Raw genomic sequence first — 115343 nt, forward strand, 5'->3', positions numbered from 1 at the left:
ACTTAACCTTTGGTTGACCAAAGCGCTGGACTCGCTCCAGCGTATACCCGACCCAAGCAGGCAGTGCATACAACCGCACGATCACGCCCTGATGCTTGCTCTCAAGCCACGCACGCACGGCCGGCAGTTCCTGCATGGCCAGCCCTGCCACCCCAGAGTGGGATTTGCCAGTAGGCTGCACAACCTCGAAGTAATAGAAGTGCGTCATGCCGGAACCCCTTCGCCAATTACGCGAAGGACCTCGTCACACGTAGTTTGACCCAAGCGCACGCGGCGCTTGGCCAGCTCAACGATCGTCTCGAAGCCAGTGCCAAACGCGATCGTGCGAATTCCTTCGCGCCCGACATCATCGGCAATGGCATTCGCCAGCGCATTGTCCACACACAGCATTTCATAGATGGGCAAGCGGCCGTAGTAGCCTGTCTGCCGACATTTCCTGCATCCGACTCCCCGCTTGCCCAGCGCGCCAGCAGCAACACCCAGCCAAACCGACTCCGCCTCTGAAAATGCCACATCGTGCGCACAAAACGAACATATGCGTCGCACCAACCGCTGGTTAATCACCAACAGCAAGTTCTCGGCAATCGCCTGGGGCAGTAAGCCCATCGGCCGCAGGCGCGGGACAACGCCGAATACGCTGGTAATATGCAGCGTCGAGAGCACCAGGTGCCCCGTGGCCGAAGCGTCCAGCGCCGCTTGCGCGGTTTCGGCGTCGCGCATTTCGCCGACCAGAATGACATCCGGGTCATGCCGCAAGAAATGCCGCAGGGCAGTGCTGAAGTCGTACCCCGCTCGACGATTGACTTCGGTCTGCCCGGCACCCGGCACGCGATACTCCAAGGGATCCTCGACGGTCAGCACGTTGCGCTCGATCAATTGTTGCATGCGCAAACCCGCGTGCAATGTACTACTTTTTCCCGAGCCGGTTGGGCCCGTGATCAGTATCAATCCGGCAGGGCACGCCATCCTGGCCGCAATCAGCCGCACATGCTCCTCGAAGAAACCGAGCTCCTGCAGCCCTTTCAGATCATGCGCTTCGGGCAACAATCGCATCACCATCCGTTCACCATGCTCTGCCACGATAGTGGAGACCCGCACGGCAAATTGCGTGTCAAGAATGGTCGTTCTAAAGCTGCCGTCCTGAGGTCGACGAGCCTCCGATATATCCATATCTGACATCAGCTTAATATAGCCAAGCAAACGCCCCAGCGCCGCTGGTAACGCCTTGATGGGACGCAGCACGCCATCGATTCGGAACAGAACGTGCAGGCTACGCACGCCCGGAGTGATATGGATATCGGTGGCACGTTCTCGCACAGCCAAGTGCAACATGTACTTCAGCAAGTTCTCCGGACTGATCTCATGCCGAGCGTCTGCTACCAGCCTGAAGACCTCCTGCTCGAAGAGTTCTTCTGGAGGGTGCTGCGAAAAATAATATGTGTGAAGAATTAAGCGCTTAACCGCTACAAACTCTGATTGCAAAAAGCGGCAATGCAATCCACACCGGCGTAGAACGATTTCGCTCACGCTTTCGGGCAACGCGTCACCGATTAAGACCACCAGCTCGCGGTCGTCGCGCCGTATCGGCAGAAAGTTACCGTTCAGGCACAGCTCCCGGTTAAATATTTCCATCAGCGCCGGCTCGGCGTCGGACACCTCATCGATCTCGATATATTCAATTCCCTGCAAGCGGGCCAACAAGCGCGCAACATCGCCTTCCCGGGCAAGCCCGGAATCGATAACGGTATGCCACATCACGTCGCGATGAACCGCATTTTTCTGATAAGCATATTCGAGCTGCGTCGCATCAATCAGCCCTGCTTCCAGCAAAGCTTGCCCCAAAGCCTCTGATAACTCTTCAATTTTGCGCGTTGCCATGATTCCGTCCTGACTGCTGCTTCATCCCGGCCTGACGCGTACGGCCATGCTGCTTTATACCCGCTGATACCGGGATCGCGGGGATCCGCGCTATATCCACCCATTGCACGTCGGCAGGTAACCCGCCGGGGGGCAACGGGGGACGCGTGTCGGTCAGTTCGCTCACCGCCTGAGGCATATTCGCGGCAGGATGCACGTCGCCATCTGAGAGAGCGCTGGCCCAAGGCGCTCTCTGATCGTCATTGCCTTCCGGCGTCTCATCTCCCACAGCCCCATGAAACGAAGTCGTCGACGCAGACGGCGCGACGCTTGAGCCTGACACACCTGGCGAGGCTGTCTTAAGCGGTTCTCGACCAGGCACCGGAGGCACTACAGCGCTCAGCAAAAGTGCCATTACACCCGAAGCCACTAATGTCCAGGACAACACCGCGCTATTTCCGACCCGCCCTTGTAAATGGCGATGCCACATCCAGTGAAGCATCCAAGTTGGATAGGTCATCATCGTTCCTCGTTTCGTACCTACAGCCCGGTCAGAGCACACGCGCACGCAGAACAATGATCAGTTCCCGATTACGATGCTGCTTTGAAATAGCGTCGAACAAGTTGCCAAGTATCGAAATATCGGCGACACCGGGCAATCCGTTATTCGTGTTGGTGGCCTGTTGATCAATCAGCCCTCCGATGATCACCGTGTCGCCGCTGTTGAGCTTCAGCGTCGTAGTCAACCCCTTTACGTCGACGATGGGTAGCGTTACCGCATTGCCCGTGGTGCCGATCTGCACTTGCTGCAAACTCGTGGCTTGAACCTGCGTTTGCATTGGGTGGACAAAGAGTTCAATTCGGCCGTTATCGTTGACTTCGGCCGACACCCCAACCACTACGCCAGAAAACAAGGAATCTGTGTCGACGTTGACCGACGTCGTCGAAGCGCCGCCTCCCGTGTTGCTCGTCGAACTGCTGATCTTGCTAATGTAACGATAGTTGGTGCCCACGCTCAGATAAGCCGGCATCCCGTTACTGAGGCGCACCACTGGGTTGGACAACATCCGTACTGTTCCAAATGTACGTAGCGCGTTAATTGCTGCGGAAAACGCGTTGCCGCTATACGCCAGGCCGTTACCATAGCCCGCGGTGGCACCCAGCGTCTCGGCGGGAATCGTGACAGTACGCGTGCCCAAGCCCGCGCTCAAAGAGGTGGTAACGGAGTTCAGGGTCGCCGCTCCAGTGCCAAGCTGCCCCACGAGATTCTTCGTCAGCAAGTTCCAGTCGACGCCCCAGTTAAATCCATCGGAGAGTTGAACGTCGATCAGTTGCGCCTCGATCTGCACCTGGCGACCCCTGACGGTACGGATGCGTTCGATGAACGCTTCAACAGCCTTCAGGCGCGACGGGCGAGCACTGACGAACAAGGTCCCGGTCGATCGATCCAGCGTCACGTAGCCGTCATCGACATTCTTGTTGGCGCCAGACGAACCCGACAGAATCGTTTGTACTGCCTTCATTATGTCTTCGTAGCGATCCGTTTTGCTGCCAACCTCACCACTGATGAGTGTATTGCCCTTTAACGCCGAACTGCCCGCATCCTTGCCTGCACCGCCGAACACATCACCACCGTCGTCGATATTCAATTGCGCCTTGCCGCCGAGCATTTCAAGACTGAATGTCTGCCGCGCCATCAAGGTAGCCACGATCAGCTTATCTTTCACGTGGCCATCGATATCGAACATCCCGAAAATCTGGTTCAATACATCGCGCGCCGACGCATGTCTCATAATGAGCGTTGCTCGTTGTCCGAGTTTCAGGACTGCCGGATCAATTATGACGTTCATATGCAATTGATCCGCCAATGCCGTTAACAGGTCCGCCACCGGCGCGTTGGTCATGTTGATATCAACCGCCTTATCGAGCACCCTTGCACTGAGGCCAGACACATCTCCCGTCTGGGCAGGTACCGCCGTATGCGACTCCACATTCTGCTGCAAGGAATCTAGACGGGCGAACACGTCACGGCTGCCTTCCGTTGCCGTTTCGCCAATTTTTTGCATTTGCTCGCCATCCGTGCCGGACATATGAGAAGCGCTGTTGGGCCAACTGGCACACCCGCCAAGCGAGCAAAGCAGCCACACTACTATCAGTCTGAAATTCATTGTCGTCACGAGCTTCTGGGAGTTGTGAAGAAATCAGGGAAATCTATTCGAATATCTCATCCATCGGACTGCGCTCGTGCGCGTGCATCGTTCACCCAGCTTCCCGCTCACATAGCCGGTTGCAATTGCATTTGCAAATCCACCACGCTCTCGACATCCACGCGCATACCAATCTGCCCAACTTCATTCACAAAACAACGACCGCTGTTCGCCGCTTGCGTCGCGCTCTCGCCAAGGGCCAAGGCAAACGCGGGATTAAATCGGGCAATCGAGCAGTCGGCCTCGACCGGCACATAGGCAGACGCCGTGTCGGGTGGCACTGTCGACGCAGTCGCCAACGCGCTTATCAGACTGCTTGCGCTGGGTGCCCCACCAAGTGTCATCGCCCCGTTGAATACGCCATAGCGCATCCGCCTGTCGTCACCCTGCCCGCTCGGACGAACGATCCCCAGGGTGATATACGGCAACCAGCCAACGTTGGACATGCAAGCGCTCCCGCTCTGGGACTCGATGCCAGTGCCGCCCGCCGTGGTGTCCGGACATGGCAAGCGGTGTTGCGTCAACGCGAACTGCATCACCGCCCGATGCGCTTGGCTCAACCGAGCACGCTGCACCATGGCTAAGCGCGCTTGCTGCCCGCTTTGCTGCAAGCGCACGCCCAACGTGAGAACCAGCGCCATCACGACCAGTAATATCGCGGTCTCCAGCAGAGAAAATCCCTTCTCTCGTGCTCGCTTGATCGGCATGGTCGGCTCCATTGTGTCGATGGCTATTTTTGAGCCTGCTGCGGCACCGTAGGCGCCGTCCCCGCGACCATCACCTCCGCACGCAACTGTTGACTCAGCGCCTGAAGCTGCGCCTGCTTCTCCTTGAGCAGGGCCTGACTTTGTGCGTCTGCTGCCGAAGCGCCGGAAGCGGGCTCGAGACTCTGCATCTGCTGAGCGATCTGCTGCATTTGCCCTGCAATCTGGAGGTTGCGTCTTAGTACACCTAGGTCGACTCCGCCCAATACACTTGAGCCATTTGCCTTCTCCAGTTCCTCCAGGGCAGCGGCCGTTAGCACTGGGTCTCGTTGACCGTGTTGCACCATGTCTTGGAACTGCGACAGGGCCGACTGCAACGCCATTTGCCGGCGTTGCGACGCCTCGCTAATCGCCGAAGCCGACGCCGCGGTCACGCCCGACGGGCTTGTAGCTGCCTCGGCTGCTATCGGGTGGGGGGTAAGATCCAAGGCCGGGACGCTAGCCGGCTCCACGCCAGCTGCCGCAGAGGCAGTGGTCTCGACCTTGGGAGGGCGCGCAAGCTGCGTCAACGGCACACTTTGAGCGACTGCACCATTGGTATGCATCACTTGGCTGGCGTAATACAAGATGCCCGCCACACTGAGCGCAATCACTGTCATTACAATCCACGTTGCTTTGGTTTTTATCATTTCCCATCCCCTTCCCGTGTTTCTTTAACCTCGGAAGCCGCGTGCATCGTAATTACGGCGGCACTGCCTTGGTGATCGATCTTCACCTTGTCCAGATAGATCGCCGTAACAACAGCACCTCCATCGAGCCGATCCCCGACATGAATGAGATGTCCATTAATAATGGCGCTGCGCTGACGCTCAGACTGCACAATGGTTGTCAACACATATTGCTCCATGTCTGCCCCCGCTTTCGCGAGTGTCGCCGGCAATGGCACAGGCACGGCCGGCACCGGTAACCGGACCGGTGGCGACGACGTGCTTGCTGCTCTTGTTACCAGATCGTTCAACGCCTCGCGCGTTTGCTCGAGCGCCTTTCCCGCCGACTCTGCAGCATCGCCTGATGGCGGGGCAAGTTCGGCGGTGCGCCCGCGATAGGTCAACGTCGTCACCATCGTGGCCGCCAGCACGACACAGATAAATGCCAGGGGGATCGCATAAGATTGTTGAGACAGCCTCATTTTTTCCCCTGACCGTCCGCCCCAAGCGGCGTCAATCGATAAGAGAAAACCTTCGCAAGCAGATTGCCGTCAACATGGCCGGCAGCCGTTTCCGCCGGCGCCGCGTCCCAACCATTCACGCGCAGTGCTTCGACAAACCGGGCAAGCCTGTCTACCTGGGTACCGTCCCCCCCTGCGGGCAACGCCCCATCCACCACCACAAGCCTTGAGGTATCGCGCAACGCTCGTCCCCCAGGAACTGCTCGGGTCGTCATCGCCGCAGGCATAGCCGTGTAAATGCGCAGAATACTCAATCCGCTAGCCTGAGCCGCCACCCCGACCGTCCCAACAATGTGCGCGACATCGAACTTCCTCTGCGCCGCCGCTTGAGCCAAAATCTGCTGGGACCAAGCGTCATAACCCGCTGGTAAGGCAGTATCAGCTCGCATCTGCTCCACCTGCGCCTGAATCTCCTGCGCTTGTCCTTGACGACGCTCTGAAACGGCATCGATCTGCCGTGCACGTGCTACCAGCACACTCGAGTAAAGCGTGCATAGCAAAGCCATTACGACCATCGCCCCGCACCACACGTGCACCCAGCGCTCCAGCGCCCAACTCATGCGCTGATTAAGGGAATTCACACTGTTCAGAAAGTAACCCGCCCTTAGGAAGCCCGGCAATGAGGAACGCGCTGCTGACGCCGTTCCAAGCGGCTGGCTCGGGGCAACCTCAATCGCCAGCGCACATGCTTCTGAAAACGCCATGATCGCCGCCGCGTCCTGCGCCGAACCAACACCTGACTCCCCCTCACACGAATGAGCCAGCACCGTATGCCATGACGCCGTGTACCGTTGTGGCAATGACGATAGTTTTGACAACTCCGCTCGCACTCGCTCCCCTAACGCGCGAGCGGCAATGGCCATATCGGCGGGTGACTCGCTAAATGACGTCGTCGAAAAATGAATCAGGTGCTTACCGACCCTCGCCAGAAAGCTCAGATGACGCCCGTTTCGAGCGACGACGGCCTGAGCTGGGCGCACCTGCTTCCACAGGACGGTCATCGCGGGTACTATCAGGCACACTCGCGGACGCGCCCGCGTCCACTCCATCAACTTCTGCCACTGCGCAATATCAACCGCCGTATAGATCACCTGATAAGTCGACGCGACCTTTTCAACGGCATGAATCAGCACGCGCGTCTCGCCATCGGTCGCGCCTTGCGACATAAGACGCCGGCTGATTAGCACAGGCGCGTGCGCTGCGTTGCCCTCAAGCTTCATCTCGCCGCTTAGCGCCTGCGCACCAAAATCCGACACCACGATCGCCGCGTCCGTGAGCGTAGGATACGCATCCAGTGCCGCGCTGGACTGCTCTTCCAGCCGGAACCAAGCGTCGCCGAAGTGTGCAACCCACGCGCTCATCGCGCCTCCAAGCGGAAGTACAGCACTCCCGATAGCGTCACTAGCAACGCTGAATCGGCACTATTGGTCGTCGGCGCTTCGAACAAGCTCCCATCGGAACTTTTCATCGACAGCTCAAACTCATCCGCACCAAACATTTGAGATGGTGTTCGGCGAATTTGGGCTAGCACCTCGTTGACTGTCTCTCGTGTCATCACCGCCTGACGTATATCCATGCGACGAGTCGCCCATTGGCCAACGCCATACCCCGCCTGCATCGCATGAGTCATCTGTGTGCGCGCCAGGCGAACCTGCTCGGCCCGGCGCCGAGCATCCGAGAGCGCATGCAGGGCCATGTCGTGCAAACGCGTCGCCGCATCTCGTCGTTCGTAGGCCGCCTGCAAGCGCTGGTGCGAAAACGAGGTGAACACCGTGGCGCCACCCAGCGCAATCAAGGCCATCACCGGATAGACAATGTACTCGCGAGCGCGCACCAACTTGGCAACGGTCAACCACCGACGTCTCACACCTGTATCCCGCCGACCAGCATTGATCTCAGCAATCATCGCTTCCCGATTCGGTTTCGATTCATTTAGCATACCGAACTTCATTGTCTAGCCACTATATTTCCGACACACTATTACAGGCCTACCGCCAAACCATCACTGGTTCATCTTGTAATCCGCAACCAGCGCCTGCACTTGCCCTTCCGCGCTATTGCCGCCACCCTGGATCGCCGCGTTATCCGAACTCCAGTCCTGTGCCTGTGTCGCCTGATTCAGCGCAGCGCCTGCGCCGACTCCGATCGCCCCTTGCGATACACCCTCTTGCCGGAAACTGCCACTGCTCGCCCCGCTCGATCCATTGATGGCTGCAGCAAGCGAGCGTGCCAGATCCGGCGTCAGGCCGGCTACCACCATAACGTTGCCAGCCCCCGAGGAGGTCCCAGGTGGGTTCCAGCGGAAGCACACCTGCAACTCCTGGGGGTTGCCATTGCTGTCCAGATAAACATAGCGATCCTCAAACCCCTGACCGCGCCCCTGCGGAAGCTGCACTCCGGCACGCAACATCAGGTCACGCAGATCCCGTCCTTGCGCGGAATCGGCAGTCGTGTTCAAACCCGAGGTCGAAGGCATGTTCTTCGGCGCCCCACCATGACAAATCATCGGAGGCCCCGACACCCCCGTCATGTTCCCACCCGAGGTCGCACCGCCGTTGCTCGCCAGATACGCTTGGCCATTGACCATCAACTGTGGCAGTGCTGGATCGTCACCTACCGGCACACCGGTGCGCTGGACATACGTGTTGTAAGCTACCGCCCACTGGTTCACGAACGTCTGCCGGATCTTGACGTACTCGGCGTTACGCTGCGCATCCCGGCCAATCATCACCGCCCCCAGAATCAGGCCAATGATCACCAGAACCACCGTCATTTCCACCAGCGAAAAACCCGCTTGCCGGCGCTTCGCGCCCGCTTGTGGCTGCCGCCGCCCCACCGCGTATTTCAGTCTCACACGCACGCTCATGTCCTCGCTCCTTAGCCCAACATCCCTTGACACTCCGCTTCCGTAATCAGCCGCCTGCGCACGAGATCCCGCAGCGACGCCTCCATCGTCATCATCCCCTGCGATTGACTGGTCTGGATTGTCGAGTGAATCTGCGCCGTCTTGCCCTCCCGGATCAGATTGCGAATCGCCGGCGTACAGATCATCACCTCCCATGCGGCCGTGCGCCCCCCACCAATTTTCCGGACCAGTCGCTGGCAAATCACTGCATTCAGCGACTCTGACAACATCGTACGCACAAGCATCTTTTCTCCAGCAGGAAAAACGTCCACTACCCGGTCCAGCGTGTGCGCTGCGGAATTCGTATGTAACGTCGCCAGTATCAAATGCCCCGTCTCAGCCGCCGTCAACGCCAATCGAATCGTCTCGAGATCTCGCAACTCGCCTACAAGAACGCAATCGGGATCTTCTCGCAATGCAGCGCGTAGCGCGTTAGCGAAACTAAGCGTGTGGCGATGCAGTTCGCGTTGATTAATTACCGATCGACAAGGCGCATGGACAAATTCAATTGGATCCTCTATAGTAATTATGTTATATCGGTAATTTTCATTCAAAAAACCAATCATTGCTGCGAGTGTTGTCGATTTTCCAGATCCAGTAGCTCCAACAACCAAAACTAGCCCACTTGATCGACTTAGGATTTTCTTAATAATCTCCGGGCTCGCCAGCGCCTCAAGATTGGGAAGATCCTGATTAATCACCCGGAACACTAAAGTTAACCCTCGCTCCTGCCACAGAACATTAACCCGAAAGCGCGCACATTTTATTAAATTAAATGAGAAATCACATTCCTTCGTCGATTCAAATATCCCCACTCGATCCAATGGCAGGATCTTGTCCAGAAAATTCTTAATAATTTCAGGCCGCAAAACTGGGAGTTCAGAAATTAAAACCTCTCCGTCTAAGCGCATAGCTGGCGGAAGGCCGGCCGACAGATAAATGTCTGAGGCCCCAGCCCCCACTGATTCCGACAAGAACCCCTCCAAACTCACCCATCCATCATCCATAGCAACATTTAATCCTTCTTTAATCTAATTCGGCTAATTCACCGATTTCCCCCACCAACATCCAAAGGTAAGCTGTATTAATCCAGCTTAACGACGTAGCGCTTGCAGACCGCGGCGCCGAGAGACTATTCTGTTAACAATTCGGGTTCGTATGTGGATTTTCGATCTTTGCGCGCGAGAACATGCTAAGGACAAGGGTACGACGCGAGCGCTAAAGGCGAAGTGTCGCGACGGAAACTTGACGACGGACGACACCCGCCAGATCAATCGAAGCAACATCCCTACACGGGTGACGACGATGTTTTTTCGAAAGTGCCGGACACCGTGCCGACACGCGGCCGCACGGCAATGCACTGGTTCAGGCATTGCTCGGCTTGAAAACAGCGTTCCCTTTGCCCTTGCGCGCCTTGCAAGGCTTTGCGCAAAGTCTGAGCGATCTGGCCTTCTCGGATTTGCCTGTGCCGAACTAAACGACCGTGTGCCGTCGTGCGAAAACGCTGCGGGTGAAACCGCATGTTTAAATTGCTGCACTTGGTCGTGAACAGCACGGGCGTGAAGGTCTACGGCGAAGGCGAGCTGAAGGTCCGCCAGCACGGTTACTCGAAGCGCCACACTTGGCGCAAGGTCCATTTCGTACTCGCCGCGAACGCCGGCCGATGGCGAACAGCACTCATGACGCGCTAAGATGTCACGGACAGCGAAGCGCGGCCCGAATTGCTTCCTTAAAACCCGACGGACGAACCTATCGATACCATCCGCGGCGGCGACGCATACGACATGTAGACCTGTTGCGCTGAGATCTCCGCGAGCGGCGCGATGCCCTGAATTCCACCTCGGGAAGGTGCAGTTCACTTGCCGCCCACCACGCCCGGCGAAACTCAGCTGAAAGAACCTGTCGACGCCATCGCTCGGGGCAGTCGACACGAATGGAAGCAGCGAAGCGGTTACCACCGTCGTTCGCTGTCCGCGAACACAATGTGCCGGTACTAGACGCTGTCGGCTAAGTGTCTGTGGGCACGTCGTTCCGTTACCCGGGCGACCGAATTTGTCGTTCGAGTGAGCGTGCTCAACGACATGGCAAAACTCGCTAGCCCGCAATCCATCCGCATCGCCTAAGGCTATCAGCAAAGGTACCACTTCGTCCTCACGCTTTTCATTTATTCAACGGCGCGTCAATTTAAGCCCGCCTTTACTCTACTTTGCCCATCGAAAATTCAAACAACCGCCGCCAAATACCCCTATAAAATGAAATATTTGCCCATATATGCATGCGCCCGGCCGTCGTCAACGACTTCACGAAAGCGGTAGCGGTAGGCTCAACGAATGGTGGCAGTACCTCCGCAGAGCGGCCATGCGAGGTAACATGCGGCCTCTTAATGCAGGCTAGGTGGCTCCGGCCATACATGCGCATGAACCGTCGCCGCAACGCCTTGGTGTCCACGATCGCCGATCGCGGACACGATCTCCCGTGATCTACACGGACTCCACCACGCCATCACCATCGTGCCCCACGCGCGCGTGAACAGGGAAACGGCCAGGCTGAGTCGCTTACCGCGCGTCAAGCCTTTGTCGAGTTGCTCTGGGGGCGTGCGACCGAGTCCGGCATCGAACAGCGGCGCTGGCCCGATCGGCCGCCGCCGGAGGGGGTTAGAGCGAATTTCGTCGAGCCGGTGGCGGCCGATTGCCTAATCCGAGGCGCGGCTGATGTCGAGGCCGAGGCCCGACACTGGCTCGCTTGCCATGCCGCGCGCGTGAGCCTCGGTGCCGCTTGGCGCGACGTGCAAGCGCGCGCGACGGCTACTGCGCGATCCGGTGTGGCCGACTGGTCGGCCACCGCATCCATCACGTCCTGGCGCGACGGTGCTTGGCTTGCGCGCGTGACGCCCGCCGGGCTTGCCTTCGTCTCCTCAAGCCAGGCGAACTGGGCAGCAGCGAACCATGTCGACAAAGCGACGCGTCAGGCGACCGATGCGGCCCGCCGACAGGTGCGTCGAGACACGATGTGGGCGGCCAGCCGGGGCGCGTGCCTGACCTGGTCCGACGACGTTGGATGGCACGTGATCGACTCGATCGCTCCAGCCGATGGCGATCTGCGGCGGCGCAGACTATTGGGGCTGCCTGCTGGACGCCCTTCGTGCTGGCTCTATCGGTCCGCCGATGGCCGCTTTGTCGCGCGCGTGGACGGTGCCCGGTTGCAGGTGCTGGCAGCCACGCCCACCGCAGCGATAATGACGCTCCGACGTTGTGCGACGGACTCTCGCCGGATCTGCCAAGTTGCGTTGCCGCCCACGGCGTCGGTACCGCTTGTTGTGCCCGAGCCGCTCACGGCACGATCGGCGGCCGACTATCGGTTTTTCGTCGCATGTGTGCGGGGCGCGCGAGGGTTCTGGGACGACGCGAGCAAGCCAGCCGAGGCGGCACGTTGCTATTGTCTCGCGCAGGCGCAGGTACAGGTAGTACGTGCTGAACCGTGATGCGTAGAGGTTCCTGTACCGCCAGAAACTGTCCGAATTCTTGTGGGCGAGGGGGTTGAACGACAGGTTATCGGCGGCCTACCGATGACCGGTGGTAACAAAATTAGTTGTGTAAGCGCCCGACGTCTCGCACAACACAAAGTGTCCCCAAATGAAGGGTAACATAGTCCTTACTATGTTACCCTTTACTTTATTGGCCAATTCGCCCCTTTTCTGAGCGAACCTGGCGCACGCGCTTGTCCGGCAAGGCTCGCCGGCCGGTCGACGACCACCCGGGATGCGGTGGTGCCCTCGCCGTCCGTCCGCCTCCGACGAAGTCAAAGGCGAGCGGACGCCGCTGCGCCGCAGGACGCGTATCAAACAACACAGTTTCCGTATTCCCTCGCAACCGCCCATGACGACCGCCGACGATCCAGACGTGCTCGATGTCGAGTTCCGCGAGCTGCCAGCGGCGCCGCGGCGCGCGACCACGCCGGCCGCGCGCCGCAAGTCGCGCTCGCGCGCAGCCCGTCGCGAAGCCGCCGCCACGCGCCGCATCGGCCTGCAGCACCTCGCCTTCTTCCGGGGCTATCTGGAAGGACTGGACCTCGCCGAGCTGGCCGACCAGTACCTCGAATTCGGCCGCGACGCGCGCAAGGCTACGGCGACCCGCACCTGGCTGGTCACCGCCTTCGTCGCCGCGGCCCGCAAGCGCCAGGACTTCGCGACCGCGCGTCTGCTCGCGATCCGGCCGGCCGCCCTCGCCGCGGCGCCGGCGACCAATGCCCCGGTGCGGGCCATTCCGTCGCTGGAGGACTTTGCCGCCGAGCACGATCCGGACGGTTTCTATACCGAGAAGGAACTGCTCGACCTGTTCGCCGCCCGGCATGCCGGCGCGGACACTGACGCCGGCGCGACCTTGCGTCGACAGCAGCGCAACGCCCGCCTGCGCGCGCGGCAGATGGCGGCGCTCGAGGCGCTCGCGCGCCTGGTGGTCGAGGATCCGCGCCCCGAACACCACGTGCTCGGCTGGTTCGATACCGCCGTCGCGCTGCGTCTGGCCGACGTCGGCCTCACCACGATCGGCAAGCTGGTGGAGACGATCAACGCGCTCGGCTATCGCTGGTACCGGCGCGTGCCGCGTCTGGGCGAAGTCGGCGCGCGCCGCATCACCGCGTGGCTGGGGCACTACGGCGACGTCGCGGGCCTGCAGTTGGCCGCCGGCGTGCAAACCCACCCGTCCGAATCCACCCTGCCGGCGCCACGGCTCGCGGTCGCCGGCCCCGTCACCGCGATCGTGCCGCTCGAGCGCTTCTTGCTGCCGCCCGAGCTGGACGGCTCGCACGGCGCACACCGCAATCTGGTCAAGAACAACAGCCGCGCCAACAACGACCGCGAGGCGATCGATTTCTGGCTCGCCGACTACGAGAACCCGCATACGCGTCAGCGCTACCGCACCGAAGCGGAGCGCCTGCTGCTCTGGGCGATCTTCGTGAAACGCAAGGCGCTGTCGAGCCTCGACACCGATGATGCGCGCGACTACATCAACGGTTTCCTGGTCGATCCGCAGCCGGCGAGCCAATGGGTCATGACGGGCACCGCGCATCGCGGCGATCTAGGCTGGCGGCCGTTCCGTGGGCCGCTGTCGGTCAAAAGCCGGCAGGATGCGCTGTCCGCCCTGAAGAAGTTCTTTGGCGAGCTGGTCGACGCACAGTACCTGGATCACAACGCGTTCGCGAAGGTTCGCGTCTTCACCGGGTCGACGCACGACGCCGCCGGCAACGAGCGGCGCGTGGCCGCGAAATCGCGTCTGCAGATCGAGCGCGGTTTGACCGCCGACGCCTGGCGCTTCGCGATGCGCGTGCTCGACGCGATGCCGGACACGGCCGCCGCGACACGCATGCGCTTCGTGCTGAGCTTTGCGTACAGCACCGGGCTACGGCGCGCCGAGTTATGTGGCGCATTCACGGACGACGTGCAAGAACGCTACGCGGGCCCCGAGCTGGGGACCATCCGGTTGCTGCGCGTGGTCGGCAAGCGCGCGAAGGAACGCTTCGTACCGTTGGTGCCGGCGGTGCTCGACTTGATGGGCGACTATCTGGAATCGCGCGGCCTGCCGCGCGATCCCCTCGCCTGCCCGGCCGCCACGCCGTTGATCCCAGCGCTGCTGTCGAATGCCGAGATCGGCAAAATCCGGCGCGCGGCGAAGGCCAGCAAAACCGATCCGGCGCCTGAGCTTGCCGCGCGCGCGCGGCAAACCGGACCGATCCATCCGATTCAACTTTATAAGGCGGTTAGGCAGTTTTTCGCGATGGCGACTGCCGCCGCGCTGCGCGAGGATTCACCGCACGCGCGGGCTTTCAGCGCAGCCAGCCCGCACTGGCTGCGCCATACGTTCGTCTCGCATGCGCTGGCTAATGGCATGAGTCTTGAGAGCGCGCGAAATTTTGCCGGTCACGATTCGCTCGACACCACATCGATCTACGCGACTGCGGAGCTTGGCCGCCAATACCGGGAGGCCGAGACCTTCCTTAGATTAGCTACCTCTTAGCGCGGCTCGGGTCATCAAAATCGATTGATGGCGAATAATCGCCCGAGAATCGGAAGTATCTGCGACGCCAACATTGCTGTTATGACCGCCGGTCTGAACGTGTACTCCGAAACATCATCAACGGTGGCGATGACGATCCCCATCGACTTCTCCTAGATTAAGTCGGAGTTATCTCCGGGGGAGTTATCGAACTACCAGATGATCTACGACTTCCGTCCTTACAGGCCGATGATCCCGCAGATAATCCTGGACATTGCGACGGAGCGTACGCTGCGGCCATCTACGCGCGCGTAGCGAAAAGTCAGTATATAAGAAAAAATCGAATCTTTTTGAGCTCACATCCCGAATACGACGAAATGTCAGTCGGCAGCCCAACCTCTCCGCCGGCAAAACGGTTCGTGATTGCTTTGGTCGTGCACGCTGGTCGCAGTTTCAACGTAGAAACTGGACCTGGCAGCGTTCGCTATCACGCTCAGCATGCGAGCTTTGTCGGTTGACCAAGGTCTGTAACTGCTTGGTCCGTTCAGTTTCCACGTAGAAACTGAACGCCCCCAGAGGCATCAGATTAGAAGTTTCCGCGGGTATTACTGATTGCATCGACGGCAGTTTCAACGTAGAAAATATATCTGCGAGCATTCGGCGTCACGCTCAGTACGCGCGAGTTGACGATTGAGTCCGGCGTCCGCAATTAGTTGGACAACTCAGTCTCCATATAGAAACTGAACGCCTTCTGAGCATCCCAAAAGAGTTCTCCGATGCCCCGGTCCGAGGGTCTCGATCGCAAAACGTTGCCTGCGCGCTCGTCTTATGCGACGGCAGTTTCTACGTAGAAACTACCCAGGGCGCTAGAACGTAAGCCCAAAAGCTGCACACGATTCGAAGAGGTCGCACAAGAGAATGTCAATTGCTTCCTTTGCGTTCGATTCGCGACGCCGTCCGCCGCGCCGTTAAGCCGCCGAAGGCGCTACTGGCAAAACCCCAAGTTTCTACGTAGAAACTACTCCTGGAAGGACGCCACTCTACAAGGTCCGGTTGATCTGCCGCGCCGGAGCGTAGCATTTCTCATAATCGCGTCGTTTTTCTTGATGTTTTTCGGGTGACATCCTAATATCCCTAGCAGCCCGCTTGGCGAGCAGTTTCTACGTAGAAACTGCTTCTGTCCGAGCACCGAGTGCATAAGGAGAACGCATGGCCGCAAAAATTATTGCCGTCTTCAACCAGAAAGGAGGGTCGGGGAAAACAACGACCTCGACCAATATCGCGGGTGCCTTCGGCCTGCGAGGCTATCGAACCATGCTAGTCGACTTGGACGAGCAGGGCACCGCAACACTCTCAGTCGGCGCGGCCCCAGATGATCGACCGTACCCGGCAGCTATTTCGAACCTGGCGCTAAGTCCTCGGCCGGATCGGGAGATTGCAAAGTACGTGAATGACTATGATTTTATTGTCATCGACTGTCCGCCCGCCATTAAATCGGCTGCGCCCTCCGTTGCCCTTCTTATTTCTGATCTGGGCCTGATTCCCATCGCAGCGTCGGGCGGCAACCTCTGGGCGGTTCAAGAGGCAAAAAAATTAGGTATGGAGGCACAGATCCGCAACCCGGATCTCAAGCTTCGTTCGTTCGCAAACATGAACCAGAACGTCACGATCGTGAAGCAGATCTTTGAAGCTGCGGCTGGAGACGATGAGCTTCCCATGCTGAAAACGAAGCTCGGCTTCCGCACCGCCTACAAGGAAGCAGAGGTATCTGGTGCTACTGTCCTTCAACTCCGCTCGGCCAAGGCCGCCCACAAAGAGCTGAATGATCTTGTCGACGAAATTCTTGAAGTTCTGGAGGTGCGTGCATGAGCAAGAAAGACTTCTCTGCGGCGCTTAATGCAGGTGTAAAGCGCGACCAGACAATGCGAGTGACGGCGGCACCTTCAAGGTTCGACCGCGTTGATGAAGCATTGAGCGGCCGAAGCAGCCTATTGGATCAGCCCAATGAGAGTGTCGCTGCCCCGACAAGATCGGCTGCAGAAGCGTATTTGGCAGGCCTGGAGCAAGCAGGGAAGGTGCAGGCGCGGTATATAACAATGCCAATAAGCCATATCGACGATAACCCGCTCAACAGTCGCACTATCTACAAAGAAGAGCTCATCGCCGCGCGCGCAGCCTCAATGGCCCGAGATGGCCAACTCGTCCCCGTGCTTGCCGGACGCCACCCCGACTTTCCCGACCGCGCAATCTTGATCGACGGCCAGTTCCGAAAGCTTGGTGCGCTCCGGAATCGCTTCGAGACGTTGGATGTGAAGCTTCTCGAAGGCCTGGACCCGATAGATTTCTACCGCCTTGCCCGAGCCGCAAACAACGAGCGCGAGCAGGAAACAATTTTGGACGTCGCACTCGGGTACAAGAAACTTCTCGATCAGGGTCATGCAAAATCGAATGACGAGCTGGCGGTCTTGGTGGAGGAAGGCAAATCCAAGGTCAGCAAAATTCTCGCGCTTCTGGATCTGCCGCAGTCAGTCCTGGACGTGATCGGTTCGCATCCCAAACAATTCGGCTTATCAACTAGCTACGAGCTCACCCTGTTCCTCAAGGCATCGGACGAGAAGCGCACCTTGGCATTTGCCGAGCGCATTCGTGACGAGGAATTGCCGTTTCAGAAGGTGAAGGCTTTACGCGAAAGTCTCGAAAATGGCCGAGCCCCACGGAAGTCCCTTTCGCGACAGTACAAGGTGTCAACTGTTGAAGGGGCTGAGATCGGTGCGATCAAGGAATGGGGCGACGGGAAGGTCCGTCTGGACCTCGCTCTAGGTTCGGCCGAAAAAGCCGAGGCATACGTTGCGGCCTTCAAAAAGCTCCTTGCGGAAGACGGCCACCAACTGAAGTAGCGATGTGCCACACCCACGTATGTCCGCCGGGTAGGCAACACAGCTAGAGTGGCATTCACCCCGTGCCGTACTACAAGCGATGTAGCGCGACGGAACTACTGCGAGGCCGTCGCGCTTCAGCTTCCGGCAGTTGCCGCTGCACTTGATTCTTCAAAGGGCAAGTCGCCGTCCAGTGCGAGGCGGCTTTGCGGATTCTGGATAAACTTGAAATCGAGCGAATTCACAGCGCGGCCGAGTTTCACCGGTGTCCAGGAAATTACAAGATCCGCCTTTGCGTTCAGCTCGTTCACAGCGGTTTCAATCACCCGACGCTTGATGTCGGCAAAGCGGTACGTAGCAGGGATTTCAAGCACGTGGCGGAAATCTTCCAACGTGATCAGGAGCCTGCCCCGATCCCGCTCTCGCATCAACAGTTCGAGGAGCCGCCACGAATAAAGTGACTGTAGCCCTCGGGCAAACTCGAGTTGATACGAGACGAAACGCCGCTGCAACATGAAGATGTGGGGCGTTAAATCCGGAGAGAAGGAAACTTCTGCCCATCCTTCTCGTTCATGATAAACCGCCTTCCACACCCAATTCAGTACCACCTTCCTCGGGCCATCCATGTACGTCAATTGACGCTTTTGAAGACTCGCACAGCCTTCTTTCAGTCCCTCATACGCGGCGGTGGCCTGCTTCTCGCCGGACCGCGGAGCAAGTGCTGCCAGCGCGGCGAACTCGTCGGCTCGAACACGAACACTTACATAGCCGTTACCCTTACCATGCAAGTACGGTGACTTCTTGCTATCTATGCATCGGAGCGCTGCCATCATGACCCGCTTCTCGTTTAGGGTCAGGCCTTGCTGGGCATTGACCAGAGCTCGGCTCATGGCAACAGTCCCCCGTACGCGGCCATCACCGTCCAGAGCAGGTTCGTCCAACGGCTCGATCTGGAGAGGTTCGAGCTCAACGATCTCGACCTGAGCCGGCTCGGACTGGTTTTTTGCCTTTTTGTTCACAAAGGTGACCTTCAGCGGAGGGTGTCACAATTATAAGGTGACATGCTCAGGGCGCAAGTCACCGTTGTGGATAACGGTCGAAATATGTCACCGCCGGCCCGCTTTGTGTCTACTTAGGGTCGGATTGCGTCACCTCCGGGTCGGCAAACGTCACAGTTTCTCGACTGTGACGTCCGGCAAAGCCTTACCTGGCAAGCCTGTGCGGGACGGGGCACAGCGTTTACAAAAGGTTTTACAAACGGTTCTACAAACTGTCTTACAAAAAGCACTGTTTGAAAGTTGCTTCTATACAACAACAACCCCCTGACACCTGCCTCCAACGCACACCGGGTCACTTAAAAGTGACATTTTCCGACCTCCACGCGGCTCTAGGATCTCCGATCGGCGTCCTATTGGCCGGAAAGACTGGGTTGCAAGCGGAAAAGGTGACGCTTTCCGACCTGACCGGCCCAAAGGTACTAAGTACTCACTCACCTTTGACCGACTAGACCCCCGGAACAATGAGGAAGCGGACTACTGGGTCGGAAAACGTCACCTTTTCCACAAACTATAAGGGCCAGTCCCACGGCTGGGGCGGGTCATCGGCGGAAAAACCATCGCGACGGGTCGGAAAAAGTCATAGGAAGGGCAGGCCCTTGGGTCGGAAAACGTCACTGTCGGTGCGAAATCCCAGCGTATGAAAGAGGAGAAGATCCCACCTCAGGTCGGAATTTGTCACTTATCGAGATGCTTACCAGGTCGGAATCTGTCACCATCAGCTCTACGTTCAGGTCGGATAGTGTCACCTTTGAAACCGCACACTGGGTCGGAAAACGTCACTTCTGAGGCGTCGAGTTAGAAGGTCGGAATATGTCACTTTCCGGCCTAAGTCAGCAGGTCGGAATTCGTCACTTTTAGCAACTGTCGCTGCAGGTCGGAAAATGTCACCTCTCGGCATCTCGGCACGCCTCGGGTCGGAAACCGTCACCATTGCGCTCCGCCGACTTATTTTGTTCCACGGTCTGCCGAAAGCACTGGGTCGGAAAATGTCACCCATCGCCTGGCAATTCCCTCGAGGTCGGAATCCGTCACCCGTTCGACAATACCGTTAGCGTCTCCGCGGAATGACCGACGGAAATAGAGCGTTCAGCAGATCTTGCAGTACGGCAAGATGGGGAACTACAAGGTCGATATGAGGCGCATCGATTCTGAGGTACCTTCCGTTTGCACCTACAGACAGTCGAAGTTCGACACCGTCTTCGGGTTGGACCACGCCCGTAGACAGTATCGATATCACTTTCGATGGAGCAATGTTGGCCGGAACGGTTAGAGCCCTTCGCGTGACAAGGTCCGTACCAACCTTCTGGATCAATTTCGCAGCGATATCTGCTGTCCGGTATGACACTTGACATGGTCCGCCGAACGAGGTGATCACGTCGGGCGGAAGCAAAGACGCTTGAATTGATCGTGTGACAATCGCCTTCGACACTTTGAAGGCGGCGGCCATCGATGCTTGACTCGGCCAAAGATGCCGGTCCAACTGCTCTCGATAGAACGTGCCCAGCACAACGGGTGGAGCGCCGGCCCCACGGAGATCCTCATGTCGCGCGACCGCGGCCAACCGATCTCGGCAGAAGCCTGTTTCCTCAGCGGCCGAACTATTACACGATTTGGAACAGGTCATACGAGTCGAGGATCGTTGATCGTCAATTGTTGTTGTTTCTGAAAAATGCCCCTCAACCGGTTGAGGGGGGCATCAGGATTCCTCGAACGAGGACCGGCTTGAGAATCGTGCGAAAACAATGATTTACGAATGGCTGCCGTCTCGTCACCACCAGGGTGTTGCGTGCAACGCGTGCAACGACGGCGTACTAATTCTATCGATGTAGTCGTAAACGCAAGGCCCAAAAAGCTCACGATTTTCATAGGGCTTATTGCCGTACGCCCCTCAACTGGTTGCGCGCAGTCGCACCGATGGCCAGCGATTCTTTGCGGCTCGAAAAGGTCCCTGAAATCACGGCTCTTTTCCCAGGTGCCGTTGTCGCCTCGGCTGTTCCAATTGATCCGTCCCAATTGGAACTCCGTGATGCGACTCCCCAGACTCTTTCCCCGTAGCAAGAAGCAGGTCGCCCTGTCGCCGGCGCCCGGCCATTACTCGAACGAAGATCCCGAGACGATCATCTTCGATCAGGGGACCCGTCTGCGCGTCGAAGCCAATCACTGGAAGACCTTTTGTTTCGTCCTTGCGATCATCGCTGGTGGCGCCGTGTACACCCGGCAACCGCCGCCGTCGGTGGTGAGGGCCTACGGTGTCTCGTCCGATGCCGGCGGTAATCCGTTGGTCAAGCAACTGGCCGCGTACAACCCCGACGATCAAGCGAAACGCACGGCGATCAAACAGGACGTCGAGCACTGGTTCACGATCGAGCCGGTCCTCACCGACGATATCCGTACCTCACGCCTCGCCAAGAACATCAACGCCGTCAAAGCAAAGATGGTCGGTAACGCGAAGAACCAGTTCCCGGCGCGCCAGCTGGCATCGTGATGGCGACGAACGGACCGTCGTCGGATGGGAACGCCGTCTTTATCCGGCGCGACGGCTCACTGAAGTGGACGGGCAGTCAAGATGTCAACGGCGTCGATCTGCACAACGTCGGCAACATCGACGCCACCGGGACGATCGCAGCGCCGACGCTTGCTGCTTCGAACGTTGCGGTCAGCAACGCGGTACGAAGCCCTGGGACGCTGGCCGTGCAGAACGCGGATGGGTCAGCGCCGGCGCCGATTGCGACAGGCGACAGCACCGTAAATGGTCAGCTGCAGGTGACGCAGACCATCACACCGGGCGCGGTTGCAACGCCGCGCGCGTGGTGCCCGACAAATGGCGCGATAGCACAAAACAGCGATGGACGCGGGCAGATGCTGTCGTGTCAGGACCACGCCTGGTTACCGATTGGTGGGCCGGCGCTCCGGCACGGATACTTCATGGTCCAGAACGGCTGGGGCGTTCCAGCGCCGAGTTGTGCAACCGGAGGAACACCGCAAATCGTTTTCAGCCCGGTGAGCTTCTACGTGAATCCGACGGCGACTGTGAACGTTTCAGCCTCGGGCAGCGGCCCGTGGACAGTGTTTATTACAGACGGGAACGGCAATGGGATTGGCGGCAGCGCAGTCGTTGAAACGTATTGCTCGTACTGAGGGGAGAGGCAAGTGAAAAGTTGGAAGAAGTGGTGCTTGGCCGTGCTGCTGTCAATTGGGGCGAGCAGCGCATTTGCAGACGGTTCGTGCCAGTCTGGGTTCAGTCTTCGGTCGTATCCGTTCTACGACAAGGCCGGTTCGTATATCGGCATGCGGCAGGCTTGCGCGCCGATCCCGTGTACACCGGGCTATCAGGATTCGACGTGCGCCGCGCCGTTGCGTAATGGGGCAATTCCACAACCCCAGTGTCAATCCGGCGCGGGTTGGACGACCGTGGCTGCGTCGGTATGGCAAGGTTCGAGATGGTCGGAGCCGCAGTGTAGTTTTCAATCCCCTCCATCCTGCCCCGCAGGATTTGACATGCTTTCGCCACCAACGTGGAACGGACAATCATGGGGGGCGCCGACGTGTGCGGCACCGCTGCCACCGGCTCCGGTCATTGATCCAAATCAGGTCTGCACGGCCGTAGCGAGCGGTTACAGGATGAGCGATGCAGATAAGCGACTGTTCGCCAGCTTTGACGGGCAAATAACGAGGGACGCCCCGTTCCAAGTTAGCAGGACGTGGAGGGACTGGAGCACCATTCCCGGCAAGAATCCAAACTACCCGTATGGTGGCGGCTACACCTCGGATAAGTACGTCGCCTTCTATGGCGCATTGACCGGTCCGTGGTACTTGTATCAGCTCGCGTGCCAACAGAGCAACACTTGGGAAGCGTTCTGCTATGTGAATAGGTCGACGGGGACCGTTGATTACTTCTGGATCAATGCGACCGGTGCAAACAACGGCCAATGCAACCACTAGGCTAAGCGAAAAAAAAGAGGACCATCGGTCCTCTTTTTTGTTTTTGCCGGAGTTAGCCGGCGGAGCTTCCGGTGGTGAAAGTGAAGTTCCGGCTAAACGGTTGCCCGTTGACGGTGCCAGTGAGCGTTGCAGAGTACTGGGTGCTCGGTGACAACGGCGCCGTCGAGTAAGCAACCGCCGTGTTCTGCTGAACGAGCTTGTTCGGATCGCTCGAAGCGTTCAGAACTTGAAGTGCAATTTGGCCCGATGCACTGGTGAGGGTGGCGGTCGAAAGAGAAACGGTGTCAGTGATGTTGCCAACTACAGTAATCGGGGTCCCCCACATGCCGCTCACGTTGGGAGGTGTCGGCGTCTCGCCGCGCGAGGCATACGGAACACCAGTTACGCCCTGGCACGGAAACGTCAGCGGCGACGAGGCGAGCTGAACAGTCGACGTGTTGCGGAGGGAGATAGACTGCCACGCGGTCGTGACGTTTGTTCCCTGAACCGCGGATTGGGTTTCATACTCGCCGAATCCAGCCAATTCCGTCGGATACATTACGGCGCTCAGGTGATATACACCCGCGACCAGCGAATTCACGAAGCCCGTGCCTGCAATACTTTGCGAGAAGCCGTTGGAAGTGACCGCGAAGCCGCCCGAGACGCCTGCACCGACCGCGCTGGACGGAAAGCCGAAGTGAGTCGCGCGGTCAGCATAGGTGGCACCGGTGAACCCTTGATTGCCGCTCACCTCCGAATCGGTGACACCGTTATTCAGGCCCATATACTGAGCATGAGCCTGAGAGGCTTGGTCAAGCACGGTGTTCTGCTTTAGCGCCGGGAAGCCACACTGGGTGCGGTACTGGTTCAGGAGGTTCAGCGCCGCAAGCTGCGCGCTGCCGGCCGCGTATTGAGGGCTGTCGACCGTACCCGGAACCGTCGTTGCCGGCGTGCCGGGGTTGGACGGATTGGGGTTGTTGCCAGTCGAGCCCGCGTTCGTGCTGCCACCATCGCCACCGCCACCGCAGGCCGCGAGCGCGAGCAGCGATGCCGCCGCGAGTGCGGAAAGGCTGATGGTCGTGATCTTCTTCATTGTTGGTCCTCGTATTGTTGTCGGGCGCGCACCTTGCGAGCCCTTGAATCCATCCTACCGATGCGGCGGCGAAGTCAAGTTCGCGCGGCCGACAGCCCAGTTTTTGAAATGGCTTGGGCGAGCCAAAAAACGCCAATTCTAAATTACGGTTAGATTTCGTCAGACTTAATGGCGAATCGCCAAAAAAATTCCCGCCATCGGGCGGGAGTCAAACCGTGGCGTCATTTGGACTTGCGGCGCTTCCAGTGAAATATCCGCAGGCCGATGAAGGCCACACCCAGCAACGCGGTCGATTTGTACGGAATTGCCTTTGAGATGGCGGGGACGGCTGCCGCGCCGACGTACATGCAAGTGAGGGCGACCAGGACCTTACCGAACCACGGTTTGGCGAGCATTCCAAGCATCGGGGTAGGCCGATTCCCAACCCAATCGGGATAGGCCTCATTGATCTGCTCGAGTTCGAACGACTCCGCGCTTGTCTCCCGCTGCGCCTGATAGAACCGTTCATATCGCTCAAATCGGCCGTCGCCGCGGCCGTCCAGCCAGGCGGCGTTGCTTTCGGCGACCAGGTAGGCGAGGTCGTCCATGTGCCCTCTAGTGAACGTAGGCTGCTGCCCACGGCAGCGCGGCTCGGACGTCGACGATGACTCGGCCGTCCGCCTCCGAGTAGTACTGCTCGGTTTCGATATGGCGGCCGCGTGCGGCGCGCTCGGGGGTCTGTTGGTACGGGTGGCCACGTTGAATGTAGTCTTCCAGATCGGGCTCGGGGAAGACGACGTGGTGCACGTCACCCTCCGTCAATGCGACGCAGAGCATCGAGAACGGGACCCCGGTCAACTCGCGGTCTGCGATTCGATTCAGGATCGCGTCACGCGTTTGGTGATCGGCGGCCAGGTTGCCCGGTCGGCCGCTGTGATGATTGATCTGGAGGATGACTTGCGTCTGGTTGTTCAGCGATTTGATGAACCTGTATCGACAAGAAGCAATTTCGCCGTTCGCGAAGTAAATGAGGTCGGTGTAGCGCGTTACGTAGTCCATACGAATACTCCGATAGCAAAGACGCCAGCGAAAGTGCTGGCTTCTTCAGGCTATCGAGGCGGTTCAGAAGTCAAGCTGCGGTGTGAGCTTGCGGTGAAGGCGAGAGGGTTGCGCGAATCCTGACCACCGTCCGCTGGCTGGTGAGGCCCAGCGCTCGCATGACGTCGTCGTTGCTCTTGCCGGCAAGCAGTTGGCGCCTCGCGAACGTGTTCCGCAGGGTGCGCGGACTCATATCGGGGAGCCGAATGTCGATCGCGAGGAGTTCGTCTCGAACGATGCGGCCGAGCATCTCGTCGGTCATCGGCCCGCCAGCACGGGGGGACGGGAACAGCAGTGGGCTGTCGGCGGCCGCAGACAGGTTTCGCCATCGCGTGAGCGCCGGTACCGCGAACTCGACTACGTCGACCCGGCGTGATTCGCGCGGGCCGCGCTTCGGGATTTCAAGGTGCGGCCGCGCCGGCGACAGGTCGAGGTCGTCGGCGGTCGCCTGCCGGATTTCCTGCGCGGTGATGCCGGTCGAGAGCAATAAGCCAACGATGGCGCGGTTCCGCAACGCGCGATCGTCGAGTCCATCAATGGCTCGGATCGACGCCTGCAGTCGACGGTCATCGGCCTCGAGCAGGTACACCGGGACGGGTTCGTCCTCTGGCCACATCTGGGTCAGTGTGTAGACGGCCGCTGGATTGGTCTTGCGCACGCCGACGTCGACCAGGTGTCGGCCAAGCCTGTCGAGAAGCTTCTCGTAGCGCAGGCGCGTCGTGGTGCCGGGTTTGCACCGGCGATCGAGATCAGCGAAGAATGATTCGAGGTGGTCGGGTCCGAAGGTGGCCAGCGACCGTTGCGCGGCGGCGAGGTGGCGCATGAAGCGTTCAAACATCGCTTCGTGCTGGACGATCGACCTCGGCGACAACGCACGCCGATCGGCGCCGGCGGCTTCCGTGCGCTGCCACTGTCGATAGGCCTCGGTCGGCGCCGACAGCCAGAAAGTCGGTTCGTCCATTTGATCTTATATACTGAACATTGGGTACCTCAAGCATAACGCGAATCTACGATTCGCGTCCTTCGCCTGCAGAAGGGTGCGGCATCCCTCCATCCATTTTTCGGCGTGGGCATCGGTACGCAGCTCGTTGAGCCCACGGATTGCGTCGCTCACGCAGCTTCCTCACTGCGCTCGAACGTGGCGGCGCCCTTCAGAAGCTCGCGGACGCACTGATAGACGATCGGCAGCGATGGATCGGACTGCCCCCAGTCGATGAGACCGCTGAAATCGACGCCCGGCAGCGTCGCCGGCCCAATGCGCGGCAGTGCGCCGACGATCGGTGGATCGTTGCGGCTCTGAAATGCCAAATCAGAAAACGCCTGCTCTTCGATCTCGAGCAATAGCGGCCAGCTCAAGGCGTGAGCAAGGCCGGCGCTGATATAGCGAGCTGCGAGCGACGTCGCAATGCGTCGCAGATCTTGCGTTGCGGACTCGAGCGCATACCCGTACCGAATCGGATCGAGCTCGGCATCGTGGCAATCAACAGTCGGGGCGAGGTTCATAGTAATCGGCGAGACAAGGGACCTGCGGCCAGCCACTCGGTAGATCGCGAGTGGCTGCTGCGCCTGGCACACTGTAAATGTATCCAGTGTTCTGCGGGAGTTCAAGACTGGGGGGCGCTTTGCTGGATTTCGAAGGGCGTGCGGTCCTTGCCGTCAATCCATGCCGGGGGGCGGCCCCGACCGCTCCAGGTCGCGCCGGTGTCGGGATGGCGATACTTCGCATCGACGCGGCCGCGCTTGCGGGTTGCGCGCGCCCCGTAGACCTCCCGGGCGCTGAGATCGAATTCGTTCACGAGCCGGCGCACCTCTTTCAAAGCTGTCTCCCGAGCAGCCCCTTTTGCGGCGTCGATTTCCGCCTCGAGTGCGGCGCGCTTTGCGAGAAGTTCGTGGTATGTCGACATGCTTTCTCCATTCGTGGTTGAGAAATTGGTATCGACTACCTTACCGGCTTCAAACGAAAGTCAAGTCCGCGTCGACAGAGCACAACACGCTCCCTCGTAAAAATCGCAGGTGGTTTGTGAGCCAGCTGATGTCGTTTGACCGCGTTATGCCTCGTTGCGACCGGCTATTCCCTCCCGATCGGGAGGTATTCATCGATCGGATTTAAGTTTTCAAGAAACGATTTTTAACATTTCTATTCGGTCCTAGCGCACACATGTAGTCGATGCGCCCGTCGCCCCCCTCGGAGCCAAAGCGCTGTCAGGCATGGCTCTGCGGTCTCTCGGCCGGGAACGGGGGTCTTTTTGATTAAATCAATCTCAAAACATTTATTTATTTTTATATTGGTCACAGTAAGCCATCGTCGATATTTTGATATTCGAATCAGCATGAAGGCAGTTTGTAATAATGATCCCGGCAGCAAGAAGGGGCATGACAATTGTTGACCATCTTTCGGTTTCTGCTGTGCGAACATCCGCTGAAAATTCCGAGTGAGACCAACCATGCGCCGACTGATGCGCGAAATAGAAGCTCGGCACGTTCAACGGGGAACGGCCAAACAGAAAATCATCTTCGGTCAAGCTTCGCTGGAAAGCGAAGAGCATGCGCTTTGGGTCAAGGCGACCGCATGGGTCATGTCGGTCGTGATGTACCTCAGCCCCGCGGTACTTCTGATCGATCAGACTGCGCATGCTGCGCCGATCATCGATCCGCGCGCGCCGATTCCGTTTCAGCCGACGGTGACCGCGACTAGCTCAGGTGTCCCTGCTATCAATATCCCCGCGCCGAACTCCAATGGGGTGAGTCTCGGACAGTATCAGTCGTTCAACGTGGGATCCGAAGGCCTCGTGCTGAATAACAGTACGATTTCGGGTACGCCTCTGCTGGGCGGTACGCTTGGCGCGAACCCGAATCTGAACGGCCGACCTGCGTCGTTGATCATCAACCAGGTCACGTCGAACAATATCGCGGTACTGAACGGACCACTGGAGACCTTCGGTGCTGCGGCGCCGATCGTGATCGCGGCTCCGGGCGGGGTATCGGCAAACGGACTGTCGCTCACGAACATCCCGAATCTCACGCTGACCACAGGCACGCCGCAGTTCATCACGGGCGTCGGTGGTGCTCCAACCGATTTCGCGCACGCCGGTGCGGTCGCGTACGACGTTCGATCCGGCAACATCTCGATCAACGGGCCGGCAGGCGTAAACGGTCCGGGAGCCGGGATCGAAGGGACTGTCGGGAATATTGACCTCATCGGGCAAACAGTCACGCTGGCGGCGCCGATCCGTGCGGATCAGCGCATCAACGTCGTGACGGGCAACCAGCTCGTCACGCCGACCACGACGGGCAATACCGGCACTGCATACGGTACCGCAGCCAACGGTCTGCCGAACAATGTCACGGCGATCCAAACCGCAAACGGCTTGGCGATCGATGCGAATCAGTTCGGATCGGTCACCGCTGGCCAGGTCTACATCGTCCAGACAGCAGCGGGCCTCGGCGCCAACATGCAAGGCCCGTTGACCGCGACAGCGGGGAATGTCGTCGTCAATTCGAACGGCGACGTCACGGTCGGTCAAACGTTTGCCAGCCAGAACGTGAATTTGACGAGCGCAGGCGCGACGACGATCACCGGAACCGGGCTCGCTAACCAGAATTACACGGTCAACGCCAACGGCGACGTCAACGCGACCGGCTCTGTTTCAGCTGGGCAGAACGTGTCGATGAATGCCAGCGGCAATTTGAACGCTGCGTCAGTCGCTGCAAACGGTTCAGCGAACCTCACTGCCGGGCAATCGATGTCGATCGGCTCGCTGTCCGCGCACGACGTCGCATTACAGGCGTCGAATGGCGACCTGACCGTCGGAGGGTTGAGCGCGCCCGGCGCGATCTCGGCCAAGGCCGGACGCGATCTGACGGTGAACGGTGCCGTTCAAGGTGGTAGCACGGTCGCGCTGATGGGCGGACGCAATGCGAGCGTGAACGGCGCCCTGTCTGGTGTCGACAAGACGTCGATTGCGGCGACTACGGGCACCGCACAAATTGCGGGCAGCGCGATCAGCAACGCGGCACTCTCGGTGACGGCTGGACAGGACGCGCTCGTAGGCGGCAATGTCTCAGCGCAGGGCCCGTTGACCGTCACCGCGAGCGCTGGCAACGCGACAATCTCCGGTACCGCGGTGACGCCAGGCACGCTGACGGTTCAGTCCGGCGGCACCACGACGCTTGGTGGGCAAACGCAGGCCGCGACCGCAAACGTGTCCGGCGGAAATGTGGCCGTCAACGGCGCGCTGACGACGACCAACGACGCGACGCTTGCGGCGAGGAACGGAAACCTGACCGGGACTGGCGCGATCGGAACGACGACGGGTAACGTTGCGCTGTCGGCGAGTCAGAGCATCGCGTATAGCGGTGCGGTGCAAAGCGGTGGTGCGGTCACAGCGACGGCAGGGCAGGATGCGACGCTGGCGAACGTATCGGCGCCGGGCGCGATCGCGATCACGGCCGGTCGCGACGCGACGGAAACGGGCAGTTTGACCGGTGGCAGCACGGTTTCGATGACGGCCGGCCGCGGCGCCAGCGTGAGCGGCACGATCGCATCGGTGAGCGACACGACGATCACGGCGCAAGTCGGCTCAGCGACAGTAAGCGGTAGCGCTCAGTCCAATGGTGCCCTGACCGTCAGTGCCGGCCAGAACGCGTCGATTGGCGGCACCGCGCAGGCAAAGGGCCCGGTATCTATTACCGCGCTGGCTGGTTCGCTGACGGGGCAAGGCAACGTCACGTCGTCGCAAGGTGCTGTCAATCTGGCCGCTGGGCAAGCGATTGCGCTGAACGGCGCCGTGCAGAGTGGCAGCACGATCAGTGCGGTGACGGGTACCGACGCGAGCTTCGGCGGCACCTTAGCGGCGCCGGGCGCCGTTACGATTCAGGCAGGGCAGGATACGACGCTGGCCGGGAACGTGACGAGCGGCGGGAACCTGAGCGTGACGTCAGGCGGTAATACCAGCATCAAGGGGACGGCCGCATCCGTTGGCGATATGACGCTCGTGGCGAACGGCGGCACCTTGAGCACGTCAGGGAACGTAGTCTCGACGGGCGCGCTGAATGCGAGCGGCCTGCAGGGCGTGAATGTGGGCGGTACGGTCTATAGCGGCGGCAACGCGCAGATTGGATCGACTGCAGGCAGCGTCGCGGTGGCCGGTACGGTATCGACCCCCGGCACGTTGAACATCAACGCGGGACAGGATGCCTCGGTTGCCGGGACCGTGCAAAGCGGCCAGAACACGACGATTGCGGCCGCACGTGACGCCAACCTGAACGGTGGTCTCGAGGTCGGCAATTCCGGCAATGCAAGTGTGACAGCTGGGCGCGACATCAACGGCACTGGCGCAATCGGCGTCGCGAACGACACGACACTGAAGGCCGGAAGCAATATCGGCATCAGCGGCACTGTCCAGACCGGCAACAATCTGACGGCGACGGCGGGTAACAACCTGTCGGTCGGCGCGACCACGGCTGTGGGTAGCAGCACGCTGACGGCGACGAACGGCGCCGCGGCGTTGACCGGCGATGCGCTGTCGGGCGGGGCGACGACGATCACGGCCGGCACTGATGTTAAAACCCAAGGCAGCGTTAAGAGTCTCGGCGATCTCTCGGTCAATGCGAAATCGGGCAACCTGACGGCGGCCGGCACTGTCTCGACTGCGGGTAATGCATCGCTGAACGCCGGCCAGAACCTGACGCTCGCCAGCCAGACCACGGTCTCCAAGAACGCGACGTTCGCAGCGACGAACATCACGACGCAGGGTGTATCGGCGGGCGGGAATCTGACGGCTACCGCGAGCAACGCGCTCGATACGTCAGCAGGGCAACTCAATGCGCAGTTCGACGCGAATGCGCCGGCGCTGTCCGTGGGCGGCAACGCGACGCTTTCGGGTGCGAACGTGACTACCGCGAACGCGGTGGTCGGTGGCGCGACGCAGATCACCGGTACGCAAAGCCTGACGACGGGTGGCACGGCCGCGTTCAAGGGCGACGCGACGTTGGCGGGCGGTACGGTCAATAACGTCGGTACGCAAATGGCGGCCGGCAACCTGAATGTGTCGGGTACGACCGTCACGAATTCGGGTGCACTGTCCTCACTGCAGACCGCGACAATCAATGCCGCGGACCTCGTGAACAGTGGCTCCGTCTATGGGCCCACCACGAACGTCACGGCGAGCGGCAGCGTCACCAACTCGGGTAGCCTTCTGGCGACGAACGCGCTGAACGTCACGACGGCGAATCTCAGCAACCAAAAGGGTGTGTTGTACGCCGGTGATGTTGCGAATCCGACCGCTGCAACGGGCAAGACGACCGTGACGGTGACAGGGGGCAACGGCTCGTTCAACAACTCAGGCGGCACGATTTATGGGCAGAACAACGCGACGTTGAATTTGCCGAACCAGACGTTGGATCCGTCCGCAGCGACCTTCGGTACGGTCGACAGTCGTAATGGCGTCAACCTGTCGGCGCAATCGGTCAATAATTCGGGAACATGGACGCTACCGAGTTCGAACGTCACGGTGTCCACCGCGCAGGGCTTCAACAACACCGGCACGATCAATCAAGGCATCGGTGCACTGACGGTGAATGGTGCTGTAGGAAATACTGGCACGATCAATGGCAACGACCTGACGATCAATGGCTCGCTCGCCAATCAGACCAGTGGCACGGTTGCGGCGCTCGATGCGCTGACGCTCAACGGTGCGGGTACGAATAGCGGTACCGTTCACGCAGACAATACGCTGACGATTGCGGGGACGAGCTACGACAATTCGAACGGGGTGACCAGTGCAGGCAATAGCAAGAGCCCGACCGGTAGTGGCAACGCAACGATCAACCTGAGTGGCGACCTCGGGAACGCTGGCGGCACGCTGACGGCGACGAACGATCTGAAGATCACGGCAAACAACGTCAACAATTCCGCGGCGGCAACGGTCACAACCACCACGACCACGAAGACCGTCGACAATCCTGGGTTGCTGATGGCCACGCCGATCGGCTCGGAATTGGTCTATGCGATCTATAACGTCGGCAAGGACGGTGGGACGCTGACCCTTGGGCAGGCAAACTTGCCGGCGACGCTCGGCGGGCTCCTGTCGGTCGGCGGTGAGCAGCCGACAAATTCAACCGTCTGGTCGATTTCCAGCGCGCGGCTGATCTATCAAGGCTGGGGCGACGCCTCGCCACCGGTTGCGTCCTCGGGAACAGTCCAGTTTGCACTGGTGCCCACGAGTAATGCACCCAAAGGTGCTATGTGGGTTGTCGTGCCGCCTTCTACGCCGGTTTCTGGTGCAACGACGGTTCAATCCCTCACCCTGCCGACCGTTACCGAGACCACCACCACGACCGGCGCGACCGTGACGTCGTCTGTCATCGCGGCCGGGCACGACCTTAACCTGACGGCCAACACGCTCAATAACCAGAGCGGTGTTGTAAGCGCAGGGCACGACGCCAACGTGAACGTGCAGCAGCTCCAGAACGGAGGCTCGAGCTTCACGTCGTCGGTCACCGACACGGTCGATGGCGCATCGCTGAATGCGTTCCTGACGTCACTGCAGGCGTTGCAGAAGTCCGGATCGATCGGCGTGGCCGGCACGGCGAACCCGAGTGGCACGTATCAGTGCGAGGGAGGATATTGCCTGGTCGGTACGCCAACGCCGCCGGCAACCTATACGATCAGCGCGCCGGGGACGGTGCCGCTGGAGACAACGAGCAGGACCGCCACGACACAAGGTGCCGTCGGGCAGATTCTTGCAGGGAACAATCTGAATCTGTCGGGCGGCAATCTGACCAATACCGGCACGCTTGCGGCTGGCAATGATGTCACGATTCAGGCGGCAAGCTTCACGAATCAAGGATCGAATGTCGGGTCGAAGGCCGTGACGGCCGGGTGTGCGTCGGGGGTGTCGAATGCCGGCTGCTCGAATCTGAGAACGACCAACCCGAACTCGGAGGCGTACAGCTACCAGCAGACCAACAGCAACGTGACGGCCGGTCATGACATCGTCATTGCCGCCAACCAGGTCAGCAACACCTACGGCAATCTGGTTGCGAAGAACGACGTCGTCATCGGCGGTGCTGGCACGACTGCGGCGAACACGACGCAGGCTGCCAGTGTGACGAACACGTCGGCCGCAATCGAGGCAGGTCATAACGTGCAAATCAACGCGGCAAGTGTGACGAACACGATTGCCGCGCCGGTGGCGGTCCATCAGAACTATGGTTCGGCGTCGCCCTATAGCGGGTGTGGCCAGAACTGCGAAGCGTATGTCGAGGTGCAGTCGGCTACGCCGTCCACGATTACGGCGAACAACAACCTGTCGATCGCAGCGGGGATGTTCAGCAACACCGGCAGTCTCATCACGGCACTGAATACCGCGACGATCAACGCAACTCAAAGCGCATCGAGCGACAACCAGTACCTGCACGCGTACTGGACCGGTAATCCGGTTGGTACCCGAACGTGGGGCTGCCTGGGCATGGCGTCGACTTGCCAGAATCTGTATGGCGGGGCGTTCAATGCTGGCGATGCGCAAGCAGTATCGGGCCTGCCGTCGAACGTCGGATTGCCCGATTTCGTGCCGGGCACGATTCAGGCGGGTAATCTGAGCGTCCATTCGCCGACGCTGAACAATACCGGCAACGTGATCGGCCAAACGGTCACCCTGACGGGCTCGACGCTCGTCAACGGGATTACGAACCCGAACGTCTTTACGCCGCCGCCGGTCGTCTCGGGACAGGTAATTTCGCTGGCTCCGCCAACGCTGCCCAGTTCGATCGCGGATTCGGTGAACAAGGCCGGGTTGGTCACGGATCAGAGCGGCCGGCCGACGTCGGTCACCGGGATGACCGGTCTGCCTGCCAATACGCCGATCGGCTCGCAGACGGTCGGCCAGCCGGTCGCGCCGGTGGTTACCGTGACGACCCGTCCGGTAGGCGCGTCGCCGGGCTCGGCGTCTGCGCCTATCGCGGGTACGCCGCAAAGCGTCACCGTCAAGACGATCGCGGGTGCGACGACCACGGTCAGCTACCTGACCAGCAATCCCGCCGCTCAGGTGGTCGATTCGCTCTCGTCGGCCGCGCTGATCGCGAATTTGCCCGCGAACCTGCAACCGGGGAGCGTGCCTTTCTACTATGACCCGTACACCGAAAACCAGCTGATCCAGCAGGCAGCGTTGCAGGCGATTGGCAAGAGCAGCTTCTACAGCACGACGAGTGCGACGGACAGTACGAGCCAGGCGTCGATCAACAATCAGGACAAGGCAGCGTTGTACGGCGCGGCGCTCGAGTATGCGGAGAAGAACAACGTCGCGCTCGGCACGAAGCTGAGTGAAGCCCAGCTCGCCCAGATCAACTCGCCGATGCTTTGGTATGTCGAGCAATCCGTGCCGGAGCCGGGATGCAGCACGACCGGCGGCGCGGCCTGTCCGACAGTGCAGGCGCTGATGCCGGAGGTGCTGCTGCCGAAGAACTTCGCGGAAGTGAACGCTGACGGCGAAATCACGGGCACGAATGTCACGCTCAATTTCGCGAACAGCATTCTGAATACCGGCACGGTCACGGCGCAGAACCTGACGGTCAATACCGGTTCGCTGACTAACCAACAGCGTTCGACGGATATCGGCACGATTTATCAGAAGGGGCCGGAAGGCGTGGCGTTGCAGACCACGGGCACCGTGGCGCAACAAGGCGGTTTCATGTCGGCCGCCAATTACGATTTGCAGGTGCAAAGCCTGAACCAGATCGGCGGAGCACTCCAGAAAGTCGGTGCGGACGGCGCAGTCGATACGGCTGGCACGCAGGCGATGCTGGCGAATCTGAAGAGTCAACTCGGCGGTAACTTCACGCAACAGACCGTCACCGACCATCTCGATACCCAAGCGCTCGACAGCGACTCGTGGTTCGACCAGATCTTCATGACTGGAGTGATCGTCGGGCTCTCGATTATGGGGGGCATGGCGGCGTCGGGGGCGATTGGGGCTTCGGCGACGGCAACCGTCGGTACTGGGACGACATTTGCAGCAGCCGTGCCAGCGACTACGACGACGATAGCGGTTGGCACGACCGAGGTGACTGTGACGACGGCGGCGGCGGTTGGCGCAGGCACGGCGAACGTGGCGCTGTCGGCCGCGTTTGCCGGCATGATGAACAGCACGATGAGCCAGTTGAACAGTGGAGGCTCATTCAGCGTAGGGAAGGTGTTCGAGACTGGCGGTGTGGCGGCGCTAACGGCTGGCCTGACGAATGGCATTACGTTCGATAACGGTAGCTTGGGCTGGTCGTGGAATGCCTCGCAGAACAGTCTCGCGGCGCTTTCCGGAGTGCAAGCGGTGGGCAATACGCTTGTGCCGCAGGCTGGCGCAGCAACCGGTTCCCTGTCGACCGCGTTCACGGCGCTTGCTGCGGAGTCGGTGCTTCAAGCAACCATACAGACGGCAATCCAGGGCGGCAGCTTCCTGACGAACCTGCGCAACAGCGCAGCGACGAATGCTGCGGCGTCCATTGCCTACACAATCGGCAACCTGAATCAGGACGGCACGCTGACAGGTGCGGCGTACGTGGCGGCACACGCTGCGCTCGGCTGCGCTGCGGGCGCCGCAACGGGTCAAGGGTGCGGCGGAGGTGCGATTGGCGGGGCGGTGTCGGCGATGACGGCGAACAGCATCGCCACGGCGGTAACAGGCGGGCAGGGCGTCACCGATCAGGGGCAGCTTGCGGCGATCGTAACGGCAACGTCCTTGCTCGGTGGCGCAGTGGCGGGCTTGCTGGGTCAGAACGCGCTGGCTGCGATGACAGCGGCGCAGAACGAGACGCTGAACAATACATGCGCGCCGGGCCACAACTGCGGCACGCTGACGAGCGCAATTAAAGATACGGGGCGCGCGGCGTGGAATACGGCAGTCGGAACGGTTGAGGCGATTCCGAACTTCGTGAATGGGGCGCTGCCGGGCTATCCGGACTATGTTCCGTTCCTGAACGGCGCGATGCTGCCTTATGACGATCCGGATTTCGGGGGCCTGGTGTCGTTGGTGGGAACGGTTGGGGCTGCGTCGCTGCTTGGAGGTTCGAGCGGAAGCCGGGCAACTGCAGGTGATACGGTGCCGGCGGCTGGTAGTATCAGAAATGTCAATCCAACCGGCGGCGACATGAACTGCGTCAACTGTGCAATAGCGACCGATGCTACGTTGCGCGGTAATCCAGCCAGTGCGCTTCCCGGTAGTCCAACGAGCATCGCTGTTCTTCAGCAGCAGTTCGGAAGTAGGTTTGCGCCGGCGACGACGAGCAGCATCGAGCAGTCGTTGCTTCAACAAGGCAATGGTGCGACTGGGATTGTGTACGGCTTTCCGCCTGCCGGATCAGATGTGGGGCACGTATTCAATGTTGTCAATCAGAATGGCACTATTAGATATCTCGATGGGCAAACGGGTACTGTTGCAAATCCAGCAGCCTTTCCGAAGTTGCTTTTCATGCCCGTGAAACCAATTGGTGCGAAATGACTGTAATTACTTTGACAGCCGCCATTGATATTGCTGAAAACTATCTAAACGAGTCGGTTCGCACTTCCTACAATTCGCCTGAAGATGATCGATGGGTCGTGTCGACGGATAAAATTGTGGACTGTGGTGAATGCTGGCTCTTCCACTATCAATCGGCATTGTACTTGAGCACTGGCGACCCGGCTTATCTGCTTGCTGGAAATCTTCCTCTTAGGGTTTCGAAGGCGGGAGCAGTGTTGGGATTTGGCGAACACGATTCAGCGTGATCCAAAAGGATCGTAAGGATGATCAAATGAGAATTGACAGTATGGGGTTTGGAAAGCGAATACAGTAACGCTATCGCATGCGACGTTGAGCGGCGCAGTGCTCTTTAAGTGACTTCGAGGTGTGGGCTGAAAACCCGCGTCTGGGGCAAAAACTGGAATGACGAACCGAACCTAGGCGGCGGCCGCTGGCGAAGCCGCGCCGCGTCTAGGGTTGCGGGCTGTTGCGAATGCGGGCCGCGTCGGGTGCCGGATACGGTGCGATTGGCGGGGCGACCAGTGCGGTGCTGTCGCCGCTGGTGTCGCAATTGACCCGACCCAGGGCGCGCCCGATCGGGGACAATCAAAGAAGTGACTGGACGCTATGTTGATATTTATAAGTAACACGATCGGTACTGATTGGCGAATATGTAGAGTTAGTGAAATTTCTTCTGCGAAAAACATTGGGTGATAATTTTATATGGAAATAATAATTAGGGCGTCCTCAATTTGTTGTGTGCTTTTGCTGAGTGCATGTGCGTCTAATTCTCCAATTGATTTCGACGCACAGAGGATGTCTTCGATCAAGACGATCGCGGTCAACGTGCCGAAGCCGACTACGTATTTCGCGGTCACGTCCGGTGGGCCAATAATCGTTCCGATTCCTGGCGTAGGACTGCTGGCTGCCGCTGTAGGTGGGGCGATAGCTGGGGGAACGGCGGCAGCATCGACTCGAACCAACAAGGACTTTGACAGCGTTGTCAAAAGTGAACTTGGTGATACGGGACTGAACCGAAAGTACATTAACGCACTAGAGGCCGAACTGCGGGTACTAGGTTATCAAGTGAAGGAGATTGAACTCGGGCAGGCTGGCACGCCAGCGATCGCAGGCGACTGGCTGAATCCCGTTTTGAAAGGTGATGCCTACACCGGTGCGGATGCAATCATGATTGCACCTGTCATTACAGGATATGGTGCGACCGGATTGGGTTGGCCATATGTCCGGTCGGTGAGTAGTCGAATTCGAATTTTCTCGGCGAGTACACTTGAGCCGATCTTCTCTCAGAATATTTTCCTGCCAGCTCCTGCGTATATAAGCCCAAAATCCAGCAAAGGCGGCAGCAAAAATGCAGATGTGAATTCCGGCCAGGATGCGAAGGAATCGATCCCGTATACCTATCCTTTGTACACTGATCTTCTGCGAGACCTGCCTCACGCAATTCAGGGGATTGACGAAGCACTCATGGGCTTTGTGCCACAGTTTCGCACTGCATTGCAGGCTGGGAAAAGTGTGTCTTCATCAACCGGCGTCAGTCAAAAATAAACAGTCGCGGGAGCGATATGATGAAAAACAACGACATCGAGCGAATCGGACGCGTTCATCGTCTATTAGCATTTCTCGTGATGTCGGGTCCGGTTCTGCAGAATGCTGCGTACGCCGTGACCATCGTTCCTGACGGCAGTACCGCAACGTCCGTTTCGGTGGGGGTAAACGGCCACCAGACTGTCAACATCGCGCCCGCCATCGGCGGCGTCTCGAACAATACCTACTCGTCGTTCAACGTCTCGAAGGCCGGTGCCGACCTTAACAACGTCGGCATCAATGCACGCACGATCGTCAACCAGGTCACCAGCACAAACCCGTCGCTGATCCAGGGCAACATCAACGTCCTCGGCCCGCGCGCGAACGTCATCTTGGCGAATCCGAACGGCGTGACGGTAGATGGCGGGAACTTCACGAACACCGGCCACGTCGTGCTGTCGACGGGACAGGTGAGCTTCGCCGATGTGGCACTCGCGCCCGGCACGGTGCAGCGCAACGTTGTGCTGAATACCGATCGCGGAACCATCACGATCGGGGCAGGCGGGCTGACGGGCGACCTGATCGGTCTCGATCTTGTCGCCAAGCAACTGGCTCTGAACGGGCCAGTGACGAACACCTACGACAACAAGACCGGTGTGCCGAGTTTCATTCGCGGTACCGTTGGCAGCAGTACCACGAGCTGGAACGGGGGCATGTCGCCAACCGATAACGGTCACGACTGGCGGATCGGTGCATCGTTTCCCGGCGCGACGAGCAAAGCGCTCGCGGTCGACATCACGGCCGCCGGCGGCCTGACGGCCGGACGTGTGGAACTGATCATCACTGATCAGGGCGCCGGCGTGCGCAGCCTCGGCAAGCTGTACGCGAATGCGGGCGATGCCGTGGTCACTTCGACTGGTGACGTCACGATCGCCGACAACCAGTTCTTCGGCGCACATGACGCATCGATCTCGACGACCGGCGCGGTTACGCTACAGGGAGCGCAACTGAATGCCGGAAACAACGCGACGGTTCATGCGGGCTCGATCTCGCTTTCGGACGATGCGGCCGGACCGTCGACGCTGAGTGCGAACAATACCGTCAACCTGACAAGCAGCGGCGCCATTACGAACATAGGAAGTGTGATCCAGGCCGGTACGACGGCGAATGGCACGCCTGCAGGCGGTATCCTGACGCTGAGCGCGACCGGCGATATTCTCAACGGATCCAGCGCCGCCAATCAGGGCATCATTTTCTCAGCCAACGGCACGACGTCGCTGACCGCGGGCGGCAACATCATCAACGATAACGCACGCATCGCATCGAACGGCGGCATGAGCCTGACGGCGGCCGGCGACGTGCAGAACGTCATCGACCACTCGGGCGGTACGAATGGGGGCCAGCCAGCGGCGTACACGGATCGAGGCGGCAGCTTCCTGTTCTTCACACATTCGACGACCGGGGTCAACGTCGACTACGGAACCGTCAATCGTCCTGACCAGATTGCCTACCTCGCGACAACCAGTGGACCGTTGACGATCACCGGACGAAACGTGACGAATTCGGGCGGTGTTATTCAAGCGACTGCCGGTGATGTCACCATCACGGCGCAGAACGCATTTACGAATGCGGCGGTGTTCTCGGGGAAGGCGAACTATTCGCGCAGCTGCTGGATCTTCTGTCACGCTAACGCGTCGAGCAACGTCACGCCCTACGGCGGCACGATTCAGGCGAGTGGCGGTTCGCAATCCAGCGTGGGCGGCAACATCTCGATCAAGAGCGGCGCCGTCGCGCGCAACGTCGGCGGCAATGTCTTCGCAACGGGCGACATCATGGTCGACGCGCCCGTCACCTATGCGCAGGGCGTGACCGGCTACTCGGCGATCAATCAGGATCGTGGCTTCAAGGCGTTCTTCGGCAGCACGTGGGCGCAGCTGATCGCGATGGATATCGGTGGCGGCTTTGCCGCGAACGGACAGGTCTTTCTGACCGGAGACGGTGTGATCGACGGCGGCTCGTTCAGCGGCGGAAAGGGCGTGACGGCTGCCGGCGGTATTACTACCGTGCGTGCGCCGTCGCGAACGCCGGTTTCCATCGATCAGCATTTGGGCCTAACGACGTGGTGGTGGCGTTAAGCGAATGGACTATCGAACGAAAAATCGCCTCGGCATGGTCGTCGTAGCTTTTCAGGCAACCACGGTCGTCTTCGCCGCATCGACGAGCGGCGCCGTCGGCACCGTCACGTCTGCTCGCGGGATTCCGCACGCACAACCACAATGAAAGCACCCGTCTTCCCTCGATGTAAGCTACCGCTGTTGGTCGCGAGCCTCGCAGCGTGGTACATGCCGGCGCATGCGCAAACGGTGCCTCCGGCGGTCCGACCCGTGCAGGACCCCGCGCAACTGATTATCGAACAACAACGAGAACAGGCGCGCCAGCGTCAGCTCGAGCAGCCGCCGCCTTCGGTGACGATTCCGCCGCCGTCCGATACGACGCTCGACGTGCCACCCGGTACGCCGGTCGACGCGATCGTCGAAAGTGGTCCGACATTTCGGGTTCGGGAGATCCTGCTGCAGTCGGCCGACGGTAAGCGGTTCGAGTCGCCCAGCGGCGTGTCGCGCGCGAAACTCGATACCCTCGTCGCTGAGTTTGCGAATCACGAGCTCGGCACGCACCGCATTAATGTGTTGTTGAAGCGTCTGACTGACACCTTTGTCGCGGCAGGCTATGTGACAACTCGCGCGCTGCTCGGCCCGCAGAATCTTTCGACCGGCACTCTCCGGGTCTCGATCCAAGTCGGCCACGTCGCGGGCTTTATGGTCAATGGGCAGCCGATTCATCGCCTCAAGCCAGGCGAGGCGTCGGCGGGCGGTGGCTGGCTCACCGACGTCGGCTATGCCAATGCATTCCCAGTCTCGCCCGGCGATCCGCTTCGTCTGCAAGACGTCGATCAAGGCGTCGCGCAGATCAACCGACTGCGCCGCAATCAGGCCGCGGTACAAATTCTGCCGGGCCAGAATGCCGGTGACTCGATTGTCGCCATCGACAATAAGCCTGGCGACCGGTTGTATTTCAATCTCGGCGTCGACAACTACGGCAGCTCCGCAACGGGTGTGACGCGCTATCGCGCCGGCGTCGAAGCGGACAACCTGCTTGGTTTGCAGGAATCGTTTAGCGTCAACTTCCTCGACAGTCAGGACAGCAACGCACTGGTAGGATCGTTCGCCGTACCGTTCGGGCGAAATACCTTCAGCTACACGATCGCGGATTCCGAATACCAGCAGCTGATCGGCTCGACGGCGCTGCTGTATGGCCGCACGCTCTCGCACATTTTCGGATGGAACTACCTGGTCGGCAGGACCGTGAGCGACATCACCAGTATCGACACGACGCTCTCGTGGCGTCGCACCGATCGAACCATCAACGGTGCGGACCTCGATCCGCAGCGGGTCGCCGTGCTCCGGGTCGGCGGCAACTGGCTGCACAAGTTTGTAATGAACGACGCACAGGGGAATTTCACGGTCAACGGGGGGCTGTCCCAGGGTCTACCGTGGTTCGGTGCAAACCACGACGAGCACGGTATTGCGCGCGACGCCGCGCACAGTCAGTTCACCAAGCTCGATGCGACTGCGACGATTACGTTGCCGCTGCCGAAGCTGAACGGCGCGGTGTTAGTGTACCGAGGCGCGTTGGGCGGCCAGTTCACGAATACGGCGCTGTACGGCTCGGAGCAACTCTACCTCGGGGGCATGGATACGATCCGGGGCTTCCGATCGGGTGAGATCGCGGGAGACCGTGGCCTCTATGCGCGTAACGAGCTCGCATGGGTGAACGTTCCGATGTGGAGGGAAGGCCGTATCGAGCCGTACGTTTTCCTCGATGCCGGCAAGACGAGCCTGATTGGTGTTTCAGGTTTCCCGACGCTCGCCGGCATCGGGGCCGGCCTGCGTGCCCAATGGCAGTGGCGCAAGCAGTCGCTTTCGGGTGAGGTGCTGGTCGGGCGCGCGCTGACGCAGCCGGCGGCACTGGGCAACAAGGCGACGCTGGTACTCGGTACCTTGAACTGGTTTTACTAGATCGAATTTAGTCGTGTCCGACTACCCCTCGGTGTCGGACACTTTGCGCAGTGACTGAGGTCGCTAGCGTGTTCACACAAGCAGGAGCATCAAGCATGCAGACGACGTTCAACCGAATTCTGATCGCGACGACGATTGCCTGGCAATTGGCGCTGCCTGTCCAGGCGCAAACACAAACTTCGGCGTTGCCCGCGGGTGCTGTCGCAACGGTGAACGGTACACCGATCACCAAGGAAGAGGTCGACGCCGTGTTGCAGGCGTCGCGCCAGCCTGATACGCCGCAGTTTCGCCAAGCGATCAAAAACCAGTTGATCGCGCGCGTGCTGATCCAGCAAGCGGCCGACAAAGCGAGCTACGGCAGCAAGCCAGAAGTGCAGGCAGCCATGCAGCTTGCGAAATCGACAGCCGAGACGCAACTTTTCGTGCGCGATAACGTAAAACCTGAGCCTGTCACGGATGCACAAGTGAAGGCGCGATACGATGAAATCGTCGCATCGCTTGGAAAGGAGGAAGTCAAGCCGCGCATCATCGTGACGAAAGATGCGGCGACCGCTGCGACGGTGCTGGCTGGCCTCAAAGCGGGGCAGTCGTTCGACGCATTGGCGCGGCAGTACAGCCAGGCGCCGACCGCCTCTGCTGGCGGTGAGCTGCCGTGGGTGAGCTTCAAGACGCCAGTGACGGACGGGAATACGCAAGGATTGCCGCTAGCCGTTGCTCAGGCGATTACGCAATTGCCCGCAGGTGGTGTGACGCCACAGTCGATCGCGCTTGGCAATGACGTCAATGGCCCACGCGCGATCGTGAAGGTCGACGCGAAGCGACCAACGCAGGTCCCATCGTTTGACACCGCGAAGGCGACGATTCAGCAGCAGTTGCAAGCGTTGGCGCTCGAGAAGGCGACGGCGAACTTCGTCGGCGGACTGATGAAGAATGCAACGATTCAACAGTAAGCGCCGTCACTAGAATGTCGCAAAAACGCTCGAATCGACGACCGCGTAGCAAGGCGGAGTTGTTGCCGCTGCCGGCCCCTCATGCCCGCGCCATATCACTCGAAAATCACTTGGCGCTGGCGACTATTCGAAGTGGGCAGGGAACACCTGAGACGATGATCGCGTTACTCCGGGTGCTCTATCTGGGGTACTTCCTCGTCGAGCCTGATGTGTCCGACAGTGACTTGGCGCTCTTCCTAGAGGCGGAGTCCGTGTTACAACTGAGCATCGACACGGCGGCGACCGGGCGGGAGTGGAAACTGCCGGACGACAGCTTAGTGCCGATCGAGCAGCTGCTGTTGAGAATGGATTCACTCGTCGCTAGCGTCTCGAAGTATCGCTATATCCAGGGGTGGGATAGGCTCGGGCGTTTTGCCACTTCCGCGGAATGCTCGCCATTGCCGGGAAGCCGACTGAATAACGGCCAATAGCTACTGACCGCAGTTTTTCGGCAGCGTCAGCAAAACTCCCTCGCCGTCGTGGGCAGTGCCCCGAGAAGTTCGGTCCGGTCGACGAGCTTGCTCGCGATCAGATGGCGCACTTTCCCTTCGGCCTGCCATACGCCGTACACGGCCAGCAGCGCGGCGCCGAGCGCTTCCTTCCGAAACTGCTCCAGCAGGCCGGGCCACAGGATCACGTTGACCTGGCCCGTCTCGTCCTCCAGCGTCATGAACAGCACGCCGTTGGCCGTGCCCGGCCGCTGCCGCACCGTGACCAATCCGCATGCGCGCGCGAGCTGGCCGCTGCGCAAGGTGGCCAGCTGCTCGGCCGACTGCAGGCGATCGAGCGCGAGGCGCTCACGCAGCAGCGTCAGCGGATGCCGGCCGAGCGTGAAGCCCATCGCGCGATAGTCCGTCACGATCTCGTGGCCCTCCGATGCTTGAGGCAACGCCGGCACCGCGTCGTCGCGCTCGGTGCCGCGCAGCAGATCCCGATCAGGGACTGCGGCGGCCGCCAACCAAAGCGCCGCGCGTCGATTGCCGCCAGCCAGTGAGCGAAGGGCGTTCGCGCGCGCGAGCACCTGCAGGTCATGTCGATCGAGCCGCGCGCGGCGCGCCAGGTCCGCGACGTCGACGAATGGTCGCGCAGCGCGTGCGAGCTCGATGCGGCCGGCCACGTCTTCGCGCATGCCACGCAACAGCGAGAAGCCGAGGCGCACGGGCGCCGACGTCGTCGGCCCTTCGAGCGCTGAATCCCATGTGCTCACGTTGACGTCGACGGGCAGCACCTCAACGCCGCGGCGTCGCGCGTCCTGCAGTAGCTGCGACGGCGTATAGAAGCCCATCGGCTGGCTGTTGAGCAGCGCGGCCAGAAACACGGCCGGTTCATGGCGACGCAACCATGCGCTCGAGTAGACGAGTAGCGCGAAGCTGGCCGCGTGGCTTTCCGGGAAGCCGTAGTCGCCGAAACCCTTGATCTGCGCGAAGATCGCCTCGGCGAACTCGTGATCGTAGCCGCGCGCGAGCATGCCGCTGACCAGGCGCTCGTGATACGGCTCCAAGCCGCCCTTGCGTTTCCAGGCCGCCATCGCGCGACGCAGCTGGTCGGCCTCGCCGGCGGAGAAACCGGCCGCGAGCATCGCCACCTGCATCACCTGCTCCTGGAAGATCGGCACGCCGAGCGTGCGCTTCAGCGCCTTCTCGACGTCGGGCGACGGGTAGGTGACCGGTTCCAGCCCCTGACGCCGGCGCAGGAACGGATGGACCATGCCGCCCTGAACCGGACCCGGCCGGACGATCGCCACTTCGATCACCAGGTCGTAGAAGCATTGCGGCCGCAGGCGCGGCAGCATCGACATCTGCGCGCGCGATTCCACCTGGAACACGCCCATGCTGTCGCCGTCGCACAGCATGTCGTAGGTCGGTTTGTCCTCGGCCGGAATGTCCTGCAACTCGAATGTCTCGCCGCGTTTCTCCGAGATCATGTCGAGCGCGCGGCGCACCATCGACAGCATGCCGAGTGCGAGCACGTCGATCTTCAGAATGCCGAGCGCCTCGATGTCGTCCTTGTCCCACTGGATGATCGAGCGATCGTCCATCGCTGCGTTCTCGACCGGCACGAGCCGGGTGAGCTTGCCGCGGCTGATCACGAAGCCGCCCGAGTGCTGCGACAGGTGCCGTGGATAGCCAAGCAGCTGCGCGGCGAATGCGGCCCACTGCTGATTCAACGGCGCTTCGGGATCGAGGCCGGCTTCGGCAAACCGCTGCAGCAGATCGGCGCGCGAGTCGAACCAGTGATGCTGCTTCGCCACGCGGTCGACGATCGCCGGATCCACACCGAGTGCCTTGCCGGCTTCCCGCAACGCGCTGCGCGGTCGGTACGTCGTGACTGCGGCCGTCAGCGCGGCGCGATCGCGGCCGTACTTGCCGTAGATGTACTGCATGACGATTTCCCTACGGTCATGTTCGAAGTCCACATCGATATCTGGGGGTTCGGCCCTATTTTTTGAGACAAAACGCTCAAACAGCATGTTGGAGCGGGACGGGTCCACCTCGGTCACGCCAAGGCAATAGCACACCGCCGAATTCGCCGCCGATCCGCGCCCTTGGCACAAGATTCCCTGTCCCCGTGCGAATTGCACAATGTCGTAGACAGTCAGGAAGTACGGCTCATAGTGCAGCTCCGCTATCAGTTGCAGCTCGTGCTCGATCTGCGCCTGAACGTCGACCGGGATGCCGGCCGGGAAGCGTCGCCGCGCGCCGATGTAGGTCTGCTCGCGCAGGTACGTCGCCGGGTCGGTGCCGGTCGGTACCAGTTCGTCGGGATACTCGTACTTCAGATCGTCGAGCGAGAACGTGCAGCGCCGCGCGACACGCACGGTTTCCTCGAGCGCGCCGGCCGGATAGAGGTTCGCGAGCCGCAAGCGCGACCGCAGATGCCGCTCGGCGTTCGGCGCGAGCTCGTAGCCGCACTCGGACACCGGCCGGCCGACCCGGATCCCCGTGAGCACGTCCTGCAGCGGCTTGCGCGATCGCACGTGCATCAGCGGCCAGCTGGTGGCCACTACCGGCACGCCGTGGCGCGCAGCGACGCGCTCGACCACGCCGCGGTGGATGTCGTCCATCGCGCGCGCGTGCAACGTCAGCGCGACCCATGCGCGATCGCCGAACACGCGCGCGAACCATTCGACCTGCGCGTCGAGGCGCTGCTCATTGGCCGGGAAGTCGGGCGACAGGATCGCGATGCAGTCGGGCAGGCTGCGGAGGTGGGTGTACGGCGCTTCCGGATGCTCGAGATCGAGTGGCGCAAGCCGATACGTGCCTTTCTTGCCGCGCATGCGGCCGAGCGATACGAGTTCGCAGAGATTGCCGTAGCCGTCCCGGTTCATCGCGAGGGCTGTGAACGCGAGCGCCGGCGAGCCGTCGGCAGCCGTCAAGCGAAAGTGCGAGCCAACGATCAGCGGCATGTTCGCCACCTTCGCTTCGACGTGCGCGCGCACGACGCCGGCCAGCGAGCATTCGTCGGTGATCGCGATCGCGCTGTAGCCGAGCTGCGCCGCGCGCGCGACGTATTCCTCCGCGCGCGACGCGCCGTGCAGGAACGAAAAATCGGAGGCGACCTGCAGTTCCGCGTAGGCGGGCAGGGCGCCGAAACTGCCGGCGTCCATGACGGATCAGCCGAACAGGCCGTGTAGGAAGAAGCGCGCTTCGCTCTCGTCGCTGGCTGTCGGCCGCTCCTTATAGATCCAGTAGCAGGCGCCGTGGTCGTCCTCGGCAACGAAGTAGTCGCGCGTCACTGTCTGCCCATCCTGCCAGCCGCCTTCGATGCGCTCGCCGGGCGATACAATGCGCAGCGGTGTGCCGTAGAACGGTCGATGCTGGCGCGTGAGCAGCGGCACCGGCTTGGCAAGCAGCCAAGCCGGGCGTGGCAGATCCGCCGGCAGCGGCGCCGGCTTCGGCGCGTCGCGCATCGACACCCATCGGGCGGCCGGCTCCGGACGGTAGTCGGCCATGGGAGCCGGGACGAGCACGTTCTCGGCGCCGAGCCGCGCGGTCAGCAGTTCGAGCAGCCGCGCGTGATTCTGCTGCGTGCCGCCGGGCTCCGGGAACAACGAGTCGCTCGGCGCGGCCGCTTCCTGCACGCTACGGGCGACCAGGCGCACCGCGATCACGGGCCCGGCGAGCTCGACGTGACCGAGCCGTTCCTTGACGAGCCGCGTGAGGTGTTCCTCGAAGCGGGTAGGGGCGCCCAACGCGATCTCGATCTCGGTCGGCGCGATCGCGTCCCGCCCGCGCTCGTGCTCGAGCAGCAGCGCGAACGCAGCGACGTCCAGCTGCTTCGCGGTGAGCCAGCCGGTCAGCTGCAGGATCAGCCGGCGCGCGACGAACAGCAGCGCCTCGGCGTGCTCGACGCGGTCCATCAGTTCGACGCGCGTGTCGAACGATGGCGGCATTTCGAGCCAGTCGTAGGCGGCCGGCGCGGTGCCGGCGACCTGGTCGAGCCAGTCGAGCAGCTGCGTGCCGCAGCGCTTTTTCAGTCCGGCGCGCGGCAGGCGCTGCAGATCGGCGAGCGTTTCGCAGCCGAGATCCTCAAACCAGTTCGCGTAGCGCCGGGCGTCCGGCGCCACGACGAGCGGCGCGCGCGAGAGAGCGCGGCGCAGCGACCGCGCGGTCAGCGCGAGGCCACCGCGCAGGCCGCGAGCGACCATCCACGCGGCGGGGCCCGAGGACGCCACGGATATCGCTGCGGTGACGCCGAACGATGCGACGACGTCGCGCACGCGGTGGCGCAGCGCGCGGATGCCGTGGAAGAGACGCAGGCTCGCCGTCACGTCGAGCACCACCACGGCTTCTTCGGCGCCGACGACGCTCGGTGTGAACTGCAGGAGCGCATAGGCAACGCCGAGCACGAGCTCGCGCTCGCGCGCAGCGTCGCGCTCGCGGATCTGCGCGTCCGGCGCGAGCGACAGCACGCCACCGCGGCGCATGCCAGCGACCACGCCGAGCGCACGCGCGGCTTGATCGAGCGCCACGACGCGGCCGCCCTCGAGCACGACGAGCCCGCGCGCATCGTCAGGCGACGGCGCCGGCGATCGCGGCCGGAACACTTCTAGGGTCAGATGAGGTAAATGCACGCCGAGAAAGACTGCCATGGCGGTTCAACAAAATCGGCGAGGGGGACAGGGGAACGAACAGCGGCGTGTCGCGTGCCGGTCCGCGGCGCTTCACGAACGTGACGTCGATGCCGTCGCGCTTGGGCGCAAGCGCGAGCCGCAAGGGTGCCGGCGACGCGTCGCGCGCGGCGGCGACAGGCCGGAAGAGATAGAAAAGGGCCTGCCCGCTCTGCGCAGCCAGGTTGAGCCGCCGCAATGCGTTCGCGCGGACATGCGACTGCCAGAGCAGCACGGCGGCGCACGTGCCGGCGCGCAGCGCCTGTTCGGCGGCCCACAGCGCGTCGGCCGTGCGCGGTGCCGGCAGTGTCACGAAGCCTGACGGGTCGATGCCCCAAAACGCGAGCGCCAACGGTTGCAGCGCATGCGGTGGCTGGATCAGTATGACCGGCTTGCCGGCCGCGCGCGCGAGCACTGGTGCCAGCAGCCGAAGCTCGCCGATACCAGGCTGCGGTGCGAGCAGCTCGATCAGCGCGCCGGCCGGCCAGCCGCCGCCGGGCAGTTCGGCCGTCAACTCCGGATGGCCCGTGTCGACGCCGCGCACGCTCGAGCGAGCCAGTTGGCTGGCTCGCCATAAACTCGAATGGATTGCTTCTGGATGGGCGAGAGCGGGGTGCATGGGGTCGGTTACGCATAATACTGTATGTTTGTACAGTATATGACAGAGATAACCGCCCTACCAACCCCCGCGTTTACGCTGCGAGCTGGTGCTCGTAGTACGGCCGCTCGCGATCGGCGAGGATCTCGCGCAGCTGCGCGCGGCGGCTTGGATCGGGTGCGAGCCAGGCGTCGACGTTCGAGGATTTAATGGGGACGATACACCTGTCGTGTCCGGCAGCCGCCACTTCGGGCGGTGGGTCGTCGGTGATCGCCGCGAACGACCAGAGGTCGTCTGCGCCCGGGATCTCGGTGCGCGTCCATAGGCAGGCGACCTGCATGTGTTGCGGCGGCATTGGATCGAAGCGAAGCACGACATTCTGGCCCTCGCGCTTCACGTTTTCAAAAAACGCGTCGACCAGTAGTAGGCCGTGCGTGAAGCCGAAGACTTTGCGCCAGGCCGTGGAAAGTGAATCTACGCGGCTGTTATAACAACCGGGCTTCGCCCTCTCATCTGCCTCGGTCCACCCCGGTATGCGGCATCGATATCGCATCGGTACGATCAGCCGCTTGCCTTCGAGCTCGATCAGCACGGGCGCATACCAGCCCGGATAAATCCGCGAGTCGCGCTCCTGCAGGTCCGTCCGGCGATGATCGTCGAGCCCGCGCATCGCTGCTTCGATCTTGTCCGTGGCGATCCGGACGTCCTCGCTGGCCTTCTTCGTGACTTTCGCGGCGAGCTTCTTCTCGGCCGCGGCGAGCCGCGCGCGCTGCTCGAACAGATCGGTCTCCAGCTTCCGTGTTCGCTGGCTTCGATACGCGGAGATCGCGGCAGTGATCTCTTCGTCGACACCGGCGAACGCGGCCTCAACCGCTTTCGGGATCTTGATGTCGGCCCCGGATGCGCGCGCGAAGAAGATGCGCCTGAACGTCTCGATGTCCATGTCGGCGCCATAGCGCCGCACGTACTCCCGGTAGTTGGCTTGGATCTTTGCGGAATAGCACATTGCCGTGTCCCCTAAGCAACCGTTCAGGGACAGGGTACCGCAAGTTTTGAGCATGGACCTACCACTGTCGTGACGTTCGGCCGATCGCCGAACATTGTCCCCGCGAGATCGTCGCGGGGACGGGACATTAGACGTCCTCTCCGGGCCACCACGGTTTTGCAGCACGCTCGATCAAGTAGTCGTCGAGATTCTTGCCTTCCAGCCATTTCGGTCGCGGCCCGAATCCAGACCATTGCTTACCCGAAGAGGGGTCGTAGTACTTCGCTTGCGCCCGCGGTGTGCGCGATTTCCGAAAGCCCGCCGCGCGCAGTAGTTCCTCTTCGGTGATGCCGTAGAGCGCAACGCGCTCCTGGACGCCGGCCAAATACGCCTGCTTCTCGTCCTTCTTCACGTCTGCGAGTCGAATATTCAATTCGCGGAGCTGAGCCTGTAGGTCTTGTAGTTCATTCGTCACGATCGTTGCCGAGTAATTGCAATAGGACGGAATGGTAATGGATGGTCGGCGCCGCGCCGAATTTTCCGAGGTTGTGAATAAACAAGCCGTGATAGGCTCGAAAAAGACCCCGACCAAATCTCTCTCTGAATACGTCATTAACCTGTCCAGTTCAGAGGAACGCATGGCCCAAGCTGCAACACTTCGCCCGGCTCAAATCCGACATCTACTCGCCGTCACGTCTGCAACATCGCGCCATCCGGAACGCGATTGTCTCGTTCTCCTGCTAGGTATTACATGCGGGATGCGCGTCAGCGAAATAGCTCAAATCGAAGTTCAGGACGTGTTGTTTCCATCGGGCGCAATCCGTTCAGAGGTCAGTCTTCGCGCCGCAATCACGAAGGGTTGTCGGCAACGATGCGTCTATCTCACGCATCCGAAAACGGCTTCGGCCCTGGAGCGCTATCTGAACCATCGCATTGCACGCGGCATGGGAACCGAGCTAACCGCAGAGCGCTATCGAGGACTCGCGCCGTCGACTTGCTTGGTCCTTGCTGGCACTGGCCGCAAGTTTGCGATGAGCACCAAGCGGCGCATCAACGAGGCCGAGGAGCCGGTTGACTACTCGGCGTGTGACAGCCTCCAAGCCTACGTCACAAAGCTCTACAGGGATGCGGGGATACGCGGTGGATCGTCCCATTCGGGACGGCGCTCGTTTGCCAGTAACCTCGTTGAGCAAGGGCACGATATCGAAACGGTGCAGCAGCTTCTAGGTCATGCGGAACTGGACCACGTTTTGCCCTATCTGGCCGTGTCCGAAAGAAGGCTCAGGCAGATGTTCTGCGAAGTGTTATGACGCCCGCACGTGAGGTAAGATTGTGGAACACCTATGTTCCATTTGATAAACGCCCATGAGGGATACCGACGTGCTTTACGGCGAAGACGCGCAGGCCCTGCGCAAGAAGGCCGGATTGACCCAAACGCAGCTTGCGGAGCGCTGGGGCTTGACTCGCCAACAAATCGGCCGATACGAAAAAACCGGGCAGGAAGTGCCCGTGAAGGAGGCGGATGCATATCGGGGACTAGTGCTTACCGTTAAATCAAATGCAACATAGATGTTGCATTTGTAATTGTGTGGCGATAGGATTGCCTCATGGTCGGCGCACGTGTGCCGATAACACGGACAGGGAAAAACGTGATGCATGGAAGCGGGAAGTTGCCGACGCCGGCAACCGTAAAGGTCGCAATCGGCGACGTCGAGGCCGGCGAGCAAGTATTCGTGATTGCGGGCGGGCGGGGTAAATACGACGTGTACAAGGACGCTGAGGGTCGAGATTTTCTTGGGGTCGGTGTTAGGGCAGAAATCGACCGCTCGGCCGATGCGGCGCGGCATCGCGCTGAGTCAGCAGTCGAACGACCCTAATGGAAAAGGAAACCACGATGAGCAGCAAACCAGCAGACGGAATGCTGATGGACGGCGAGTACGAGGCGACGTGCCGTGAGCGTACGATATTGGGCGCAGCCGCGAATGGCCACAGTGCAGTGTTTCCGCGCGCGAGGATGGTTGTGAAGGGTGGATGGGCAACGTTCACCCGCGACGGAGTTGAAGTCTGGAACTGCAATGCTCGGTACGGCGCCGCGCACTTCAACGTTCAACCTGCATAGGAAGGTAACCATGAATGTGTTCGAAACTGCCACGAATGAACTCCGCGAGTTGGTCGATCTCGTTCGGCGCACGACTGAATGGGATATGTCGGTTGTGCATGGGCGTGTGAAGCTCGAAGAGGTGCCGCCGGAAGCCTTGGCGACGCATCGTGCGAAGACCGAGCGCCTCGCCGTACTGTGCGCGAAGTACGGGATCTGAGCAAACAACGATCGGGAATTCCGAAAACGCGATGCGAATCACTCTCGACACCGCTAAAGCCGTCTACCGCAAGGCAATCGACCCGAGCGCAGGTGACGGTGAAGGAGCGGCATGGTGGGATGAAGTTGCCGACGAAGTTCGCGACGTAGTCGCTGCGCGCACGTTGGCCGACGCCGCCGCAATGATCGAGTGGTGGCATCGCGATTGGACGCAGGTATCCGACACGTCGCGCGATGCCGCCCGCCGGATTCGAGAGGCGGCCCGAGCACTGCGCTCGAACACATAGGAAACCAGATTGATGAGCTCGCGTATGCATATCGGCTCTTTGGCGTCATCTTTCCTCTCGGGTGGTCGCGACTTGCCCAGTAGAGCGGATGCTAAGGCGAACGGCCTGTGCTGGGTCGAGGCCCTTGCGCGAGTCGCAGTCGAATGCATTTCCAACGAACAGCTCCGCGAGCAATGCCTGACCAGTTGGGTGACGCACGGGGGGCGAATTCGCGAAGAAATTGGCAACGATAAGCTTCTAGTTCAGCTGCTGCGACAGGTGCTGCCTCGGTACGAAGGCCCGTCGTTAAGGCTTTATCGAGGCGAGAGCGCGGAACGCTTCAACAATGGAAGGATAGGTCTCTGTTGGTCGTCGCAGCTTCATACCGCGGAAATGTTCGCGAGAGGCCTTAACGCTTACTATCCGGGTGGAGGCGTTCTGCTCAGTGCGATGGTCGATGCTACTGCAATCCTTTCAGGCCCGGGGAAACATAGCAGATGGCTCGGCGAGGCAGAGCACACAATCGATGCCCACGCTATAACGGAGCTGGAGATGTTGCAACGATATCCCAACCCCAACGACTAGGCGCGACAATAACCTCGGAAAACACCGGCTGTACCAGAGTGAGGAAAAGAACGTGTCCTTTACCATCATTGTTTCTGCCTACGCTGCGATTGTATCTACGGTTGTTGGAGGGTTCTCGATTTACAAGGAATTTCGTGGACCCCGGTTGCGGTTTAAAGCGAGAGTCGATTGGAGCAACAACAGTGGCTGGTCGACACCGAATGAAGCTTTGGTGTTTCTGACCATAACGAATACCGGGCATCGAACGATTTCGTTGACGGATGTGGTGCCGTTGGATTTCGCGGAGAGGGAGGGAAGAGTTTTTACACCCGTTGGCTTGCCCGCCACTCTAGCCCCGGGTGAATCCACTACAGTGATCGCGGACGTGGCCATAGGTGGCGAAGGATGGAAGCGTCTGGAAATCGAGGACTCCACCGGTCGTCGGCATGCCATAGATACAGCAACGCATGCAGAGATGAAAGCCCAGGCGCGTCCGATTCGCGCTTGGCAAGAGAAAATTCTGGCCACGAAATAACTACCTTTCGGAAAACGCCCATGAAGACAATTCGGTGGATGCTCGCGACCTACCTACCGATGCCTGCGGCACTCCAAACGGCGCTTGCGGATGGCACGGTGCGTACCGTCCACAATGAACATGGGGAGGCCAACCGCTCGCGGCCCAACAGACGTGCGACAGCTGATCGCCGCCGAACCTGAAACTCTTGCGCGGCACGACGAATCGTTTCGGTATGATCAGCCGCGACCGTGATACGCCGCTGAGTCCGGTTCTTCACCGGAGCGCAGCCCATCGCCATTAGGCCGGGACGGCACCAGCAGATCCCAGCGCACCTAAAGCTGAGTCCCCAAAATGCCGATATACGATCTGGTGAACGCACCAGCTCGGTGATTTCCTTAAGTCCGCTCGATAGCTACCACGCGGAACCAGTTTCTCGCAACCCTCGAAAGACGGTCAAGTTCATATAGCTTTTGGGGAAATGGTAGCGGGTGAATACACTACCATCACGTTGTTCAATTCCGAATCTATCCACGGAGAAACCGAGAATGTCAACTGCCTCGACTTTGAGCGAGAGAGTTTTTCAGACGATGAATACCGTTCGGGTTGGGGGCACGACGCGATTGATCGCGCTCACACTACCGATTTCGACGTTCATTCTGATGCTCGCGATCGGATCTGTGATGGGGCATCCGATGCCGAAGAACGGTATCGCGGCATTTCTGACCCTTGCTGCTGCCTACCTCGTCGCGACGATACTTACCGTAACCGCTTGGAACGAGAGCGGATCCCTGAAAGAAGGCGATCGGCTCGTCCTGATAGCCGGCGCAACCATCGCCGTGGCGCTCGGCCTCTTGGCCGCCGCCTACTTCTGGATCATCTAAGTCTTGCAGCGATCCCATGCCGGCGTGGATGTCATCAAAGGAAAACGAAAGAAAGGGGATTGAGATGAAGAAACTCCGTGAATTTGCCAGTTCGCAGAAAATGCAGCGTGCGTCAACCGCCTATCTGGCATGGACAATGCCAATCGTTACCCTCTTGGCCCTTCTGCACATTGTTCGCCAGCAAGGCGTCATTGCCGAGGCGGCTGTTCGTATGGCCCACACGGATGCATCGGCTACGGCGCGCCTGATACAGGGAGCGAATGGCGAAGCGAAATTGCTACTCGCGTCTCTCGTCGCCGCGACAACCGCGTCTGTGTTCGCATATCTCTGTTCGCGGAAGCGCAATGCTCGCATCTGACCTTCGCGGTGCAAAGAGGTATCCGGGCGTCCGGCGCTCGTTGGGCTTGAGCGCAGGCGCTGGGTGCTATCCACAAAATTTTGCTAGATTCCATTATGTAAATAATAATTCGGAATGCGAATTTAAAGACTCTTCGACAGCGATGTGCAACTAGAATCAGCATCTGTCACGGGGCCCTAGCCACGATCACTATGCACTCCGCTGAAGCGGCCTTTTTCCCGACCGCAGGAATATAATGTGTCGGTCGTGGACGGAGGGCTTGCACCTACGCTTCAAACCGTCTCGACCACTGGCCAACCTTCTAAATCGGAGTCCCTTCACATACATGGCTACCTATCTCGAACTGAAAGCTCAGGCAGAAGCACTGGCGCAGCAAGCGGAAGAAGCGCGGATTGCCGAGCTGGAAAGCATCATCGCGACGATCCGTGAGCAGATCGCCGAATATGACATCACGCCGGAGCAACTTTTCGGACGTCGGCGCGCTCCTACGTCGGGCACGCGGGCACCGGTCGCGCCGAAATATCGCGACCCGAAAACGGGCGCAACCTGGAGCGGGCGTGGCAAGGCACCTCACTGGATTGCAAACGCCAAGAACCGCGACCGGTTTTTGATTGAGCAGTGAGCGGCGTTTATGGTTGAGCTCGATGCCGTCAACGCTACATGAGGGACATTACCGGGCGATATGCCGCGAACGGACGGCTTTGGCTGCCAAGGCGATGGGACACCGCGAGGTATTTCCGCAAGCTGAGATGCTAGTCAAGGACGGATGGGCTACCTTCACCCGTGACGGCATCGAAGTGTGGAACTGCAGCGCGCGGTACGCCGCCGCGCACTTTGATCTCCGGCCTGCCTAGAGGATCCGTAGATGAGCGAGCTTGTGCAAATTGCGCCTGGCGTTGTGTTCTCATCCGATGTGCTTGGCGCTGAATGGGCGCGTAAGCATGGATCGGGCGACGGGAAGACACAGCCTGCGAATCGAAAGCGCCTGGAGGTGACGGAAAGCGATCAAGAAACTCGCACAATCGAAACGGCTCAGTTGTCGTTGCTGTAGAGAACCGTGGATGACAGACACCTTGCAACTGTCGGCCTTCGCGTTACCGCCGACGTTCCCTCCTGAGTCGGTTCCCGACGCTTGCACTCGTTTCGTACGTGAGTGCGTACCGGGCTTGACCAAACGTCAATTGCTGGCGCGCACACGCGCAAGAGGTTGGACGCCGGCGTGGCAACCGCTGACGCATCTCGTACGGGAGGGGTTCGAAGCGTTTGCCCTTGACTTAATCGTTGATGGGACGCACGTCCCCGTGATCGCCTGGATGCAACGTGTCGGGAAGGGTTTCGACCGCGTCTCAGTGTCCACTCGAGATCCACGGCAGTTGCCCCTGTTTTAATAGCGGCGCAGTTCGGTCCGGCGCGCGCACGCCCAACTCGAGGCATGCGTATCCGAAATGCAGGTGCTGGATATTCGAACCCGACGCCAGAACAGGCACAACGCTCCCGCCGGCCTCCGATCTGACCGCTTGTTATACGGCTTTCGATCAGGGCATTTCCACAGGTAACACGACCAGTTGGCCGAATCCGCATTTCAGATTGAAGATGGACCCGACCGGGGTCATCGAGTCGGCGTAAGGAATCGGAAGGACCTGCGGACTCTCCTGAGTCCGCGGGGGCGCGGGCGTGTCCGCTAGCTGCCGATATACCGCTCGACGTCGTGCAGCAGTTACTCGAGCCTGCTTCGCTTCAGACGACGTCCGAATGCGTAACGGCCGAAGAGGAAGCCGTCGCGCGGAGATCGGGAAATTCCACGGGCGCTCGATCGAGTAAAAATAAAATACCCGCTGGAAAATTCGGTAGCATTTCGACGCTTCGCTAGGGATCGATCTAGGGGCATGGCGAAGAAGGTGTCGGGAATGGACCCTATAGGGCTTGACCAACAGTCGCTCTGGTTCGGCAAGGCATTGCCTCATTCCGGTTGCTGCCGGGATAATGTCTTTTTGACTACGAATAGCAAACGAAAGGCCGGATGACAAATTCCCTTACTCCGCAGGGTGACGAAGACTATCGCCGCTGGCTCACGGAGCTCAAGCAGCGGGTCGAGCTTGCCCGTGCACGCGCCGCGGCAAGTGTCAATCGCGAGTTGGTGACACTGTACTGGCAGATCGGTAGCGACATTCTCGAACGCCAGGAGCGACAAGGGTGGGGGGCAAAAGTCATCGATCGGCTGGCGCAGGATCTGAAGGCTGCGTTTCCCGACATGCGGGGATTCTCGCCGCGCAACCTGAAATACATGCGGGCTCTGGCGCAAGCATGGCCATCATCGGAATTTGTGCAGCAGCCTGCTGCACAATTGCCGTGGTTTCATCTCTGTACCCTGCTCGACAAAGCAAAGGATCCGGCGGTCCGCGATTGGTACGCTGGCAAGGCGCTTGAGCACGGCTGGTCCCGCAACGTTCTCGCGATGCAAATTGACACGCAAGCACATGCGCGGGAGGGTGCGGCCGTAACCAATTTCGACGCACGCTTGCCGCCGCATCAATCAGATCTGGCGCGCGACGCGCTCAAAGATCCGTACATCTTCGACTTCCTGGGATTGTCCGAAGATGCTCAGGAACGCGATATCGAGCAGGGGCTGACGCGGCACATTACCCGCTTTCTACTTGAGCTTGGCGCCGGCTTTGCGTTTGTCGGCCGACAGTATCGGCTCGAAGTCGGCGGCGACGAATTCTTCATCGATCTGCTGTTTTACCACCTGAAACTTCGCAGTTATGTGGTGGTGGAACTGAAGGCCACACCGTTCCGGCCCGAATATGCCGGGCAACTGAACTTTTACCTGTCCGCGGTCGACTCGGAACTGAAGTCGCCTGATGATCATCCGACCATTGGGCTGCTTCTGTGCCGGGAAAAGAATCGTTTGGTTGCCGAGTATGCGCTGCGTGGCATGGCAAATCCGATGGGCGTCGCAGAATACCAGCTCATTCGGGACGTGCCCGCGTCGCTTGAAGCAGGGCTGCCGTCCATTGACCAAATTGAAGCAGAATTAGGCCCCGATTTGTCTGATTCAGACTGAGTCGGCTTAGTCTACTGCAGTGACGGCCCTGCAAAATCTTCGAGGTGTCGGGTACTGACCCCATTTATTCGATAACTATAATTATGTCAAATTTATGCCTTCGAAAATGGCGCATATGACGGCCCTGGTTTTCCGATTTCTCCCCGCGCCACACTAAGGTTCCCCTAAGTCTGCCCAGCTAGACTGCGTGGCACTCTACTTCTGAGGAATCGCCACCATGTCGCCCGCTACCGACAAGCCTATCTCCCGCTGGCTCAACAAGGTTCCTGAGATCACGCTTGCGTTCTGGATTATCAAAATCATGTCCACCACTGTCGGTGAAACTGCCTCCGACTACCTGGCCGTCAACGCGGGCTGGGGCCAAGGTTTAACGCGCGGCTTGATGATGTCCTTGCTTGCAATAGCGCTTGTCCTGCAGATGCGCACGCGACGCTGCACTCCGTGGATCTACTGGCTCACGGTCGTCCTGGTAAGCATCGTCGGAACCCAGATCACCGATCTGCTCACTGACGGTCTCGGCGTCAGTCTGTATGTCAGCACAGGCGTGTTCGCCGTCGCTCTCGCCGCGATCTTCACGATTTGGTATCGGATCGAAGGGACGTTGTCGATCGATGCAATCGACACGCCGCAGCGTGAGTTGTTCTATTGGTCGGCGATCCTGTGCACGTTCGCACTGGGTACCGCTGCGGGCGATCTCGCGACCGAAGCCTTGGGGCTCGGTTTCTCGCTGGGTACCGTTGTATTCGGCGTGCTGCTTGCACTGGTGTATGTCGCATGGAGCAGCGGCGTCAACGCCGTGCTCACCTTCTGGATTGCGTACATCCTTACGCGACCGTTCGGTGCATCGCTCGGCGATCTGCTCACCCAATCGCGCAATTACGGCGGGTTCGGTCTGGGTGCTGCATCGACGAGCCTACTGTTCCTGTCCGTGATCATCGTGCTCGTCGCTTTCGCGCAGTTCGGCGCCAGCAGTCGCGCGCGTGCAGAAGCGGTCGAGTGACTTCCTTAACAAACCTCGAGGCGAGGCTTCTTCATGAATGATCGAATCGCACCTTCACGTCTGCTCGTCGCGCTTTCCGCGTGCACGATGCTTGCTCTCGCCACCGGCTGCTCAAAGCAAACCGATAGTGCTGCTGTGGCGGCACCGGCGTCCAGCGCGACCGATGCGCAGCGCGGCGCATCGTCGAACGTATCGAGACTCGGCGACCTCTCCCAATTCCGTACAATCGCAACCGACGTATCCACTCTCGTGGCGAAAGGTGATCTCACGGGCGGCAGGACACGCATCAAGGATCTGGAGGTTGCGTGGGACAGCGCGGAAGCCGGTTTGAAACCGCGTGTCACGGATCGCCGTTATGGAGCCAATCCGTGATCGGCATATAGGCGCCACCTGATGATCGGCGCATAGGCGCCAGCCCAGGATCGGCGTTATGGCGCCACCTGAGGATCGGCGTATAGGCGCCAGTCCAGGATCGTCGTAAAGACGCCAGCGGCGCCGGGGCAAAGGCGCGGTTCGAACTTTCCTAGTCGGTACGCTCCGTTCTTTTTGAACGGAGCGTCCATGGCCAATCGGAGGTTCGAATTGTTTGAGTATCGCCAAGTCCTTGTCCGTATGCGGCAGGGCGACTCCGACCGTGACATCGCGCGCGGCGGACTGATGGGACGCAAGAAGCTCACGAGCGTACGCCGCGAAGCTCAGACGCGGGGTTGGCTCGATCCCACGCAACCGTTGCCGGACGATACGGTTATTGCAGGGGTCTTCGGCCGCACGCCGCATCTGCCGAGTACCTGTGTGTCGACGGTGGAGCCGTTTCGCGAGCAGATTCGCGGCTGGCTTGCTGCCGGTGTTCAGGGCACCACGATTCATGCTGCACTGCGCCGCAATCACGGCTACACCGGCAGCTACTCTGCAGTCCGCCGTATGGTCGGGCATCTTGCCGCCGAGCGTGGCGTGGCCGCCACGACGATCCTTGAGTTCGCGCCTGCCGACGCGGTGCAGGTCGACTTCGGCGCCGGTCCTGTGCTGAGCGTCGAGAGCATGGAGGTTCGAACATGGATCTTCGTGATGACGTTGTGCTGGTCGCGTCACCAGTACGCCGAGATCGTGCTGGACCAGACCGTCGAGACGTGGCTGGCCTGCCACCGGCGCGCCTTCGAATGGTTCGGCGGCCGGCCCAGCCGGATCATCATCGACAACGCGAAGTGCGCGATCATCCGAGCATGCCGGTACGATCCGGCTGTACAACGCTCCTACGCGGCGCTTGCCGAAGCCTACGGCTTCAAGATCGACGCCTGTCCGCCACGCGATCCCCAGAAGAAAGGCGTCGTCGAGTCGGGCGTCAAATACGTCAAGAAGTCCTTCGTGCCACTGCGCGAGTTCCGGGATCTGGCCGATGCGAATCGGCAGCTTCGCGAGTGGGTCCTGCAGGAGGCCGGCACACGCACACACGGCACGACCCACGAGCAACCGCTCGCGCGCTTCGGCGTCGAGCGCCCGTTGCTCGCCGCGTTGCCGGACGTGGCGCCGGTGATCTCCGTCTGGAAGGAAGTCAGCGTCCACCGCGACGGCCACGTCGTTTACCGCAACGCGCTGTACTCGGCGCCGTATGCACTGGTCGGCAAGCCCCTCTGGCTGAAGGCGACCGACACGGTCATCCAGTTGTACCACCAGCATCAGCTCGTCGCGACCCACCCGCGGCAACGGGCCGGTGGTCGCCACACGGTCCGGGACCATCAGCCGCCCGAGGCGCAGGCCTGGCTCGAGCACGATCCGCAGTGGTGCCTGGCGCGCGCGAAGGAAATCGGACCATCGTGCCACGGCGTGATCCTTGCGTTGTTCAACGACATGGTGCTCGTCAATCTGCGCGGCGCGCAGGGACTCATCCGGCTGCGCGAGCAGGTCGGTGACGCCCGGCTGGAAGCGGCCTGCGAACGCGCGCTCGCCTTCAGCAGCCCGAAATACCGCACCGTCAAAGGCATCCTTGATAAGGGTCTGGACGCTCAGGCCACCACGCGTCCTGCCGCGACGCCGGGCGGCACCTACCAGGACGGCGGCCGCTTCGGCCGTGACCTCCAATCCCTTCTGATCCACTGAATCCATGAATCCAAGCCCCGAACTGAATTCCATCCTCAAGCAGCTTCGTCTGTCCGGCATCCTCGACTCGCTCGAACAGCGCAACCGCGAGGCCATCGACGGGAAACTTGCCTACACCGAGTTCCTCGCGATGCTGCTGCACGACGAGGTTGCCCGTCGCGAGAACCGCAAGCTCGCCATCCGCCTCTCGCGTGCCGGCTTCGCCATCGGCAAGACGCTCGAGTCCTTCGACTTCGACTTGCTGCCCGCGCTGAACCGTGCCTACGTCTACGATCTCGCGGCCGGCCGCTACCTCGACGAGAAGGTCGCGATCCTGATCGCCGGGCAAACGGGCACGGGCAAGAGTCATCTAGCGCAAGCGCTGGGACATTGCGCGGCCCGACAGGGGCGCGACGTGCTGTTCATCTCGCAGACCGAGCTGTTCAAGCGGCTGAACGCCGCGCGCGCGACCGGTACCTACGAACGCCGGTTCCAGCAGTTCGCCAAGGTACCGCTGCTGATCGTTGACGACTTCGCGCTTAAACCTCTGCATACCCCGCAGGATGAGGATTTCCACGATCTCGTGGATGCCCGCTACGAGCGCGCGGCGACGATCCTCACGTCGAATCTGCACTTCGATGAATGGGGCGCCGCGTTCCCCGACAACCGCATCCTCGGCACGGCAACTCTGGATCGGTTACGCCACGGCGCCTACCGGCTCGTGCTTGAAGGTGACAGCCGACGCGCACCGAAACCCATGCCTGATCCGCCCCAAAATACAGTTGCCAAAAACGGCAAAAAACCGCAACCTTGAAACCGTTCGAACCCGCACTTTACCCCCAGTTCTACTGGCGCCATTACGCCGATCATCCCCGGCTCCTTTACGCCGATCCGTGACACCGCGCGCGGCTGCGGATTGGCATGAACTCGACAAGGCAATCGACCGTGCCCTCGAAGCGCTGCGGGCTGATCACCCGATTCAAGGCAATTGCACGGCAGCGTTGAGCGACCTGCTGAAAACGTTCGACAAGCTTGAGGGCAGGAATTCCTGAGTTGTATTGACGCACATCAACGGCCGCGGGATCGACGCTGGATAACCTCCAAGCGTCCACTCGCACAAGCCGACTATTCAGTGCTTCGGTAGCGCGGAAGGCGGTTTCCGCCGTTGTCCGTGTATCGAGCCGTTCGATTACAGCGACATGCCATTGTCCGCAAGCTCGTCATCCTCGGTCGCGGGTACTCAGGACGCGTCACCCGCGGCCGAATCCACGACGACCGCCATCCCGACGGGCCTGTCGACCGCCGAAGCGCAGCAGCGTAGGGTCAGATTCGGACCCAATGTCGTTGGCGAAACGCTGCCCTCCTTCAGACGACTCCTGCTGACCAAGTTGTGGGCGCCAGTGCCATGGCTGCTGGAAGGCGCAATTGCCCTGCAAATCTTGCTCGGTGCTTATATCGAGGCAGCAATCATCGGCTTGCTCCTTGCGTTCAATATCGCGTTGTCTCTTGCGCAAGAGCAACGCGCCTCCGCCGCACTATCGATTCTGCGGAAGCGGCTCGAACCGACGGCCCGAGTGTGCCGAGACGGGAAATGGCACCGGATTCCGGCCGCCGAACTCGTGCCCGACGATGCGATCGAACTCCCGATCGGTTCGGTCTCCCCTGCGGACGTGCGCGTGACGAGCGGATCCGTCGCCGCCGATCAGTCGATGCTGACAGGAGAATCCGCGCTTGTGGACATTTCGGTCGGCGCAACGATTTATGCCGGTGCAATCGTGAAGCGCGGTCACGCATTCGGCGTTGTCGTGGCCACCGGCACACGCACATATTTCGGCAAGACCGTCGAACTGGTGCGCATCGCGCGTGCACCGAGCGCCGAACAGCACACAGTGCTGGCAACAGTCCGTAACCTGGGCGCAATTAACGGAGTCGTCGCACTGGCTGCGCTAGGCTACGCCCTCCACCTCGGCTTCGCCACAGCGGAATTGCTTCGCCTCGCGCTGACGATGCTGCTCGCATCGGTGCCCGTGGCACTACCGGCGACGTTCACGCTTTCCGCCGCGCTCAGTGCGCTTACGCTCAGTCGACGGGGCGCGCTGCTGACCAGCCTGTCAGCTGTCCACGAAGCAGCAGCCATGGACGTACTTTGCTCCGACAAGACCGGTACGCTGACGCAAAACACGGCGGAAATCGCCGAGATCGTGCCGATGCCCGGCTTCACGACTGAGCAGATCCTGCACCTCGCGGCGCTGACCTGCGAGCCGACAGGCGACGAGCCGCTCGATGCTGCGATCCTTCGAGCGGCAGCTTTGAGAGACAACATCGGCGTCGAGGATCACATGACTCGTCGCGAACCATTCGATCCGGACACGAAGATGTCGCAGGCCTGCTTCCACGCTTCCGACGGTGGACAGATGCGTGTCGCGAAGGGAGCATTGCAGGCCATCGAGAGAATCGCGAATGTCGAGCCGGACGTGCGCCGGAAAGCGGATGACCTGGCGAGCCGGGGGAACCGAATCATCGCAGTTGCGGTGGAAGCCGCTGCCACGCAAGCCGTCCTGGCCGGTCTGATCGCCCTCAGCGATCCACCTCGCGAGGATGCAGCAAGCCTGATCGCGTCGCTTCGCGATCTGGGGGTACGAACGGTCATGGTAACGGGCGACTCGGCCGCGACGGCGACCGCTATTGCGCGAGACGTCGGACTGCGCCCGGAGCCCGGTCCGCACGATGATGGATTCAACGGGGCCGCGCTATCGGGTTTCGATGTGTTCGCGCGTGTGATGCCTGAAGACAAATATCACCTCGTACAGGCATTTCAGGTGAGCGGTCACGTCGTCGGCATGTGCGGCGACGGCGTCAACGATGCGCCTGCCCTGCGTCAGGCGCAAGTCGGCATTGCAGTGGCGAGCGCCAGTGATGCAGCAAAGGCAGCCGCTGCGATCGTGCTTACCGAGCCAGGGATATCCGGGGTCGTTGCAGCCATCATTGAGGGCCGAAAGGCATTCCGCCGGTTGCTCACCTATACCTTGAACATGCTCGTGAAGAAAATCGAGGTCGTGCTGCTGATGGCATATGGACTCATCGCGCTACACCAACCGGTGATCACACCGACGATCATGATCATCCTGCTCGTCACCAACGATTTCTTGACTATGTCGCTGACCACCGACCACGTCGAGCCGCGACGCGAGCCTCAGAACTGGAACATGAAGCAGATCGTCTTTACTGCGGCGTTCTTCGGCGGATGCAAGCTTGTGTTTTCGGCAGGGGTCGTCGCAGTCGGTGCATTCGGTGGCCAATTGCCGCCGCACGCCGTACAGACATTGGCCTTTCTTGCCATCGCGTTCGGCAACCAATCGATGATCTATGTGCTCCGGGCGCAGAACCATCTATGGGATTCGAAACCGAGTCGCTGGCTGGTCTTCTCGTCGGTTGTCGATACCGCGATTGTCTGCGGTCTCGTGCTTTCAGGCGTGCTCGTGACCGCGCTTCCCCTTCCGTGGGTGCTCGGCGTCGGCATCGCTGCCGCAGGCTTCGCGCTTTTCCTCGATCAAGTCAGGAGTCTCGCCAGGCGAGTGCCTGGACTCGGGCACCGTATCGCTCGCTGAGTCTCATATCAAGAGTTCAGTGTTCGCTCTACCCTTTCCGTGCAGCTTAAGGATAACTTAAGTATGGCATGGCAACGTGCATATGCCGCGCCCGTTCGATACCGTGCGGCTCTTGTTTCGTTCGTCCACGCAGAGTGACGGTAAACGCAGCAAGCAACAATCAATGCTTGAAATGCGTTGCTTGTCGTTCGCCGCGCTCGTTCGACCCGGTGCGAGTCCGGGTCTCTTTTTTGTTCCGGCACCTTTCCCGCTGCGATAGGCCGGCGCGAAACGCCCACCTGGGCCCGCGCACCGCACATTCGCATTGCACTTTCGAACCGCCTCATCAACGTCATCGTTAACATTATCTTCAGTTCGGAAGGCGCATGCTGTTCCTACGGCATCGCACATCGTGTGACTGCCCTTCCCAACTCACTGGAGATCACGGCCATGAAACTCGCCATTCGAACCGTCATGCTGGCACTTGCGGTGGTTCCTGCACTTGCGTTCGCGGGACAAGGTCTTACGCGAGCGGAAGTTCGTGCACAACTCGTTCAGATCGAGCACGCCGGATACAACCCGGCCCGCAAAGACATTCACTATCCGCAATCCATCCAGCAGGCAGAAGCGCGGCTGAACTCGTCCCAGTCGGCTGCCCAGGCCGACACAACAGGTTACGGCTCCGCACAATCCGCAGGTAGCAACTCGGGGCATGCCCTCACGACACACGCTGCGTCGCGCTCGATCTATCTTCATCACTGACGGGCTGTCCACGGCGTTGTTTGTCGTCCGGCCGGCGAACCATCGCCGGCCGGACGATACCGTTCGACACCGTCTGCATGCGTGGCGAATCTTCATCGCCACCTGCTCGTCAGCGTCAACGAAACAACGGCAAACTATGAATATACGCGTGTAATCCGTACGAACGCGTTGCTCGACGAAAGGAAGCGTCACTTGGTGTTCGACGCGAGCCTTTGGTTCGAGCAGCTTTCGCACTTTCCGAAGTACTGACGGCAGTCATCGCCTACTTCGTCCAGAAGCAGCTTCTGCTGACGTATGTCGCCTAGGTCACGCGAAGCGAGTTCGCTGAAGATCCGCGTGACCGCGTCGCGAACTTTCTGCTCCATGCCATCCAGCATTTGTCGGTAGGCACGCAGAGATTCGCGGCGCTCTATCTGCCCCCATACGGCATCGTCATGCTGTGGCTCATCATCGCCTTGCTACGGCACCGTCTGTGGTATTACCCCACATCGATAGGGATTTTTGGCGTGTTCATCGCCTACCAGCTTTACCGCTTCTCATTTTTCCATGCTGGTTCACTGCTTCTCATCACGATGCTCGACGTTGCAATCATCGGCCTGACATTGCATGAGTATCGGTTCCTGAGAAAGGAGACAAACGCGCCCCGCGTTCCGCCAAGACAATCAGGGCGCACGGAGACGGGTGAGTCGGGCAACCCGGCCGACATGCGTCTTCGGTAGCCGAGATCGCCAGCACCCAATTGCAGAGAGATGTCTTATGGCGATCTGCGGTGGTTGTCTGATGCGCGATCCGGTATCGGCAACAGGATCGTGACGATCAGCCCGCATTGGCGAGACGGGTCGGCAAATTCGAGGTCCAGCTCGGCCCCAATCTTGCAGGCGATGGTTCTTACAATGGACAACCCAAGCCCGGATCCGATTTGGCCACTCCCCAATGCGCGATAAAACGGGTCGAAGACTCGATCGCGTTCGGCGAGCGGGATACCCGGACCGGTGTCCCGGATCTGAATCACCGCACGCTCGTTGTGCTCCCCTATCGATAGATCGATCCGCCCTCCCTCTGGCGTGTAGCGGACGGCGTTGTCGACGAGATTCTTGACCAGGGCGGTCATGTCCAGCTCGGTCGCCGATACGTGGCAGTCGTGGTTTCCCTCCACGCCAATGTCGATGTTCTTCGTTTCGGCCAGCGGCAGGATGTCCTCAAGCACGTTCCGAAATACGTGTTGAACGGAAACCGAAGAGACCGCCGCCCCATTATCGGGTGACTGTGCCCTGGCCAGCGCCAGCAGCTGGTCGAGCAGGCGTCGGCCGCGCTCGATGCCGCGTCGCAGGACGGCAAGCCGATCCCGCGCCGTGACGGACATCTCGACTTCCGCTAATCGCTCTGCCTGCAACGACAATGCGGTCAACGGCGACCGCAGCTCATGCGCAGCATCGGCTATGAAACGCCGCTGAGTGTCGACCGACTGCGCAACGCGACCGAGCAAGCGGTTCATCGCCACGACGAACGGTCTAACTTCAGCCGGGATATCCCGTACCTCGATGGGGTGAAGCTCCCGCTCGTCGCGCTGATCGATCCTGGCCGCCAACTGGGTGACCGGCAGAAACATCTTGCGGACCAGATCGGCGACGATCACGAGGAGCAGCGGTATGAGCACCAGAAACGGCATCACGGTCCGTAGGGCCCCGTCCCGCGCGATCTCGTCACGAAACGCTGACTCCTGTGCGACCGCAATCTTGGTTCCCGATACGGTGGAGCGGACGAGTATGCGGAACGATTCGCCCGCGACATCCACCGTATGCATGCCATCGGCCAACGTCGGGGGAAGTTGTAACGGCCCACCAGCGTCTACACCGACCGAAGAACCGATTCCGTCACCCAGCCGTTGAACGATCACGCGCGACTCTTCGTCGCCGTCCTTGTTCAGACCGTCCATCACCGATTGCGTCGGCGAAAGCGCGCGACGATCCATTAGATGAGCCACTTGTCGCAGCACGTCGTCCTGCAGTTCATGCGCTTCGTCGAGTGCCGAGACGAACGAGAATGCACCCGCCAAGGCTGCGATGGCAAGAATCACTACCGACAACGTAAAGGACAGCTTGAACTGAATCGATGTATTCAGGCGTTCTTTGAAACCATCCATCCCACCCCCCTGACATTTCTGATGATCTCGCCACCGAGCTTGCGCCGAAGCGAATGAATCAGATACTCGACGGCGTTGCTTTCGACCTCCTCGCCCCATCCATAAATGCGATCCTCCAGATCGTTGCGCGACAGGATGGCCCCCGGACGCGTGAGCAATGCGCGCAACAACGCGAATTCACGGTTGGTCAGCTGGAGCGGCGGGCCGCCATGAACCGACGCTTCGCGCGTTGCAGGATCGAGCGACACGGCACCGTTGCCCAGTGTCGGTGCCGCCCCGCCGTTTTTGCGTCGAAGCACGGCACGCAAACGTGCCAGCAACTCCGCCATCTCGAATGGCTTCAGGACGTAATCGTCGGCCCCGCCGTCCAGCCCTCGCAGCCTGTCGTCGAGTGCATCGCGGGCGGTGACGACCACGACCGGGACAGTATTTCCCGTCGCGCGGATGCTGGTCAGTACGTCGAACCCGTCCTTGCCCGGCAAGCCCAGATCGAGCACCACCAGATCGTAGTGCTGGTTCTCCAACGCCGTGGATGCCGACGTGCCTGTCTTCGCCCAGTCGACCGCGTATGACGCATCTTTCAATGCGTCCTGAACCGCCTCGCCGATCATTGCGTCGTCCTCGATCAAAAGCACCCGCATTCGTTTCCCCTTGGTCGTAAGCCGATCGGGTACGCTGACCGCCTGGCTCGCCGTCGGTCTCCGACGTCGCCAGCATCGGAAGCCGGTTCAATGGTCCGACAGTCGTGGCGACCCGGATCCCGCAACCAGCACACGCAACAGAACCGGCAGCACCAACAAAACCAACGGTAGCTGTACGATCAGCCCCGATATGATTGCTACCGCCAGCGGTTGCTGCATCGCCGAACCCTGACCGAGCGCGAACGCAAGCGGCAGCAATGCCAGGATCGCGGCGATCGTCGTCATTGCGATCGGCCGCAACCGGTTGCGGCCGGCGGCGAGCAGCGCGACATCGGGCGCCATTCCCTCATCGCGCACGAGCGCCTGGAACTCGGAAACATAGAAGATCGCGACTTCGGTCACGATACCGACGATCATCGTCATCCCCATCATCGCCGAGATGTTCAGCTCGATGCCTGTTACCCACAGACCGATGAAAACCGCGCCGGTCGCGCACAGCGGCATGGCCATCACGGCGAGCGCGACGCGGAACCGCTCGTAGAGGAACAGCAGCAGGCCGAAAACCAGCGCCACGGCGGCACCAAACACGGCAAGCAGTCCGCGGAATGCAATCTGTTGTTGCTGATACAGCCCGCCGAGCTCGTAATACACGCCGGGCGGCAACAGATTCGCCTCGCCGAGCGCACGTTGCACGTCCGCGATCGTCGAGCCCAGGTCGCGTCCGTCGATTCGCGCCGTGACGGCTACCATTCGCTTCAGGTTGTCGCGGCTGATCTCCGGTTGACCGCTGACGGTGATGAGATCAGTCACCCGGTCGAGCGGGAACAGGTGCCCGTCAGGCGCGCGGATCTGCAGTTTTCCGAGCCCCGTGCCATTCGTGCGCATCGCATTCGCGACCCACACGCGCACCCCGACCGTCTTGGGTCCCTGCTGGAATTGCGTGGCGACGTTACCCTCGAGCAGATCCGACACTTGCTGCGCGATCGCCTGCGTATCCATACCTTCCGCCGCTGCCGCATCGGGCCGGATGTGAAGGTCGAGTGCATCGCCTGCCGGATTGATGCCGTCGTCGACGTCGACGATGCCTTGAATTTTTCCGATCCGCGCCGCGACCCGCCTTGCTGTCGAATCCAGCACATGAGGATCATCCGAATAGATCTTGATCTGTACCGGCTGCGGCACCGCGGTCAGGTCACCGATCAGGTCCTCCATCAGTTGAGCGAGTTCGATACTCACGCCCGGAACGTTCGTTTCGATTTTCGACCGGATCTCCTCCATCACCGTGTCGATCGGCTCGCGGGACCCCGACTTCAGGCGCACGAAGAAGTCGCCCCTGTTGGGTTCGTTGAGGTCGCCGCCGAGGCCCGCGCCGGTGCGCCGCGAATACGTCGCGACGTTCGGGTTCTCGCGAATGATCGTCTCGATCTCACGCATCAGACGATCCGTTTCGGTGATGGATGTCCCGGGCGCCGTGTGATAGTCGAGCACGAACCCGCCCTCGTCCATCGACGGCATGAACCCGCTGCCGACACGCGTAAACGCCAGCGCGGCCACGATCAGCAGCGGCACCACACCTGCCAGCGCAAGCAACGGCCTGCCGCTCACTCGTTCGATCAGGGCCGCATAGCGGGTGTTCATCCAGTGCGACAGACGCGACTCGCGATGCTCCTCCGCATCGGCGGGCGTCAGCCAGTGATCGCACAGGATCGGGATGGCAAGCCAGCTCACGACAAACGAAATGAACAGCGCGCTCGCCATGGTGATCGACAGCGCCTTGAAAAACGCGCCCGTCACGCCCGACAGGAACGCGAGAGGGACAAAGATGATCAGCGTCGCGGCCGACGATCCCGCAAGCGGACGCGTGAATTCAAGGGCCGCGCTCATCACGCGGCCGTGGAACGCATGGGCGCCGGCCTCGCGCATGCGCCTCGCGATGTGCTCGATCATCACGATCGCATCGTCGATCACGAGTCCGACCGCCGCGGCCATCCCGCCGAGCGTCATGATGTTGAAACCCATTCCGAACACATCGAGCAGCAGGATGGTCGCGCTCATCACGACCGGCACCAGTGCAACGGCAATCGCGGTGATTTTCCAGTTGCGCAGGAACACGAAAAGCGTGAATGCAGCCAAGACCACGCCGATCAGAATCGCGTCGCGCACGCTCGACGCCGATGCAATCACGAGTTGACTCTGGTCATACCAGTTTGCCAGGTGCACGCCAGGCGGCATCTGCTTCTCGAAAGCGGCCAACTTCGCGCGGATCGCCTTGGCCATCGCGACGCTATTCGCGCCCGGCTGCTGGAATACATTGACCAGGACTGCGTCCTGCCCGTCCGCCGTGACGCGTATCCATTGCGGAACCGTGCCGCGCGACACGGTCGCGATGTCGCCGACGCGTACCTGATTGCCGCCCGCAGACGACACGACTGCGTTGCGAAGCGTATCGAGCGACGTAATCGTGGTATCCGCGACGACCAGGTACAGCTTGTAGTGGTCCTCGATCCGTCCGGTCGCCATCAGCACGTTGCCCGCACCGATCGCCTTTGATACGTCCTCGACCGACAGCTTGTACGCCGCGAGCCGGGCGGGATCGATGGCGACTTGCAACTCGTCCTGCGCCCCCCCGGTCACTTCGACGCGCGCGACGCCGTCGACTGACGACAGCAGCGGGCGCAACTGGAACTGCGCGAGATCGCGAAGTTGCGCAAGCGATTGCTGCGACGACGTGAGGCTATAGGCAAGCACCGGGAACACGGTGGGATCCATCCGCCTCACCTGCATCTTCGTGCCGGGCGGCAACGACGGCAGGATTTCGGCAATTGCGGACTGCGCCTGCAGCGTCGCCTGCGCCATGTCGGTGCCCCAGTCGAAGTTAAGCGAGATCTCGGCCGATCCACGGCTGGTCTTCGACTCGACGTCGCGCACGTTGGGCACGCGCCGCAGCGCTTCTTCGACCGGCATCGTGACAAGCGTCGCCATCTGTTCGGCCGGCCGGTCACCCGCATCGAGCGAAACGACCGCGCGCGGAAACGACACGTTCGGAAACAACGAGATGGGTAACCGAAAGGCCGTCAGCGCGCCGGCGACTGCAAGGAGCGCCACGACAAACAGCAGCGATCGTCGATGCATCTGCATCCATTGCCCGAAATTCATTGGCGCGCGCCTCCGGCCATTCGCACAGCCATCCCGTTCTGCAACTCGTAGTTGCCGGTGACAACCAGCGGTTCCGCCGCGTCAAGCGGTCCGTCGACGCCATAGCGATTGCCGCTTTCCACGCGCACCACGACGTCGACGCGCTGCGCAGTGTGCTTCGGCGTCACCTGGAACACGTAGGCCCCCTTCCTGTCGCTCAGAACTGCGGCGCGCGGCACCACCCACCAGGTTCCGGTCTGCGTCGCAATATCGGCGCTCACACGTGTACCCGGGATAAACGCGGTACCGCCAAGCGGTATGTTGGCACCGACGTTCACGAGCTGGCTTTGCGGATCGATTGCCGCGCCCGCCACGACGACTCGCCCCGCAGGATGAGCGTGCTCAAGCGCGGTCGACAGCCCATTCAGCACGACGGAATCTCCCGCGTGAATCGACGCCGCGGCCGACGGGTCGACACCGAGCGTCACGTTCGCTTGCCAACTCGACGCATTCGCGACCGCCGCGATCTGCGCGATCGTTGCACCGGCCTGGATCTGATCGCCCGGGAGTGCGGTCAACTGCGACACGACGCCTGCAAACGGCGCGGCGATCGTCACGTTTCCGGCATGCACCCCCATTTGATGCTGGGCTGCCAGTCCCTGCTGTGCGTCATTCAGCGCCTTCCGCGCTGCGGCAAGCTGCGATTGCGTTGCAAGACCGGCGTCGAACAGCGAGCGCGTACGCTCGAGTTCGCCATGCGCGAGGGTCAGCGCGCTGGTGGCCTGCGATGCTGCCAGTACCGCAGCGGGGTCGGCTTCTACCACGACGAGCGCCGCGCCGCGGGCTACCGTCTGGCCGGGCAGCACAAGCACCTTTCGAATGCGCGCGGCATAAGGCAGGTTGATCGAAGTGACGCTCGACGACGATGCCGCGACGATGCCGTATGCTCGAACCTGCTGAGAAATCGGTTCTCGGTGTACTGCTACGGTATTGACCGATGCGGTCACAGGTTCGTCGGCCCGCACGGGCCCCGCACACGGCGCGAGCACGGCAAGCGCGACGGACACGGTGGCTATACGGCGGGAGAGGGGAAAATCGGGAGCGGGTGACATGAGATCAACGCTGAGTGGAGTCGGTGGAGAATGCGTCCGGGATCGCACTGCCGAGTAGCGCTTGCAGCCCGATACGCTGTTCGGCAAGCGCATCGCGTTGGGTTTCCGCATCAATCTGCCTCGTCAGCGCGGCCAGCTGCGCATCGACGTACTGCCCCATCGCGATATCGTGTGCCGCGAACGCGTTCCGTGCGCGCCCGGCTGCTTGCACGAGCGCCGGCAGTGCTGCCTCGTCCTGCGCGAGTTGCGCGCTCGCGAGGCACGAATCGTTGCGCAGGTGCGCAATGTCCGCGTACGCAGCATTCAGCCGGACCCGATATTCGTCGCCGAGACGCTGACGAGTCGCCTGTTCGATCGCGATATTGCCGCGGTTGCGGTTGAAGATCGGCAGGCTCAACGCGATCTGGAAGCCGGTCGTATAGATGCCGGACGTGTCACGTGCACGATCGAATCCGACCGTCAGGCTCGGAAACTGGTTGAGGATCGCGGCGCGGTATTTCTGCTCCTGCGCTTCGTAGCCTGCCTGCAGCGCAATCAAGTCGGGGCGTCGCTTAGGCAACGCTGCCAATGCGGCTTCGAGCGACGCGCTCGCCAGCGGTTTCGTCCTGCTCGAACCGACGAGCTTCAGCTCGACGTCGGGTGCAATCCCCAGCAACAGGTTGAAGTCATGATGCGTCTGCGCGCGGGCACGAACCATGTCGTCATATTGCTTGCGCGCGTCGCTGTATGTCGTCAATGCGACACTCACGACGTCATCGGTCGTGTTCCCGGCCTGCCGGGCATGCTCGAGCCGGGTGTAGCGCGTCCGGTCGAGATCGAGCGCCTGCTTCAGCAGCGGCAGTACGGCGTCTTCATAACGCGTCTTTGTATAAAGTTGCTTGGCTTGAGCGACGATTTGCCATTCCTGCCACAGCAGTCCAAGGTCCGTCTTTCGCACAGTCGCGTCGGCGGACCTCTGGTTAGCACTTCGCGAGATGATCGCCATCACGTCCATGCTCAGTCCGTAGTTGAACGCGCGCTCAAGGCCTGCGGCACCCGGAAAGTCGCTCGAAACCGATATCTGTGGATCTGGTAGGAGACCTGCAGAAAAGGCCTGTGCCTGCGCAATGCCGAGGTCGTCGCGCGCAAGCTTCAGATCCGGGTTGTTTGCGACGGCCAGCATCGCAACGTCCTCGATGTCGAAGCCTGCGGACGGATCGAAACGATGTGCCGCTAGTTCGGGTAACGGCATCTTCCGGGGATCGATCTCGAAGCGATCGAGGTCGTGCTGAGACAGCGCGGTCGATGCTCGAGAAAGCGGCTTTGCGTGATAGGTCGTGCAACCGGTGATGAAGCCGCACAACGCAACGCATAACGATGCCGACTTCCAACGGCTAGACAGAGTGTAATCAACCATTGTTGACGCCAAGGTAGTAAGACTAGAAAGCGAAATGCAATCGATAGTGCCGCGTCGCCCTGTACATGAAAATTTTCTCGTTTCCTACCTTAAGTGCGTGTTAACGATGCTCCGGCCGAGCAACGAATCCAGTGCATCGCATCAATGCGTCGACGATGCACGGCGCAGTCTCGGTCGCGCGTGTCGTGGTCGTCACGATCGGCACTGTCGACGGTGGATGCAAGGATGGTTCCCTTGTTCGCGTCGACGCGAACGTCGTATGCCTTGCCGTCACCGGCCACCTCGACGTCGTACACCCAGCCTTGCCTTGAATTTTCTTACTCCGCCCGCGAAGCCTTGCCGTGTACGTGCAGTTCGGCGGCTGTCGCAGCCTGTGCGAGCGTCACGGGTGCGTGCACGATCGACATTGCGGCGATTTCCCCGTCGCCGTTCTCAGCATAAGCTGCGGCGACACCCGCTGCGACCAGAACGGTAAGAACAGAAAGTCGGGTGTAGCGATACATGATTCGTCTTGGGCGAAGCGCAGGAACTTGCGCAAGCCGAACGGTACGTCGAGAGACTTAGCCTTACCTTAGCTATGCCGGATTCCTACGTGAAATTCGGCCTGCCTGACGAGCACTCGCAAGGGACACGGAATTCAGGCGATCCGGTCAGCAATGCTTTTCATGAACACAATCTCGATCGAGTATGTCGATCATGTCGTCTTTCTCTACATCAAGTTAAGCGCATCTTAAGAGGCCAGTTCAAAAACTCCGGAGAGGGGTTGTTTACTTCCTCGGCAAGCTGTTAACCTTGGGCATCAGAACAAGGGAAGTCCAAGGATGGAAGCGCCAATCATTGACGACGAACTGTGGATACTGATCGAACCATTGCTGCCACCTGCGAAGCTTCGCGCGAAGAGCGATCCTGGTCGTCCGCGCGTGTCCGATCGTGCGGCGCTCAACGGTATCCTGTTCGTGTTCAAAACGGGAATTCGTTGGAACCACTTGCCGACTCGTCTGGGCTTTGGCTCGGGCGCCACTTGCTGGCGGCGATTGAGCGGCTGGCAAAAGGCTGGTGTATGGGACCAACTGCACGAGTTGCTGCTCGACAAGTTGCGTGCGACCGGCCAAATCGATCTGTCATACGCTGCGGTCGATTCGTCGTCCGTGCGCGCCGTTGGGGCGGGCGAAAAACTGGCCCGAACCCCACGGATCGCGCGCGACCCGGTTCCAAGCACCACATCCTCGTAGACGCCAACGGCGTTCCTCTCGTTGCGATCCTGACTGGCGCGAACACCAACGACGTCACGCAGTTGCTGCCGCTCGTTGATGCGATCCCACCCATCCGCGGCGTTCGTGGCCGACCGCTTCAGAAGCCCGGCGTCGTCTACGCCGATCGCGGCTACGATTGCACCCGACATCGTCGCGCGTTGCGCGAACGCGGTATCAAGCCGGTGATCGCCAAGCGCCGGACCGAGCATGGCAGTGGTCTGGGCAAGTATCGTTGGGTGGTCGAACGTACGCATTCCTGGCTCCACAATTTCCGTCGCCTACGCACTCGCTTTGAGCGACGTGCCTACATTCACGAAGCATTCCTGAAACTTGGCTGCTCGCTCATCTGTTGGAACATCTTCCGACGAGCTGAGCAGGGGTTTTTGAACTGGCCTCTAAGTTTGGAATGCGAATCTTGAGTTACCGGATGCAAGTCATCTTCCGCACCGGAAATACGCAACTTTATAGAGAGACTGATCATGAACGTGAAACTCAAACTGCTCGCTGTGTCGCTGGCCGCGCTGTCCCCAATGATGTCGTTTGCCCAATCCGGCAATGTGCCGCTTACCCGCGCTCAGGTGCGTGCGCAATTGATTCAGATCGAAAAAGCCGGGTATTTTCCGTCACGCAAGGATCCCAACTACCCCGACTTGCTTCAGGCCGCCGAGCGGCGCATTTCGCTTGAACGAACTGGTAGCGGTGTCGGAAGCGAGCCTGCTAACCAGGCCGCGTCGGGACGGCATGTGTGGAAGAATGACCAGAGCCAGTTGTACCGGCATCACTGATTCCTGGCAACTCGATCACACCGCTTCAGGAACTTCAGATCAAATGTGCACGGTGCCGGAATGACTCGGCCAGTCATTCCGGAAATCCTGTTGTCCGGTTTTCAATGCAGCGTGGGACGCGGGGAATTTGGACTATCCACGGTATGCGCATCCACCCGAAGAGCGGAATGCCGTCCCCATCGATCAACCGGGCAAACCGCAGCCGATGTACTAGCGCTGCATCGCCTTCCCGGCGTCACGGCCAGGCACACCCTTCCCATAGGGCGATGTCGTCGACATCCGTCGCTCCGCCGCGCGTCGAGCGTCATCGATCGCACGATCTTCACGTTCGACCCTTATGCGCTCGAGCGTCACATCCGCGATCGCGATACCGGTACCCTGTACCTTCGCGGAAGCAAACGCGGGAACCATGGCAAGTACTAAAGCCAGCAAGGCATTGATAGGCGGTTTCATCGATTTGTTCCGCGGTCGCGGCTCCTGTCCTTCACATCGTGACAAAATTCAAGTTGTTCTCTGTCGGTTCGACGGCACGACGTTGCTTGGTTCGACGCCGGGGATGCGGACATGGCATCAATTCCCCTCGCGCTCCCGCTCGCTGCCCGGGATCGAGCCGTATCGGCTCCGTCGCAAATGGATCCGAACGACAGATGCGACCAGCGTAGCTCGACAAACTTAGGGAAAGCTTAGGACTTCCCCCAGGCGCTTGAATGGGCAAAGTGGCCGAGCTTGCATGTCCGCCCCACCATCTCGCTCGCAATGCGCACGCGTGGCGACGTGCAGCCACGATTGACGTTCGTCGTGTACGGCACCCGTTAACCATTCCTTAAGCATGCGTCATCATGATCTTTCGAAGCGGACGTCGATCCGCGACTGTCGAGAGGCTATGGCGATGGATTCAACGGTGCGGTATGCGGTACTGGCAGCGACGATCTCCAGCGAACTTTCCGGGCGCCTTGCCAAAAGGCCGGCGATCAATCCCGTGCCGCGGTTCGATGCGCTTTCGTATGCCCTGCCAGAGGGCAATGCAGCGATCATGTCATCGCGATCAACCGAAACGGAGTCGGCATGCGCGTTTTGGTGGTAGAGGACGATGCGCTGATTGGCAATGGTTTGCTGCGCGGGTTACGGCATTCGGGGTTTGCTGTCGACTGGGTTCGGGACGGCGAGGCCGCGTCGACAGCATTGCGCTCCACACAATACGGTCTGATCCTGCTCGATCTCGGACTCCCCGGCGAAGACGGTTCATCGGTTCTCGCAAGGTTGCGCCAACGAAACGATCCGACTCCGGTCATCATCGTCACGGCCCGCGATGCGATTGGCGATCGCGTGGCCGGCTTGGATGCCGGTGCGGATGACTACCTTGTCAAGCCTTTCGCGCTGGAAGAACTGCTCGCGCGGATCCGCGTCGTTTCCCGCAGGCAAACGGGAAGCGCGCAAACCGTATTCCGGTCCGGCACACTGCGGCTCGATCCCGCACAGCACCGCGTCTGGCTCGGGGCCGAAGAAGTGCCGCTTACGGCACGGGAGTTTGCCATCCTGGAGGAACTGATCCGCCGTCCAAAGGCGATCGTTACGCGCGAGCAGCTCGAGGAATGCCTATACGGATGGAACGAGGAAGTCGAGAGCAACACGGTCCAGGTTCACATCCACCATCTGCGCCAGAAGCTCGGTACGGAAGTCATCGTGACCGTACGGGGCATCGGCTACCGGATCGGAGCCCCTGAATGAAATCGCTCAGGCGCAGACTCCTGCTCTGGCTCGTGCCCACGACACTGTTGATTGGCGTAATCGCCAGCGCAACCACGTACTGGGGTGCGTTGACCGAAATCGACGAGCTCTTGAGCGATCAGTTGAAGGCGGTCGCCCGGCACGTGATCGTCGATGCCAACGGCCGCCTGTCACTGACGGGTGTCAGGCAAAATGACGACGCCAGCCTGTCGGGCCAGCAATCGCACGGCGTATTGCTGGAAATCTGGCGTGGATCGGGTGTTCTTTTCAGCACCGACCCCGACGCGTCGCTGCCCCCGCCACGCGGTCCCGGGCTCGTTGACGTCGCCAGTCGAGGGCAGCTATGGCATACCTACGTGTATCGGAGCGGCGACACCCTGATTCGCGTCGCCCAGGTGCAACGCGCACGCTGGGAGGCCGTCGCAGAAATCGCAATGCATCTGCTGTGGCCGGTTCTATCGTTGCTCCCCGTTCTTGCACTCTTTCTATGGTTCGGTATCGGCTACGGATTGCACCCGCTTCGCGAGATCGCATCGACGCTTCGACGACGCGACGCCGACAACATGCAGTCGATCGACACGGCAACGATGCCCGGCGAAGTCGTTCCCTTGGCCGACGCCATCAACGATCTTCTGCGCCGACTCGACCAGTCGTTTTCCATACAGCGACGCTTCATTGCCGACGCCGCCCATGAACTGCGCACACCGATCATGGGGCTCGGCATCCAGGCCGAACTGCTTCCCCTTGTCCGGGACGACCAGGAACGCGACGCGATTGTCACGCAGATCCGAATCGGTACGTCCAGGCTCGCGCATCTGGCGGAGCAGTTGCTGACGCTGGCGCGCCTCGCGCCGCAGGCCCCGGACACGCTGTCCGAACAGATCGACATTGCCGCGATCGCGCTCTCCGTCGTGGGCGATCGGGAGCGCGTTGCGCAGGCTCATCATATTGACCTGGGGTTGGTTGCCGCGGGGGCCGTGATCGTTCGTGGAAGTCAGGAAGAGCTGCGGATTTTGCTTAACAATCTGGTCGACAACGCGATCCGGTACGCTGGCGCGGGTGCATGCATCGATGTCGTGGTCGAGGAAGACGGAGATCGTCCAGTACTGGAAGTTCGAGATACCGGGCCGGGTATCCCCGATAACGAGTTGACGCGAGTGTGGGAGCGTTTCTATCGCGGTGCGGGCCAGCACGCTTCGGGAACAGGCCTGGGTCTCTCGATCGTGCAAGGTATTGCGGAGCACCACCAGGCTGAGTTGAAGATGACCAACCGGGACGGCACACGGGGACTGAGCGTGCGGGTCATTTTTCCTCATCGAGACAGCTGAGAAGACACGACCGGATTCCCGCCATGGCGCGCCTGTTGAGGTCCATCTCCCCCTGATACGCTCTTGAGCGCTTCAGGGGGATGCGTGGCGTGATCAGGGAGCGACAGGCTTGCCGGTCGCATCCTTGACCTTGACCTTCCATTGGTCCTCGATCTCGCTGATCACCGATTGCGGCAGCGAAATGTAATCGAGACTGTCGGCGGCCGCGGTGCCGTTCTTGAATGACCAGTCGAAGAACTTGAGCGTTTCCTTGGCCTGCTCCGGCTTGTCCTGTACCGTATGCAACAGCACGAACGTGGCGCCGACCACCGGCCACGCATTCTTGCCGGGCTCGTTCGTCAGAATCTGATAGAACGATTTCTTCCAGTCTGCACCGGCAGCGGCGGCTTTGAAGGTTTCGGTCGCCGGCTCGACCACCGCGCCCGACTCGTTCTTCATCGCCGTATAGATCATCCGGTTCTGCTTCGCATACGCCCACTCGACGTAACCGATCGCGCCCGGCAGACGCTGTACGAACGCGGCGACGCCATCGTTGCCCTTGCCTCCCGAACCGGTCGGCCATGCCACGGTCGTGCCTTCCCCAACCTTGCTCTTCCACTCGGGGTTGACCTTCGACAGGTAGTTCGTCCAGATGAAACTCGTACCCGAACCGTCCGCGCGACGAACTACGGCGATGTCGAGGTCAGGCAGCTTGACCTTGGGGTTCAGCGCAACGATGGCCGGATCGTTCCACTTCTTGATCTTCCCGAGGTAGATGTCGCCAAGCACCGGGCCGGACAACGTGAGTTCTCCAGCCTTCATCCCCGGCACATTGATAGCCGCCACGACACCGCCAACGACGGTCGGGAACTGAAACAGGCCGTCTTTCGCCAGTTCGTCATCCTTGAGCGGTGCGTCCGAGCCCGCGAAATCGACGGTCTTGGCCTGAATCTGCTTGATTCCGCCCGACGAACCGATCCCCTGATAGTTGATTTTTCCACCGCCAGACTTGTGATAAGCATCCGCCCATTTGGCGTAAATCGGTGCAGCGAACGTGCTGCCCGCACCGGTGATGTCCACCGCATGAACAAGCGACGAGGAGAGCATCGTCAGCATCAGAACAGGGATCGCTTTCAATTTCATTTCCATTCCTTCTGAGTGTGGTAAGCGCGGGACGATAGCGGTGTCATGTGACAGTTTCGGGACAGCGTTGCCGAACTCGCGCGCACCGGCTGCGAGAACGACCGCACGCACCGCCAATCGCGCCCAAGGATCGAGTCGCACCAGGTCAAGATAGGCCCGCTTTGTGCCAATTCCGCACGGCGTATCGCCGCGCGCCACTTATCTTGGTGCCAGACTTTCACGCCGCATCTCGGCGACGCCAGCTCAGTCCTGGTGCGGCTCCGTGAAATGCGATCCGATCATAGTAGGTGCAGATTCACCGACATCACGGCAAGCATCAAAGCATGGGTGGAATCCTGATTTTTCCCGCTGCCGCAGGGATATTCGCTTTGGCCAGCGATGGCACAACCTCGTCGATTCGAAGCACTCGCTGCCCGCATTAGTCACGCAGAGCAAACCGATGAGCGCCATCGGTTGTATGTTAGTTTGCAGGGCCGACGATGAGATCGCTATACATCGCAGAGCGATAGTGTCCTGGCTCGTTGCAAAACACGAGGTACCTTCCTGGCTTCAGTGAAAATCGCGCTGTTACGATCTCCCGCTGATTCAGGTCCTCGATGCCCTGTAGCCCTTTCAGCTTGTCTTCGGCCACCTGCTGTGTTTTTGAATAGTAGGGTAACGTTAGATCGGATCCGGACCATCGAATAATCATAAATTCGTGCTTCAAGGTATGCGACTCGTTCTCTATCGTGAACTCGACGGGACCGGCCGCGACCTTCGACGGACTTAGACTCAGCGACATCCTTCCATTTTCCCCGTCTGAAAGCCTCACCCTAACCGAAGCCGGCTCGGCGGCCCATACAGACGACGAGATAATCGCGAGTGCGATGACTCGGGTCCCCATAAATAGGATTTTCGGCGACATGGGCTGCCTCCTTCATAGCGATGCATTGATTTTGTTGGATCGCATATAAGCACAACGCGTAGCCTACGGCGCTAGTGATGCGCGTACAACGCGTGTTGCGACTTGCTCAACGACATGCTGCCGGTTTGCTGGCCGGCCTCCATTCCGCCGTAGCCCGACTCGTCCGGCCTTGGAGGATTATTTCTGGCTCGAGGCGGCACCCCATGTTGATCGGTCGACTCCCGCTGAGTCTCCCCCCACTGGTGGGCACCGCGTATTCCGGGTGGTGTTGCTGACGCGTAGAGCGGCACCGTGGCGGCAAGCGCGCTAGCGATCAGGAGCAAAGATTTCATCGCAAGCCCTCCAATGACACTTCATCCCATGTTCATCCGAACTGGCACCGCAATGCACAACACGAATGTCCAGCCGATGTCATCAGCGTAGGATTCGCACCTTAAGGTTTCCTTATCGCAGTCGTGATTGCGCGTACTGCGCCAACGGCGATCCGTGTTCAGGTTAGCGATGACGTGGCGTTTCGTTCGAAGATGATCGGTGGTCTCCAGTTTCATGAGTAAGCGATCATCTTCCAGCGAAATAGCCAATGGCGCGACGAAAGCGGCCTGGCCGCTGTGGCGTTGGACTTGCTATCGATACCGAGCGTCATCGATAGAGTGTGCCGTTCGTGATGATGCGACGTTTCGCAGGCGTCCGATTACCCAGTCACGTCAATCGCTGTATCCTCAATGCGAGGTCACGATGACGCGGGAATCGTGACACGGATGCCGAACCCCTCCCCATTCAGCCCGTTGATGTACGCGAAACCACCACCGAGCTTGGTCACGATGCGCGCGACGATGGACAATCCGAGTCCACTCCCACTTTCGCTATGATCGCCGCCGCGAAAGAAGCGATCCTGCAATCGAGACAGGTTTTCGTCCGAAACCCCTGGCCCGTCGTCCCGTACCTGAAGGCAAACCGCGCCGGCGTCCAGCCAGGTTGCGATTTCCACACTTCCGCGTTCACGACCGTATTTGATAGCGTTATCGACGAGGTTGTCGAGCAGCACGCGGATCAATGTCGGTGGAGCGTGCACGATCGTGTGCTCGTCGGAACGTGATGTCAGCAACATCTGCTTGAGATCGGCGCGCGCCTGAAAATCCATCACGCAGGCGTGTACTACGAGCGCCAGGTCGACGTCCTCGCCGGGCATCGGTACCGTCTCGTCAAGCCTCGCCAGCGCAAGCAGTTGGTCCGCCAAATGTGTGCTTCGGTCGACTCCCTCGACAACCCGTTGCATCGCACGCCGCTGACGGTCCGGATCGCGTGCCGTGAGCGCGACTTGCGCCTGAACCTTCAGCGCGGCGAGCGGGGTCTTGAGCTCGTGTGCAGCGTCGCTGGTGAACGCGCGTTCGCGATCGAGCGAATCGCGCAGGCGCAGCAACAACGTGTTGAGTGCGGCGACCAGCGGTCGCACCTCGTCGGGAATGCCCTTCGTGCCGATGGCGTCGAGACTCTCGGGCGAGCGCGCTGCGATCGCCTCGGACAGCGTCCGCAGCGGTGTCAGACTGCGACCGATCGCCAACCAGACCAAAACAGCCAGCACGGGCAACGCGAATGCAAGCGGCCGGGCGACGCGGCGCGCAACCTCGGCAGACAGATCGGAACGGTGCGTGCGTTGTTCGAAGATGCGCACCGTACGGCCGCGCGCGGCATCGGTTAGCACGTAGGCGTGCCACTTCGGATTGCTGAGCCGAATCGGGCTCGATGTTGCTGCGGGAAACACCGGCAAATCGAGCGAGGCAAGCCCGGGACTCGCGGCCAGGATGCGTCCGCCGGCATCGCTGACCTGATACAGCATCCGAGGCGAGGCATCGTTGTCGCCGTCGTCGTCTTCGGACGAACCGAGCGCGATGTCCGCAAAGACTGGGAGATCTGATGCATGGAGTCCGGCGAACGCCCTGGCAATCTGCTCAATGCGGGCATCGTCCCATTCCTCTGCCTCGTGTATTGCCTGGCGATAGCTGGAAACCAGCGAATAAGCCCAGACAGCTACAACGCCCGACAGCACCAGCAAGGTGAGCCGTTGCCTGATCGAGCCCATCACGACGTCTTCTCCACCACATACCCGACGCCACGAATCGTCCGGATAAGGTCAGCCCCCAATTTTTTGCGCAGATTCGAGACATGCACTTCGATCGCATTGCTTTCGATCTCTTCGTTCCAGCCGTAGAGGCTGTCCTGGAGCCGCGCACGTGACAGCGGGCGGCCCTGGTTCGCCAGCAATTCGACCAGCAACGCGCATTCGCGCGACGTCAGCGCTATCCGTTCAGTACCGCGCGTCACCGTCATCAGTGCGGGATCGACCGACAAGTCGCCATATTCGATCGTGTCGGTGCCGCGGCCTTGCGAACGGCGCACGAGCGCCCGGCAGCGGGCGATCAGCTCGATCAGGTCGAACGGCTTGCCGAGATAATCGTCGGCACCCGCGCTCAAACCGCTCACGCGGTCGGCCACCGTATCGCGCGCGGTCATGACGAGCACCGGTGTATGGTCGCGGCGCTTGCGGAGCCAGTCCAGCAATTCAACCCCCGACATGCGGGGCAGACCGAGATCGAGCACGACGAGATCATACGGCGTGGTTTCGAGCGCGAGCTGGGCCTGCCTGCCGTCATGCGCCCAGTCGACCGTCATGCCTGCGTCGATCAGGCCGTCTTCCACGCCGCTTCCAATCAGTTTGTCGTCTTCGACGAGTAACACCCGCATGGCATCGCGTTCCTGTTGGTTCCGGACATGGCCGTCCATTGCCGCACGATAACCGCAGGCGCGGGCCGTCATCAAGCCGGTCGCGAAAAAATCCGGGCCTTAAGAATTCGTTAACGTCTGCACCATAAGGTCGCGTCACCGATATTCGCAACCGAATGATGACCATGAACAGCCCGTCGTTCCGACTCCGATTCTGCGCAGCGCTGGCCGTGCTGCTTTCCGTGGCTGCCGCGCCGGCCTGCGCCGGCGAGATCAAAACGCTGATGCGGGACATGAAGCACGCGATGCAGGGGGCCATGAACAGCCGGACGATCGCTGAAATGAAAGGCTATGTGACCCGGCTCGAAAGCGATGCGCAACAAGCCAGCCGACAGCGCTATCGCGACGACCAGTCGACCTACGACGAAGGTATGCGCACGCTGCAGGGCGAGCTGGCTGATGTCGACCGTGCGATCGAGGCGAACGATCTGTCGGCTGCCAAGCAGGCGTTGCGACGGATCAACGGCACGAAGAAGCACTATCACGACCTGCTCGGATAACGTCGACCGGACACGCTTTCGCCACGGAACAGGTATTCCCGCCATGAAAACAGTCACCCGCTACCCGCTGTCGATCAGCCTGCTGCACTGGCTGCTGGCTGTCGCGCTGATCGGCAATTTGATCGTCGGTCTGCTGCTGGACGACAATGAAGATCTCGTCAGCCTGCACAAGTCGATCGGCATTGCCATTCTCGGCCTCGTTGCAATCCGTTTCGCTAATCGCCTACGCATGCATCGCCAGTTGCCGCCGTCGATCAACCCGGCCGGCACGCTAAACCGTTTCGCGGAACGCAGCGTTCACGGGTTGCTTTATGTGCTGATGCTTGCCATTCCCGTGCTAGGGTGGATGAAGACAAATGCGGCTGGCCACACCGCCAACTGCTTCGGGCTCTTCTCGCTGCCTGACCTCGTGCCACGGAATCGAGAACTGTCGCACTGGCTGGGAGAATTGCATGCGCTGGCGGCATACGGGCTCGCCGCGCTGGTCGGCTTGCACGTCCTCGGCGCGCTCGCACACAAGCTTTTCAAGTCCGAAAACGTGTTGTCGCGCATTCTGCCTTTGCCGACGCGCGTCGCACGACAGGAAATTTCGTCTTGCGATCAAGATTGAACGGCGAGAGCAGCGGAGTGCGGCACGCCAACGGGTGACGCAATTAAAGTCAGACGAATGTCGCCTGAAATCGCGTCCGACCCAAAATCGATGCAATAACGCCCCACCCCACGGTTCCACGAAAACGAACGTGGTTGACGGAGGTCAAACCGCTAGAAGCCGGACATGCGAGAAAGTGCCATGTGCACGATCGCCGGGTGCCATTGGGAGACATACATGAGCGCCAGCACTTCCCTCTTCCGGGCAGCACCCGCTCGACAACGGGTGCTGATTGCCATCGACGGTTCCACCGCGGCCGCTCACGCACTCGCGTACGCCAAAGCGTTCCTTCCGGCGAATGCCACGGTGCATATCGTCACCATTGTGGAAAATCCGGGAACGCTCATCCCGCTCGGATCGAAAACCCAGACATTCCTCGAATCGGCGCGCGACGAGTTGCTCAGGGATGCGTCCGATGCGCTGTCGCGCGCCAGATCCGCAATCGCGCGTGACGACCTCGCCATCGACGCGGAAGCCATCGACCTGGCCACCCACGGCGGCGATGTCGTGCATGCGCTGGCCGACAGCGCGCAAGCCTGGCAGGCCGATCTCCTGATCGTCGGCGCGCGCCAGCATCATGGCCTGCTCGGATGGGTCGAAGGAACCGTTTCCGGACCGCTCGGCAAGCTCGTCGGCTGCCCGAGGCTCATCGTTCCGGAAGGCTTCGCGTCGGTTGCCGAACACCTGCCGCAGCGGATGCTGTTTGCCATCGATGGAAGTCCGATCGCACTCAACGCTCTGCGAACGGCGTTGAAGTTCGCGCGACCGGACACCGAATTTCGTGTGATATACGTGCTCGATCGCCCCGTATCACTGGGCGATTTCGTCCCCGTAGAGACGCTGGAAAACGCATTGATCAGCGAAGGCAATCTTGCATTGCAAAAGGCCACGGCTCTGCTCGGCGACCGGGCCGGGCAAACACGATCGCAATTGATTCAGACGGACCGGACTGGCGCCGACGTTCCTCGTCTGATCGTGCACGACGCCATCGAATGGAACGCGGATATGATCGTCATGGGCACTCACGGGCGGCGAGGTGTGACGGGCTGGCTCGTCGGCAGCGTGGCCGGGCGCGTGGCGCACATCACGAAAACGCCGGTCCTGCTCGTGAGCCCGTCGCGTGCGTGATGCATTGCGTCGTCACGTATCCGCGCCCACTGCGTGGAACAGTTCTTCTTCTTGGCGCAATGCGAGCGCACGATCGCCTCCAGCCAGTACAGCAGACGTTATTGCGGGCGTCGCTTTCGAGACGGTTTCCGAAGCAAGGTCGGATTGCTTTGACATTACGATTCTGGTCATGTTCCAGGGTTGAGCAAAGCCGGTTAGTCGCAGCCGACACGAAGGCCAATGCGTGCGACTCCCGTAGCGACGGCCGCCGGCATTCACGTCGAAAGCTCGTCGAACGCCACCAACGCATGTGCCGCATACATCATCGACGGGCCGCCCCCCATGTAGACGGCGACACCAGCAACCTCCTCGACCTCCTCGCGCGTCGCCTTCAGCTTGATCAGCGATTGCATATGGAACCCGATGCAGTCGTCGCAGCGACACGAGATCGCTATGCCCAGCGCGATGAGCTCACGTGTTTTTTTCGTCAGCGCGCCATCTTTGGTACCGGCCGCGCCCAACGCGCCGAAGGCGGACAAGAGTTCTGGCTGTGACTGCCGAAGCTTGCGCATCTGCTCCGTGACTTCGGCGGTTCTTTCACGATAACGCAGCGAGTTCGACATGGCTGGGCCACTCCGAAGCGAGAGAATATGGACTGCTCACGACGCTTCGACTCTGCGACAGGCAACGGTGCACCGCGCGTCTGACAACGACGTGACCTCCGGCATGTCTTCAATGGTATTAATGGACGCTCAGCAAGACTTGATCTGCGACAAAGGATCGACCGCCCGTTCTGCGTACCGTTGGACTTATACAAACGACCTGGAGACCAACATGTCCAAAGCAAACAGGTTCACCGTCTCGTTCCTGTTCGGTGTCGCGATTGCGATGACGGCCGGCCTTGCCAACGCCCAGCCTCGCCAGCCTGCTGCAGGCCCCGCTGTCGAGTCGGGAGGCATGATCTATGGCAGCCAGCTGATGACGCCGGCCGAGCGGACCGAATACCGTACGCGGATGCTCGCCGCCGCGTCGGATGCCGAGCGCGAGAAAATCCGCGCCGAACATCATGCCGAGATGCAGAAGCGTGCGAAAGCGCGCGGAATCAAAATCCCCGACGCGCCCCCCATGCGCGGCATGCATCGCGGGCAAGGAATGGGGATGGGCATGGGGCCCGGCTATATGCATGGCTTGCCCACCGGCCCCGCGAGCGGCGCTGCTGGACAGTAATCGCGCAATTCGGCGCATCCGGCAACAGCACACGCCAGTATGGCGCCGCCTGTTCGCGGATTGTGTTCGGTCCGAATTTTTTCGCGCGCTCGCGCGCTTCGGCAGTCGACAGTCCGGCAGTCGTTTCCAGCGTCACGGTCTCTTCCATGGACGAGGCACCTTCAATACCGCGCTTCAATACCGCGCTACCCAGGGTGGACCGCGTAGGAGCCCACGCTGATATGTGGCATGCGGTTTTCGCGTCCCTGGTAAACAGGCATTACTGCCAGTTTGGCCAGAGCGCCTCAATGACGGTCATTTGTGTCCACACAAAACGAGCCACAACCGGGGGCGGATCAACTTGCCGCAGCGGTGTGGCGTTGGTAGGGCACCCCCTCTTCGATTGGAAGTGAGAAGTCACGGGACCATTCGTTCCAGGAGCCGAGGTATAGCCGCACGTTCTTGATGCCGGCTTCTTCGAGGGCAACGAACGTTGTGGACGCCCGCGCGCCCTTGAAGCAGAAAACGACGACCGGCGTATCCAGCCGAATCCCGACTGTCGCGCATTCCGCCAGAATCTCTGCCGGAGACTTGAACATCTGGCCGGCGGGTGTCGGCTTCAGCATGCGGTACCACTCGAGCCACACCGAGCCTGGAATGCGACCTTTTCGCGGGCAAAAGTCTTTACCGTACGGAGATGAGCTTTCCCCAATCCATTCGTCGACGTCCCGCACATCGAGTTTCACCACGTGTGGGTCGGCGACCGCGACTTTCATCTCGTTCAGATCCACCAGAATGCTGGCGCCCTCCGCTCCGACGGGAAACCTGACGGGCGTCGGCGCCGGTACGTCGGTCGTGCTCGGTAGCCCGGTTGCGCGCCAGGCACTGAACCCGCCGTGGAGCACCTTGATCTTGTCTTTCGGATAACCGAGATAGCGGAGCAACACGTACCCCCGGCAGGATTGTCCAAAGCCCGTTGTCATAGACTGCTCATAGACGACTGCTGTTTCGCGCCCGGACAACCCGACCTTGCCGAAGGTGTCGGTGAAGGTCTCGCGCAACGCCGCTATGCCTTGCGGCGTCGACATCGCCAGATATGTGAATATCTCGTGGATGTTGACTGCACCGGGCAAGTGGGCTTCCGCGTAATTGGCGGCGTCTCTCGTGTCGATGAGCACCGCCGGCGTCATTTTCATGAGTTCCGCCAAGTCGGTGGCGGAAATGAGGACTCTTTCATGCATGGCAAGCCTCACTGGCTGATGACGAAACACACTTCTGCGTAGCTGTCTTCGCGACGCGCGACAGTCGCCTGCGGCAAGAATTTGGAGGCGTTCATCGCATCGACGTTGATGTCAGTCAATCGCGAATACCGGGAAGCCCCGTTGACGCAGGTCAACGGTCGGCAATCGCCACGGCCACCGATCCGGTCACGTCGGCGGATTTCTGGTCAGGACAACCCGGGCCCCGTCACGCGCGACGAATCCCTCCCGCTCAAGTTCGGCCAAGACGCGATACAGGGTTTCGTGTGCAATCCCAAGCGCGCGTGACCACTGAATTAGCGACCCCGGTACCGTAAATACGCCACGGGCGTCGCCTTCGAGTCGCAGGCAATGCAGGATGCGCTCGCGCGGTGATCTCAGCGTGAGGCGCTCGGCGCGTGCACGGGATTGCATCAACGCCTGGGACAGGAGCCGGATCCAGTCGATCGCAAAGGTCGAATCGAGCCGCAAAGACGCTAGCACCGCTTTGGCCGGCAGAACTAGCAATTTACTGGCGACCGGGCAAACGCCGTCGCAGTGGTATCGCGCGCTAAAGAGACTCGCTTCCGCCACAAAATCACCAGGTCCCGCGGTCTGCAGTGTGATCGACCCGCCGCGGGCTTCGTCACGCCGCAACAATACACGGCCCGCCTGAACTTGGTAGACGGCCTGCACCGGCTGCCCGCGACGAAATACGGTGGTGTTGGCGTCGAATCGGCGCAGCTGTGCGGCCAGACGCAATGCCTCGGGCCAGGAGGGTGGCAGGCCTGCAACGTGGGCATCGATAGCCCGTTCAGGCATGTCCACCGCGGGCTTCGTGACCGCGGACCCGTTATTCGGGTGTGGTGTCGGCGGCATGGTGAGATCTCATGTCCGCGCCATTCCCCGCCATTGCGTCGTGGCCATGGTCGGACAATTGTGCACTAAACCACTGGTGCAGCGCGGTGACCAGGCGGGGGTGATCGGTTCGATAGGCGATTTCGCCGCCGTTGGGCAGATCGCGATAGGTGATTGCCAGCTCGCCCGGCTTCGCTGCGCGGAGTACCTCGAGGCCCGGCATGGCCTTGCCGTGGATCTGCTCCGGTCCCGCGAAGTCGCCGGCGGCGAACTGCCGCGCGAGCATCGCCAGATGCTGGCGAATCAACCCGGTCTGCTGGGGATCGTCTTGCTTGGTCACAACCTGCTGAATGCCGCCATCTGCGGTCTTGGTGAAGATATGGATAGTGGCCGCCAGCGAAAACGGCATGACGTCGGCACCCCGTTGCGCGACCGTCTTCTGGCGCGCGGCAGTGTCGGCAGCGGCGGATGAAACGAGGAACCCGGCAGCAAGTGAAGTGGCGACCAGAAGCGAAGCGGTGCGTGCCATAAGTGTCTCCCCTCTTGGATGCAGCCGAAGTCTAGCGCTGTAATCAGCCGTGCACTATGACTGGAGTCATACTTCGCGAATCTCTGCATCCCGTGCACTCCGCCGTCAACATGGCAAATGCAACTTTGCGCGACGGCCTGCGCCTCAACGCGAAGGACGATTACACCTGACAGCGCTCTGGGCCGAACGGTCGTATCCGACGTCGACAACCACACTCGGGCCCACCGCGAGACATTAACTCCATGTTTTATATGACATTTTTTGAGGGGCGCAAGGCAAGGCCTTATCAGGCTTAAAGGCATCTAACAGGAAAAGCGCACGGGAATCAAAGGCATCCCTTAAAAGGCTAAATTCGCGGATTCGAGGGTCGACCCGCGTGCCGCCCCAAGGTACGCGTGGACCGACTCCGCAATTCAGCGGTCCGCGGGCGGTTGACGCAGCCGATCGACCGGGTCCATAATGCGGCCGTTGCTCGGTTACTGTGTCGGTGCTGCTACCACCCCAGTCAGCAATGATCTTCGTTTTGCCCAGTCTTTCCACCCCGTAGTACCTGTTGTACCGATGCGCCCTTTGCCAGCATCGCGTATGACGCCCTAGCACGTCGTGCGCTGGTGTACCGGCAAATCTCGATTCTTCAAGGACTCGAAATGGCGTATCCCATTGTGCTTGCCGCACAGGCTGCGGCAGAACTCATCTCGGCAGATATCCTGCCCCTTTCCCCTCAGACTTGCCAGAATCTTGTCACTGCGGCGCTTGTTGGCGACGCGGTCAAGAACTTCGAGGACGCGACGGCAAAGAAGCTGCCGACCGTGACCGACAAAGCGCAGGCCGCCGACACTCGCGGCGTACCGCCAATCTGGAGCCGCCAACTGCGCGACGACGCTGTCGCGGAACGGGCTGGCAAGGCAATGACGCGCGCGTTAGTAAAAGCGGGCCTACCCCAGCCCGCAGCGCTCGAGTTCAACTTCCTCAAGTTGCGCGTAGCCGAAATCGTGACGCGCCAAATCCGTGAGCGGGGCCTCTTCGTCTACACTCAGAGACTGCTTTTCTCGCCCGAATTTGCGAAGACCGGGTTGCAGGTGCTAGACAGAATGAAACTGCCCGAATTGCCGCCCGTGGCAGCGAGTGTCGCCGTCGCGACCGGCGAAGTGCCGCCGCTGCCGTCCCGAACCCTCAAGGACCATTTGCAGGTCCTGAATTCTCGGCCGATGCGAGGGTGGCGTGGACCGCGGGGTTCGTTCACCGACTGGGTCGCGAAAGCAGCGCCGATAGTCGTGGAGTTTCCGGCACCGAACGTGGCGGCCGGGCGCACATGTCGGTCGGACCGTTTCAGTATCGGGTACCGGCGCTCTGCCGAGTTGGGCATGGGCTTCTTTTTAGCGACTGACTTCAACCAGATCGACGATCGCCTCAACGTTGTAACGCCCATGCTCTTCCACAGCGCCGCCCCGGATGGCGAGCCGCAACCTTGGCGGGTCGAGTTCCTGAGCGAGCAAATTCATCGGGGCTTTACGCCCCGCGACGACGACTCGCGATTGCAGAGAGCGCTGGACGACGGTGCCCAGCTGAAAGTCTGCCCGTCCTGCGAAGAGATCTATTCCGACGCGCGGGAGGACCTGAAACTGCGCTGCCATTGCGCTCGCACCCACTAATGCCTTCGGAGATGATCATGGCGAAGAACGAACTCGTGATCAGCGACGTCGGTCGCTCGATCGACAGTGACGTAGAAGAACTGCTTGAGCTGGCCGCGCGATTGGAGGAATTAGGAGTTCGCGACGCGGCGACCGAGCGCGGCGAGCGGTACGTGCGCGATTCCGAATCCGGTGACACCGTTGTCGCCTCGCGTGACGTGATCGTCAAGCGCACGCGCGCGACCCTCGGTGTAATGGTTGCGCTGCCGGGCGCTTCGAAGGATGACGTGCTTGCGGACCTCACCGCATTCACGCAAGAGCTGCGGGGCACGGTGGTCGGCCACTGCCAGTCCTGGGTGTCGCAGCGCGGGAAGGACTAACGTTCGCCTGGTCCTGAAGTGAAGCTCGCGGGCGGCGGATCGACATCCCCCGCCCGCTTGCGATTTTGGCAGTTGGTAGGCGCGAGAGTCTCAAGCAAGGAGTGTGCGGATCAAGGCGGCGAGACGTAGTAGTTCGTCGTCGACCGCCCGACGTGCCAGCGGCAAAAACCTCCTGCGGGGGAAGCGATAGTTCGGCTCAAGACACCATTGAAGATCGCCGTTCTCACGAAAATTCGCGTTCAACCACCATGGATACCGCAAGGCGCCGGCACCATCCCCCGCACCTAGAAGGCGATGGACGGCGAGAGCAACTGGTTCGGGCCCGACGAAGACAACATACGGATGTGAGGGGCGGAACGGATGCCCCTGACAAGACCACAACGTTGCAACGCCAGGGATCGAATTTAGCGAGTCACAAACAGGGCGAATCGCTGGTTCGATGAATGTGGCCATCGAGCGGTTCCTAGATCGCAGCGCCGTTCCTGCACCGAGCACACCACGGCCCTTTCGACGCGCTGCCCAGCGCGACATGACCGCAATAGCCACAACGGACCGCCACGGCACCCAAGTACATAAACCTCTCCCAATCAACCACTTCGAATCGATTCATACCCTCATTAAAAGGGCCAGACAGTACCGCCACCGCTATCGGCGCGGCAGCCTGCGGTGCAACGCAGGGCGTTACCTGTCGCGCCCCAAATTATCCCATCTCAGTTCACATTGCGACACAAATCTTCCCGGTGCGGCGCCGCCCGGCGTACGGCAGCGAGTGACCGCGTCGCAGGTTCGATCCAAATTGTCAGAATCTGTAAAACGTTTGCGCGAGACTTCCGAAACCGCTCGTTTTCCCCTAAATTAGCGATGCCTCAGGCCGTCCGGCCTGGCCGGCGGAACCTGAGACGAAGGAAGAACAATGAGTTTTGCGCCAAATGGCGGCCCTCCCGGCGGTATGGGCGGCAGCCCGTTCGGCTCGCTGAGCGCTCTCGGCGGGCTCGCTGGTCCGGTCGCTTCTACGGTCGCCGGAAACGTAGGCCCTCTTGCTGGAGTCGCCGGCCATCTCGATACTGTCCAGCGTGCCATGCAACTGGCGCAGACGGGCTTCTCGCTGATGGAAAAGACGCCTTCATCAATAGCAGAAGCGATCAACACCGCGACTGGCGGCGTCGCGAAGCTCACGCAACTCAACCGCTACGTCACGCTCGAGACACCACTGGGGCCGGACGTCCTGCTGGTCAGTGCGGCGATCGTCGACGAGTACGTGAACCGCCTTCCCGAGATTCATCTCGACCTTCTGTCCCACGCCCACGACTTGACGCCCGACAAGCTGATCGGGCAACCGGTGAAGCTCAAGCTCGATCACCAAGCGAGCCTTTCTACCGTCGAGCGGATTGTTGCGACCGGCGGGGGCGACGACTTCCGATACTTTGACGGTTACGTCTCGTCGTTTGATCGTGCCGGCAATCCCGGCCGCGTCACCCAATATCACATGACGGTCGTTCCGTGGTTCTGGTTCTTGACGCGCTCCACCGACTGCAGGATTTTCCAGAACAAGACCGCGCAGGACATCCTGCGTGAGATCTTCCAGGAACATGGTTTCGCCGACTTCGCATTCGACATTCATTCGAGCCAGAAGCCCCTCGAGTACGTCGTGATGTACCAGGAGTCCTATTTCAATTTTTGCGCGCGGCTGATGGAGCAGGAAGGGTTGATCTGGACGCATCGCTACGAGAAGGACAAGCATATCCTTGCGATCGCTGACAGCAACCTAGCGTTTAAGCCGATCGACGGGCTCGCCTCGGTCCCTTTTGCGGATAGCCAATCGAGTGAGTTCAACGGAATCGATCAGCTCCACGAAGGGCGCCGGTTCGGTGTCGGAAAGGTGACGTATCGCGACTTCAACCACCAACAGCCGTCGTCGCCGTTGATGCTCGTCGAGGCCGGTCCGCAAAACCTTGATCACGCGCGCCTCGGAACGACAGAGCGATACGAGCACCAGTCGCTGTATGACCACAGCGACGACGGCAATCGCTACGCGCGTTATGCGATGGAAGCCGAAGAGGCACAGGCGCACCGATTCGTTGGCCGCGGCTTCGCCTGGCGGATGACAACGGCCGGCCGGGTGAGCGTGACAGGACACCCCGTCCTCGCGAATAACCAAGACTACGCAGTCCTTCACGTTCGACACGAAGCGGTGAACGACTACACCCAGCACGCTTCGAAGTTACCCTATCGCAACAGCTTCTCTTTACTGCCCATCAAAATCCCCTTCCGGCCGCAGCGGACTACGCCGAAGCCCGTCGTCAACGGCACACAGTCCGCCATCGTCGTCGGCCCGAAGGGCGAACAGATTCACACGAACGGCAGCTGCGTGAAGCTCCATTTTTTGTGGGACCGCCGCGGCAAGATGGACGGATCCGATTCGATGTGGATACGGGTATCACAGCCATGGGCCGGGGCCGGTTGGGGTGCTGCAGCGATCCCCCGGATCGGCCAAGAAGTGATCGTATCGTTCAACCAGGGGGACCCCGATAACCCCATCATCGTGGGCCGGGTGTTCAACGGTGAGCAAGGAAATCCGTACCATGGCGCGGCCGGCCAAACAATGGGCATCAAGAGCCAAACCCATAAAGGCGAAGGTGGGAACGAGTTGCTGATGAGCGACGTCAATGGCGCGCAGATGCTCTACATGCACGCGCAAAAGGACATGCACACGGTCGTTCAGGACGCGCAATCGACGAAGGTTTTAAAGGGTGACCGCACGATTCACGTCGCCGAAGGTAACCACGCGACCACCGTCTCTGTCGGCAATCAAACGGACGTCGTTGCACAAGGCAACACGCTTCATCAAACGCCACAAGGTGTCCATACGATCGAAACGAAAGAACTCTGGATCAAGGTCGGCGGTGAGGACGGTACGAAAATCCACATGACCGGCGACACGATTGAGATCTACAAGGGCGGATCGATCATTCGAATCAACGAAAGCATGATCATTGCGCAGGCGCCCACTACGCACATCAACCCGAAGAACGGCTGACAAAATAGGACGGACCATGGCGTATCGAATGCAAGAGGGCGAACTCGCGATCCCTGCCGAGTGGTTGGACAAATCGATGAACGTATTCGTCTCAGCCGCTACAGGGACCGAGGGCGTCAGTTTCGTCATCTCGCGTGAGCCGCTCCCGTGGGGCATGAAGTTCGAGGAGTACGCGGCGAACGAAATTTCCAAGCTCGCGCGCACTGTCCCCGACTACAACTCGATCGAAACGACCCCGGATTCCGTTTCGGATCGCCCCGCCCAGACGCACGAGTTCAAGTGGACGAACAACGGCGCGCCGATCCACCAACAACTGACCATGGTGGAGTACGGCCACATCGTCCTAATGCTCACGTTCACATCTCCCGGGACGATAAGCGAATCACAGCGCGACCAGGTTCGGGGCGTCTTACAGAGCCTGCAGCTCCGCGCGCCTGCCTGAACCGGAACGCTCTATGGCCGAGAACCAGAACTTCGAGGAACCGACCGGTAGCGCCGACAAGCGCCTTGCGAATCTCCAAAAACTGGAAGACGGCGACCTCGTTAAGCAGCAGCAGATGAGGTATGTCGCCGGCGCCAATTACGCGATGCTTGGCGCCGGCGTCGGCTATGCGGGCTACGCCGCCGGCGCCGCGGCGATCGGAGCTGGCGCGACCGGCGCCGCTGCTTTAGGAGCCGGCGCGTTGGCCGCCGCCCCCGCGGTCATAGCCGCTGGCGTCGCATGGGGCCTCGACGAGGTTGGGTTCACCGGATGGATGGCTGATCGAATTGTCGGCGCAGGTGACGCGCTGGGTTTGACGATCGGCCGCGGCGCCCCCCATCCGGCTTGTGTCGGAGATGCAGTTGCCCACTCATCCGGCTTCTGGGGCATTGTTGCCGGCATCGCCGTCGGCGTCGCCGCTGGCGCCCTACTGGCTGCAACGATCGCCACTGGAGGCGTGCTCGGAGTGGTTTTAGCCGGCGCAGCACTGGGAGCCGGCCTCAGCCTTGGAAGTGCCCTCGCCTCCGCAAGCCAGAGCATGGGAAGCGATTGCGGGCAGATCAAGACTGGTTCGAGCAACGTCTTCTTCGAAGGAAAGAAGGTTGCCCGCGTAACCGACATCGTGCAGTGCGATCACCATTCCGGTCCGCAGCCGCTGGTGCAAGGTAGCAAAACCGTATTCGTCAACGGTCTCCCGCTCGTCCGAATCGGCCACGAGACTCATTGCAGCGGCAAGATCAACTCCGGTCGCAAAAGCGTCTTCATCGACAAGACGACTGGGCAATACGGGCCGAAGAACCCTGAACTATCAGCAACGCAGGAATTCATCGCCGGCCTGATCGGCGGGATCGCCGGGGGCGCGATCGCACGGGTGTCAGCAAAGCGTCTCGGCATCGACGACGCAACCCGCTCCCTATGTAAAGACCCGGTCGACCCAGTGTCAGGTGAGCTGCTCGAAATTCGAACCGACCTGTCGATCCCTGGCGTGCTCCCGCTCGAGCTGACTCGTCGTTACCGGACACGTTCGGATGACAGAGGAATGTTGGGCCCACGCTGGTCCGATTCGTGGTCGCAGCGGCTATCGATCATCGACGAAAGATTCGTGTACTTTCACAACGGTGCAGGTCTCGCGATTGGATTCGATGCGCCAGAGATGGCGCTCAACTCCATCAATGTCACTGCGCCGCGATATCGACTCGTCGGAAGCCGCGAAGAACCACGCATCTTGGACAGAGATTCCCGCGTACTCCTTATTTTCGCGCCATTGATGGACGCGCGTGAGTCTCGACTTGAGCGCATTGAAGATCTCGACGGCAACGCAATCACCCTCTCCTACGATGGCTCAGATCGACTTTCTAGCCTCAAACATACAGACGGATACACCGTTGAAGTGCACTATCACGCAAGCGATGCGAATCCGGATCGCATAGTTCTTCACGAGAACGACAGTACGCCTCGCACTCTCGTCGAGTACCGCTATCGCAGCGGTACGCTCGCCGACGTCGCGAGCTATCAGTTCGGGCAGTTTCACTATGAGTACGACGCGGATGGATGGATGGTCCGCTGGCGCGACAGTGATCAGACCGATGTCCGGTATCTCTATGATTCTGACGGACGAGTGATCGAGACCGGTACCGCCGAGGGCTACCACACTGGACGTTTCGTATACGAAAGCCGCCTGACTCGGGTGATCGACGCAGACGGACAGCGTGTGTTCGAGTACGACGACGACGGCATGGTGATCGCGGAGACCGATCCAACCGGTGCATGTGTCCGGCATGAGTGGATGTTCGGCCACCTCACTGCCAGGACTGATGCGCTCGGCAGGCGAATCACGTTCCGCTATAACGACGTCGGTTTGTTGGTCGAGGTCGAGGACCACGGTGGCCGCGCGTTGCAGTTCGAATACGACGATTCGCAGCTTTTGCTTTCCGCAATTCAGCCGAACGGAAGCAAGATTCAGTGGGAGTACGACCATCTGCGCCGCATCATCGCCCGCACCGACGGCGACGGCGTGCGAACGAGCTATCGGTATGGCGCCCGGGGCGAGCTCTTGCGAATCGTTCAGGGCGAGCGCGAAACGAAGCTTAGTTACGACGAGCACCATCGTCCTCGCTCTGTTGAGCTGCCCTCTGGCGCAAAGTTGCTGCGCAAGGTCGATCTACTTGGCCGCGTGCTAGAAGAGACCACACCGGACGGCGCAACGACACGCTTCAGCTACGTCGACGGGCCCGACAATCCCCGCGGACAGTTGACCGCTCTCACACGTCCAGACGGTTCGGTGTTGCGGGTGCGCTATAACAGCGAGGGCTTGCCCGTCGAGTGGATCGACCCGCTCGGACGAACGACGAAAAGAACCTACGGCCCCTTCGATCTCTTAACTTCGACGATCGACGCGACAGGCCATATGATCCATTTCGAATACGATCATGCGACCCGCCTGACTCGCGTTGTCAATCAGCTCGGCGAAACTTACACCTATCAATACGACGCCACCGGCCGTCTCGTCGGCGAAATCGACTGGGGTGGGCGCGAGACTCGCTACGCGCGCGATGCGACTGGCAAACTCCTTGCAAAGACGCTGCCCGATGGCGGTCAATGGCACTACGCCTACGATCTGTGCGACCGAGTCGTCGAAATCGACGCCGGCGACGCCAAGCTCCTCTACCGCTACGACGCAAGTGGTCATCTCGCATCGGCCACCTCGGTGAACGGCGAAGCGACGCATATCACGAATTTCGCGTATGACAGTGGCGGCCGGCTGATTGCTGAAGATCAGAACGGTGAACTCCTGCGTCACATATACGATGCGGATGGAAGGCGTCTCATGCGTACTACGCCGCGACGTGAGACTGCCTATGCGTACGACGCCATGGGGGCTTGCACGGAGGTTGCCGGTCTAGCGATCCATCGAGATGGCCTTGGACGCATGACCGGGGGGCAATTCGGCGACTTCCTCTCGCGACAGGACTACGATCCCGTGGGGCGGCTTCAGCGCCAAGTTGCTGGGCCGCGTACAGCATTCGAAGCTCTGCAAACCGATTCTGTGCGCGCGATCGAGCAATTGACCCGCCACGTCTATGAATACGATCGAGCGGGCCAACTGGAACGTCTGCAAACGGACACCGATTCGCTCGAGCTCAAGCACGACGCACGAGGGCAGGTCGTGTCCGCGACGAGCCTCCTTCACCCGTCCGAGCATTTCCGCTACGACGCAGCGATGAACATTGTCGCGCATGGCCACCAAGACGCAGTGGATGCTCACATATATCGGCCAGGCGGACTGCCAGAGCAAGTCGGGCACGTCAGGTACCGCTATGACAAGCGGGGGCGGACAATCGAAAAGACCGTCGCCCGCCCGGGATTCCGAGCCCAGACGTGGCTGTACACCTGGGACGGCCTGAATCGTCTGGTGAAGGTCGTAACGCCGGAACGAGGAGTCTGGTCCTATGGCTACGATGCGTTCGACCGACGCATCGAGAAGCGACACGTCGGAGACAGGCAAGCTACACGGTTCCTTTGGGACGGCGCTACGCTCGCAGAGCAATGGGTCGAGATGCGAGACGGCACCACCGGCCAATGTGTCACATGGCACATCGAACCCGACACGTATCTGCCCCTGGCGCAAGAGACCGACGGCGGCCTTTACCCGATCGTGACGGATCAGATTGGGCTACCGAGGGCCGTGTTTGATTCGACCGGGAAGGCTGTTTGGACCGGCTCCTACTCGATCTGGGGCAAAAAGTTACCGGCCAGGCCAGCGGCAAACGACCCGATTAGCACCGTCGACTCGTCGCATCGATTCCCGGGTCAGTGGGCAGACGACGAGACTGGCCTGAGCTACAACCTCCATCGATACTATGACCCCGACTCTGGACAATACCTGAGCAGCGATCCGATCGGACTCGAAGGCGGATACCGAACACAATCTTACGTGCACAACCCGATAGAGTTCATGGACCCGCTGGGGTTGCAGGACTGCTGGGGCAGGTACTTCGAGAAGATATCCGGCACGAAGGCGCCGGAGGGGATGATCAAGCCGCACGCCCACCACATCATCTTCAAGGGGGATTTCAAGACGCGCCCGTCGATCTTGAAGCAGCTCGAGAGAAGCCGTGCAGTCGCGAAGAAATGGGATATCGATCCGGTATACGACAAGGACGCCTTGATGTGGGCACCCAACGAAGGCCACTCCGCAGTTAACGCGAAGGCGGTAGCAGATGCGTGGGAAAAGTCCGATGCTAGAATCAGCGCGATGGATCTGCCGCGCGCTGAAGGACAAGCAGCAATGCGGGCCGAACTACAACGAATCGGTCGAGAAGTTTTTCTAGGTAACAACGACTAGGTCATACAGCGAGGGTCAATATGAGCGTGTTTCCTGATTTCGCGCGGGAGATTGCCGACGCGGCGCGAGTGACTTACCGCGCCCTTCTTGCGGCACATCCCGACGAACATTTTTATGCTTTTGCTCTCTACACCGACAGTGGCGCGATGACCGTCGTGCCGGCCGCCAATACTGAGGAGGGGTTGAAGCGGGTCCGCGAACAGATGGAAATCGGTGACGACGAGGATGCTCCGGAGTTCACGTGGGCGACCGGCGAATGGGCGTATGAAGCAGCCGAGTCGGACTCGTTCAATCCCTTATGCAAAAGGTTGGCCGACACGGTACTTGGTCCGAACTTTCCGGAAGCGAAGTTTCACGTCTTTTTTGAAGATCTCCAGAGCGACATGATCGAGGCGCTGCGACTTCTCGATCAGGAAGGACTGTTCGGAACCGGTGCGGAGCGCGAGAAAATCACGCTGTTCGTCACGATCAGTGATGACGACGGGTCCGTGGATCTAGAGAACAAATCGGCCAAGGTATTGAACCCGCCTTCCGTGTTCGATCGCTTCATCAAGCGCTACGACTAGCAGCGGATATACCCATCAGAGACACTGGCCGCGGATTGAGACGTGACAAGGTCACGATGCCGACGATCACTTACTGTCGGGCAGGCTGCACAAGTTCGTCGGTTTCACAAAAGAAATCTCGTTGACCAGGTGCCGTAGACCAAAATACAGTTGTCACCGTTTGCGAAGCAAAGATGTCACTTCGCGGGTTCGCAGTCGCCCAAGAGCCGGAAGCCCTTGTCAATTCAAGGATTTGCCCGCCGCGAATTAAAGTTGTCACCGAGCGTGGCGCCGCGAAGACCGGTGTCAACTGCCGCGCCGCTTGCAGCGGCGCTGCCACATCGTCCGGCTCCTATACGTCAAACCGGATCGCGCTGTTCTCGATGGCAGCCTGGTTGCCGTATTGCCAAGTGATGCTGCGGTGTTCATGCCCGATCGGCAGACCCGAGTTGACCCTGCCTCGATTCCACGTACAGCAAGAAGTTTGATAACTTTTTGCCTGTATGGAGAAGAACATGGCAGAGCACGTGGTACCCAGACGGCAGTACACGAAGGAATTCAAGGTTGAGGCGGTGCGGCTCGCTGCGAGCGTCGGTCAGCATGAAGCCGCTCACAGGCTGGGCGTGCCGGTGGCGACGCTGGGGAACTGGTGCCGTGATCAGCGCGATGGCAGTGCGCAGGCCGCAGCGGGGCCGGCGTCGAGTGTACCGAGCTCAAGTCGTCGTCCGGTCAGCGACCTAGAGGCCGAGAACAGCCGTCTGCGTAAGGAACTGGCCAGCGCAAAGCTGGATATTGAAATTCTTCGAAAGGCGACGGCGTACTTCGCGAAGGGGTCGCGGTGAGGTAATGCGATGGACTCCCCACCCCTCGGGGTGGCGATAATCACGATTTTCCAATGAGGACGTCCAGCATGAGTGCACAAGTCATCGGGCTCGATATCGCGAAGAATGTCATTCAGGTTCACGGAGTGAACGCAGCCGGCGCAGCGGTACTGACCAAGCGCCTCAAACGTTCTCAGGTGCTCGAGTTTTTCGCAAACCTGTCGCCTTGCCTGATCGCGATAGAGGCTTGCGCTGGCTCGCACGATTGGGCGCGCCGACTGGCTGGCTTTGGGCACCGAATCAAGCTTATTCCCGCGCAATATGTAAAACCATTCGTCCGGCGTTCCAAAACGGATGCCCGTGACGCAGCAGCCATTTGCGAGGCGGCTCGTCAGCCGGATATGCCAACAGTAGCGGTCAACACCAAGGAACAACAAGCTGTCCAGATGCTGCACCGAATTCGACAACGGCTTATGCAAGAGCGCACCGCCTTGATCAATCAGACGCGTGGGTTACTGGGCGAGTACGGGATCGTCTTCCCAATTCACGTTTCAGCCTTCAAAGAGGGGACACGACGACTTCTCGCGGATGAAAGCGACACGTTGCCCGCTTTGGCGCGGGACTTGTTGCTTGATTTGTGCACCGAGTTGACGGCGCTGGAAGAGCGGATCGACACCGTGGATAGGCGCGTGAGACGATTGGCGAAAGAAGATGAGCGTTGCGCCAGATTGCAGGAAATCCCCGGTATCGGTCCCGTGACGGCCACGGCCTTGATCGCCGCGGTGGGAGATGCGAGGCGCTACCGCAGTGCCAGACATATGGCCGCCAGTTTCGGACTCACGCCTCACGAACACAGCAGCGGAGGAAGGCAAAAGTTGCTCGGGATCAGCAAACGGGGAGATCGATACATCCGCTGGCTGCTGGTCCAGGGAGCGCGGTCGATCATGCGATTTGCGGGCAAGCGAACCGATGCGCTGTCGCGCTGGGCCTGCCAGCTCGCGAGCAGACGTGGGGTGAATGTCGCAGCGGCGGCGCTGGCGAACAAACTAGCACGCATAGCGTGGGCGTTGCTTGCCAAGAGCGAGCGCTTCGCGACCGCATGAATCCATAAGATCTCTGCAGTAGAGCCACCAGCAGTTTGCGAACAATGAACAATCGATGATGCGACGGGTCTGACCCAGCCTCGAAAATCCGACAGGCGTAGTGGCCAAGGAAGGCCGCTGAGGTATTGAGAACGAGGCAGGCGATTTGCATTATGGCCAGCGGTGACCCGCATAAACAGGCCGAATATATACGTGCAGACTGACACCTTGCATTAAAGGAAGACGCATTGTTTGCAAAACCTGGGGAGTCCATATATACGCCTGGATTGACGCACATCGCGACCAGTACAGCGTAAGTCGGCTTTGCCGGGTTCTGGGTGTGTCGCGCAGCGGCTATTGCCAGTGGCGCGGCAGGGAGCCAAGTCGGCGGACACTGTCCAATGCCAAGTTGGACGCTGAGGTCGCCGCAATTCATCGTGCCAGCCGCGGCAGCTATGGCCGTCCTCGAATCGTGGGGCAGTTGCGTGCCCAGGGCCGGCCGGTGAGCGCCGAACGCGTGCGTCGCAGCCTGCAACGCCAGGGACTACGTCCGGTCTACAAGCGCCCGTATCGGGTGACGACGGATTCGACGCATCGCTTGCCGGTGGCGCCGAATCTGTTGGATCGGCGTTTCGACGGCTGGCGGCCCAATCAAGCCTGGGTAAGCGACATCGCGTTCGTGAGGACCGGCGAGGGCTGGTTGTATCTGGCGGCGATCCTGGATCTGGCGAGCCGACGCATCGTCGGCTGGTCGATGTCCGAGCGGATCAACGCGGATCTGGTCTGCCAGGCGTTGCGCAGCCCGTGCTGGCAACGCAAACCGCCATCGGGATTGCTGCTGCACTCCGATCGCGGAGCCCAATACGCCAGTCGCGCATACCGGAAATTGACCGCCGCGTTCAAGATAAACGTGTCAATGAGCCGCCGCGCTAACGCTTGGGATAACGCCCCGATGGAGAGCTTCTTCAAGACGCTGAAGGTCGAAAGAATCTACCAGACTCACTACGAAACGCGTGCCCATGCCCGCTTGGATATCGTCGATTGGATCGAGGGCTATTACAATCGGCAGCGCCTGCATACCTCGATCGACTTCCTTACCCCCGTCGACTACGAGGCCAGCTTGATCGCCGCATGAGTTGCTGTACGTGAAAACGAGGCAGGGTCACGTCTCGCATGCCTTGCAAACCCATTTGCCGCGGATGTGTCGCTCGACCGTGAACACGCCCGGCGTATAGTCCAGCTTCTCGCTGATGTCCTCGCCGATGCGTGCGCGCTGGCAACCACAGGAGCATGTGATGTCGTCGGGTTCGTGATGGATGTCGGTGCGCGGCAAGTTCGGCGGCAACGGTGCACGCTTGGGCTGCTGCGGTTGCTTGTCCGCAGGCGTCGGCTGCAACTGCTCCAGTTCGATTTCGAGTGCGGCTAGGTCCGCATCGATGGCCTCGTCGAGCAAGCTCATTTGCTCGGCGGTGAACTGCTCGCTGCGCTTGCCGAATTGCAGGCGCTTGAGCGCGGCGATCTCGTGGGTGAGCTGGTCAATGCGCGTCTGGCGATAGTGCAGCTCCCGGTCCTTCTCGCCGATCTGCGCCATCAACTGCGCAGCCAGCGTGCGCAGTTCGTCAGGGTTCAGGGCGTCGAGGTCGGCGGGCAGGTTCATACGGCCCAGTCTGCCAGAGCCGGCCCCTCCACGGAAGCGAGACTGTTTACGGAACCGACGACGCGTTACACCACGCAGATGGCGTGATCGTGCGTCAGGGTTTGCCACGGCAGCCCCGTCACGAGCGCCCGCAACTGTTCGGAATTCAACGCGACGGCGATCGCTTCGTGGCCGTTCGTCCAGACGAACCGGCCCTTGTTCAGGCGACGCGCAGCCAACCAGATTCCGAAGCCGTCATAGACAAGTACCTTCATGCGCGTCGAATGCTTATTGGCGAACAGGTAAGCATGGTGAGGGCGCGCTGCGCCGAACACCCTCACCACACGCGCCAGAATCGTATCGGTGCCGGCACGCATATCCAGTGGTTCAGTCGCCAGCCATATCGCGTCGATTCGGATCACCTGAGCCACCCCTGCAACCAGAGCGCACAATCACTGGCCGCCGATAGCGGCCAACGCACGGTGACCGTCGCCGCACCCCGACGTACCTCGATCTGGATCTCCGTCGCCCCAGATGCAGCCCCGCACGTCTCCAGTTGTAACGGCACAAACTCTGCCGATGGCGTGCTCATCGACTTGCGGGCAGCTTCGGTCGCATCCCGTTCTTCCTGGGCGGACACCCAGCTTCGCAGCATGTTGGCATTCAGGCGGTAGTGCAGCGCTACCGCCGCGATCGACACGTTGGGCTGCATCGCCGCACGGATCACCTGGGCCTTGAACTCCTTGCTGTGCCGCCGACGTCGCGTCGGTTGCACAACCTCCTGCATCACCTCGGTCTCATCCATCGTGTAAATCTGTCCATTAAAAATTTAGATGGACACGATCCTCGCCTGCGTTCCCGGTACTATCAAGATGCCTTCGCCGGGCGCTTACGGACGAATGAAAGTATGCGGTCTTTTAATGACGCCCCTCAGAGGTTGGGGGCGACAGGCATTCTCCAAGGCATGAGATCGGCGTAGTCGTCGGCGGTTGCAGCGAGCGGCAACCTGGTGAACAGCCAAACCAGATAGCGATACGGCTCGACGCCGTTCGCCTTGCACGTCTGGACGAGGGAGTACAGGTTGGCACTGGCCTGCGCGCCGGCAACGGTATCGGAGAACAGCCAGCCCTTGCGGCCGACGACGAACGGTCGGATCGCGTTCTCGCACAGGTTGTTCGAGATAGGCCAGTTGCCGTTATCGACGTATCGGACCAGCTTGGGCCACTGTCCGCTCATGTACTGCAATGCCTTACCGAGCAGACTCGACGGCACGACGCCCGGCAGATGCTCGACCAGCATGCGCTCGATGATGGCGAGCACGCGGGCGCTGTACCGGGCGCGCAGTCGTTGCCGGCGTTCAGGCTTCCACTTCGCGCTGCGCGCCTCGGCTGCGAACAGCTTGCCGATCAGCACGACGAAGCGCGTAGCCAGCAGATCCGACGAACGTGCCGCCTTCGGCACCGACTCCTCGGCCTTGATGAAGCCGCGGCGCACGTGTGCCCAGCACCCGAGATGCACGAGCTGATGATCGTGGGCGATGCCGTTGTAGAGCTCGTATCCGTCAGTCATCAGCACGGTGCCAGGCTGCACGCCGGCATAGAGCTTCTGCGCATGCTGGGCGCCGCGCCCCGGCGAGTACGAGAACATCCGTACCGGCGGCCCTGAGCCGTTGACCTGCGCCCATAGGTAGCTCTTCGCCTGCGGTCTTCGTCCCGGCTCCTTCAGCACCTGGAACGTGGTTTCGTCGCCGTAGATCAAGTTCGATTCGAGCAGCGCGTCGCGCATCAGGTTGATCACCGGCTGCGTGGCGAGCCCCACCCGCACCACGCTGGCGGCCAGCGTGTTCGACGAGATGTCGCCGCCGAAGCGACGCAGCAGCGTGGCTTGGCGATACAGTGGCATACCGTACTGGTACTTGCCGGTGATGATCCACGCCAGCGCGGATTCCGTGAGCAGCCCGCGCGCAATGATACGCGCTGGCACCGGCGTGACCTTGATGCCGAGATCACAGCACGGGCACGCGTACTTGACGCGCTGGTGCTGAACGACGCGCACCTGCTCGGGAATCACGTCGAGCTGTTCGCTCGTTTCCACGCCGATCTCGACGAGAGCGTGACCGTCGTGCGCGCAGAATCGTTCGGACTCGGGCAGTTCGTGTCGTACGACTTCGCGCGGCAGATTCGGATCGAGTGGTTTGCGCCCGCGCTTGCCTCGCGTGTGGGCGGCGACCGACGTACCGGGCACGTCCTCGCGCGCAGGCGCGTCGGTGGCCGTCGCAAGTGCCTCGGCTTCGTTGAACAGGTCGAGTTGATCGGCATGGCGCGCCTCGCTCGATGCACCGAACAGTTCGTGCTTGTAGGCCCGCAGCTTCTCTTCGGCCAGATCGCGCTGGGCCGTCACGAGCCGAAGCTCACCGCGCAGCGCATCGCGTTCGGCGCTCGCGGCAATCAGCGCCTCGTACTCCTCGGCGCTCAACATGACGGGGTCGTTCGGCATGGCCGATTAGACCATGCCACCCGCGTGGTGTTCAGCTCATCCGCGCGTAATATCGCTGGGGATGCTTCTGGATCACGGCCAGGTCGATGCCGTCGAGCAGCCAGTGCAACTGCTCGGCGCTGAGCGTGATCGTGTCGCCTCCGTTCGGCCAGACGAAGCGGTCGGCTTCGAGTCGCTTGAGCAGCAACCAGAAGCCGTTGCCACCCCAGCCGAGAATCTTGATACGATCGCGACGGCGGTTGCCGAAGACGAACAGTGCCGAGGTCATAGGGTTCAGGCGCATCGCCTGTTCGACCAGGATCGACAGCCCGTTGATGCCCATGCGGAAGTCGACGGGATCGCGATGCAGGTAGACCTTCAGCCCTTCGTCGAACCGGAACACGGCAGCCTCCCGAGCATCTGGACGAGCATCGTCAGTTCATCGAAGTTCGCCTGGCTCAACTCCAAGGAAACGCCGTTTGGCAGGCGCACATTCAGCGAGAACACCGCAGCCGATTTAGCCGGAGTGGGGGCAGCCGCAGAGGTGACGACCTGCATAAAGGCTGATTCCTCAGGCACGGAAGCCGTAGACAACTCGACGCGCGCCTCTCGTGACGACTCCGTCGCGGAGCTGACTATCTCGCCCGCGGCTTGTTCGCGCTGATACTTGGAAATCCATGTCCGAACGAGGTTCGGATTGATGTCGTGCTCCATAGCCGTCCGCGCGATCGACACCCCTGGCTTCAGACACGCCTGTATCAACTCGCGCTTCGCATCCTCGTCGTACTTGCGCCGTCCGTCTCGCTTGAGATCGACCACCAACCGGCTCTGCAAACCTCCGTCTTGCTCGTTCATGCACACCTGTCCACGCTCATTGAACATGGACACGTAGCCTCGGTGAATCAGCCTCGCCGTGCAATGGCGTCCTTCAAAGAGCGCTTACGAATGAAAACACGAACGGCCTACTGCGACAGTACTTTCCGAAAGGCACAGACATGAGTCGATATACCGAGCGAGAACTCGACGCGGTCGCGAACACACTGAACTGTCGACCACGTAAAACGCTCGGATGGAAGACGCCAGCGGAAGCATTCCACGAACTGTTATCGGCAACATAACGATGGGTGTTGCGACGACTCCTTGAACCTAAGTACCGTGCAACGCGCAATTCACATCGGTCGCATTAGCTCGGCGCCAAGAATCTCTCGCGGCAGTGTCATCGGCGTTGACCCTGCTCTCGAACATCTTGATGGCTTGGAACACCACCCACATGCAACGAGCCCTGGAGAACATCGAAGCTAGCCGAGAGCAACCGATGGCGACTGAGCAACTCCGGCGAATCGCCCCCACTCATATCGAGGGCATCAACTTGCGCGGCACCTTCAATTTTCCCGTGTCACTGTACGCAAAGCGGATCTTACCGAGCATCGCGGCCGACAACCCCATTCCGTCAACCAGTCGGAGCACCTAACGACGGGGTGTACTGGCGCCGCCGGTCGAGGGACCGCTCATCTTCAATGCGGTCACGTCTGGATATGCCCTCTGCTTCGTTAGCGAAGGGTAGACGCTAACCCTTTGTTTTGTCGGAATAAATATTTAGGGTCGCAAGGCAAGTCCTTGCCAGGCCTAGAGACATCTAACCGGAAAAGCGCACGGAAATCATCCCCCCCCCGCAGGAAACCGGCCCGCCTGCGAGAGCGCTCCCATTTACGTTTGGATCACACGATGCCAGTCAAATGTAAGCGCTCTTTGAAGGACGCCATTGCACGGCGAGGCTGATTCACCGAGGCTACGTGTCCATGTTCAATGAGCGTGGACAGGTGTGCATGAACGAGCAAGACGGAGGTTTGCAGAGCCGGTTGGTGGTCGATCTCAAGCGAGACGGACGGCGCAAGTACGACGAGGATGCGAAGCGCGAGTTGATACAGGCGTGTCTGAAGCCAGGGGTGTCGATCGCGCGGACGGCTATGGAGCACGACATCAATCCGAACCTCGTTCGGACATGGATTTCCAAGTATCAGCGCGAACAAGCCGCGGGCGAGATAGTCAGCTCCGCGACGGAGTCGTCACGAGAGGCGCGCGTCGAGTTGTCTACGGCTTCCGTGCCTGAGGAATCAGCCTTTATGCAGGTCGTCACCTCTGCGGCTGCCCCCACTCCGGCTAAATCGGCTGCGGTGTTCTCGCTGAATGTGCGCCTGCCAAACGGCGTTTCCTTGGAGTTGAGCCAGGCGAACTTCGATGAACTGACGATGCTCGTCCAGATGCTCGGGAGGCTGCCGTGTTCCGGTTCGACGAAGGGCTGAAGGTCTACCTGCATCGCGATCCCGTCGACTTCCGCATGGGCATCAACGGGCTGTCGATCCTGGTCGAACAGGCGATGCGCCTGAACCCTATGACCTCGGCACTGTTCGTCTTCGGCAACCGCCGTCGCGATCGTATCAAGATTCTCGGCTGGGGTGGCAACGGCTTCTGGTTGCTGCTCAAGCGACTCGAAGCCGACCGCTTCGTCTGGCCGAACGGAGGCGACACGATCACGCTCAGCGCCGAGCAGTTGCACTGGCTGCTCGACGGCATCGACCTGGCCGTGATCCAGAAGCATCCCCAGCGATATTACGCGCGGATGAGCTGAACACCACGCGGGTGGCATGGTCTAATCGGCCATGCCGAACGACCCCGTCATGTTGAGCGCCGAGGAGTACGAGGCGCTGATTGCCGCGAGCGCCGAACGCGATGCGCTGCGCGGTGAGCTTCGGCTCGTGACGGCCCAGCGCGATCTGGCCGAAGAGAAGCTGCGGGCCTACAAGCACGAACTGTTCGGTGCATCGAGCGAGGCGCGCCATGCCGATCAACTCGACCTGTTCAACGAAGCCGAGGCACTTGCGACGGCCACCGACGCGCCTGCGCGCGAGGACGTGCCCGGTACGTCGGTCGCCGCCCACACGCGAGGCAAGCGCGGGCGCAAACCACTCGATCCGAATCTGCCGCGCGAAGTCGTACGACACGAACTGCCCGAGTCCGAACGATTCTGCGCGCACGACGGTCACGCTCTCGTCGAGATCGGCGTGGAAACGAGCGAACAGCTCGACGTGATTCCCGAGCAGGTGCGCGTCGTTCAGCACCAGCGCGTCAAGTACGCGTGCCCGTGCTGTGATCTCGGCATCAAGGTCACGCCGGTGCCAGCGCGTATCATTGCGCGCGGGCTGCTCACGGAATCCGCGCTGGCGTGGATCATCACCGGCAAGTACCAGTACGGTATGCCACTGTATCGCCAAGCCACGCTGCTGCGTCGCTTCGGCGGCGACATCTCGTCGAACACGCTGGCCGCCAGCGTGGTGCGGGTGGGGCTCGCCACGCAGCCGGTGATCAACCTGATGCGCGACGCGCTGCTCGAATCGAACTTGATCTACGGCGACGAAACCACGTTCCAGGTGCTGAAGGAGCCGGGACGAAGACCGCAGGCGAAGAGCTACCTATGGGCGCAGGTCAACGGCTCAGGGCCGCCGGTACGGATGTTCTCGTACTCGCCGGGGCGCGGCGCCCAGCATGCGCAGAAGCTCTATGCCGGCGTGCAGCCTGGCACCGTGCTGATGACTGACGGATACGAGCTCTACAACGGCATCGCCCACGATCATCAGCTCGTGCATCTCGGGTGCTGGGCACACGTGCGCCGCGGCTTCATCAAGGCCGAGGAGTCGGTGCCGAAGGCGGCACGTTCGTCGGATCTGCTGGCTACGCGCTTCGTCGTGCTGATCGGCAAGCTGTTCGCAGCCGAGGCGCGCAGCGCGAAGTGGAAGCCTGAACGCCGGCAACGACTGCGCGCCCGGTACAGCGCCCGCGTGCTCGCCATCATCGAGCGCATGCTGGTCGAGCATCTGCCGGGCGTCGTGCCGTCGAGTCTGCTCGGTAAGGCATTGCAGTACATGAGCGGACAGTGGCCCAAGCTGGTCCGATACGTCGATAACGGCAACTGGCCTATCTCGAACAACCTGTGCGAGAACGCGATCCGACCGTTCGTCGTCGGCCGCAAGGGCTGGCTGTTCTCCGATACCGTTGCCGGCGCGCAGGCCAGTGCCAACCTGTACTCCCTCGTCCAGACGTGCAAGGCGAACGGCGTCGAGCCGTATCGCTATCTGGTTTGGCTGTTCACCAGGTTGCCGCTCGCTGCAACCGCCGACGACTACGCCGATCTCATGCCTTGGAGAATGCCTGTCGCCCCCAACCTCTGAGGGGCGTCATTAAAAGACCGCATACAGTCAAATCGCATGCGCAATTCACTTCATGTAAAGCGAAACATCAGGCTGCATGGCGCATGCTGCATCAATCGCCTTGCCCGCGTTAAGCACGCGGCCTTCCGTGACGTCCTGCTCCAGTGAGGGGAATTTGTCACTGCTGGATAGAAGAAGTTGTTTCAGTTCGGAGGCAGTCGCAGTTGGAGCGCAGGATTTCATCAATGCGAGCACGCCGGAAATAATCGCCGCCGCCTGCGATGTGCCGCTCGCCTCATAGTATTTACCTCCGGGGCCGTACGAGGGTATTCCCGTTCCCGGCGCAGCGATGTCTACGTAACCCTTTCCCCGCCTGCTGCGCGGATACAGGACCGGTACGTCCCCATAACTGTAAGTGCTTAACGCTGCCACCCGAATAACGGGATCGGGAACGGAAGCAGACCTGCGCGGCGCCTTGTAGGCAGCCGGCCAGTACCACTGAGGCAGTTCCAGTCCTGCAATCTGGGTTCCGTCATTACCGACTGCTGCAACAATCAACGACCTGTTCGCCATTCCCACAGAAACGATCTGGTCGCGCAGGTAAGCAAGTGCCGTTTGATCCAGACCATACTGCCCGAACGACACATTAATAATCGCTTCACTGGACCACGGCTGATCGGGCCTGGCAGTAGCGGCATCCGCGATGGCCTGCGCCAGGGCAGTCGCACCGTTACTCGACGTTGTGCCATTTGGAGTGATCTTCCGGTCGACGATCCTTATGCCAGGGGCAATGCCTGCCACAGGCTTGCCCTCGACGGTGGTATCCGGGATCGCAATGATTGAGCTCATGAGTGTGCCGTGAATCCTGTCGGCCACGGATGCGTTCGGACTCACGCCCAAGGAATCAGAAGTGTAATTGTACGATCCCGCTGAACTACCGGCTAAAGGTCCCGAGAACTCAACGCCGCTATCGAGTACCGCGACCGAGATATCTCCTGCAATCCTGACCTGCTGCTTCAGGTTTATGGCCGCGAGATGCCAAGGCAACCTGGGCAATGTAGGGTTAACGACAGTGACCGGGACACTATCTGCGTCGTTCGACGGCAGGGCATGACTCGCCCAGAATAGCGTTCCCGCTGTCCATGCAGCGGTACATAGCAGAAACGTCTCAGGGCTGACACAACGCTTGCGACGGTCCTGAACGTTCATGCTTATCCAGGCGGGTGTGAGATTCTGCGCAGTGACCAGACCCTGTAGGGCGCGCAGTTCGGTAACGTTCATAGGCACACCACGACGATAGGCTAAACCAGCGTCCCCGCACCTTGAAGGTGAGTTGTACGACACACGCTGTTTCGTCACTGCCCATTCGCGCTTCCCGGAGACGGTATCCCTCACGCACGCCTCATACATCGACGTCGAGCAACTTGCGGAGAACGGCCCGTCTGCGCCTATCGCTGCGCAATTCGACACGGCGGCCGGAATATTCTGATATGCCTGTACGCCCGTGAACGCATTCGACATCCAGCTTTCACCCCGACGGTCCAGAGGGTCTCGATGCCGATGATCATCGTAAAACTTCTTAAAGTTCACCCAGACGAACTCGTCTTCGAAAACAGTGCGTGGACTCGCGTATCCTGCGTTTGATGCAGGAAATGGAAAGTTCCCGCCATTCGCCGAGCAGGAAGCCCACGCTTCAGACCATTCAGTACGCTTCGTTACCACTCCAAGCGTTCTTCCAGTCTGACAGAAGAAGTAATGCCGTTCCGTACAAGATCGCGGATACAGTTTCCCGTCTTTCAGCGACAACGCGGCGCAGGTTGCCGCGTCGGTCTGCGATACCATGGAAGCGTCATCACCCCATTCGTACAGTGACGGTTCCTCCACACCGGATTGCGCGAACGCGGAGATTACGCACGTGAACATCAGCAAGACGGCCAGAAATATTCTTTTCATGCTTTCCTGAGCTCGATTGATGGTTATTCTGAATGCATCGATTTGATTCCCAATGTTCGAAAAACGATGCCGGCGCGGCGTGCTTAGAGGTGGCCTCACTCGTTCGGACAGTTTTCTGAGATTTTTAAGTGGAACGTCCGAGGCAATCATGCTGCCGATTTGATCGCAGGCAGCGTCGCGAAGTATGCCTCATCCGGCGTCCGATCCGCCAGGCTCGAATGGGGCCGTTTCCGGTTGTACAAGTTGATGTACTCGCCGATGGAGCGCCGGGCATGGCTGACCGACTCGTACGCTTTCAGGTAGACCTCTTCGTACTTGATGCTTCGCCACACCCGTTCGACGAACACGTTGTCGCGCCAGCTTCCCTTGCCGTCCATCGACAGCCGGATGCCTCGGCCCAATACGGCTTCCGTGAACGCGTTCGCCGTGAATTGGCTGCCCTGATCGGTGTTCACAATGTCGGGCTGCCCGTAGCGCGCGAACGCTTCCTCGAGCGCCTCGACGGCGTGCACTGCTTCCAGCGTGATCGCCACCCGGTGCGAGAGGACCTTGCGACTTGACCAATCCACTACTGCCGTCAGGTACACGAAGCCTCGCGCCATCGGAATGTATGTCGTGTCCGGTGCCCACGCCTGATTGGCCCGGGCGATTTTCATGCCGCGCAGCAGGTACGGCCAGATCTTGTGCTGCGCATTGCGTCGGCTCGTGTTCGGCTTGCAGTACAGCGCTTCCACGCCCATGCGTTTCATCAGCGTGCGCACGCGGCGGCGGCCGACCTCATAGCCTTCCCGGCGCAACAGACGCGCCAGCATCCGCGCTCCGGCAAACGGAAACTCCATGTGCAGTTCGCCGATCCGCCGCATCAGCAACTGGTCGGCCTCGCTCACTGGCTGCGCCCGGTAATACGCGCTCGATCTCGCGATGCCAACCAGTCGCGTCTGTCGCGAAACCGGCAGCGCATGCGTACGGTCAATCATCGCTTTGCGCTCAGCAGTCCGGCTTTGCCGAGCGCTCCTGACAAAAAATCGTTCTCCAGCGTCAACTGTCCGATTTTCGCGTGCAGCGTTTTCACGTCCACCGGCGGCTCGTTCGACGGTGGAGCGGCCGCGCCGAACACATCCGCCGCACGCTCCTGCAGTTGCCGCTTCCACTCCGTGATCTGGTTCGGGTGCACATCGAACTGCTGCGCCAGTTCGGCCAGCGTGCGCTCGCCCTTGACCACCGCCAGGGCCACTTTCGCTTTGAACGCCGCTGAGTGCGTCCGTCGGGTTCTCTTCGTCATCTTTCCGGTTCCTTTGCCTGCATTATCGCTGGCTCAGGCCCCGGGCATTCCACTTACCCGTCTGTCCGAATTTGCGCGGCCACCTCTTTCTATGGCTTCCCAGTATGGAGGATAAAAGAGAACTCACTTGCCAGATGGCTACAAGAAACGTCTTGTCAATCATATTGCCCAGCAAGCGCAACGCATTCCCAACCAGCAGGCAAATCAGGTAAGCAAGCGGATCGGCGAGCCAGGCCCTGGCGGGCATTTGCTCAGCGTTTCCACGGCGCCGCGGCTGGCTGCCGTATCGCTTTGCCGAGCCGTTCGCACGCGTCGCGCACGACGGTCGCATCGAGTGCGCCGTCATCGGCGAGCGCCTTCAGCGCGGCGAGCACGATGCTCGCGCGATCGACCTCGAAGAATGCGCGCAGCGCTTCGCGCGTGTCGCTGCGGCCGAACCCGTCGGTGCCGAGCGTCACGTAGCGACGCGGCACGTAGGCGCGGATCAGCTCGGGCACCGCGCGCACATAGTCGGTCGCGGCGATCACCGGGCCCTGCGTTCCTTCAAGCATCCGCGTGACATACGACGATGCCGATCCGTCGTCAAGCCGCGACAGCCGTTCGGCTTCCATCCCGTCGCGCTGCAATTCGCTGAAGCTCGTGATGCTCCAGACGGCCGCATCGATCCCCCAGCCGTCCTGCAGCATCCGCTGCGCGGCGAGCACTTCGCCGAGAATCGCGCCGGCGCCGAACAACTGCACGCGCGCGGCCGCGTTTGAGGAGGACGGCAGCCGGTGCATGCCCTTCAGGATGCCTGCGCGACGGGCGGCCGGATCGTCGCCGGGCATCGACGGCTGCGCGTAGTTTTCGTTCATGACGGTCACGTAATAGAACACGTCGCGCTGCTGCTCGACCATCTCGCGCATGCCGGCATCGACGATCGTCGCGACTTCGTACGCGAACGCCGGGTCGTACGCGCGGCAGTTCGGAATCGTCGACGCCGCGAGATGGCTGCTGCCGTCCTGGTGCTGCAGGCCTTCGCCGCCGAGCGTCGTGCGGCCCGCTGTCGCGCCGACGAGGAAGCCGCGCGAGCGCTGGTCGGCGGCGGCCCAGATCAGGTCGCCGATGCGCTGGAAACCGAACATCGAGTAGTAGATGTAGAACGGCAGCATCGGCAGGTCGTGCACGCTGTACGACGTCGCCGCGGCGATCCACGACGACACCGCGCCGGCTTCCGAAATCCCTTCCTCGAGAATCTGCCCGCGCGTGTCCTCGCGGTAGTAGAGCATCGAGCCGAGATCCTCGGGTTCGTAGCGCTGGCCGAGCGGCGAGTAGATGCCGACCTGCCGGAACAGGCTCGCCATGCCGAACGTGCGCGCTTCGTCGGCCACGATCGGCACGACGCGCGGGCCGAGGTCGCGATCCTTCAGCAGCGCTGCCAGCATGCGCACGAGCGCCATCGTCGTCGACATCTCGCGGTTCGCCGCGTCCAGCGCGAACGCACCCCAGGCCGGCATAGGCGGGACGGTCAGTCCTTGCGATGCCGCCATCCGCCTTCTGGGCAGATAGCCGCCCAGGGCAGCCCGGCGGGCATGCAGGTAACGCATCTCCGGGCTGTCTTCCGCTGGCTTGTAAAACTTCAACTGCTCGACGTCGCTGTCCGACAGCGGCAACCGGAAACGGTCGCGGAACGCCTTCAGGTCGTCGACGTCGAGCTTCTTCTGCTGGTGGGTCGTCATCCGCCCCTGGCCGATCGTGCCCATCCCGTAACCCTTCATCGTCTTCGCGAGGATCACCGTCGGCTGGCCGCGATGGGCGAGCGCGCGCGCATACGCGGCGTGCAGCTTGAGCGCGTCGTGGCCGCCGCGGCGCAGGCGGTCGATTTCCGCATCGGTCAATTGCGCGGCGAGCGTGTCGAGCGCCGGGTCGCGGCTGAAGAAGCGTGCACGGTTGTACGCGCCATCGTTCGCGGAGAAGGT

General features: G+C 60.7%; 97 protein-coding genes and 8 pseudogenes (1 of these 105 running past the window's edge). 56 read left to right on the plus strand and 49 right to left on the minus strand.

Going from position 1 to position 115343, the window contains the following annotated elements:
- The 10 genes from AC1VVG_RS35080 to AC1VVG_RS35125 all read right to left on the minus strand — a co-directional run.
- A partial coding sequence (locus AC1VVG_RS35080) for a hypothetical protein (RefSeq protein ID WP_482837650.1) occupies nucleotides 1–208 on the minus strand: 208 nt, incomplete at its 3' end.
- On the minus strand, nucleotides 205–1878 hold the full coding sequence (locus AC1VVG_RS35085) for a GspE/PulE family protein (RefSeq protein WP_482837651.1): 1674 nt from the start codon (nucleotides 1876–1878) through the stop codon (nucleotides 205–207). The genes AC1VVG_RS35085 and AC1VVG_RS35080, both read right to left, overlap by 4 nt.
- Before the next feature lie 530 nt (nucleotides 1879–2408).
- Entirely contained in the window at nucleotides 2409–4025 is a 1617-nt protein-coding gene (gene mshL, locus AC1VVG_RS35090) for a pilus (MSHA type) biogenesis protein MshL (RefSeq protein WP_482837652.1), read from the minus strand.
- A gap of 107 nt (nucleotides 4026–4132) precedes the next feature.
- Entirely contained in the window at nucleotides 4133–4771 is a 639-nt protein-coding gene (locus AC1VVG_RS35095; RefSeq protein ID WP_482837653.1) for a type II secretion system protein, read from the minus strand.
- 23 nt (nucleotides 4772–4794) lie between these two features.
- Entirely contained in the window at nucleotides 4795–5457 is a 663-nt protein-coding gene (locus AC1VVG_RS35100) for a hypothetical protein (RefSeq protein ID WP_482837654.1), read from the minus strand.
- The gene (locus tag AC1VVG_RS35105) at nucleotides 5454–5957 is read right to left on the minus strand and encodes a hypothetical protein (protein WP_482837655.1); all 504 of its coding nucleotides are present in this window, start codon (nucleotides 5955–5957) and stop codon (nucleotides 5454–5456) included. The genes AC1VVG_RS35100 and AC1VVG_RS35105 overlap by 4 nt, the downstream gene beginning before the upstream one ends.
- Nucleotides 5954–7357, minus strand: a complete 1404-nt coding sequence (locus tag AC1VVG_RS35110) for a hypothetical protein (protein WP_482837656.1) — start codon at nucleotides 7355–7357, stop codon at nucleotides 5954–5956. The genes AC1VVG_RS35105 and AC1VVG_RS35110 overlap by 4 nt, the downstream gene beginning before the upstream one ends.
- A complete protein-coding gene (locus AC1VVG_RS35115) occupies nucleotides 7354–7947 on the minus strand; it encodes a hypothetical protein (protein WP_482837657.1) in 594 nt (197 codons plus the stop codon). The genes AC1VVG_RS35110 and AC1VVG_RS35115 overlap by 4 nt, the downstream gene beginning before the upstream one ends.
- A 51-nt stretch (nucleotides 7948–7998) precedes the next feature.
- Nucleotides 7999–8862: a type II secretion system protein gene (locus AC1VVG_RS35120; RefSeq protein WP_482837658.1), complete on the minus strand. Its 864-nt coding sequence runs from the start codon at nucleotides 8860–8862 to the stop codon at nucleotides 7999–8001.
- Nucleotides 8863–8873: 11 nt separating this feature from the next.
- Entirely contained in the window at nucleotides 8874–9893 is a 1020-nt protein-coding gene (locus AC1VVG_RS35125; protein ID WP_482837716.1) for a type IV pilus twitching motility protein PilT, read from the minus strand.
- Nucleotides 9894–10059: 166 nt separating this feature from the next.
- Here AC1VVG_RS35125 and AC1VVG_RS35130 point away from each other — a divergent pair.
- From AC1VVG_RS35130 to AC1VVG_RS35140, 3 genes and pseudogenes are all read left to right on the plus strand, one after another.
- A pseudogene (locus AC1VVG_RS35130) lies at nucleotides 10060–11024 on the plus strand (IS5 family transposase).
- A gap of 458 nt (nucleotides 11025–11482) precedes the next feature.
- A complete protein-coding gene (locus tag AC1VVG_RS35135; protein ID WP_482837659.1) occupies nucleotides 11483–12382 on the plus strand; it encodes a hypothetical protein in 900 nt (299 codons plus the stop codon).
- A gap of 394 nt (nucleotides 12383–12776) precedes the next feature.
- Entirely contained in the window at nucleotides 12777–14912 is a 2136-nt protein-coding gene (locus AC1VVG_RS35140; RefSeq protein ID WP_482837660.1) for a phage integrase family protein, read from the plus strand.
- A 14-nt stretch (nucleotides 14913–14926) separates the two neighbouring features.
- On the opposite strand, the gene AC1VVG_RS35145 is transcribed toward AC1VVG_RS35140, so the two are convergent.
- On the minus strand, nucleotides 14927–15055 hold the full coding sequence (locus AC1VVG_RS35145; RefSeq protein ID WP_279612786.1) for a hypothetical protein: 129 nt from the start codon (nucleotides 15053–15055) through the stop codon (nucleotides 14927–14929).
- Between the two features lie 1045 nt (nucleotides 15056–16100).
- On the opposite strand from AC1VVG_RS35145, the gene AC1VVG_RS35150 reads away from it, so the two are divergent.
- Nucleotides 16101–16760, plus strand: coding sequence for an AAA family ATPase (locus tag AC1VVG_RS35150; RefSeq protein ID WP_027791981.1), 660 nt, complete (start codon nucleotides 16101–16103; stop codon nucleotides 16758–16760).
- Nucleotides 16757–17788: a ParB/RepB/Spo0J family partition protein gene (locus AC1VVG_RS35155; RefSeq protein WP_175907320.1), complete on the plus strand. Its 1032-nt coding sequence runs from the start codon at nucleotides 16757–16759 to the stop codon at nucleotides 17786–17788. The genes AC1VVG_RS35150 and AC1VVG_RS35155 overlap by 4 nt, the downstream gene beginning before the upstream one ends.
- A gap of 116 nt (nucleotides 17789–17904) precedes the next feature.
- On the opposite strand, the gene AC1VVG_RS35160 is transcribed toward AC1VVG_RS35155, so the two are convergent.
- Nucleotides 17905–18786, minus strand: coding sequence for a replication initiation protein (locus tag AC1VVG_RS35160; protein ID WP_175028733.1), 882 nt, complete (start codon nucleotides 18784–18786; stop codon nucleotides 17905–17907).
- Between the two features lie 2065 nt (nucleotides 18787–20851).
- On the opposite strand from AC1VVG_RS35160, the pseudogene AC1VVG_RS35165 reads away from it, so the two are divergent.
- Nucleotides 20852–21286 (plus strand): annotated as a pseudogene (locus AC1VVG_RS35165) (VirB8/TrbF family protein); the annotation flags it as partial.
- 23 nt (nucleotides 21287–21309) lie between these two features.
- Complete coding sequence (locus AC1VVG_RS35170; protein ID WP_482837661.1) at nucleotides 21310–21963, plus strand: hypothetical protein; 654 nt, start codon at nucleotides 21310–21312, stop codon at nucleotides 21961–21963.
- An 856-nt stretch (nucleotides 21964–22819) separates the two neighbouring features.
- Here AC1VVG_RS35170 and AC1VVG_RS35175 read toward each other — a convergent pair.
- The 6 genes from AC1VVG_RS35175 to AC1VVG_RS35200 all read right to left on the minus strand — a co-directional run bounded on the left by AC1VVG_RS35175 (nucleotide 22820) and on the right by AC1VVG_RS35200 (nucleotide 26820).
- Nucleotides 22820–23839 carry a CAP domain-containing protein gene (locus AC1VVG_RS35175; protein WP_482837662.1) on the minus strand — a complete coding sequence of 340 codons (1020 nt, stop codon included), beginning with the start codon at nucleotides 23837–23839 and terminating at the stop codon, nucleotides 22820–22822.
- A 221-nt stretch (nucleotides 23840–24060) separates the two neighbouring features.
- The gene (locus tag AC1VVG_RS35180; RefSeq protein WP_482837663.1) at nucleotides 24061–24426 is read right to left on the minus strand and encodes a hypothetical protein; all 366 of its coding nucleotides are present in this window, start codon (nucleotides 24424–24426) and stop codon (nucleotides 24061–24063) included.
- A gap of 7 nt (nucleotides 24427–24433) precedes the next feature.
- Nucleotides 24434–24877: a hypothetical protein gene (locus AC1VVG_RS35185; RefSeq protein ID WP_482837664.1), complete on the minus strand. Its 444-nt coding sequence runs from the start codon at nucleotides 24875–24877 to the stop codon at nucleotides 24434–24436.
- Nucleotides 24878–24947: 70 nt separating this feature from the next.
- Complete coding sequence (locus AC1VVG_RS35190) at nucleotides 24948–25877, minus strand: tyrosine-type recombinase/integrase (protein ID WP_482837665.1); 930 nt, start codon at nucleotides 25875–25877, stop codon at nucleotides 24948–24950.
- A gap of 149 nt (nucleotides 25878–26026) precedes the next feature.
- Nucleotides 26027–26419, minus strand: coding sequence for a DUF2471 family protein (locus tag AC1VVG_RS35195; protein WP_482837666.1), 393 nt, complete (start codon nucleotides 26417–26419; stop codon nucleotides 26027–26029).
- A gap of 101 nt (nucleotides 26420–26520) precedes the next feature.
- Nucleotides 26521–26820 (minus strand): H-NS histone family protein, encoded by a 300-nt coding sequence (locus tag AC1VVG_RS35200; RefSeq protein ID WP_059447309.1) that lies wholly within the window; start codon nucleotides 26818–26820, stop codon nucleotides 26521–26523.
- A gap of 540 nt (nucleotides 26821–27360) precedes the next feature.
- Between AC1VVG_RS35200 and AC1VVG_RS35205 the strand changes: the two genes are divergently transcribed.
- The 8 genes from AC1VVG_RS35205 (at nucleotide 27361) to AC1VVG_RS35240 (ending at nucleotide 43446) form a co-directional block, all read left to right on the plus strand.
- Nucleotides 27361–36405 carry a two-partner secretion domain-containing protein gene (locus AC1VVG_RS35205; RefSeq protein WP_482837667.1) on the plus strand — a complete coding sequence of 3015 codons (9045 nt, stop codon included), beginning with the start codon at nucleotides 27361–27363 and terminating at the stop codon, nucleotides 36403–36405.
- Nucleotides 36402–36671 carry a YrhB domain-containing protein gene (locus AC1VVG_RS35210; protein ID WP_226158691.1) on the plus strand — a complete coding sequence of 90 codons (270 nt, stop codon included), beginning with the start codon at nucleotides 36402–36404 and terminating at the stop codon, nucleotides 36669–36671. The genes AC1VVG_RS35205 and AC1VVG_RS35210 overlap by 4 nt, the downstream gene beginning before the upstream one ends.
- Before the next feature lie 550 nt (nucleotides 36672–37221).
- Nucleotides 37222–37971 (plus strand): hypothetical protein, encoded by a 750-nt coding sequence (locus tag AC1VVG_RS35215; RefSeq protein ID WP_473377176.1) that lies wholly within the window; start codon nucleotides 37222–37224, stop codon nucleotides 37969–37971.
- Between the two features lie 80 nt (nucleotides 37972–38051).
- On the plus strand, nucleotides 38052–40085 hold the full coding sequence (locus AC1VVG_RS35220; RefSeq protein WP_473377193.1) for a two-partner secretion domain-containing protein: 2034 nt from the start codon (nucleotides 38052–38054) through the stop codon (nucleotides 40083–40085).
- 4 nt (nucleotides 40086–40089) lie between these two features.
- The gene (locus AC1VVG_RS35225) at nucleotides 40090–40230 is read left to right on the plus strand and encodes a hypothetical protein (RefSeq protein WP_473377177.1); all 141 of its coding nucleotides are present in this window, start codon (nucleotides 40090–40092) and stop codon (nucleotides 40228–40230) included.
- A 62-nt stretch (nucleotides 40231–40292) separates the two neighbouring features.
- A complete protein-coding gene (locus tag AC1VVG_RS35230) occupies nucleotides 40293–42026 on the plus strand; it encodes a ShlB/FhaC/HecB family hemolysin secretion/activation protein (RefSeq protein ID WP_473377194.1) in 1734 nt (577 codons plus the stop codon).
- Between the two features lie 95 nt (nucleotides 42027–42121).
- A complete protein-coding gene (locus AC1VVG_RS35235; RefSeq protein WP_473377178.1) occupies nucleotides 42122–42976 on the plus strand; it encodes a peptidylprolyl isomerase in 855 nt (284 codons plus the stop codon).
- 155 nt (nucleotides 42977–43131) lie between these two features.
- Complete coding sequence (locus AC1VVG_RS35240) at nucleotides 43132–43446, plus strand: hypothetical protein (RefSeq protein ID WP_244135777.1); 315 nt, start codon at nucleotides 43132–43134, stop codon at nucleotides 43444–43446.
- A gap of 26 nt (nucleotides 43447–43472) precedes the next feature.
- On the opposite strand, the gene AC1VVG_RS35245 is transcribed toward AC1VVG_RS35240, so the two are convergent.
- From AC1VVG_RS35245 to AC1VVG_RS35265, 5 genes are all read right to left on the minus strand, one after another.
- Nucleotides 43473–46622, minus strand: coding sequence for an error-prone DNA polymerase (locus tag AC1VVG_RS35245; RefSeq protein ID WP_473377179.1), 3150 nt, complete (start codon nucleotides 46620–46622; stop codon nucleotides 43473–43475).
- Nucleotides 46623–46628: 6 nt separating this feature from the next.
- Nucleotides 46629–48107 (minus strand): Y-family DNA polymerase, encoded by a 1479-nt coding sequence (locus AC1VVG_RS35250; protein ID WP_473377180.1) that lies wholly within the window; start codon nucleotides 48105–48107, stop codon nucleotides 46629–46631.
- Nucleotides 48028–48744, minus strand: coding sequence for a translesion DNA synthesis-associated protein ImuA (gene imuA / locus AC1VVG_RS35255; RefSeq protein WP_473377181.1), 717 nt, complete (start codon nucleotides 48742–48744; stop codon nucleotides 48028–48030). Before imuA ends, AC1VVG_RS35250 begins: the two co-directional genes overlap by 80 nt.
- Nucleotides 48745–48817: 73 nt before the next feature.
- On the minus strand, nucleotides 48818–49729 hold the full coding sequence (locus AC1VVG_RS35260; protein ID WP_473377182.1) for an SOS response-associated peptidase family protein: 912 nt from the start codon (nucleotides 49727–49729) through the stop codon (nucleotides 48818–48820).
- Nucleotides 49730–49856: 127 nt separating this feature from the next.
- A complete protein-coding gene (locus AC1VVG_RS35265) occupies nucleotides 49857–50183 on the minus strand; it encodes an H-NS histone family protein (protein ID WP_059447316.1) in 327 nt (108 codons plus the stop codon).
- 37 nt (nucleotides 50184–50220) lie between these two features.
- On the opposite strand from AC1VVG_RS35265, the gene AC1VVG_RS35270 reads away from it, so the two are divergent.
- The 19 genes from AC1VVG_RS35270 (at nucleotide 50221) to AC1VVG_RS35360 (ending at nucleotide 65816) form a co-directional block, all read left to right on the plus strand.
- Nucleotides 50221–51018, plus strand: coding sequence for a tyrosine-type recombinase/integrase (locus AC1VVG_RS35270; protein ID WP_473377183.1), 798 nt, complete (start codon nucleotides 50221–50223; stop codon nucleotides 51016–51018).
- 55 nt (nucleotides 51019–51073) lie between these two features.
- Nucleotides 51074–51277: a helix-turn-helix domain-containing protein gene (locus AC1VVG_RS35275; RefSeq protein ID WP_059522815.1), complete on the plus strand. Its 204-nt coding sequence runs from the start codon at nucleotides 51074–51076 to the stop codon at nucleotides 51275–51277.
- Nucleotides 51278–51315: 38 nt separating this feature from the next.
- Nucleotides 51316–51585, plus strand: coding sequence for a hypothetical protein (locus tag AC1VVG_RS35280; RefSeq protein ID WP_473377184.1), 270 nt, complete (start codon nucleotides 51316–51318; stop codon nucleotides 51583–51585).
- 17 nt (nucleotides 51586–51602) lie between these two features.
- On the plus strand, nucleotides 51603–51827 hold the full coding sequence (locus AC1VVG_RS35285) for a hypothetical protein (protein ID WP_473377185.1): 225 nt from the start codon (nucleotides 51603–51605) through the stop codon (nucleotides 51825–51827).
- A 10-nt stretch (nucleotides 51828–51837) separates the two neighbouring features.
- Nucleotides 51838–52026 carry a hypothetical protein gene (locus AC1VVG_RS35290; protein ID WP_228545139.1) on the plus strand — a complete coding sequence of 63 codons (189 nt, stop codon included), beginning with the start codon at nucleotides 51838–51840 and terminating at the stop codon, nucleotides 52024–52026.
- A 31-nt stretch (nucleotides 52027–52057) separates the two neighbouring features.
- Nucleotides 52058–52312, plus strand: coding sequence for a hypothetical protein (locus AC1VVG_RS35295; protein WP_194794506.1), 255 nt, complete (start codon nucleotides 52058–52060; stop codon nucleotides 52310–52312).
- A gap of 616 nt (nucleotides 52313–52928) precedes the next feature.
- A complete protein-coding gene (locus tag AC1VVG_RS35300) occupies nucleotides 52929–53390 on the plus strand; it encodes a hypothetical protein (protein WP_473377186.1) in 462 nt (153 codons plus the stop codon).
- 527 nt (nucleotides 53391–53917) lie between these two features.
- On the plus strand, nucleotides 53918–54253 hold the full coding sequence (locus AC1VVG_RS35305; RefSeq protein WP_473377187.1) for a hypothetical protein: 336 nt from the start codon (nucleotides 53918–53920) through the stop codon (nucleotides 54251–54253).
- A gap of 64 nt (nucleotides 54254–54317) precedes the next feature.
- Entirely contained in the window at nucleotides 54318–54611 is a 294-nt protein-coding gene (locus AC1VVG_RS35310) for a hypothetical protein (protein WP_473377188.1), read from the plus strand.
- 325 nt (nucleotides 54612–54936) lie between these two features.
- Nucleotides 54937–55233 carry an H-NS histone family protein gene (locus tag AC1VVG_RS35315; RefSeq protein ID WP_473377189.1) on the plus strand — a complete coding sequence of 99 codons (297 nt, stop codon included), beginning with the start codon at nucleotides 54937–54939 and terminating at the stop codon, nucleotides 55231–55233.
- Between the two features lie 243 nt (nucleotides 55234–55476).
- Nucleotides 55477–55662 carry a hypothetical protein gene (locus AC1VVG_RS35320; RefSeq protein WP_473377190.1) on the plus strand — a complete coding sequence of 62 codons (186 nt, stop codon included), beginning with the start codon at nucleotides 55477–55479 and terminating at the stop codon, nucleotides 55660–55662.
- Between the two features lie 969 nt (nucleotides 55663–56631).
- Entirely contained in the window at nucleotides 56632–57675 is a 1044-nt protein-coding gene (locus tag AC1VVG_RS35325) for a PDDEXK nuclease domain-containing protein (RefSeq protein WP_060122026.1), read from the plus strand.
- A 217-nt stretch (nucleotides 57676–57892) separates the two neighbouring features.
- Entirely contained in the window at nucleotides 57893–58675 is a 783-nt protein-coding gene (locus AC1VVG_RS35330; protein WP_060122025.1) for a COG4705 family protein, read from the plus strand.
- Nucleotides 58676–58708: 33 nt separating this feature from the next.
- Nucleotides 58709–59047, plus strand: coding sequence for a hypothetical protein (locus AC1VVG_RS35335; RefSeq protein ID WP_482837668.1), 339 nt, complete (start codon nucleotides 58709–58711; stop codon nucleotides 59045–59047).
- Nucleotides 59048–59257: 210 nt separating this feature from the next.
- Nucleotides 59258–60769 carry an IS21 family transposase gene (gene istA, locus AC1VVG_RS35340; RefSeq protein WP_482837717.1) on the plus strand — a complete coding sequence of 504 codons (1512 nt, stop codon included), beginning with the start codon at nucleotides 59258–59260 and terminating at the stop codon, nucleotides 60767–60769.
- Nucleotides 60770–60773: 4 nt separating this feature from the next.
- Nucleotides 60774–61562 carry an IS21-like element helper ATPase IstB gene (istB, locus tag AC1VVG_RS35345; protein WP_440022064.1) on the plus strand — a complete coding sequence of 263 codons (789 nt, stop codon included), beginning with the start codon at nucleotides 60774–60776 and terminating at the stop codon, nucleotides 61560–61562.
- A 385-nt stretch (nucleotides 61563–61947) separates the two neighbouring features.
- Nucleotides 61948–64356, plus strand: a complete 2409-nt coding sequence (locus AC1VVG_RS35350) for an HAD-IC family P-type ATPase (protein ID WP_482837669.1) — start codon at nucleotides 61948–61950, stop codon at nucleotides 64354–64356.
- A 429-nt stretch (nucleotides 64357–64785) separates the two neighbouring features.
- Entirely contained in the window at nucleotides 64786–65097 is a 312-nt protein-coding gene (locus AC1VVG_RS35355) for a DUF4148 domain-containing protein (RefSeq protein ID WP_482837670.1), read from the plus strand.
- A gap of 368 nt (nucleotides 65098–65465) precedes the next feature.
- Nucleotides 65466–65816 carry a DUF2127 domain-containing protein gene (locus tag AC1VVG_RS35360; RefSeq protein ID WP_230948602.1) on the plus strand — a complete coding sequence of 117 codons (351 nt, stop codon included), beginning with the start codon at nucleotides 65466–65468 and terminating at the stop codon, nucleotides 65814–65816.
- A 35-nt stretch (nucleotides 65817–65851) separates the two neighbouring features.
- Here the strand turns inward: AC1VVG_RS35360 and AC1VVG_RS35365 are convergent, their stop codons facing one another.
- The 7 genes from AC1VVG_RS35365 to AC1VVG_RS35395 all read right to left on the minus strand — a co-directional run bounded on the left by AC1VVG_RS35365 (nucleotide 65852) and on the right by AC1VVG_RS35395 (nucleotide 74027).
- On the minus strand, nucleotides 65852–67240 hold the full coding sequence (locus AC1VVG_RS35365) for an ATP-binding protein (RefSeq protein ID WP_059710538.1): 1389 nt from the start codon (nucleotides 67238–67240) through the stop codon (nucleotides 65852–65854).
- Nucleotides 67216–67881, minus strand: coding sequence for a response regulator (locus AC1VVG_RS35370; protein ID WP_042972921.1), 666 nt, complete (start codon nucleotides 67879–67881; stop codon nucleotides 67216–67218). Before AC1VVG_RS35370 ends, AC1VVG_RS35365 begins: the two co-directional genes overlap by 25 nt.
- Before the next feature lie 87 nt (nucleotides 67882–67968).
- Nucleotides 67969–71037: an efflux RND transporter permease subunit gene (locus AC1VVG_RS35375; RefSeq protein ID WP_059710537.1), complete on the minus strand. Its 3069-nt coding sequence runs from the start codon at nucleotides 71035–71037 to the stop codon at nucleotides 67969–67971.
- Nucleotides 71034–72083 (minus strand): efflux RND transporter periplasmic adaptor subunit, encoded by a 1050-nt coding sequence (locus AC1VVG_RS35380; RefSeq protein ID WP_226158669.1) that lies wholly within the window; start codon nucleotides 72081–72083, stop codon nucleotides 71034–71036. The genes AC1VVG_RS35375 and AC1VVG_RS35380 overlap by 4 nt, the downstream gene beginning before the upstream one ends.
- A 49-nt stretch (nucleotides 72084–72132) precedes the next feature.
- A complete protein-coding gene (locus AC1VVG_RS35385; protein ID WP_060150562.1) occupies nucleotides 72133–73524 on the minus strand; it encodes a TolC family protein in 1392 nt (463 codons plus the stop codon).
- 89 nt (nucleotides 73525–73613) lie between these two features.
- Nucleotides 73614–73820, minus strand: coding sequence for a PepSY domain-containing protein (locus AC1VVG_RS35390; RefSeq protein WP_226168454.1), 207 nt, complete (start codon nucleotides 73818–73820; stop codon nucleotides 73614–73616).
- 21 nt (nucleotides 73821–73841) lie between these two features.
- Entirely contained in the window at nucleotides 73842–74027 is a 186-nt protein-coding gene (locus AC1VVG_RS35395; protein WP_226168456.1) for a hypothetical protein, read from the minus strand.
- 318 nt (nucleotides 74028–74345) lie between these two features.
- Between AC1VVG_RS35395 and AC1VVG_RS35400 the strand changes: the two genes are divergently transcribed.
- Nucleotides 74346–75196, plus strand: a protein-coding gene (locus AC1VVG_RS35400; RefSeq protein WP_482837671.1) for an IS5 family transposase whose coding sequence is annotated in 2 segments (ribosomal slippage) — nucleotides 74346–74694 and nucleotides 74694–75196 — 852 coding nt in all. Because the reading frame shifts where the segments join, the coding sequence is not laid out codon by codon here.
- A gap of 60 nt (nucleotides 75197–75256) precedes the next feature.
- Nucleotides 75257–75562 carry a DUF4148 domain-containing protein gene (locus tag AC1VVG_RS35405; protein WP_021156833.1) on the plus strand — a complete coding sequence of 102 codons (306 nt, stop codon included), beginning with the start codon at nucleotides 75257–75259 and terminating at the stop codon, nucleotides 75560–75562.
- Between the two features lie 210 nt (nucleotides 75563–75772).
- On the opposite strand, the gene AC1VVG_RS35410 is transcribed toward AC1VVG_RS35405, so the two are convergent.
- Nucleotides 75773–76015, minus strand: coding sequence for a hypothetical protein (locus AC1VVG_RS35410; RefSeq protein WP_059710535.1), 243 nt, complete (start codon nucleotides 76013–76015; stop codon nucleotides 75773–75775).
- 612 nt (nucleotides 76016–76627) lie between these two features.
- Between AC1VVG_RS35410 and AC1VVG_RS35415 the strand changes: the two genes are divergently transcribed.
- Nucleotides 76628–77290: a response regulator gene (locus tag AC1VVG_RS35415; RefSeq protein ID WP_175895133.1), complete on the plus strand. Its 663-nt coding sequence runs from the start codon at nucleotides 76628–76630 to the stop codon at nucleotides 77288–77290.
- The gene (locus AC1VVG_RS35420; RefSeq protein ID WP_175924721.1) at nucleotides 77287–78618 is read left to right on the plus strand and encodes an ATP-binding protein; all 1332 of its coding nucleotides are present in this window, start codon (nucleotides 77287–77289) and stop codon (nucleotides 78616–78618) included. Before AC1VVG_RS35415 ends, AC1VVG_RS35420 begins: the two co-directional genes overlap by 4 nt.
- Nucleotides 78619–78711: 93 nt before the next feature.
- Here AC1VVG_RS35420 and pstS read toward each other — a convergent pair whose 3' ends face one another.
- The 4 genes from pstS to AC1VVG_RS35440 form a co-directional block, all read right to left on the minus strand.
- A complete protein-coding gene (gene pstS, locus AC1VVG_RS35425) occupies nucleotides 78712–79740 on the minus strand; it encodes a phosphate ABC transporter substrate-binding protein PstS (RefSeq protein ID WP_059710674.1) in 1029 nt (342 codons plus the stop codon).
- 460 nt (nucleotides 79741–80200) lie between these two features.
- Nucleotides 80201–80644 (minus strand): hypothetical protein, encoded by a 444-nt coding sequence (locus tag AC1VVG_RS35430; RefSeq protein WP_042972918.1) that lies wholly within the window; start codon nucleotides 80642–80644, stop codon nucleotides 80201–80203.
- A gap of 730 nt (nucleotides 80645–81374) precedes the next feature.
- Nucleotides 81375–82724 carry an ATP-binding protein gene (locus AC1VVG_RS35435; RefSeq protein WP_226168472.1) on the minus strand — a complete coding sequence of 450 codons (1350 nt, stop codon included), beginning with the start codon at nucleotides 82722–82724 and terminating at the stop codon, nucleotides 81375–81377.
- The gene (locus tag AC1VVG_RS35440) at nucleotides 82724–83386 is read right to left on the minus strand and encodes a response regulator (RefSeq protein ID WP_059710673.1); all 663 of its coding nucleotides are present in this window, start codon (nucleotides 83384–83386) and stop codon (nucleotides 82724–82726) included. Before AC1VVG_RS35440 ends, AC1VVG_RS35435 begins: the two co-directional genes overlap by 1 nt.
- Nucleotides 83387–83550: 164 nt before the next feature.
- Between AC1VVG_RS35440 and AC1VVG_RS35445 the strand changes: the two genes are divergently transcribed.
- The 3 genes from AC1VVG_RS35445 to AC1VVG_RS35455 all read left to right on the plus strand — a co-directional run bounded on the left by AC1VVG_RS35445 (nucleotide 83551) and on the right by AC1VVG_RS35455 (nucleotide 85702).
- Nucleotides 83551–83925: a cytochrome b562 gene (locus AC1VVG_RS35445; RefSeq protein WP_059710672.1), complete on the plus strand. Its 375-nt coding sequence runs from the start codon at nucleotides 83551–83553 to the stop codon at nucleotides 83923–83925.
- Nucleotides 83926–83968: 43 nt separating this feature from the next.
- The gene (locus AC1VVG_RS35450; protein ID WP_021156824.1) at nucleotides 83969–84535 is read left to right on the plus strand and encodes a cytochrome b; all 567 of its coding nucleotides are present in this window, start codon (nucleotides 83969–83971) and stop codon (nucleotides 84533–84535) included.
- 216 nt (nucleotides 84536–84751) lie between these two features.
- Nucleotides 84752–85702 carry a universal stress protein gene (locus tag AC1VVG_RS35455; RefSeq protein ID WP_080322601.1) on the plus strand — a complete coding sequence of 317 codons (951 nt, stop codon included), beginning with the start codon at nucleotides 84752–84754 and terminating at the stop codon, nucleotides 85700–85702.
- 254 nt (nucleotides 85703–85956) lie between these two features.
- Here AC1VVG_RS35455 and AC1VVG_RS35460 read toward each other — a convergent pair whose 3' ends face one another.
- On the minus strand, nucleotides 85957–86304 hold the full coding sequence (locus tag AC1VVG_RS35460) for a carboxymuconolactone decarboxylase family protein (RefSeq protein ID WP_021156821.1): 348 nt from the start codon (nucleotides 86302–86304) through the stop codon (nucleotides 85957–85959).
- 211 nt (nucleotides 86305–86515) lie between these two features.
- Between AC1VVG_RS35460 and AC1VVG_RS35465 the strand changes: the two genes are divergently transcribed.
- Entirely contained in the window at nucleotides 86516–86908 is a 393-nt protein-coding gene (locus tag AC1VVG_RS35465; RefSeq protein WP_175895119.1) for a hypothetical protein, read from the plus strand.
- Nucleotides 86909–86942: 34 nt separating this feature from the next.
- On the opposite strand, the pseudogene AC1VVG_RS35470 reads toward AC1VVG_RS35465, so the two are convergent.
- The 4 genes and pseudogenes from AC1VVG_RS35470 to AC1VVG_RS35485 form a co-directional block, all read right to left on the minus strand.
- Nucleotides 86943–87056 (minus strand): annotated as a pseudogene (locus tag AC1VVG_RS35470) (cation-transporting P-type ATPase); the annotation flags it as partial.
- A gap of 187 nt (nucleotides 87057–87243) precedes the next feature.
- Nucleotides 87244–88128: a sulfurtransferase gene (locus tag AC1VVG_RS35475; RefSeq protein WP_021156819.1), complete on the minus strand. Its 885-nt coding sequence runs from the start codon at nucleotides 88126–88128 to the stop codon at nucleotides 87244–87246.
- Nucleotides 88129–88314: 186 nt separating this feature from the next.
- A complete protein-coding gene (locus AC1VVG_RS35480) occupies nucleotides 88315–88947 on the minus strand; it encodes a Crp/Fnr family transcriptional regulator (RefSeq protein ID WP_059710531.1) in 633 nt (210 codons plus the stop codon).
- Nucleotides 88948–88978: 31 nt separating this feature from the next.
- Entirely contained in the window at nucleotides 88979–89512 is a 534-nt protein-coding gene (locus tag AC1VVG_RS35485; RefSeq protein WP_205672643.1) for an aspartate carbamoyltransferase, read from the minus strand.
- A gap of 647 nt (nucleotides 89513–90159) precedes the next feature.
- Here AC1VVG_RS35485 and AC1VVG_RS35490 point away from each other — a divergent pair.
- From AC1VVG_RS35490 to AC1VVG_RS35530, 9 genes and pseudogenes are all read left to right on the plus strand, one after another.
- Complete coding sequence (locus AC1VVG_RS35490) at nucleotides 90160–91164, plus strand: hypothetical protein (RefSeq protein ID WP_482837672.1); 1005 nt, start codon at nucleotides 90160–90162, stop codon at nucleotides 91162–91164.
- Nucleotides 91165–91181: 17 nt separating this feature from the next.
- The gene (locus AC1VVG_RS35495) at nucleotides 91182–91523 is read left to right on the plus strand and encodes a hypothetical protein (protein ID WP_194794425.1); all 342 of its coding nucleotides are present in this window, start codon (nucleotides 91182–91184) and stop codon (nucleotides 91521–91523) included.
- 913 nt (nucleotides 91524–92436) lie between these two features.
- Entirely contained in the window at nucleotides 92437–94560 is a 2124-nt protein-coding gene (locus tag AC1VVG_RS35500; protein WP_482837673.1) for a type VI secretion system Vgr family protein, read from the plus strand.
- A 16-nt stretch (nucleotides 94561–94576) separates the two neighbouring features.
- On the plus strand, nucleotides 94577–95002 hold the full coding sequence (locus AC1VVG_RS35505; RefSeq protein WP_482837674.1) for a DUF1795 domain-containing protein: 426 nt from the start codon (nucleotides 94577–94579) through the stop codon (nucleotides 95000–95002).
- 13 nt (nucleotides 95003–95015) lie between these two features.
- Nucleotides 95016–99386 carry an RHS repeat-associated core domain-containing protein gene (locus AC1VVG_RS35510; protein ID WP_482837675.1) on the plus strand — a complete coding sequence of 1457 codons (4371 nt, stop codon included), beginning with the start codon at nucleotides 95016–95018 and terminating at the stop codon, nucleotides 99384–99386.
- 20 nt (nucleotides 99387–99406) lie between these two features.
- A complete protein-coding gene (locus AC1VVG_RS35515; RefSeq protein WP_059500482.1) occupies nucleotides 99407–99952 on the plus strand; it encodes a DUF4303 domain-containing protein in 546 nt (181 codons plus the stop codon).
- 482 nt (nucleotides 99953–100434) lie between these two features.
- A pseudogene (locus tag AC1VVG_RS35520) lies at nucleotides 100435–100775 on the plus strand (transposase); the annotation flags it as partial.
- A 66-nt stretch (nucleotides 100776–100841) separates the two neighbouring features.
- Nucleotides 100842–101855: an IS110 family RNA-guided transposase gene (locus AC1VVG_RS35525; protein ID WP_482837676.1), complete on the plus strand. Its 1014-nt coding sequence runs from the start codon at nucleotides 100842–100844 to the stop codon at nucleotides 101853–101855.
- Between the two features lie 256 nt (nucleotides 101856–102111).
- Nucleotides 102112–102969 (plus strand): annotated as a pseudogene (locus tag AC1VVG_RS35530) (IS3 family transposase); the annotation flags it as partial.
- Nucleotides 102970–102999: 30 nt separating this feature from the next.
- Here the strand turns inward: AC1VVG_RS35530 and AC1VVG_RS35535 are convergent.
- The 6 genes and pseudogenes from AC1VVG_RS35535 to tnpA (AC1VVG_RS35560) form a co-directional block, all read right to left on the minus strand.
- Nucleotides 103000–103491, minus strand: a pseudogene (locus AC1VVG_RS35535) (IS66 family transposase); the annotation flags it as partial.
- A gap of 65 nt (nucleotides 103492–103556) precedes the next feature.
- A complete protein-coding gene (gene tnpB / locus AC1VVG_RS35540) occupies nucleotides 103557–103892 on the minus strand; it encodes an IS66 family insertion sequence element accessory protein TnpB (RefSeq protein WP_482837677.1) in 336 nt (111 codons plus the stop codon).
- The gene (locus AC1VVG_RS35545; RefSeq protein ID WP_482837678.1) at nucleotides 103889–104275 is read right to left on the minus strand and encodes a transposase; all 387 of its coding nucleotides are present in this window, start codon (nucleotides 104273–104275) and stop codon (nucleotides 103889–103891) included. The genes tnpB (AC1VVG_RS35540) and AC1VVG_RS35545 overlap by 4 nt, the downstream gene beginning before the upstream one ends.
- 125 nt (nucleotides 104276–104400) lie before the next feature.
- On the minus strand, nucleotides 104401–105966 hold the full coding sequence (gene tnpC / locus AC1VVG_RS35550) for an IS66 family transposase (RefSeq protein WP_482835069.1): 1566 nt from the start codon (nucleotides 105964–105966) through the stop codon (nucleotides 104401–104403).
- 31 nt (nucleotides 105967–105997) lie between these two features.
- A complete protein-coding gene (gene tnpB, locus AC1VVG_RS35555; protein WP_011885804.1) occupies nucleotides 105998–106348 on the minus strand; it encodes an IS66 family insertion sequence element accessory protein TnpB in 351 nt (116 codons plus the stop codon).
- On the minus strand, nucleotides 106324–106800 hold the full coding sequence (tnpA, locus tag AC1VVG_RS35560) for an IS66-like element accessory protein TnpA (RefSeq protein WP_038785670.1): 477 nt from the start codon (nucleotides 106798–106800) through the stop codon (nucleotides 106324–106326). The genes tnpB (AC1VVG_RS35555) and tnpA (AC1VVG_RS35560) overlap by 25 nt, the downstream gene beginning before the upstream one ends.
- A gap of 86 nt (nucleotides 106801–106886) precedes the next feature.
- Here tnpA (AC1VVG_RS35560) and AC1VVG_RS35565 point away from each other — a divergent pair.
- From AC1VVG_RS35565 to tnpC (AC1VVG_RS35585), 5 genes and pseudogenes are all read left to right on the plus strand, one after another.
- A pseudogene (locus tag AC1VVG_RS35565) lies at nucleotides 106887–107089 on the plus strand (transposase); the annotation flags it as partial.
- Nucleotides 107090–107097: 8 nt separating this feature from the next.
- Nucleotides 107098–107416: pseudogene (locus tag AC1VVG_RS35570) on the plus strand (Tn3 family transposase); the annotation flags it as partial.
- Between the two features lie 355 nt (nucleotides 107417–107771).
- Entirely contained in the window at nucleotides 107772–108248 is a 477-nt protein-coding gene (tnpA, locus tag AC1VVG_RS35575) for an IS66-like element accessory protein TnpA (RefSeq protein WP_038785670.1), read from the plus strand.
- Nucleotides 108224–108574, plus strand: a complete 351-nt coding sequence (gene tnpB, locus AC1VVG_RS35580; protein WP_011885804.1) for an IS66 family insertion sequence element accessory protein TnpB — start codon at nucleotides 108224–108226, stop codon at nucleotides 108572–108574. Before tnpA (AC1VVG_RS35575) ends, tnpB (AC1VVG_RS35580) begins: the two co-directional genes overlap by 25 nt.
- A 31-nt stretch (nucleotides 108575–108605) precedes the next feature.
- Nucleotides 108606–110171 carry an IS66 family transposase gene (gene tnpC / locus AC1VVG_RS35585; protein WP_482835069.1) on the plus strand — a complete coding sequence of 522 codons (1566 nt, stop codon included), beginning with the start codon at nucleotides 108606–108608 and terminating at the stop codon, nucleotides 110169–110171.
- Nucleotides 110172–110216: 45 nt separating this feature from the next.
- On the opposite strand, the gene AC1VVG_RS35590 is transcribed toward tnpC (AC1VVG_RS35585), so the two are convergent.
- The 3 genes from AC1VVG_RS35590 to mdeB form a co-directional block, all read right to left on the minus strand.
- Entirely contained in the window at nucleotides 110217–112253 is a 2037-nt protein-coding gene (locus AC1VVG_RS35590) for a S8 family peptidase (protein ID WP_482837679.1), read from the minus strand.
- Nucleotides 112250–113385, minus strand: a protein-coding gene (locus AC1VVG_RS35595; protein WP_482837680.1) for an IS3 family transposase whose coding sequence is annotated in 2 segments (ribosomal slippage) — nucleotides 112250–113130 and nucleotides 113130–113385 — 1137 coding nt in all. Because the reading frame shifts where the segments join, the coding sequence is not laid out codon by codon here. The genes AC1VVG_RS35590 and AC1VVG_RS35595 overlap by 4 nt, the downstream gene beginning before the upstream one ends.
- 251 nt (nucleotides 113386–113636) lie before the next feature.
- A protein-coding gene (mdeB, locus tag AC1VVG_RS35600) for an alpha-ketoglutarate dehydrogenase (protein ID WP_482837681.1) crosses the window boundary here: on the minus strand, nucleotides 113637–115343 show its 3' portion. 1023 nt of this gene lie beyond the right edge of the window; the window shows 1707 of its 2730 coding nt (coding positions 1024–2730); its start codon lies beyond the right edge, outside the window; its stop codon occupies nucleotides 113637–113639.

It is taken from the genome of Burkholderia sp. L-4 (genome assembly GCF_056856535.1).

Bases quoted from the DNA above. Each gene is read 5' to 3' on its own strand.
- AC1VVG_RS35085 (WP_482837651.1), bottom strand. From the start codon at position 1,878: ATGGCAACGCGCAAAATTGAAGAGTTATCAGAGGCTTTGGGGCAAGCT.
- AC1VVG_RS35455 (WP_080322601.1), top strand. From the start codon at position 84,752: ATGAGCGCCAGCACTTCCCTCTTCCGGGCAGCACCCGCTCGACAACGG.
- AC1VVG_RS35155 (WP_175907320.1), top strand. From the start codon at position 16,757: ATGAGCAAGAAAGACTTCTCTGCGGCGCTTAATGCAGGTGTAAAGCGC.
- AC1VVG_RS35410 (WP_059710535.1), bottom strand. From the start codon at position 76,015: ATGAAACCGCCTATCAATGCCTTGCTGGCTTTAGTACTTGCCATGGTT.
- AC1VVG_RS35440 (WP_059710673.1), bottom strand. From the start codon at position 83,386: ATGCGGGTGTTACTCGTCGAAGACGACAAACTGATTGGAAGCGGCGTG.
- AC1VVG_RS35245 (WP_473377179.1), bottom strand. From the start codon at position 46,622: ATGGACGCCGGCAGTTTCGGCGCCCTGCCCGCCTACGCGGAACTGCAG.
- AC1VVG_RS35315 (WP_473377189.1), top strand. From the start codon at position 54,937: ATGGCTACCTATCTCGAACTGAAAGCTCAGGCAGAAGCACTGGCGCAG.
- AC1VVG_RS35120 (WP_482837658.1), bottom strand. From the start codon at position 8,862: ATGAGCGTGCGTGTGAGACTGAAATACGCGGTGGGGCGGCGGCAGCCA.
- AC1VVG_RS35200 (WP_059447309.1), bottom strand. From the start codon at position 26,820: ATGTCGACATACCACGAACTTCTCGCAAAGCGCGCCGCACTCGAGGCG.
- tnpC (WP_482835069.1), top strand. From the start codon at position 108,606: ATGCCGAACGACCCCGTCATGTTGAGCGCCGAGGAGTACGAGGCGCTG.
- AC1VVG_RS35465 (WP_175895119.1), top strand. From the start codon at position 86,516: ATGTCCAAAGCAAACAGGTTCACCGTCTCGTTCCTGTTCGGTGTCGCG.
- AC1VVG_RS35495 (WP_194794425.1), top strand. From the start codon at position 91,182: ATGGCGAAGAACGAACTCGTGATCAGCGACGTCGGTCGCTCGATCGAC.
- tnpA (WP_038785670.1), bottom strand. From the start codon at position 106,800: ATGAACGAGCAAGACGGAGGTTTGCAGAGCCGGTTGGTGGTCGATCTC.
- AC1VVG_RS35270 (WP_473377183.1), top strand. From the start codon at position 50,221: ATGGATGGTCGGCGCCGCGCCGAATTTTCCGAGGTTGTGAATAAACAA.
- AC1VVG_RS35280 (WP_473377184.1), top strand. From the start codon at position 51,316: ATGGTCGGCGCACGTGTGCCGATAACACGGACAGGGAAAAACGTGATG.
- AC1VVG_RS35355 (WP_482837670.1), top strand. From the start codon at position 64,786: ATGAAACTCGCCATTCGAACCGTCATGCTGGCACTTGCGGTGGTTCCT.
- AC1VVG_RS35335 (WP_482837668.1), top strand. From the start codon at position 58,709: ATGAATGATCGAATCGCACCTTCACGTCTGCTCGTCGCGCTTTCCGCG.
- AC1VVG_RS35285 (WP_473377185.1), top strand. From the start codon at position 51,603: ATGAGCAGCAAACCAGCAGACGGAATGCTGATGGACGGCGAGTACGAG.
- pstS (WP_059710674.1), bottom strand. From the start codon at position 79,740: ATGAAATTGAAAGCGATCCCTGTTCTGATGCTGACGATGCTCTCCTCG.
- AC1VVG_RS35320 (WP_473377190.1), top strand. From the start codon at position 55,477: ATGAGCGAGCTTGTGCAAATTGCGCCTGGCGTTGTGTTCTCATCCGAT.
- AC1VVG_RS35375 (WP_059710537.1), bottom strand. From the start codon at position 71,037: ATGAATTTCGGGCAATGGATGCAGATGCATCGACGATCGCTGCTGTTT.
- AC1VVG_RS35325 (WP_060122026.1), top strand. From the start codon at position 56,632: ATGACAAATTCCCTTACTCCGCAGGGTGACGAAGACTATCGCCGCTGG.
- AC1VVG_RS35210 (WP_226158691.1), top strand. From the start codon at position 36,402: ATGACTGTAATTACTTTGACAGCCGCCATTGATATTGCTGAAAACTAT.
- AC1VVG_RS35505 (WP_482837674.1), top strand. From the start codon at position 94,577: ATGGCGTATCGAATGCAAGAGGGCGAACTCGCGATCCCTGCCGAGTGG.
- AC1VVG_RS35215 (WP_473377176.1), top strand. From the start codon at position 37,222: ATGTCTTCGATCAAGACGATCGCGGTCAACGTGCCGAAGCCGACTACG.
- AC1VVG_RS35590 (WP_482837679.1), bottom strand. From the start codon at position 112,253: ATGATTGCCTCGGACGTTCCACTTAAAAATCTCAGAAAACTGTCCGAA.
- AC1VVG_RS35430 (WP_042972918.1), bottom strand. From the start codon at position 80,644: ATGTCGCCGAAAATCCTATTTATGGGGACCCGAGTCATCGCACTCGCG.
- AC1VVG_RS35150 (WP_027791981.1), top strand. From the start codon at position 16,101: ATGGCCGCAAAAATTATTGCCGTCTTCAACCAGAAAGGAGGGTCGGGG.
- AC1VVG_RS35145 (WP_279612786.1), bottom strand. From the start codon at position 15,055: ATGGGGATCGTCATCGCCACCGTTGATGATGTTTCGGAGTACACGTTC.
- AC1VVG_RS35115 (WP_482837657.1), bottom strand. From the start codon at position 7,947: ATGAAGTTCGGTATGCTAAATGAATCGAAACCGAATCGGGAAGCGATG.
- AC1VVG_RS35185 (WP_482837664.1), bottom strand. From the start codon at position 24,877: ATGGACTACGTAACGCGCTACACCGACCTCATTTACTTCGCGAACGGC.
- AC1VVG_RS35100 (WP_482837654.1), bottom strand. From the start codon at position 5,457: ATGATAAAAACCAAAGCAACGTGGATTGTAATGACAGTGATTGCGCTC.
- AC1VVG_RS35175 (WP_482837662.1), bottom strand. From the start codon at position 23,839: ATGAAGAAGATCACGACCATCAGCCTTTCCGCACTCGCGGCGGCATCG.
- AC1VVG_RS35095 (WP_482837653.1), bottom strand. From the start codon at position 4,771: ATGCCGATCAAGCGAGCACGAGAGAAGGGATTTTCTCTGCTGGAGACC.
- AC1VVG_RS35405 (WP_021156833.1), top strand. From the start codon at position 75,257: ATGAACGTGAAACTCAAACTGCTCGCTGTGTCGCTGGCCGCGCTGTCC.
- AC1VVG_RS35480 (WP_059710531.1), bottom strand. From the start codon at position 88,947: ATGCCTGAACGGGCTATCGATGCCCACGTTGCAGGCCTGCCACCCTCC.
- AC1VVG_RS35250 (WP_473377180.1), bottom strand. From the start codon at position 48,107: ATGGCAGTCTTTCTCGGCGTGCATTTACCTCATCTGACCCTAGAAGTG.
- AC1VVG_RS35290 (WP_228545139.1), top strand. From the start codon at position 51,838: ATGAATGTGTTCGAAACTGCCACGAATGAACTCCGCGAGTTGGTCGAT.
- tnpC (WP_482835069.1), bottom strand. From the start codon at position 105,966: ATGCCGAACGACCCCGTCATGTTGAGCGCCGAGGAGTACGAGGCGCTG.
- AC1VVG_RS35310 (WP_473377188.1), top strand. From the start codon at position 54,318: ATGAAGAAACTCCGTGAATTTGCCAGTTCGCAGAAAATGCAGCGTGCG.
- AC1VVG_RS35460 (WP_021156821.1), bottom strand. From the start codon at position 86,304: ATGTCGAACTCGCTGCGTTATCGTGAAAGAACCGCCGAAGTCACGGAG.
- AC1VVG_RS35140 (WP_482837660.1), top strand. From the start codon at position 12,777: ATGACGACCGCCGACGATCCAGACGTGCTCGATGTCGAGTTCCGCGAG.
- AC1VVG_RS35105 (WP_482837655.1), bottom strand. From the start codon at position 5,957: ATGAGGCTGTCTCAACAATCTTATGCGATCCCCCTGGCATTTATCTGT.
- AC1VVG_RS35240 (WP_244135777.1), top strand. From the start codon at position 43,132: ATGATCGCGTTACTCCGGGTGCTCTATCTGGGGTACTTCCTCGTCGAG.
- AC1VVG_RS35450 (WP_021156824.1), top strand. From the start codon at position 83,969: ATGAAAACAGTCACCCGCTACCCGCTGTCGATCAGCCTGCTGCACTGG.
- AC1VVG_RS35220 (WP_473377193.1), top strand. From the start codon at position 38,052: ATGTCGGGTCCGGTTCTGCAGAATGCTGCGTACGCCGTGACCATCGTT.
- AC1VVG_RS35260 (WP_473377182.1), bottom strand. From the start codon at position 49,729: ATGTGCTATTCCGCAAAGATCCAAGCCAACTACCGGGAGTACGTGCGG.
- istB (WP_440022064.1), top strand. From the start codon at position 60,774: ATGAATCCAAGCCCCGAACTGAATTCCATCCTCAAGCAGCTTCGTCTG.
- AC1VVG_RS35500 (WP_482837673.1), top strand. From the start codon at position 92,437: ATGAGTTTTGCGCCAAATGGCGGCCCTCCCGGCGGTATGGGCGGCAGC.
- AC1VVG_RS35330 (WP_060122025.1), top strand. From the start codon at position 57,893: ATGTCGCCCGCTACCGACAAGCCTATCTCCCGCTGGCTCAACAAGGTT.
- AC1VVG_RS35190 (WP_482837665.1), bottom strand. From the start codon at position 25,877: ATGGACGAACCGACTTTCTGGCTGTCGGCGCCGACCGAGGCCTATCGA.
- AC1VVG_RS35415 (WP_175895133.1), top strand. From the start codon at position 76,628: ATGCGCGTTTTGGTGGTAGAGGACGATGCGCTGATTGGCAATGGTTTG.
- tnpA (WP_038785670.1), top strand. From the start codon at position 107,772: ATGAACGAGCAAGACGGAGGTTTGCAGAGCCGGTTGGTGGTCGATCTC.
- AC1VVG_RS35305 (WP_473377187.1), top strand. From the start codon at position 53,918: ATGTCAACTGCCTCGACTTTGAGCGAGAGAGTTTTTCAGACGATGAAT.
- AC1VVG_RS35475 (WP_021156819.1), bottom strand. From the start codon at position 88,128: ATGCATGAAAGAGTCCTCATTTCCGCCACCGACTTGGCGGAACTCATG.
- AC1VVG_RS35545 (WP_482837678.1), bottom strand. From the start codon at position 104,275: ATGGATGAGACCGAGGTGATGCAGGAGGTTGTGCAACCGACGCGACGT.
- AC1VVG_RS35195 (WP_482837666.1), bottom strand. From the start codon at position 26,419: ATGAACCTCGCCCCGACTGTTGATTGCCACGATGCCGAGCTCGATCCG.
- AC1VVG_RS35225 (WP_473377177.1), top strand. From the start codon at position 40,090: ATGGACTATCGAACGAAAAATCGCCTCGGCATGGTCGTCGTAGCTTTT.
- AC1VVG_RS35525 (WP_482837676.1), top strand. From the start codon at position 100,842: ATGAGTGCACAAGTCATCGGGCTCGATATCGCGAAGAATGTCATTCAG.
- AC1VVG_RS35235 (WP_473377178.1), top strand. From the start codon at position 42,122: ATGCAGACGACGTTCAACCGAATTCTGATCGCGACGACGATTGCCTGG.
- AC1VVG_RS35275 (WP_059522815.1), top strand. From the start codon at position 51,074: ATGAGGGATACCGACGTGCTTTACGGCGAAGACGCGCAGGCCCTGCGC.
- AC1VVG_RS35385 (WP_060150562.1), bottom strand. From the start codon at position 73,524: ATGGTTGATTACACTCTGTCTAGCCGTTGGAAGTCGGCATCGTTATGC.
- AC1VVG_RS35370 (WP_042972921.1), bottom strand. From the start codon at position 67,881: ATGCGGGTGCTTTTGATCGAGGACGACGCAATGATCGGCGAGGCGGTT.
- AC1VVG_RS35180 (WP_482837663.1), bottom strand. From the start codon at position 24,426: ATGGACGACCTCGCCTACCTGGTCGCCGAAAGCAACGCCGCCTGGCTG.
- AC1VVG_RS35365 (WP_059710538.1), bottom strand. From the start codon at position 67,240: ATGGATGGTTTCAAAGAACGCCTGAATACATCGATTCAGTTCAAGCTG.
- AC1VVG_RS35420 (WP_175924721.1), top strand. From the start codon at position 77,287: ATGAAATCGCTCAGGCGCAGACTCCTGCTCTGGCTCGTGCCCACGACA.
- AC1VVG_RS35445 (WP_059710672.1), top strand. From the start codon at position 83,551: ATGAACAGCCCGTCGTTCCGACTCCGATTCTGCGCAGCGCTGGCCGTG.
- AC1VVG_RS35435 (WP_226168472.1), bottom strand. From the start codon at position 82,724: ATGGGCTCGATCAGGCAACGGCTCACCTTGCTGGTGCTGTCGGGCGTT.
- mshL (WP_482837652.1), bottom strand. From the start codon at position 4,025: ATGAATTTCAGACTGATAGTAGTGTGGCTGCTTTGCTCGCTTGGCGGG.
- AC1VVG_RS35205 (WP_482837667.1), top strand. From the start codon at position 27,361: ATGCGCCGACTGATGCGCGAAATAGAAGCTCGGCACGTTCAACGGGGA.
- AC1VVG_RS35350 (WP_482837669.1), top strand. From the start codon at position 61,948: ATGCCATTGTCCGCAAGCTCGTCATCCTCGGTCGCGGGTACTCAGGAC.
- AC1VVG_RS35170 (WP_482837661.1), top strand. From the start codon at position 21,310: ATGGCGACGAACGGACCGTCGTCGGATGGGAACGCCGTCTTTATCCGG.
- AC1VVG_RS35395 (WP_226168456.1), bottom strand. From the start codon at position 74,027: ATGTATCGCTACACCCGACTTTCTGTTCTTACCGTTCTGGTCGCAGCG.
- AC1VVG_RS35230 (WP_473377194.1), top strand. From the start codon at position 40,293: ATGCCGGCGCATGCGCAAACGGTGCCTCCGGCGGTCCGACCCGTGCAG.
- AC1VVG_RS35485 (WP_205672643.1), bottom strand. From the start codon at position 89,512: ATGGCACGCACCGCTTCGCTTCTGGTCGCCACTTCACTTGCTGCCGGG.
- AC1VVG_RS35510 (WP_482837675.1), top strand. From the start codon at position 95,016: ATGGCCGAGAACCAGAACTTCGAGGAACCGACCGGTAGCGCCGACAAG.
- imuA (WP_473377181.1), bottom strand. From the start codon at position 48,744: ATGCACCCCGCTCTCGCCCATCCAGAAGCAATCCATTCGAGTTTATGG.
- AC1VVG_RS35295 (WP_194794506.1), top strand. From the start codon at position 52,058: ATGCGAATCACTCTCGACACCGCTAAAGCCGTCTACCGCAAGGCAATC.
- AC1VVG_RS35515 (WP_059500482.1), top strand. From the start codon at position 99,407: ATGAGCGTGTTTCCTGATTTCGCGCGGGAGATTGCCGACGCGGCGCGA.
- AC1VVG_RS35110 (WP_482837656.1), bottom strand. From the start codon at position 7,357: ATGAGCGCGTGGGTTGCACACTTCGGCGACGCTTGGTTCCGGCTGGAA.
- AC1VVG_RS35490 (WP_482837672.1), top strand. From the start codon at position 90,160: ATGGCGTATCCCATTGTGCTTGCCGCACAGGCTGCGGCAGAACTCATC.